General features: G+C 44.1%; 106 protein-coding genes and 2 pseudogenes (2 of these 108 only partly in view). 59 read left to right on the top strand and 49 right to left on the bottom strand.

Annotated features, from left to right (window positions below):
* Positions 1 to 191: the 3' end of a M14 metallopeptidase family protein gene (locus BM528_RS17830; protein WP_071980995.1), read on the top strand. It extends 2,464 nt beyond the left edge of the window; the window shows 191 of its 2,655 coding nt (coding positions 2,465–2,655); the start codon falls outside the window, past its left edge; its stop codon occupies positions 189 to 191.
* A gap of 85 nt (positions 192 to 276) precedes the next feature.
* On the opposite strand, the gene BM528_RS17825 is transcribed toward BM528_RS17830, so the two are convergent.
* Complete coding sequence (locus BM528_RS17825) at positions 277 to 903, bottom strand: ComF family protein (protein WP_232230524.1); 627 nt, start codon at positions 901 to 903, stop codon at positions 277 to 279.
* 135 nt (positions 904 to 1,038) lie between these two features.
* Here BM528_RS17825 and bioH point away from each other — a divergent pair, with 135 nt between their 5' ends.
* The 3 genes from bioH to BM528_RS17810 all read left to right on the top strand — a co-directional run bounded on the left by bioH (position 1,039) and on the right by BM528_RS17810 (position 3,371).
* The gene (bioH, locus tag BM528_RS17820) at positions 1,039 to 1,908 is read left to right on the top strand and encodes a pimeloyl-ACP methyl ester esterase BioH (protein ID WP_083595341.1); all 870 of its coding nucleotides are present in this window, start codon (positions 1,039 to 1,041) and stop codon (positions 1,906 to 1,908) included.
* A gap of 121 nt (positions 1,909 to 2,029) precedes the next feature.
* Positions 2,030 to 2,335: a hypothetical protein gene (locus BM528_RS17815; protein WP_071980993.1), complete on the top strand. Its 306-nt coding sequence runs from the start codon at positions 2,030 to 2,032 to the stop codon at positions 2,333 to 2,335.
* Positions 2,336 to 2,345: 10 nt separating this feature from the next.
* Positions 2,346 to 3,371: a putative metalloprotease CJM1_0395 family protein gene (locus tag BM528_RS17810; protein WP_071980992.1), complete on the top strand. Its 1,026-nt coding sequence runs from the start codon at positions 2,346 to 2,348 to the stop codon at positions 3,369 to 3,371.
* Positions 3,372 to 3,424: 53 nt separating this feature from the next.
* Here the strand turns inward: BM528_RS17810 and BM528_RS17805 are convergent, their stop codons facing one another.
* The gene (locus BM528_RS17805) at positions 3,425 to 5,788 is read right to left on the bottom strand and encodes a Tex family protein (RefSeq protein WP_071980991.1); all 2,364 of its coding nucleotides are present in this window, start codon (positions 5,786 to 5,788) and stop codon (positions 3,425 to 3,427) included.
* Positions 5,789 to 5,967: 179 nt separating this feature from the next.
* Positions 5,968 to 6,453, bottom strand: a complete 486-nt coding sequence (gene greB, locus BM528_RS17800) for a transcription elongation factor GreB (protein WP_071980990.1) — start codon at positions 6,451 to 6,453, stop codon at positions 5,968 to 5,970.
* Positions 6,454 to 6,731: 278 nt separating this feature from the next.
* Between greB and BM528_RS17795 the strand changes: the two genes are divergently transcribed.
* Positions 6,732 to 7,001 (top strand): hypothetical protein, encoded by a 270-nt coding sequence (locus BM528_RS17795; RefSeq protein ID WP_198033579.1) that lies wholly within the window; start codon positions 6,732 to 6,734, stop codon positions 6,999 to 7,001.
* Between the two features lie 324 nt (positions 7,002 to 7,325).
* Here the strand turns inward: BM528_RS17795 and fkpA are convergent, their stop codons facing one another.
* Complete coding sequence (gene fkpA / locus BM528_RS17785; RefSeq protein ID WP_071980988.1) at positions 7,326 to 8,111, bottom strand: FKBP-type peptidyl-prolyl cis-trans isomerase; 786 nt, start codon at positions 8,109 to 8,111, stop codon at positions 7,326 to 7,328.
* A gap of 198 nt (positions 8,112 to 8,309) precedes the next feature.
* On the opposite strand from fkpA, the gene BM528_RS17780 reads away from it, so the two are divergent.
* The 3 genes from BM528_RS17780 (at position 8,310) to BM528_RS18685 (ending at position 9,757) form a co-directional block, all read left to right on the top strand.
* Entirely contained in the window at positions 8,310 to 9,242 is a 933-nt protein-coding gene (locus tag BM528_RS17780; RefSeq protein ID WP_083595414.1) for a WD40 repeat domain-containing protein, read from the top strand.
* A gap of 107 nt (positions 9,243 to 9,349) precedes the next feature.
* Positions 9,350 to 9,541, top strand: coding sequence for a SlyX family protein (locus BM528_RS17775; RefSeq protein WP_071981400.1), 192 nt, complete (start codon positions 9,350 to 9,352; stop codon positions 9,539 to 9,541).
* Between the two features lie 42 nt (positions 9,542 to 9,583).
* The gene (locus BM528_RS18685; protein ID WP_198033578.1) at positions 9,584 to 9,757 is read left to right on the top strand and encodes a hypothetical protein; all 174 of its coding nucleotides are present in this window, start codon (positions 9,584 to 9,586) and stop codon (positions 9,755 to 9,757) included.
* Positions 9,758 to 9,853: 96 nt separating this feature from the next.
* On the opposite strand, the gene BM528_RS17770 is transcribed toward BM528_RS18685, so the two are convergent.
* Positions 9,854 to 10,060, bottom strand: coding sequence for a YheV family putative zinc ribbon protein (locus BM528_RS17770; protein WP_071980986.1), 207 nt, complete (start codon positions 10,058 to 10,060; stop codon positions 9,854 to 9,856).
* A 116-nt stretch (positions 10,061 to 10,176) separates the two neighbouring features.
* Here BM528_RS17770 and BM528_RS17765 point away from each other — a divergent pair, with 116 nt between their 5' ends.
* From BM528_RS17765 to BM528_RS17750, 4 genes are read left to right on the top strand one after another with little or no spacing between them, the layout of a single operon-like run.
* Entirely contained in the window at positions 10,177 to 12,123 is a 1,947-nt protein-coding gene (locus BM528_RS17765; protein ID WP_071980985.1) for an ATP-binding cassette domain-containing protein, read from the top strand.
* Positions 12,104 to 12,703 carry a DUF2390 domain-containing protein gene (locus BM528_RS17760; protein WP_071980984.1) on the top strand — a complete coding sequence of 200 codons (600 nt, stop codon included), beginning with the start codon at positions 12,104 to 12,106 and terminating at the stop codon, positions 12,701 to 12,703. The genes BM528_RS17765 and BM528_RS17760 overlap by 20 nt, the downstream gene beginning before the upstream one ends.
* A gap of 55 nt (positions 12,704 to 12,758) precedes the next feature.
* Entirely contained in the window at positions 12,759 to 13,799 is a 1,041-nt protein-coding gene (locus tag BM528_RS17755; protein WP_071980983.1) for a hydrolase, read from the top strand.
* A gap of 36 nt (positions 13,800 to 13,835) precedes the next feature.
* A complete protein-coding gene (locus tag BM528_RS17750; protein WP_071980982.1) occupies positions 13,836 to 14,072 on the top strand; it encodes a YheU family protein in 237 nt (78 codons plus the stop codon).
* Positions 14,073 to 14,161: 89 nt separating this feature from the next.
* Here BM528_RS17750 and BM528_RS17745 read toward each other — a convergent pair whose 3' ends face one another.
* Complete coding sequence (locus BM528_RS17745) at positions 14,162 to 14,743, bottom strand: porin family protein (RefSeq protein WP_071980981.1); 582 nt, start codon at positions 14,741 to 14,743, stop codon at positions 14,162 to 14,164.
* A gap of 614 nt (positions 14,744 to 15,357) precedes the next feature.
* On the opposite strand from BM528_RS17745, the gene BM528_RS17740 reads away from it, so the two are divergent.
* Together BM528_RS17740 and mdoH are read left to right on the top strand one after the other, a co-directional pair.
* Positions 15,358 to 17,004: a glucan biosynthesis protein gene (locus tag BM528_RS17740; RefSeq protein ID WP_071980980.1), complete on the top strand. Its 1,647-nt coding sequence runs from the start codon at positions 15,358 to 15,360 to the stop codon at positions 17,002 to 17,004.
* On the top strand, positions 16,985 to 19,003 hold the full coding sequence (gene mdoH / locus BM528_RS17735; RefSeq protein ID WP_071980979.1) for a glucans biosynthesis glucosyltransferase MdoH: 2,019 nt from the start codon (positions 16,985 to 16,987) through the stop codon (positions 19,001 to 19,003). The genes BM528_RS17740 and mdoH overlap by 20 nt, the downstream gene beginning before the upstream one ends.
* Before the next feature lie 159 nt (positions 19,004 to 19,162).
* On the opposite strand, the gene BM528_RS17730 is transcribed toward mdoH, so the two are convergent.
* The 3 genes from BM528_RS17730 to nudE form a co-directional block, all read right to left on the bottom strand.
* Positions 19,163 to 19,744 (bottom strand): YceI family protein, encoded by a 582-nt coding sequence (locus tag BM528_RS17730; RefSeq protein WP_083595339.1) that lies wholly within the window; start codon positions 19,742 to 19,744, stop codon positions 19,163 to 19,165.
* Between the two features lie 157 nt (positions 19,745 to 19,901).
* On the bottom strand, positions 19,902 to 20,747 hold the full coding sequence (cysQ, locus tag BM528_RS17725; RefSeq protein WP_071980978.1) for a 3'(2'),5'-bisphosphate nucleotidase CysQ: 846 nt from the start codon (positions 20,745 to 20,747) through the stop codon (positions 19,902 to 19,904).
* Between the two features lie 3 nt (positions 20,748 to 20,750).
* The gene (nudE, locus tag BM528_RS17720; protein WP_071980977.1) at positions 20,751 to 21,314 is read right to left on the bottom strand and encodes an ADP compounds hydrolase NudE; all 564 of its coding nucleotides are present in this window, start codon (positions 21,312 to 21,314) and stop codon (positions 20,751 to 20,753) included.
* A gap of 76 nt (positions 21,315 to 21,390) precedes the next feature.
* Between nudE and yrfG the strand changes: the two genes are divergently transcribed.
* The 3 genes from yrfG (at position 21,391) to BM528_RS17705 (ending at position 24,220) form a co-directional block, all read left to right on the top strand.
* Complete coding sequence (gene yrfG, locus BM528_RS17715) at positions 21,391 to 22,089, top strand: GMP/IMP nucleotidase (RefSeq protein ID WP_071980976.1); 699 nt, start codon at positions 21,391 to 21,393, stop codon at positions 22,087 to 22,089.
* Between the two features lie 2 nt (positions 22,090 to 22,091).
* Positions 22,092 to 22,637, top strand: a complete 546-nt coding sequence (gene yjjX / locus BM528_RS17710) for an inosine/xanthosine triphosphatase (protein ID WP_071980975.1) — start codon at positions 22,092 to 22,094, stop codon at positions 22,635 to 22,637.
* A gap of 197 nt (positions 22,638 to 22,834) precedes the next feature.
* A complete protein-coding gene (locus BM528_RS17705) occupies positions 22,835 to 24,220 on the top strand; it encodes an NAD-dependent succinate-semialdehyde dehydrogenase (protein WP_071980974.1) in 1,386 nt (461 codons plus the stop codon).
* A 140-nt stretch (positions 24,221 to 24,360) separates the two neighbouring features.
* On the opposite strand, the gene BM528_RS17700 is transcribed toward BM528_RS17705, so the two are convergent.
* From BM528_RS17700 to gspC, 14 genes are all read right to left on the bottom strand, one after another.
* Entirely contained in the window at positions 24,361 to 25,233 is an 873-nt protein-coding gene (locus tag BM528_RS17700; RefSeq protein WP_071980973.1) for an alpha/beta fold hydrolase, read from the bottom strand.
* Between the two features lie 116 nt (positions 25,234 to 25,349).
* Positions 25,350 to 26,777 (bottom strand): YdgA family protein, encoded by a 1,428-nt coding sequence (locus tag BM528_RS17695; RefSeq protein WP_071980972.1) that lies wholly within the window; start codon positions 26,775 to 26,777, stop codon positions 25,350 to 25,352.
* A gap of 38 nt (positions 26,778 to 26,815) precedes the next feature.
* Entirely contained in the window at positions 26,816 to 27,571 is a 756-nt protein-coding gene (locus tag BM528_RS17690; RefSeq protein ID WP_071980971.1) for a type II secretion system protein N, read from the bottom strand.
* The gene (gspM, locus tag BM528_RS17685) at positions 27,568 to 28,047 is read right to left on the bottom strand and encodes a type II secretion system protein GspM (RefSeq protein WP_071980970.1); all 480 of its coding nucleotides are present in this window, start codon (positions 28,045 to 28,047) and stop codon (positions 27,568 to 27,570) included. The genes BM528_RS17690 and gspM overlap by 4 nt, the downstream gene beginning before the upstream one ends.
* Positions 28,044 to 29,243, bottom strand: coding sequence for a type II secretion system protein GspL (gene gspL, locus BM528_RS17680; protein WP_071980969.1), 1,200 nt, complete (start codon positions 29,241 to 29,243; stop codon positions 28,044 to 28,046). The genes gspM and gspL overlap by 4 nt, the downstream gene beginning before the upstream one ends.
* Positions 29,243 to 30,253 carry a type II secretion system minor pseudopilin GspK gene (gene gspK / locus BM528_RS17675; protein WP_071980968.1) on the bottom strand — a complete coding sequence of 337 codons (1,011 nt, stop codon included), beginning with the start codon at positions 30,251 to 30,253 and terminating at the stop codon, positions 29,243 to 29,245. Before gspK ends, gspL begins: the two co-directional genes overlap by 1 nt.
* Complete coding sequence (gene gspJ / locus BM528_RS17670; RefSeq protein WP_071980967.1) at positions 30,253 to 30,879, bottom strand: type II secretion system minor pseudopilin GspJ; 627 nt, start codon at positions 30,877 to 30,879, stop codon at positions 30,253 to 30,255. The genes gspK and gspJ overlap by 1 nt, the downstream gene beginning before the upstream one ends.
* 4 nt (positions 30,880 to 30,883) lie before the next feature.
* Positions 30,884 to 31,282, bottom strand: coding sequence for a type II secretion system minor pseudopilin GspI (gspI, locus tag BM528_RS17665; RefSeq protein ID WP_083595338.1), 399 nt, complete (start codon positions 31,280 to 31,282; stop codon positions 30,884 to 30,886).
* Positions 31,279 to 31,905 carry a type II secretion system minor pseudopilin GspH gene (gspH, locus tag BM528_RS17660; protein ID WP_071980966.1) on the bottom strand — a complete coding sequence of 209 codons (627 nt, stop codon included), beginning with the start codon at positions 31,903 to 31,905 and terminating at the stop codon, positions 31,279 to 31,281. Before gspH ends, gspI begins: the two co-directional genes overlap by 4 nt.
* 7 nt (positions 31,906 to 31,912) lie before the next feature.
* Positions 31,913 to 32,350 carry a type II secretion system major pseudopilin GspG gene (gene gspG, locus BM528_RS17655; protein ID WP_071980965.1) on the bottom strand — a complete coding sequence of 146 codons (438 nt, stop codon included), beginning with the start codon at positions 32,348 to 32,350 and terminating at the stop codon, positions 31,913 to 31,915.
* Complete coding sequence (gene gspF, locus BM528_RS17650; RefSeq protein ID WP_071980964.1) at positions 32,350 to 33,576, bottom strand: type II secretion system inner membrane protein GspF; 1,227 nt, start codon at positions 33,574 to 33,576, stop codon at positions 32,350 to 32,352. The genes gspG and gspF overlap by 1 nt, the downstream gene beginning before the upstream one ends.
* A 1-nt stretch (position 33,577) precedes the next feature.
* Complete coding sequence (gene gspE, locus BM528_RS17645; protein WP_083595337.1) at positions 33,578 to 35,140, bottom strand: type II secretion system ATPase GspE; 1,563 nt, start codon at positions 35,138 to 35,140, stop codon at positions 33,578 to 33,580.
* 1 nt (position 35,141) lies between these two features.
* Positions 35,142 to 37,187, bottom strand: a complete 2,046-nt coding sequence (gene gspD / locus BM528_RS17640; protein WP_071980962.1) for a type II secretion system secretin GspD — start codon at positions 37,185 to 37,187, stop codon at positions 35,142 to 35,144.
* A gap of 90 nt (positions 37,188 to 37,277) precedes the next feature.
* A complete protein-coding gene (gene gspC / locus BM528_RS17635) occupies positions 37,278 to 38,204 on the bottom strand; it encodes a type II secretion system protein GspC (protein WP_071981397.1) in 927 nt (308 codons plus the stop codon).
* 128 nt (positions 38,205 to 38,332) lie between these two features.
* Between gspC and hslR the strand changes: the two genes are divergently transcribed.
* The 4 genes from hslR to BM528_RS17615 all read left to right on the top strand — a co-directional run bounded on the left by hslR (position 38,333) and on the right by BM528_RS17615 (position 44,254).
* A complete protein-coding gene (hslR, locus tag BM528_RS17630; protein WP_071980961.1) occupies positions 38,333 to 38,737 on the top strand; it encodes a ribosome-associated heat shock protein Hsp15 in 405 nt (134 codons plus the stop codon).
* A 21-nt stretch (positions 38,738 to 38,758) separates the two neighbouring features.
* Positions 38,759 to 39,658: an Hsp33 family molecular chaperone HslO gene (gene hslO, locus BM528_RS17625; RefSeq protein WP_071980960.1), complete on the top strand. Its 900-nt coding sequence runs from the start codon at positions 38,759 to 38,761 to the stop codon at positions 39,656 to 39,658.
* A gap of 368 nt (positions 39,659 to 40,026) precedes the next feature.
* Positions 40,027 to 41,589 carry a phosphoenolpyruvate carboxykinase gene (locus BM528_RS17620; protein WP_071980959.1) on the top strand — a complete coding sequence of 521 codons (1,563 nt, stop codon included), beginning with the start codon at positions 40,027 to 40,029 and terminating at the stop codon, positions 41,587 to 41,589.
* Positions 41,590 to 41,845: 256 nt separating this feature from the next.
* The gene (locus BM528_RS17615; RefSeq protein WP_071980958.1) at positions 41,846 to 44,254 is read left to right on the top strand and encodes a TIM-barrel domain-containing protein; all 2,409 of its coding nucleotides are present in this window, start codon (positions 41,846 to 41,848) and stop codon (positions 44,252 to 44,254) included.
* 26 nt (positions 44,255 to 44,280) lie between these two features.
* Here BM528_RS17615 and envZ read toward each other — a convergent pair whose 3' ends face one another.
* From envZ to BM528_RS17595, 4 genes are all read right to left on the bottom strand, one after another.
* Positions 44,281 to 45,606, bottom strand: coding sequence for a two-component system sensor histidine kinase EnvZ (gene envZ, locus BM528_RS17610; protein WP_071980957.1), 1,326 nt, complete (start codon positions 45,604 to 45,606; stop codon positions 44,281 to 44,283).
* 32 nt (positions 45,607 to 45,638) lie between these two features.
* Positions 45,639 to 46,361 carry an osmolarity response regulator transcription factor OmpR gene (ompR, locus tag BM528_RS17605; RefSeq protein ID WP_071980956.1) on the bottom strand — a complete coding sequence of 241 codons (723 nt, stop codon included), beginning with the start codon at positions 46,359 to 46,361 and terminating at the stop codon, positions 45,639 to 45,641.
* 227 nt (positions 46,362 to 46,588) lie between these two features.
* Positions 46,589 to 47,716 carry a DUF2855 family protein gene (locus BM528_RS17600; protein ID WP_071980955.1) on the bottom strand — a complete coding sequence of 376 codons (1,128 nt, stop codon included), beginning with the start codon at positions 47,714 to 47,716 and terminating at the stop codon, positions 46,589 to 46,591.
* A gap of 225 nt (positions 47,717 to 47,941) precedes the next feature.
* Positions 47,942 to 48,850 (bottom strand): phosphoribulokinase, encoded by a 909-nt coding sequence (locus BM528_RS17595; protein ID WP_071980954.1) that lies wholly within the window; start codon positions 48,848 to 48,850, stop codon positions 47,942 to 47,944.
* A 152-nt stretch (positions 48,851 to 49,002) separates the two neighbouring features.
* Between BM528_RS17595 and BM528_RS17590 the strand changes: the two genes are divergently transcribed.
* The 9 genes from BM528_RS17590 (at position 49,003) to BM528_RS17545 (ending at position 56,747) form a co-directional block, all read left to right on the top strand.
* Positions 49,003 to 51,702: a DUF2339 domain-containing protein gene (locus tag BM528_RS17590; protein WP_071980953.1), complete on the top strand. Its 2,700-nt coding sequence runs from the start codon at positions 49,003 to 49,005 to the stop codon at positions 51,700 to 51,702.
* Between the two features lie 158 nt (positions 51,703 to 51,860).
* Positions 51,861 to 52,310, top strand: coding sequence for a hypothetical protein (locus BM528_RS17585; RefSeq protein ID WP_071980952.1), 450 nt, complete (start codon positions 51,861 to 51,863; stop codon positions 52,308 to 52,310).
* 4 nt (positions 52,311 to 52,314) lie between these two features.
* Positions 52,315 to 52,704: an immunoglobulin domain-containing protein gene (locus BM528_RS17580; protein ID WP_071980951.1), complete on the top strand. Its 390-nt coding sequence runs from the start codon at positions 52,315 to 52,317 to the stop codon at positions 52,702 to 52,704.
* An 8-nt stretch (positions 52,705 to 52,712) separates the two neighbouring features.
* The gene (locus tag BM528_RS17575; RefSeq protein ID WP_071980950.1) at positions 52,713 to 53,021 is read left to right on the top strand and encodes a helix-turn-helix transcriptional regulator; all 309 of its coding nucleotides are present in this window, start codon (positions 52,713 to 52,715) and stop codon (positions 53,019 to 53,021) included.
* A gap of 767 nt (positions 53,022 to 53,788) precedes the next feature.
* Positions 53,789 to 53,938: a hypothetical protein gene (locus BM528_RS18595; RefSeq protein ID WP_156844089.1), complete on the top strand. Its 150-nt coding sequence runs from the start codon at positions 53,789 to 53,791 to the stop codon at positions 53,936 to 53,938.
* Between the two features lie 143 nt (positions 53,939 to 54,081).
* On the top strand, positions 54,082 to 54,360 hold the full coding sequence (locus BM528_RS17565) for a type II toxin-antitoxin system RelE/ParE family toxin (RefSeq protein WP_071981396.1): 279 nt from the start codon (positions 54,082 to 54,084) through the stop codon (positions 54,358 to 54,360).
* The gene (locus BM528_RS17560) at positions 54,360 to 54,653 is read left to right on the top strand and encodes a HigA family addiction module antitoxin (RefSeq protein ID WP_032095616.1); all 294 of its coding nucleotides are present in this window, start codon (positions 54,360 to 54,362) and stop codon (positions 54,651 to 54,653) included. The genes BM528_RS17565 and BM528_RS17560 overlap by 1 nt, the downstream gene beginning before the upstream one ends.
* A gap of 119 nt (positions 54,654 to 54,772) precedes the next feature.
* The gene (locus BM528_RS17555; protein ID WP_071980948.1) at positions 54,773 to 55,093 is read left to right on the top strand and encodes an energy transducer TonB; all 321 of its coding nucleotides are present in this window, start codon (positions 54,773 to 54,775) and stop codon (positions 55,091 to 55,093) included.
* 601 nt (positions 55,094 to 55,694) lie between these two features.
* Positions 55,695 to 56,747: a hypothetical protein gene (locus BM528_RS17545; protein WP_071980946.1), complete on the top strand. Its 1,053-nt coding sequence runs from the start codon at positions 55,695 to 55,697 to the stop codon at positions 56,745 to 56,747.
* Positions 56,748 to 57,200: 453 nt separating this feature from the next.
* Here the strand turns inward: BM528_RS17545 and BM528_RS17540 are convergent, their stop codons facing one another.
* From BM528_RS17540 to prmA, 7 genes are all read right to left on the bottom strand, one after another.
* Positions 57,201 to 58,160: an ion transporter gene (locus BM528_RS17540; RefSeq protein WP_071980945.1), complete on the bottom strand. Its 960-nt coding sequence runs from the start codon at positions 58,158 to 58,160 to the stop codon at positions 57,201 to 57,203.
* Between the two features lie 163 nt (positions 58,161 to 58,323).
* Positions 58,324 to 59,613 carry a phosphoribosylamine--glycine ligase gene (purD, locus tag BM528_RS17535; RefSeq protein ID WP_071980944.1) on the bottom strand — a complete coding sequence of 430 codons (1,290 nt, stop codon included), beginning with the start codon at positions 59,611 to 59,613 and terminating at the stop codon, positions 58,324 to 58,326.
* Positions 59,614 to 59,644: 31 nt separating this feature from the next.
* Positions 59,645 to 60,457: a class I SAM-dependent methyltransferase gene (locus BM528_RS17530; protein WP_071980943.1), complete on the bottom strand. Its 813-nt coding sequence runs from the start codon at positions 60,455 to 60,457 to the stop codon at positions 59,645 to 59,647.
* A gap of 453 nt (positions 60,458 to 60,910) precedes the next feature.
* Positions 60,911 to 62,509: a bifunctional phosphoribosylaminoimidazolecarboxamide formyltransferase/IMP cyclohydrolase gene (purH, locus tag BM528_RS17525; protein ID WP_071981395.1), complete on the bottom strand. Its 1,599-nt coding sequence runs from the start codon at positions 62,507 to 62,509 to the stop codon at positions 60,911 to 60,913.
* Between the two features lie 82 nt (positions 62,510 to 62,591).
* Positions 62,592 to 62,885 (bottom strand): DNA-binding transcriptional regulator Fis, encoded by a 294-nt coding sequence (gene fis, locus BM528_RS17520; protein ID WP_012520109.1) that lies wholly within the window; start codon positions 62,883 to 62,885, stop codon positions 62,592 to 62,594.
* Positions 62,886 to 62,915: 30 nt separating this feature from the next.
* Positions 62,916 to 63,914, bottom strand: a complete 999-nt coding sequence (gene dusB, locus BM528_RS17515) for a tRNA dihydrouridine synthase DusB (RefSeq protein ID WP_071981394.1) — start codon at positions 63,912 to 63,914, stop codon at positions 62,916 to 62,918.
* A 396-nt stretch (positions 63,915 to 64,310) separates the two neighbouring features.
* Complete coding sequence (gene prmA / locus BM528_RS17510) at positions 64,311 to 65,189, bottom strand: 50S ribosomal protein L11 methyltransferase (protein ID WP_071980942.1); 879 nt, start codon at positions 65,187 to 65,189, stop codon at positions 64,311 to 64,313.
* Positions 65,190 to 65,439: 250 nt separating this feature from the next.
* Between prmA and BM528_RS17505 the strand changes: the two genes are divergently transcribed.
* The gene (locus tag BM528_RS17505; RefSeq protein ID WP_071980941.1) at positions 65,440 to 66,228 is read left to right on the top strand and encodes a substrate-binding periplasmic protein; all 789 of its coding nucleotides are present in this window, start codon (positions 65,440 to 65,442) and stop codon (positions 66,226 to 66,228) included.
* Positions 66,229 to 66,517: 289 nt separating this feature from the next.
* A complete protein-coding gene (locus BM528_RS17500; RefSeq protein ID WP_071980940.1) occupies positions 66,518 to 68,134 on the top strand; it encodes an amidase in 1,617 nt (538 codons plus the stop codon).
* 268 nt (positions 68,135 to 68,402) lie between these two features.
* Here BM528_RS17500 and BM528_RS17495 read toward each other — a convergent pair whose 3' ends face one another.
* From BM528_RS17495 to BM528_RS17485, 3 genes are all read right to left on the bottom strand, one after another.
* Positions 68,403 to 68,696, bottom strand: a complete 294-nt coding sequence (locus tag BM528_RS17495) for a high-potential iron-sulfur protein (protein ID WP_071980939.1) — start codon at positions 68,694 to 68,696, stop codon at positions 68,403 to 68,405.
* A gap of 218 nt (positions 68,697 to 68,914) precedes the next feature.
* Positions 68,915 to 69,553 (bottom strand): flavin reductase family protein, encoded by a 639-nt coding sequence (locus BM528_RS17490; RefSeq protein WP_071980938.1) that lies wholly within the window; start codon positions 69,551 to 69,553, stop codon positions 68,915 to 68,917.
* Positions 69,546 to 69,737 (bottom strand): CPXCG motif-containing cysteine-rich protein, encoded by a 192-nt coding sequence (locus BM528_RS17485; protein WP_071980937.1) that lies wholly within the window; start codon positions 69,735 to 69,737, stop codon positions 69,546 to 69,548. Before BM528_RS17485 ends, BM528_RS17490 begins: the two co-directional genes overlap by 8 nt.
* Before the next feature lie 174 nt (positions 69,738 to 69,911).
* Here BM528_RS17485 and BM528_RS17480 point away from each other — a divergent pair, with 174 nt between their 5' ends.
* From BM528_RS17480 to BM528_RS17470, 3 genes are all read left to right on the top strand, one after another.
* Positions 69,912 to 70,202: a hypothetical protein gene (locus tag BM528_RS17480; protein WP_232230523.1), complete on the top strand. Its 291-nt coding sequence runs from the start codon at positions 69,912 to 69,914 to the stop codon at positions 70,200 to 70,202.
* 51 nt (positions 70,203 to 70,253) lie between these two features.
* The gene (locus BM528_RS17475; RefSeq protein ID WP_071980935.1) at positions 70,254 to 72,404 is read left to right on the top strand and encodes an exonuclease domain-containing protein; all 2,151 of its coding nucleotides are present in this window, start codon (positions 70,254 to 70,256) and stop codon (positions 72,402 to 72,404) included.
* Between the two features lie 66 nt (positions 72,405 to 72,470).
* Entirely contained in the window at positions 72,471 to 72,731 is a 261-nt protein-coding gene (locus BM528_RS17470) for a TIGR03643 family protein (RefSeq protein ID WP_071980934.1), read from the top strand.
* 13 nt (positions 72,732 to 72,744) lie between these two features.
* Here the strand turns inward: BM528_RS17470 and BM528_RS17465 are convergent, their stop codons facing one another.
* The 6 genes from BM528_RS17465 to BM528_RS17440 all read right to left on the bottom strand — a co-directional run bounded on the left by BM528_RS17465 (position 72,745) and on the right by BM528_RS17440 (position 79,351).
* Positions 72,745 to 73,176: a hypothetical protein gene (locus BM528_RS17465; RefSeq protein WP_071980933.1), complete on the bottom strand. Its 432-nt coding sequence runs from the start codon at positions 73,174 to 73,176 to the stop codon at positions 72,745 to 72,747.
* Between the two features lie 831 nt (positions 73,177 to 74,007).
* Positions 74,008 to 75,351, bottom strand: coding sequence for an acetyl-CoA carboxylase biotin carboxylase subunit (gene accC / locus BM528_RS17460; RefSeq protein ID WP_071980932.1), 1,344 nt, complete (start codon positions 75,349 to 75,351; stop codon positions 74,008 to 74,010).
* 14 nt (positions 75,352 to 75,365) lie between these two features.
* Positions 75,366 to 75,827 (bottom strand): acetyl-CoA carboxylase biotin carboxyl carrier protein, encoded by a 462-nt coding sequence (gene accB / locus BM528_RS17455; RefSeq protein WP_071980931.1) that lies wholly within the window; start codon positions 75,825 to 75,827, stop codon positions 75,366 to 75,368.
* 14 nt (positions 75,828 to 75,841) lie between these two features.
* The gene (gene aroQ, locus BM528_RS17450) at positions 75,842 to 76,282 is read right to left on the bottom strand and encodes a type II 3-dehydroquinate dehydratase (protein WP_071980930.1); all 441 of its coding nucleotides are present in this window, start codon (positions 76,280 to 76,282) and stop codon (positions 75,842 to 75,844) included.
* Positions 76,283 to 76,567: 285 nt separating this feature from the next.
* Positions 76,568 to 77,419: a M23 family metallopeptidase gene (locus BM528_RS17445; protein WP_232230522.1), complete on the bottom strand. Its 852-nt coding sequence runs from the start codon at positions 77,417 to 77,419 to the stop codon at positions 76,568 to 76,570.
* A 105-nt stretch (positions 77,420 to 77,524) separates the two neighbouring features.
* Positions 77,525 to 79,351, bottom strand: a complete 1,827-nt coding sequence (locus BM528_RS17440) for a protein-disulfide reductase DsbD (protein WP_071980929.1) — start codon at positions 79,349 to 79,351, stop codon at positions 77,525 to 77,527.
* Positions 79,352 to 79,894: 543 nt separating this feature from the next.
* Here BM528_RS17440 and BM528_RS17435 point away from each other — a divergent pair.
* The 3 genes from BM528_RS17435 to groL all read left to right on the top strand — a co-directional run bounded on the left by BM528_RS17435 (position 79,895) and on the right by groL (position 82,746).
* Positions 79,895 to 80,440, top strand: coding sequence for an FxsA family protein (locus BM528_RS17435; protein ID WP_071980928.1), 546 nt, complete (start codon positions 79,895 to 79,897; stop codon positions 80,438 to 80,440).
* Positions 80,441 to 80,774: 334 nt separating this feature from the next.
* The gene (locus BM528_RS17430; RefSeq protein ID WP_071980927.1) at positions 80,775 to 81,065 is read left to right on the top strand and encodes a co-chaperone GroES; all 291 of its coding nucleotides are present in this window, start codon (positions 80,775 to 80,777) and stop codon (positions 81,063 to 81,065) included.
* 40 nt (positions 81,066 to 81,105) lie between these two features.
* Complete coding sequence (groL, locus tag BM528_RS17425) at positions 81,106 to 82,746, top strand: chaperonin GroEL (RefSeq protein ID WP_071980926.1); 1,641 nt, start codon at positions 81,106 to 81,108, stop codon at positions 82,744 to 82,746.
* A 124-nt stretch (positions 82,747 to 82,870) separates the two neighbouring features.
* On the opposite strand, the pseudogene BM528_RS17420 reads toward groL, so the two are convergent.
* Positions 82,871 to 84,692: pseudogene (locus tag BM528_RS17420) on the bottom strand (DUF885 domain-containing protein).
* A gap of 172 nt (positions 84,693 to 84,864) precedes the next feature.
* Here BM528_RS17420 and ppiC point away from each other — a divergent pair.
* Positions 84,865 to 85,146, top strand: a complete 282-nt coding sequence (gene ppiC / locus BM528_RS17415; protein WP_032097769.1) for a peptidylprolyl isomerase PpiC — start codon at positions 84,865 to 84,867, stop codon at positions 85,144 to 85,146.
* A 20-nt stretch (positions 85,147 to 85,166) separates the two neighbouring features.
* Here the strand turns inward: ppiC and BM528_RS17410 are convergent, their stop codons facing one another.
* Positions 85,167 to 85,880 carry a hypothetical protein gene (locus BM528_RS17410; RefSeq protein ID WP_071980925.1) on the bottom strand — a complete coding sequence of 238 codons (714 nt, stop codon included), beginning with the start codon at positions 85,878 to 85,880 and terminating at the stop codon, positions 85,167 to 85,169.
* 113 nt (positions 85,881 to 85,993) lie between these two features.
* Positions 85,994 to 86,167: a DUF6435 family protein gene (locus tag BM528_RS18590; RefSeq protein ID WP_152561612.1), complete on the bottom strand. Its 174-nt coding sequence runs from the start codon at positions 86,165 to 86,167 to the stop codon at positions 85,994 to 85,996.
* Between the two features lie 596 nt (positions 86,168 to 86,763).
* Between BM528_RS18590 and BM528_RS17405 the strand changes: the two genes are divergently transcribed.
* The 5 genes from BM528_RS17405 (at position 86,764) to speA (ending at position 92,331) form a co-directional block, all read left to right on the top strand.
* Complete coding sequence (locus BM528_RS17405) at positions 86,764 to 87,921, top strand: NAD(P) transhydrogenase subunit alpha (RefSeq protein WP_071981392.1); 1,158 nt, start codon at positions 86,764 to 86,766, stop codon at positions 87,919 to 87,921.
* A gap of 2 nt (positions 87,922 to 87,923) precedes the next feature.
* Entirely contained in the window at positions 87,924 to 88,205 is a 282-nt protein-coding gene (locus BM528_RS17400) for an NAD(P) transhydrogenase subunit alpha (protein WP_071980924.1), read from the top strand.
* An 11-nt stretch (positions 88,206 to 88,216) separates the two neighbouring features.
* Complete coding sequence (locus BM528_RS17395) at positions 88,217 to 89,605, top strand: NAD(P)(+) transhydrogenase (Re/Si-specific) subunit beta (protein WP_071980923.1); 1,389 nt, start codon at positions 88,217 to 88,219, stop codon at positions 89,603 to 89,605.
* Positions 89,606 to 89,844: 239 nt separating this feature from the next.
* On the top strand, positions 89,845 to 90,279 hold the full coding sequence (locus BM528_RS17390) for a hypothetical protein (RefSeq protein WP_071980922.1): 435 nt from the start codon (positions 89,845 to 89,847) through the stop codon (positions 90,277 to 90,279).
* A gap of 141 nt (positions 90,280 to 90,420) precedes the next feature.
* Positions 90,421 to 92,331, top strand: coding sequence for a biosynthetic arginine decarboxylase (gene speA, locus BM528_RS17385; RefSeq protein ID WP_071980921.1), 1,911 nt, complete (start codon positions 90,421 to 90,423; stop codon positions 92,329 to 92,331).
* 23 nt (positions 92,332 to 92,354) lie between these two features.
* Here speA and BM528_RS17380 read toward each other — a convergent pair whose 3' ends face one another.
* Positions 92,355 to 93,473 (bottom strand): serine hydrolase domain-containing protein, encoded by a 1,119-nt coding sequence (locus BM528_RS17380; protein ID WP_442855916.1) that lies wholly within the window; start codon positions 93,471 to 93,473, stop codon positions 92,355 to 92,357.
* A 311-nt stretch (positions 93,474 to 93,784) separates the two neighbouring features.
* On the opposite strand from BM528_RS17380, the gene BM528_RS17375 reads away from it, so the two are divergent.
* From BM528_RS17375 to BM528_RS17365, 3 genes are read left to right on the top strand one after another with little or no spacing between them, the layout of a single operon-like run.
* Entirely contained in the window at positions 93,785 to 95,176 is a 1,392-nt protein-coding gene (locus tag BM528_RS17375; protein WP_083595336.1) for a DNA-3-methyladenine glycosylase 2 family protein, read from the top strand.
* Positions 95,177 to 95,231: 55 nt separating this feature from the next.
* Positions 95,232 to 95,804, top strand: coding sequence for a methylated-DNA--[protein]-cysteine S-methyltransferase (locus BM528_RS17370; protein ID WP_071980919.1), 573 nt, complete (start codon positions 95,232 to 95,234; stop codon positions 95,802 to 95,804).
* Positions 95,795 to 96,673, top strand: a complete 879-nt coding sequence (locus BM528_RS17365; protein WP_071980918.1) for a DMT family transporter — start codon at positions 95,795 to 95,797, stop codon at positions 96,671 to 96,673. The genes BM528_RS17370 and BM528_RS17365 overlap by 10 nt, the downstream gene beginning before the upstream one ends.
* Positions 96,674 to 96,685: 12 nt before the next feature.
* Here the strand turns inward: BM528_RS17365 and BM528_RS17360 are convergent, their stop codons facing one another.
* On the bottom strand, positions 96,686 to 98,107 hold the full coding sequence (locus BM528_RS17360; protein WP_071980917.1) for a sensor domain-containing diguanylate cyclase: 1,422 nt from the start codon (positions 98,105 to 98,107) through the stop codon (positions 96,686 to 96,688).
* A gap of 421 nt (positions 98,108 to 98,528) precedes the next feature.
* On the opposite strand from BM528_RS17360, the gene glmU reads away from it, so the two are divergent.
* The 11 genes from glmU (at position 98,529) to BM528_RS17305 (ending at position 113,184) form a co-directional block, all read left to right on the top strand.
* Positions 98,529 to 99,887, top strand: a complete 1,359-nt coding sequence (gene glmU / locus BM528_RS17355) for a bifunctional UDP-N-acetylglucosamine diphosphorylase/glucosamine-1-phosphate N-acetyltransferase GlmU (protein WP_071980916.1) — start codon at positions 98,529 to 98,531, stop codon at positions 99,885 to 99,887.
* 104 nt (positions 99,888 to 99,991) lie between these two features.
* The gene (locus tag BM528_RS17350; protein ID WP_071980915.1) at positions 99,992 to 101,017 is read left to right on the top strand and encodes a Gfo/Idh/MocA family oxidoreductase; all 1,026 of its coding nucleotides are present in this window, start codon (positions 99,992 to 99,994) and stop codon (positions 101,015 to 101,017) included.
* Between the two features lie 234 nt (positions 101,018 to 101,251).
* Complete coding sequence (locus BM528_RS17345) at positions 101,252 to 102,073, top strand: DeoR/GlpR family DNA-binding transcription regulator (protein ID WP_071980914.1); 822 nt, start codon at positions 101,252 to 101,254, stop codon at positions 102,071 to 102,073.
* A 2-nt stretch (positions 102,074 to 102,075) separates the two neighbouring features.
* Positions 102,076 to 103,908, top strand: a complete 1,833-nt coding sequence (gene glmS / locus BM528_RS17340) for a glutamine--fructose-6-phosphate transaminase (isomerizing) (RefSeq protein WP_071980913.1) — start codon at positions 102,076 to 102,078, stop codon at positions 103,906 to 103,908.
* Between the two features lie 91 nt (positions 103,909 to 103,999).
* Positions 104,000 to 104,653 (top strand): hypothetical protein, encoded by a 654-nt coding sequence (locus tag BM528_RS17335; protein WP_071980912.1) that lies wholly within the window; start codon positions 104,000 to 104,002, stop codon positions 104,651 to 104,653.
* A 315-nt stretch (positions 104,654 to 104,968) separates the two neighbouring features.
* Complete coding sequence (gene glgC / locus BM528_RS17330) at positions 104,969 to 106,306, top strand: glucose-1-phosphate adenylyltransferase (RefSeq protein WP_071980911.1); 1,338 nt, start codon at positions 104,969 to 104,971, stop codon at positions 106,304 to 106,306.
* Positions 106,307 to 106,424: 118 nt separating this feature from the next.
* Positions 106,425 to 107,441 (top strand): ABC transporter substrate-binding protein, encoded by a 1,017-nt coding sequence (locus tag BM528_RS17325; RefSeq protein ID WP_071980910.1) that lies wholly within the window; start codon positions 106,425 to 106,427, stop codon positions 107,439 to 107,441.
* Between the two features lie 19 nt (positions 107,442 to 107,460).
* A complete protein-coding gene (locus BM528_RS17320) occupies positions 107,461 to 109,362 on the top strand; it encodes an ATP-binding protein (protein WP_071980909.1) in 1,902 nt (633 codons plus the stop codon).
* A 70-nt stretch (positions 109,363 to 109,432) separates the two neighbouring features.
* Entirely contained in the window at positions 109,433 to 110,512 is a 1,080-nt protein-coding gene (locus BM528_RS17315) for a GGDEF domain-containing protein (RefSeq protein WP_232230521.1), read from the top strand.
* Between the two features lie 174 nt (positions 110,513 to 110,686).
* Positions 110,687 to 111,994, top strand: a complete 1,308-nt coding sequence (locus BM528_RS17310; RefSeq protein WP_071981389.1) for an OmpP1/FadL family transporter — start codon at positions 110,687 to 110,689, stop codon at positions 111,992 to 111,994.
* 176 nt (positions 111,995 to 112,170) lie between these two features.
* On the top strand, positions 112,171 to 113,184 hold the full coding sequence (locus tag BM528_RS17305; RefSeq protein WP_071980908.1) for a 5'-methylthioadenosine/S-adenosylhomocysteine nucleosidase family protein: 1,014 nt from the start codon (positions 112,171 to 112,173) through the stop codon (positions 113,182 to 113,184).
* Positions 113,185 to 113,318: 134 nt separating this feature from the next.
* Here the strand turns inward: BM528_RS17305 and BM528_RS17300 are convergent.
* Positions 113,319 to 113,762: pseudogene (locus tag BM528_RS17300) on the bottom strand (DUF2721 domain-containing protein).
* Positions 113,763 to 114,045: 283 nt separating this feature from the next.
* On the opposite strand from BM528_RS17300, the gene BM528_RS17295 reads away from it, so the two are divergent.
* Positions 114,046 to 115,343, top strand: the 5' portion of a protein-coding gene (locus BM528_RS17295) for a TonB-dependent receptor (RefSeq protein ID WP_071980907.1). 781 nt of this gene lie beyond the right edge of the window; the window shows 1,298 of its 2,079 coding nt (coding positions 1–1,298); the start codon lies at positions 114,046 to 114,048; the stop codon falls past the right edge of the window.

The raw sequence follows: 115,343 nt of genomic DNA, 5'->3' as shown, positions 1-115,343 counted from the left end.
GTCCGTTAATGGCCGGCTTTAGCGATACTGCGATGGTGGCGTTAGTGGCCGAAACTCCGGCGGTGATAGCTGAAAAGCAAGGCCGAGGCGTAGTAATTGGGTTTACCGATAATACTCAGTTTAGAGGCTATTGGTACGGAACAAACAAGATGTTAGCTAACGCGATATATCAGTCTCATTTCATTCGCTAATTGTCGCTTTAATAATTAACTATTCCGCTGAGTCTTTATTGCTAGTGGAGCGGCTAGAACTTGGATAAGGATGTCTCTAGCCCCGTTATATTTTCAATAAACTACTTTTGGGCGGTGGTGTAAAAGTCATCGCCCAAACCTGAATAGTGATGTTTGGGTATCGCTTCCTTAATAAATAACTCAGCATATTCACAGTAACCCCCGTTGTTATCACGTCATCTACAATAGCCACATTCAATTTCTCACCGCTATTACACGCAATTAGTTCAGCAGCATGATGAACTAGAGAAAAAGCCTGTTTTGCATTATCTTTTCGTTGTGCCTTTGTGAGCTGATGTTGAGTGCTTGCGCCTGTTCTTTTAGCCCATTGGTGAAGACAAGGAATTCCCAGCTGCTTACTTAAATACTCAGCAATGACTCCCGCCTGATTATAATGGCGTGTAGCGAGTCGCCATGCACTTATTGGTACAGGAAGGAGTAAATGAGGCACAGCAAGTGTGCAGTGTTGCTTTTTATCGACAAACCAACGGCATAAGATCTTGCCCGCAGAGAGTGAGTGTGAGAATTTAAAATGATGAATAAGCGAAGACATTGGCCACATATGAAGCCCAAGAATAGATAAGGAATGGTAATGCTTATGGGCGACATGACTGCCAACAGGACCAAATCGCAACAAGTTATTTCCGTGAACCTCATCGTTGAAAAAAAACATGTCAGATTCACACCATTGACACACTGGCGCAGGACTTGCCTGATAACATAATAGGCATGAGAGGTTCATTTCAAAACGGGCTCTGATTTTTAAAGCAGTCCGGTTTTAGACCGAAACACTTATTTGAGGTGCTAAATGGAAAGTTTGATTAAAAATGAGGCACTTGTCACCCGTACTTATGGTACTGAAATCAAAGATAAGAGCAAAAATGCAATAGACACAAACGCTGCTGATGTGAGCAACACAGGAATAGATATAGTTCTTCTCCATGGCTGGGGCATGAATAGCGGTGCTTTTTCTTCTTTTATTCCCTATCTTCAAGACAGCTTTCGCGTAACTACCATAGATTTGCCTGGTTTTGGGGAAAACGTAGCTGCGCTTCCATCTCCTTACACGGTGGATGCGTTAGCAAAACTGTGCGCGGCACAGCTTCCTAAAGATTGCGTATTAATAGGCTGGTCGTTAGGTGGGCTAGTGGCTCAGAAAATAGCGATTAATGCGCCAGAAAAACTGTCCGGTTTAATCACTATTGCGTCAACGCCTCGCTTCAGTGCCGGCCATTGCTGGCCTGGGATAGCAGAAGATCTATTAAACATGTTTGAGGCGCAGTTAGAAAAGGACTATAAAAAGACGTTAGAGCGCTTTCTTGCTATTCAAGCTATGGGCAGTGCAACTGCAAAAAACGATATAAAGACCATAAGGCAGCAAATAACTGACTACCCAGACCCAGCCGAGGAGGCCTTGAAGCGAGGCCTCAGTATTCTTGCAAACGAAGATTTGCGAGCGCAGATCGGCAGAATTATGACACCGACACTTAGATTATATGGCCGTTTAGACAGCCTTGTACCTACAGCGGGAATAGACAGGGTTTGTGAGCTTCATCCTCAAGCCGATACCGTAGTAATGCCTCACGCTTCTCATGCGCCGTTTATCTCTCACCCTCAGCAAACAGCAGATATCATTTACCGCTTTTCCACTAGCTTACAGCACCAAAGAGCATCTTAAGTGCCCTTTATTGAAATAAAATTCATTGTAGGTACAGCGACTTAGTTTGTACCTCTGCGAACGGGCTTTATATTTCCCTCTTGTTGGTTAATAATTGTGCATGAGAGGTTAGGGGATTTTTATGTCTGAAGTAAGTGCTGTTTCGTTAAATTCTGCGTTTGCGGCAGGACAGATGGGCTTGCAGCGTGCCAGCGATGGTGTGACACAGGCAGCAGCAAATATTGCAGATAGAAATAATAGAGATAAAAGCGCACAAGCAGATATACAATCTGCTTCTGCTGATGGGGCTGCTAAAAGCCAGCCTAACTCAAACCTTACCTCCGATCTAATATCGCTAAACGTCAATAGTTTAAACGCCCAAGCGTCGGCAAAAGTTATCGATGTTGCAAACGATACACTTGGGACCATCATAGATACGCTAGCGTAGGGAGCAAGATGTGAACTTTGTCGCACCTATCCTTACCGCTGTTGCTTATCCCACAGCAAACACAAACACCGAGTCTGCTCGTAGAGACAACGTGCAGCGCGAGACCATTCCTAAGCCTAGCGATGCCGAACAGGGCGCTTCGCAAAAGGGGTTAGGATCTGAAGCGGATAAAGCGAGAAGCCCGGGTCTACCTCCATCTCCCGTGACTTACGAACGACCTCAAATTCAGACTGAGTTACAAGCTGCATTTCAAAATGTCTTTGGCCAAGAAAAAGACAACGCACAAGATGAGAGCGCGGGTAAAGAAGGTGCCGAGCAAGAGCAACGAAATCAGCAGCAGTCATCAGTCTCAGAGGTTACCGATGAAGAGCGGCAAGAAATTGAAGAGCTTAAAGCTCGAGACCAAGAGGTTCGTACGCATGAGCAAGCTCATGCCGCTACTGGCGGTCAATATGCTGGTTCTCCGCAGTATGAGTACACTACTGGTCCTGACAACAAACGTTACGTCACCAACGGCCAAGTATCCATAGATATTTCAGAGGCGCAGTCGCCTGAACAAACCTTGCGCAAAATGCAGCAAGTTAGAGCGGCAGCGCTAGCACCAGCACAGCCGTCTTCGCAAGATTTAAAAGTAGCGGCTGAAGCAGCTCAAAAAGCGTTTGAAGCGCGTAACGATATTGCCAAAGAAAACAGAGAAACTGTACAACCGTCTAGCGGCGGGAGTAACCCCATTTCTGGAGTTCAAGGCACGCAAGGTGGCGGTGCTGATGAAGTTAGTGGAATAGAGATTCCCAGCGTTGATATTGCTGTTCCAAGTATTGATGATATTACCGGTAGCGCTGGCGTAGAAAGGCCTACACGTAGTTTAGATGAAGCTATGTCAATGACGAGTGCCGCAGCGACGTCACGAGAGTTAAATATTGAAAGTGAACGGGCAGTAGACAATGCGGGAATGAATGCGCGCATTGGCAGAATTCAGAGCCTCTACACGCAATCTTATACCCCAGCAAGAGAAGGCTTGTCGCTACAAGCCTAGCTTCAGCAGTTGCTGAGCGCGCTGCCTATTGCCTGTCCCCTCACCTTTTCGCCTTATTTTTTCGCTTTTGCAAGAGCATCGGCAAATGCATTTCCCATTGCGCTATTTTGCGGTTGCTTTGCACTGTGGTTTTGACTATTTCTTTGATTACGTCTACCTTCACCCTGGTGTGAACGCGGCGTTTTATTTTGCTTACCCCTACCGTCTCTGTCAGACCTAGGTGAAGATTGAGTGCCTGCGCTTGCAGATTGCGGTGTGTCATCTAGGCGCATGGTGAACGAAATACGTTTACGGGCAACATCTACGTCCATCACTTTAACTTTAACGATATCGCCCGCTTTTACCACTTCACGGGGGTCGGAAATAAACTTGTCTGTCAGTGCCGAGATATGCACCAAACCGTCTTGATGAACGCCCACATCGACAAAGGCACCAAAATTGGCGACGTTACTTACCACCCCTTCTAAAATCATTCCTAATTTTAGGTCATTGATAGTTTCTACGCCTTCCTTGAAAGATGCTGTTTTGAACTCTGGGCGAGGATCTCGGCCGGGCTTTTCCAGTTCCTTAAATATGTCCTTAACTGTTGGAATACCAAAGTCGTCGCTAGTAAAGGTGTCTGGAGATAGACTTTTTAATAGCTCGGTGTTCCCAATAATATCGTTAACGGCAACAGCAGTGGTGTTTACTATTTTATCTACCACAGGATAAGCTTCAGGGTGTACAGACGAAGCATCAAGTGGATTTGTACCATTTACAATTCTCAAAAAACCAGCCGCTTGCTCAAATGCTTTAGGGCCTAAACGCTCTACATCTAATAATGCCTTGCGGTTTGAAAATGCTCCCTTGCTATCGCGCAGTTTAACAATGTTGTGGGCTAAGGTTTTATTTAAGCCCGATACATAGCTAAGTAGTGCAGGAGATGCAGTGTTTACATCTACACCTACGGCGTTTACGCAGTCTTCAATAACTCTGTCTAACGATTTGCCAAGTTGGCTTTGGCTTACATCGTGTTGATATTGGCCTACGCCAATGGCTTTTGGCTCAATTTTAACAAGTTCAGCAAGAGGGTCTTGAAGACGACGGGCAATAGAAACTGCTCCGCGAATAGAAACATCTAGCGTGGGAAGTTCTTTAGAGGCAAGTTCAGACGCAGAGTACACTGATGCCCCAGCCTCACTTACCATTATCTTTTGTGCGTTAATATCACTGTTATTTTTCAGTACTTCACCAACAAGCTTATCGGTTTCTCGCGAGCCGGTTCCATTGCCAATGCTGATGAGATCAACTTTATATTGTTTACACAAAGTGGCTAGGGTACGACTAGATTTATCCCATTGGTTTTGTGGGGCATGAGGAAATATTGTATTTGTTGCCACAACTTTGCCAGTGCTGTCTACAATGGCTACTTTTACACCCGTACGTAAACCGGGATCCAGTCCCATGGTGGTTTTTGCGCCAGCAGGAGCAGCCATCAACAGGTCGTTGAGGTTTTTAGCAAATACTTCAATTGCCTCTTTTTCTGCTCTTTCTCGAAGTGCGCTGAACAATTCTGTTTCCATGTGAAGACCAATTTTAATCTTCCATGTCCACTGAACTACTTGTGCTAAGAAATCGTCTGCTGGGCGCCCTTGGTGCGCAATGGAGTAATGCGAAGCAATAATGTGCTCGCAGTGAGATGGTCCTTTCTCTTCCTGTTGCGGGTCGGCGTCAATTTGGATGTGCAGCAAACCTTCGTTACGGCCTCTAAACATGGCAAGCGCTCGGTGAGAAGGCGTGTTCTTGTATTTTTCACTGTGAGAAAAATAGTCTTTATATTTGCTCGCTTCTTGCTCTTTACCTGGAGCTACAACGCTTTTTATATGTGCGTTATTGATTAAGTAGTCGCGAATTTTACCTAACAGCGAAGCATCTTCTGCAAAGCGCTCCATCAGGATAAAGCGTGCCCCTTCTAAAGCTGCTTTGGTGTCAGCAATGCCTTTTTCTGCGTTTACAAATTCACCAGCGGCTTCTTCAACGGCTGTATTTGGTTGGTTGAATAAAGTATCAGCTAATGGTTCTAATCCCGCCTCTATAGCAATTTGACCTTTGGTTCGGCGTCTGGGTTTGAACGGAAGGTACAAGTCTTCTAACGTTGTTTTGCTATCTGCTTGATTGATACTGGACTTAAGTTCGCTAGTCAGTTTACCTTGCTCGTCTATCGAGCGGAGAATGACGTCTCGGCGTTCTTCTAACTCGCGAAGGTAGGTAAGGCGCTGCTCTAAATTTCTAAGCTGTGTGTCATCAAGCCCTTCAGTAGCCTCTTTTCTATAACGTGCGATGAAAGGCACCGTTGCGCCCTCGTCGAGAAGTTTTACTGCAGCATTTACCTGAGAAGCTTTTACTGAGAGTTCTTCAGCAATTTTGTTGATTATCATATGTGGCCTAAATTTCTAATGAAGCGCTTTTGGCAAAAGCGAAATAACCTATGTCGTTTTATACGTCAGGTCTTTAGTGAAAATAAGTATGACGAATATTCTGTTGGCGAGTATAGCACTGCACCTTGCTGAAAGTCGTCTCAACCCCCTCTTTGTGGAGATATTTTGCGTTTACCCTGTTAAATTTTATCGGTCGGGTCATACCAAATTTTATTTATCCACCATTCTTTAATATCGGTTTCAGTTTTCACTACAAATTCGTCGTCTTCTTCTTTGCCTAATAATGCTCTAGCCATTGGGGAATCAATAGAAATGTAATCTTTGCGACCGAATATTTCGTCGTAGCCTGTGAGTCGAAGCTCCATGACTTCGCCGGCCTCATTCTCTATTTCTACCCAAGCTCCGAAAAATACTTTTCCCTCTTGCTGAGGATCGTAGTCAACCACCTTGAGGTTTTCTAGGCACTTTCTTAAGTAACGTACTCGGCGGTCTATTTCCCTAAGCTTTTTCTTATTATATTGGTAGTCTGCATTTTCGCTGCGATCGCCGAGGCTTGCTGCCCATGTCACTTTTCGAGTTATTTCAGGCCTTTCCTCACGCCACAAAAAATCCAGTTCTTTTCTAAGTTTGGTATAGCCTTTTCGAGTGATAAGTGGTGTTTTCACAATATTCCGTTAGTAAGTAAAAAGATGAAGTTGTCACTATCGCGTTTTCAGCTTTACCGTAAAAGTGTACAGAAAAGGTTAACGCGCATTACGCTTGTAGTGTATGTGGGTAATTATAGAAAACCCAATCACAAATGTAGAGACTCCTGCGTATTACCGTTTTTTGAGAGCTTATTAGGGAAATAAACCTCGTCCTTTTACTGAACCTAATCTTTTTTATTGTTGTCGCAGTATAAATAGTGAACAATTCAAGCGCGGTTAAACCGCAAGGCTGTGTTATGCAAAATAAACTGTCCATGTTGTATCGTCAAAAAGCAGTACACGACCCTGTTAATGTAAGCGGCACAATCATTGGGTTTGTGGTGCTGTTAACCGGCGGCCTTTTACTCTTTTATGCACTTCTGGACATGGTGGTGCGCCTGCAAAGTCTACAAACCGTCTGTTATCTCATTGTAGGTGCAGCTTTTTATAAAATTGGCCAGTCGGTATTAAGGCACTTCGCTACATTTAACGTTGTTACTGAGCGTAGACGGGGACCTAAGCGTTAAAACAAAAAGGTCTAAACGGCTTTGTTTTAGGCGAAAACGTTACAAGCGGACACCTGGTAAACCATGACAAATCACCGTTTTGTACTATAGTTAAAGAGTGATTCGAGGCACCTAGCACATTGAAATATCCACTTTACTATTTGGATAACAACGTGGTTGAACACCACTTGCTCATTGGAAAAGGTAGGCACGGAGATAGCCAAATTCACAAAAACAAAAAGCCGGCGCGTGGTGCGCCGGCTTTCTCTTTGAAGCTTCAGAAATACCGCTTTACTAAGGGTAAGTTAGCCCATGTGTTACCGCAGCATTTTGCTTATCGAGTTACTACTCAGTAGGAGCTTCCGTTGCCGGGGTGGTGACTTCAAGCAACTCCACGTCAAAAATTAGCGTAGAATTTGGTGTAATTGCACCTGTTGCACGCTCACCATAAGCAAGGTCAGACGGAATGTGGAAGCGATACTTTGCGCCTTCCTTCATTAACTGAACGCCTTCAGTCCAGCCAGGAATAACACGGTTCAATGGAAACTCTGCAGGCTCGCCTCTATCGTATGAAGAGTCGAACACAGTGCCGTCTAGTAGCGTACCGCGATAGTGTACTTTAACCATGTCAGTAGCGGCTGGGCTTGCGCCTTCGCCTTCTTCAAGTACTTCATACTGAAGGCCTGACTCAGTTGTTGTGACGCCTTCACGCTCTGCGTTTTCTGCAAGATATGCTTCGCCCGCTTCAATGTTCTTCTCAGCTGCTTGCGCTGCCATTTCTTGTTGCTTTGCACGCAGCATTTCTTCGCCTTGTTGAGCAATTTGTTGAATCTGCTCTGGGGTGAATTTCAACGTGTCGTTCAAGCCGTCAGTAAAGCCTTGTTTAAGCGCTTCTTGATCTAATGCCAAGCCAAGTTGCTCTTGTTGTTGAGCTCGATTGGTAACAAATAAGCCCATACTTGCCCCCATCGCATAAGCTTGCTTTTGCGTATCGGTCATTTCTTCTGCCGCAACAGTCGATGTATCTGCGCTCTCTGCGCTGGTAGTAGTAGCCTTATCTGAAGTATTTGGCTGGCAAGCGAATAAACCAAGCGCAGCTATTGTTGATAGGGCAACGAGCGACTTCTGCATAAAAAACGTCTCCATTAATTTTTATCATCATGCTTCTGTATCTATACTGCTGCATCTAAGGCAGTTTGCACAATAGTTTAAGATGCGTAATCCGTGCTATGTTAAACGTAGCGTTTATAAAGCGAAACCCATTTGATTATGTTTAGGTTCAAAATGTTCCCGAGATTATTGTTACTCGTTCCACTTTTTTGCGGATCCATAGGGTGTTCAGTCCCTGATACTACGCCAATAAAGCAGTGGCGTCATGTTGAAGAAGGTGCTTATGCGGCAGACATTTCTTCAGATGGGACCATCGCCGTGGTGTCGGGAATTAATAATGGCATAAATGTCTGGCGTATTGGAGAGAATGAGCCTTTGTATCGGTGGGGCCATCAGGGAGAAGGTAATAATCTGGTGGTTTCTGTTCATATAAGTGCAGACAAACAATACGTGGTAACGGCCGACAGAGAAGCATTCGCCTTATGGAACATGCAAACGGGTGATCCGGAAGGCTTTTGGCGGATAGATGAATCAAATATTAGAGATGTTGCTGTGGCAAATAACGGTAGAGGGGTACTGGTTGCTCGCTCTAGCGGCACTATCATGTTTTTCGAGCCCGTTACCCAGCGGCGCCTTGAGTTTCTCGGTCACCAAGAAAAAGTAAATTCAATTGATATTTCCCCGAACGGTAAGTTTGCGCTGTCGGGGGGAAATGACTATATCGCTTATCTTTGGAGTACAGAGACGGGCCAAATTATTCACACCTTTACCCACCCCTCGCGAGTCACCAAAGTCGCACTAGACGATCAAGGAAGGTTTGCATTTACAGCGGATAGCCAAAGCAAATCCCAAATTTGGAATGTTCAGTCAGGTGAGCCTGTTAGCAGTTTAAAATTCATTTCGCGGCAGAGAATATTCACCGATGTTGAGTTTTCCAAAGACGGTAAGTATTTACTTACCGGATCGCCGTCTAGAAAGGTGTACCTTTGGGACATTGGCACAGGTGACCAATTGCAATCTATTCAAGTGGCCTCTCGCGAGACAATATCACCACCAACAGCAGTTGTTTATGGCGTTGGGTTCTTGCCCAATGGTAATATAGTGACTGAAAGCAGTAGTGGCCTGGCGGAAGTATGGGCTAGAGAAAATTAGCAGTGGGATTAATATAATAAATGTCTAAGAATCGCAGCGCCGAAGAGACTAAAAAAGATAGCCAAGTATTAGAGTTACAAGAGCAGCTTAAAGATGCTCTAGAGAGTATAGAAGAGCTGCAGACCAAAGTGGCGTTTCAGGAATACACTATTGATTCGCTAAATGATGCGTTGTCTTCTCAACAAAAACAGATGGACGATATATCATTTAAATTGCGTCATGTAGTTGATAGGGTGAAGTCTATAGAGCCATCTAACATGGCTAAAGAGTCTGAAGAAACGCCGCCGCCTCATTTTTAATGTAAGGCATTTTTTGAAATTACTATTTAAGAGAGCTAATTAATGAGCGATTTAGATACAGATTCATTTGATATAGATTCACTCGATAACATCGACTTTGATTCAGTTGAAAAGTCAGTGGCTGAAAACCAGGCCAAAAAAGACCAGCAAGAAAAGCAAGCGGTAGAGGGAATGCGTGATGGAGCGAATGATTGCGGCGACAGCTGTACCATATAACACCACCGGACAATAACATAATCAGACAGATCACCTGATGGGCCTGGTGTGCCCTACCGCCAACAATATCCATCCTTCAGAAAGCGTAAACGTAAATTAGTGAGGCTTGAAAATCCCGATAACGTTTTCGCTTTCGCGCGTCACTGCACTGACTTTATCATCAGTTTGCGCTTCGTTGTAGCCACAGGCTACACACTCTAATTTTTCCACATTGTTCTCATAGTACAATGAAATCGTGTCCAGCTCTTGGCACTTTGGGCACGTTGCGCCTGCGACAAAACGGCGTCTTGATGATTTTGACATATCTATACCTTTTAATGCATTGCCCTTATTATACCGCCAAACACCATGCGTTGATCAGCTTTTACTTTAAGTTTTTGCTATTATACGCGCCCGAAGTTTCCCAGCGAAGGTAAGTCATGATAAAGCTCTCGAATGTATCGCTATTGCGCGGCAGAAAATTGCTGTTAGAGGACGCATCTGCACAGGTTTTTCCTGGTCATAAAGTTGCGTTAATAGGAAGCAATGGCTGTGGTAAGTCGACCTTATTTGCCTTGTTGAGAAGTGAACTTACAGTGGATGCTGGCGATTGCAGCGTACCAAGCGATTGGCGAATTGTTAGCGTTGCTCAGGAAACACCTGCTACCGATCGCAGAGCTATCGATTATGTAATTGATGGCGACAAGCATCTGCGCATGCTGCAAGAAAAGTTACGTGTTGCCGAACAAGAAGAAGACGGCGTGCAAATTGGGCAAGTTCACGGTCAACTAGAACAGGCTGGAGCCTATGATGTTGAATCGAGAGCCGCCACTATTCTATCGGGCTTAGGCTTTACCAATTCTCAATTAACCGCGCCTGTCACCGACTTTTCTGGTGGCTGGCGTATGCGTTTAAACTTGGCGCAGGCACTGCTTTGCCCATCAGATCTATTGTTGCTCGATGAGCCAACTAACCACTTAGATTTAGACGCGGTTATTTGGCTTGAAAAGTGGCTTCAGCGTTTCTCAGGAACATTGCTTCTTATTTCACACGACAAAGCCTTTATCGATAATACAGTTGCGCAAATTATTAGCGTAGAGCAGCAGAAGCTAGTCACCTATACGGGTAATTATTCAGCCTTTGAAACCCAGCGGGCTGAACGTATTCGTCTTCAAAATCTTGAATATGATAAACAGCAACAGAAAGTGGCTCACCTGAACTCCTTTATCACGCGGTTTAAAGCAAAAGCCAGTAAAGCCAAGCAGGCCCAAAGTCGAATTAAGCAGCTTGAAAAGATGGAAACCTTGTTGCCTGCACATATGGCTAGCCCATTTAGCTTTTCGTTTGCTCCCCCGTCTGCTTTACCCAACCCGTTAGTGCAAATGGAGAAAGTGCAGCTAGGATACGGCGAGCATACGGTATTACAGCAGGTTAAACTCAACCTAGTTCCGGGTAGTCGTATTGGTTTACTAGGGCGCAATGGGCAGGGTAAATCGACGCTGATAAAACTGCTTGCAGGGGTTCACGCTCCTAAAAACGGCATTTTTAATACCGCTAAAGGGCTAAAAATTGGCTATTTCGCGCAGCATCAATTAGAGACCCTCGACGCCAATGCCACCCCCATTTTGCACTTGCAGCGAATAGATCAAAAGGCCACTGAGCAGCAGTTGCGGGACTACTTAGGTGGCTTTGGTTTTAACGGTGATGAAGCGCTCGCACCTGTTGCCCCTATGTCGGGCGGTGAAAAAGCGCGCCTTGTATTAGCGTTAATCGTGTATCAAAAGCCAAACTTGCTGCTGTTAGATGAACCGACTAACCACCTAGATTTAGAAATGCGCCATGCGCTAAACATTGCGCTACAAGGTTTTGAAGGTGCAATGGTATTGGTTTCTCACGACCGTTTCCTTTTATCTTCAGTATGTGAAGATTTTTATCTTGTCGATAGAGGCTATGTTGAGCCATTTACTGGCGACTTAGATGATTATCGTGACTGGATTTTAAAACAGCAAGCTGCTGAAAAAGCAAAATCTAATCAAGATGCCAAAGATGAAATTCAGGGAGAGCATGGCGATAAACCTGAACGCAAAATTGACCGCAAAGAAGAAAAGCGCAGAGAAGCTGAATTTAGAAAACAGATCGCTCCCTTAAAGCGTGCCGTAGAAAAACATGAAAAAAATATGGAGTCTCATTCAGCGTCACTTGCTGATGTTGAAGAGGCGCTTGCTGATACCACGCTTTATGGTGAGGACAGAAAATCTGATTTGATGCAGTTGCTCGACAAACAGACTCTGCTGAAACAGCGTTTAGAAGAAGAGGAAATGGCGTGGTTAGATGCGCAAGAGCAAATAGAACAGCAGCGAGAGGCATATGACATCGCAAATGGTTAATCTTGATAAAGAAAAGTTTTGGCAGTACAGCATTACTCGCTATGCAAAAGGAGATGTAGCGCCGCTATCATTATTGCTGCAAGACCAGCATGGGGTTAACGTTAATGTGCTATTACTAGTGTGCTGGTGTTTGGAAAATAACGCTGTTATAAACCTAATGCAGTTAAAGTCTGTAATTGATGCCGCGGCAAATAGCGATGTGCAACTTAAGTTACACAGAGAAAAGCGCAAAGCCGCTCGCCCGGTTTCTAAAGGCTCAAATTTGTCGCAAACCTCAACCGATACTTCTCAAAGCGGTGGCGAACACAATTCTGAAGATGGTGCTGGTAAAAGTACCGGTAAAAGTACCGCAAACTATGAGGCACTAAAAGAGCAAGAATTAGAGCTTGAGAAAAAGCAACAGGAGGCGATTGTTAAAGCTTTTTGTCAATTAGATGTTCACCGAATATCTGCACCACCGTCTGGCGATAAATCGAAGGTATTGAATGCCTCTGTTGCTGCCCTCATCAATGCCTATGGGTTGAGAGAAAATCAAGAAGCTCGCAGTCTGGTTAGTCAGTTAATCGCACAGCTACCGTAAATAATGAGTATTCTCAATATCCAATACTATACCTATTACATAAAAAGAAACCGCAATGAGTAAGTTAGCGAAAGCACACGGAAAAATCATTAAGAGCAGTTTTACAGTGCCTAAATGGGCGAAGAATCGCCATGTGCAAACTATATGGCCTCGGTTTATTCAAAAGCGAATGCCTCTTTCTTATCAAATGGAAAGGCTCACGTTACCCGATAACGATTTTGTCGATGTTGCATGGGGTCCAAAGCCTGAAGAGGTATCAGGTATTGTCGTTCTTTTTCATGGTTTAGAAGGCAGTATTAAGTCTCACTATGCTAACGATATGATGGCAAATCTGTCAGTAAATGGCTGGCAAGTTGTCATGATGCACTACCGCGGCTGTAGCGGTGTACCCAATCTCAACCCTCGTGCCTACCACAGCGGCGAAACAGGCGATCCTAGTTTTTTTCTTGAATGGTTAAGCGATAAGTTTCCACAGGTTCCCAAAGTGGGCATTGGCTTTTCTTTAGGCGGCAACATGCTATTGAAGCTGCTTGGGGAAAACCCCGCGCAAAAATGGCTGCAAGCGGCGGTTGCTATATCTTCGCCGCTTAAGCTTTCTGAGTGTGCAAAGTCGATTAATCACGGCTTTTCTCGGGTTTACCAAAAATATTTGTTAAACAGCATGAAAAGCACACTGCGTAAAAAAATGGAATATATTGATTATCGGAAGCTTATTCAGCTTACTAAAGACGATGTGGATAGCATGACTAGCTTCAACGAGTTCGATGAAAAGGTGACTGCTCCTTTACATGGTTTTGAGGATGCGCAGGATTACTATGAAAAATGTAGTGCCTATCATTTTTTAAGTGCTATTCACTGCCCTACGCTGGTTTTACACAGCATAGACGACCCTTTTATGAACCACTTAGTTGTGCCAAAAGAAGAAGATCTCGCTAGAAGCGTAACGGTTGAACTGAGTGAGCGCGGCGGCCATGTGGGATTCATGCAGGGGTCTATTTTTAACCCCCGCGTTTGGCTTCATGAGAGAGTGAAGCAATTTGTTAGCGACGTGCTTCCAATAAATAGCTACTGCCGTTATACAAATAGCGGATGTTAGTATTTTTATGATGAAAATAGCCACCTTGGAGCTGTTATGTTAATTCCTATTGAAGCGTTAGAGCCTGACACTGTTTACAGTTTGGCAGAGTCGTTTGTATTGCGTGAGGGTACAGATTACGGTGAGCAAGAAACTGACTTTAAAACAAAAGTTCAGCAAGTTCTTGATAGCTTAAAAACGGGCGAAGCCGTATTGGTGTACTCTGAATTACACGAAAGTGTAGACATAAAAAGAAAAGAAGACATTTTACCTGAAGACGACAGCCAGAGTTGATGCGCCAGAAGTAGGTACAGTGAAATTATTTGAACGGATAAAAAAAGCCGGGTTGAGCAACCCGGCCACCTTCCTGAGGAGAGGGAGGTTTAAAACGCGTAACGAGCTGTCACTTGCATAATATCTAACTCGTCGATGAGCTTATAGCTTGCTCCTACTGCCCACTGGGGCGTGATGTAGTAGTTAGCGCCTACTTTAAAAGTGGGTTCACCGTCGTCAACGTCGTAGTAACCCACTTCACCAGCTAGTTCCACTTGCTCTGTAATCATTGAGCGAAGGCCAGCATTTATACTGTAGCCAGTTTCGTCATCAAAATCTCCATCAACACGCTCTAGGTTTGCGCCAAAGTACGCGTCGGTCGTAGCATTGACTGGCAGTCTGTACCCACCACCTAAAGTGAGCATGTCGAAGTCGAAGTTACCTTCTTCAAAAAAGCTGTACTCGCCATTTAAATACCAGTTGGCGTTAAGTAAGTACTTTCCATTAATCGTCAGGCCGTCAGGCTCAAAAGATTCATTGTTATCGAAATCTAGCTTTGTATAGCCGCCTTCAACATAACGCCAATCTGGCTTATCGGCCAAAGCTGCAGTTGGTGCAACTGTAGCGACAACTGCTGCGAGTGATGCAAGTGGAAAAGTAAGTGCTGTTAATAGTGTGATTGCTTTGTTCATGTGTTAACTCCTTAATAAAAAATGATGATAACTAGCGAACCTGAATTCCTGCGTTCTGCCCTGTCATCCTCGTCCTATTGCTCGAACTACTACTGTTTTTGCAAAGCCTCTGCCAACTCGCTCATTTAATTGATATCAATCGCTGGGATTGTTTTAAATTATTGAAAAGATAGAGAAATATATTTTTAGTATGCTGGAAGAAAAGATGCAGACAGGGGAGTATTTCGAAAAAATAGAGAGGCGAAATGAATACAGAGATTAAAAGTGTCTCTAAAAAACAACAGTTTTTAAGGGGGTTGATAATGTATGTACAGTTTAACGCTAGATATTTGCGAGCATTTTAAAGAAAACCCTTTTTATTTTATTGGTAATTTATTGATAGTTAAAGAGATTATTTTATTTGGCTTCTTTTTTGAACGCGTTGGAACGTCTTTTGCTCACCTATCATCGAGTGCTATCGCAATGTTGTGAAGTCGCAGCGAAGTTTTCATATTTCAATTTTCTTTTTTTAGTTTTACTTGCTGCGAAATCTAGATGAAAGGAATAGAGCGCCTTTCTGCTGTTTAAGTAAGCAAAGCCTATGTGATAGCCCATTTACCTAAAGGAGAGGAAAAATGGCATTACCACGTTTTTCGAACACTATTTGTAATTTATCTAAAAGTCTTTTACCTAAAAGTTCTTCGCTGCCGCGCGCAATGATCAGCGCTGCAAGTGTAATGACGTATATTTTCTTAACAACAGCATGGGCCTTGCCTGTTAATGCAGCACCGGTAAGCAAAGCCAACGAGCCGCAGCAAGCATCACCGGTTTTACAATCTATCATCGATGCAGCTCGAGCTTCTGCTAATGAAAGTTATGAGCAAGATGATCATAACCTAGACAGCAAGTTGAAAGAGATAGATTATCAAACTTATCGTTCAATTCGTTTCGAGCCTAAGCAGAGTCTTTGGCATCAGGAAAATGACTACGAACTTCAGTTTTTCCACCCTGGGTTTCTTTATGAATACCCAGTCACTGTTTATACCATCGGCAGTAGTAACTCGCCAAAACGGCTTCCTTTTAACAGCAATATGTTTCGTTACGACGGAAAGTCCTCTGAGCTTGCTGGATTAACAGATGATGAATCTGGTTTTGCCGGTTTTAGAGTTCACTACCCCATTAAAAGTGAAGAGTATAAAGATGAATTTGCGGTTTTCTTGGGGGCTTCTTACTTTCGCTTAGTAGGCAAAAATCAAGTTTATGGCATTTCAGCCAGAGGCCTAGCGATAGACACTGCGCTTACAAAAGGTGAGGAGTTTCCCCACTTCACAGAGTTTTGGGTAGTTGAACCTAAGGACGGGGATCCGATCACTATTTATGCAAGGTTAGAGAGCCCTTCGGTGGCTGGTGCATATAAGTTTGTTATTGAGCCAGGTAAAGACACATCAGTAGATGTAGAAAGTTGGCTATTCGCTCGAGAAGATGTTGATAAGTTGGGTATCGCACCTTTTACCAGCATGTTTTTGTATGGCGAAAATACTCAGCAATCTTTTGATGATTATCGCCCTGAAGTTCACGATAGCGATGGCGTACTAATGGTAACGCATGCCGGAGAAGAAATTTGGAGACCGCTTACCAATCCTTCGCGTCTGCAAATCACTTCACTGAGCGATAATAAGCCTCAAGGGTTTGGCATGTTGCAGCGCGATGGCGAATGGAGCAACTATCTCGATGCCGAAGCTAACTATCACATACGCCCAGGTTTGTGGGTAACTCCTAAAGAAGGTTTCGACAAAGGCCATTTAGAAATAGTTGAAATTCCAACCACTTCTGAAATTCATGACAACATTGTTGCGTTTTGGACGCCAGAGCAGGCGCTAAACGAAGGCGAGTCGATGTATTTCTCCTACGAGCTTAAAACTGTTGAGCAGCATGCTTTTGACAGCGAGTTGGCTACTGTTGAGCGCACCAGACAAGGCCAAGCAGTGCTGCCTGGTGACGAATTCAAAGATGAGGTGTTAGCGACTACACGTCAATTCAACATAGATTTTTCAGTGCCAGAAGATCAAGTTTTCGATGCAGAGACAACCAAACTCGTTGTGCAAAGTGTCAACGGTACAGTATCGGAACAACGCCTTTACCCCGTTGCAGACGGCGCAGAATGGAGAGCTACTTTCTTCATGAAGCCAAACGAAAAGCAAACTGTTGATATGCGTGTGTATGCAGAGCAGAACGGCGAACGAGTAAGCGAGGTGTGGAATTATGTCTATCAACCTAAATAAGATTGATAACCACAAGCAAGATACACGCTCGTCCGTTCGCGATAAGAAACAATTGGATAGCGGTTTGCAATCAGCACAGTCACAACGAAATCAGATCGTCAAAGGAGCAAGTATGCGTTTATTTATAATGGCAATGCTCGTAATTCCAAGCACGGCCTTAGCAGGCTGGAGCTTGTATGAAATTTTCTTACCCAACGGATTAACCAATTTAGAGATCGCTCAGTTAGGACTTGGTTTAACCCTATTTGCGTGGCTGTGCATGGCGTTTTGGACAGGTATTATTGGGTTTGTTTTACAGCTGTTTAACATCGACCCTCTTAGTTTGAAGAAGAAGCCCAGTCAGCCCGACTTTAGCGTTTCTCTTAACCAGCGTCACGCTGTTGTAATGCCGGTGTACAATGAAGATACAAAGCGAATTATGGTTGGCTTTGAAGCATGTATCCGCGAGCTCATGGAACGTGAAAGTGGTAACAACTTTGACTTTTTCATGCTTAGCGATACCCGTGACGCAGAGAAGGCCGATGCCGAGCTGCGCGCATTTGCTCGCCTTCAAAGGCGCCTTGGTGATTATGCGCAGCACGTTTTTTATCGTCGCCGTGAAAACAACACGCACAGAAAGGTGGGTAATCTCAAAGAGTTTTGTGAACGTTGGGGCGGCAATTATGAAGCTATGATTGTGTTAGACGCTGACAGCGTAATGACCGGTGAGCGTATGGAGGATTTAGCGAGAAGAATTGAGCAAGCTCCAAATACAGCGCTTATTCAAACTATTCCTATGCCAGTTCGGCAAAATACATTTTTTGGTCGTTTTGTGCAGTTTGCTGCGCATTTATATAGTCCAATGCTGGCCACAGGGTTGTCGTTCTGGCAAACCGACAGTGCGAACTATTGGGGGCATAACGCTATTATACGTATAGCGCCGTTTATGCAGCACTGCGGCTTACCTACTCTTAAAGGACGCGCTCCGTTTGGCGGGGAAGTATTAAGCCATGATTTTGTTGAGGCGGCCCTTTTGGCTCGAGCTGGATGGGAAGCCTATTTACTAACAGATACTACGGGAAGCTATGAAGAAGTACCGAGTAACATTGTTGATTATGCTATTCGCGATCGCAGATGGGTACAGGGGAATATTCAGCACCTCGGGCTTTTGAATGTAAAAGGCCTAAAAATGGCTAACCGTTTGCACTTCCTATTCGGTGCGTTCGCTTATATATCATCACTTGTTCTGTTTTGTATGTTGGCACTGGGCACAGTCGATGCGTTAATTCGTGCTACTACCGTTCCTCAATTCTTCATGTCTGAATATCAGCTATTTCCAAGTTGGCAGGTTGCCAGACAGGATATGATGATGGTGACAATGTGGGGGACTGCAGCCCTGTTATTCCTGCCTAAATTATTGGGTATTACTCTGGCGTTAACTAAACGCAGAAGCGAATTCGGTGGCGCATGGTCGCTAGTCAAAGGCGCTACAGTGGAGCTTATAATGGCAGTGCTGATTGCGCCTCTTATGATGTTTTATCATAGTTACTTCGTTATAAGCGTGTTTTTTGGGTTCTCAGTGAAGTGGGAAGCTCAAGAGCGAGAAGGCCGAAAAGTGCCGTGGTCTGTTGCAATTAAGCATACTCAAATCATGAGTTCGTTGGCCGTGGCATGGGGAGTTACAACGTTCTACTTCACGCCATCGTTGTTTATGTGGTTGCTGCCTGTACTCGTAGGCATGGTGTTAGCAGCGCCAGTTATCCGACTAACCAGCAGTGATGCACTGGGTATCACTATGCGTAAGTGGGGTGTGTTTGTTATCGGTGAGGAGGTGAATGAATGTAGGGCACTGAAGCGACTGAAAGTGGCTATGAAGCATTTTGCCATATCTCACTTTGCAGCTTCTAAACACGAGGTTGATGCGCCTGCATTACCGGATAGCCTGTGGTTAACTATGCCAGAGCAAGCGCTGAACCAAAAACCTGAGGTGAGAAAGCCGGTGCTGGCCGAGCAGATGTAAGAACATAGAAAAGCCGCTGATTTAAGCGGCTTTTTCGTCTCTTGTGGCGGCTGTAAGCCCACTGTAGCTCAATCTTCTCGAGCTCTAAACTCATAATGCTCCAAGCTGTTCATGCTTGAATTTTGCACTCACTTAAGCAGCATTGAAGAGATATACTTTCTAGCGCTTCAGGGTAACAGAAAATGTGACTGGTACTGTGGTGGTAATGCTTTTGAGCCCCGCTATTTCTTGCAGTGCAGCTACACCTTTTGCCAGCCCAAATGATTCTGCTTTGATAAGCGTAGGGGCGCTTGTGGACACCGTTAAGGTATCTTCATCAACCTGACTAACAGTTACTGCGAACGTTGTTGGGACGGCTTGACCATGCAGCGTTAAAATCCCGTCTACCTTACCATTAACAACGTCGCCAGCGTTAAGCTTCATCATAGAGTCGGTGAGCGTTGCTTCAAAAATAGCGGTGGCATACTTACTAACGTTAAACAGCATTTCTTGCATGCGTTTGTTGCGAATATCAATTGCAGTATTCACTGACGACAAATCAACTTCAACATTGAGCTTTCCGCTGTCTGATAAATTGCCATTGAAGCTGTCGAACTTGTGAACTTCGGTGACTTGCGAATTTTTTGTAGACAGAAAATGTAATGCACTTGTGTCACCGTCAATCGTCCAATCTGCGGCGGCCGGGAATGCAAGGCCACAAGTAAGTAAAGCTGTCGATAATGTACGAATGTACTTGGTCATCGTTTTATTACTCCTTTTAATACGTTAACTTCATTTGGCACGGTACTTTCGTGTGTCAGGCCAAAGGAAATGTATTCGGTAACAATATGGTTGAATTACAGCGAAATAATGCGTAAGCCACACCGATAATTACGCAATGTCTAAAAACGCATACGTTTTATTTGGTGTATGGGTTTTCGTAGTCATCATACTGCACAATGTCTTGCCATGGAACGCGTTGATCGCCCATTACCACAAAATCTGGGTTCTCTAGCGAATGACGCTTGTTATAAGTGAGAGGTTCGAAGTTTGCTGTGGTAATGCTGCCACCTGCTTCTGAAACAATACACTGAGATGCGCCCGTATCCCACTCGCCTGTAATGCCAATACGCATGAATACATCTGCTTTACCTTCAGCGATAAAACAGGATTTGAGTGAGCAACTGCCAAGCGGCAACATGTTGTAAATGCGTTTAGCACACATCCGATTAAGCACTTTTTCGCGAGATTGGCGTCGACTAATGGCAATCATTACTACACTGCTGTTAGGATCGCTCAATTTGCGAACGGAAATGGGTCTGTCACCTTCAGGCGAAGACTTAAACGCTCCCTTTCCCTTTTGCGCATAATAAATAGATTGACCAGGTGGCCAAAAAATAACACCAATAGTAGGTTCGTTGTTTTCAATCAGGGCAATGTTAACGGCAAAGTCGCCGCTTCGAGCAATAAATTCCTGCGTACCGTCGATAGGATCGATAAGCCAATAGCGACTCCAATGCTTGCGTTCCTCTAAACTGGCGTGCTTATTTTCTTCTGATAAAATTGGAATGTCGGGCGTAGCTTCCGATAACCGCTTATTGATGATGTCATTAGCGAGATAGTCGGCGCTTGTAACCGGAGAGTCATCGTCTTTTTGATAGGCGTCAAAATCACGATTTTCATAAACTTCTAAGACTGCTTTGCCGGCTTCTATTGCAACTTCTTTTGCCAATTCTAGTAGGTCGGGGTGGGCATCGTCGGGCATTGTTTATTGTTCCTTTAACCACTTTTGCGCTAAAAACAGTGCAGCAATACAGCGCGCTTCAACAAAATCCTCTCTTGCAAGTAAAGCATCTGCTTCGTTAATAGGCCAATTTATGACTTCCAAGGGTTCAGGTTCGTCGCCTTCTAAGGTCTTAGGATAGAGATCTCGAGCTAAAACGATGGTCATACTGGCATTGAAAAAAGTAGGGGCCATACTGACTTTGTGTAATTCAATGAGTTCTTTGGCGGCAAAACCGGCTTCTTCCTGTAACTCTCTATTGGCCGCCTCAATAGCAGTTTCACCTGGATCGATTAACCCCTTAGGAAAGCCTAATTGATAGGAATGCGTACCCGCGGCATACTCTCGAATAAGCACCATGGTTTGTTCATCTAACATCGGAACAATCATTACGGCACCGCGATTGCCGCCGGCCATTCGTTCAAATTGACGTGTTGCACCGTTAGAAAATTCTAAATCTAAACTTTCTACCCTGAAAAGATTGCTCTGTGCCACAATCTTACGAGAATGAATTTGTGGTAACGCTTTGTTGGGGTCAATTTTTGGCATGTCTCTCGCTACATCTTTGTTATCATGTTCACTGAATTACTCATATTCTAGCTTACTTCATTATAAGGAAAATCGCTTGCCCTTTCTGCCCTGGAATGAAATAGACACTGTGCTGCTCGACATGGACGGCACCTTATTAGACTTACATTACGATAATCAGTTCTGGTTGTATCACCTTCCAAGGCGATTAGCTGAAATTCGCGGTATCTCGGAGGAACAGAGTCAAGCAGAAATGAAGAAGCGCTACGAAAGCGTGTTTGGTCAAATTCAATGGTATTGCCTAGATTACTGGGCCGAATCCTTGTCATTAGATTTAGATACAGAATTTATGCCGCTAAAGCGCGAGTTATCTCACTTGCTATCACTGCGAGACGATACCATTCCGTTCTTAGATGCCTTGCATAAATCGGGTAGACAAGTTGTGCTGGTAACCAATGCTCACCCAAACAGTCTGGCATTAAAGCTCGAGCACACGCAGTTAGACGCCCATATAGATAACCTTATTTCTACTCATGAGTTTGGTGTAACGAAAGAGTCGCAGCTACTGTGGCAGCGTTTGCAGGAGCGCATTAACTTTGCAAACGATCGCACACTATTTGTTGACGACTCTCTACCCATTTTAAATGCGGCTAAAACCTTCGGAATTAAACATTTATTAGCGGTAGACAATCCCGACAGAACACTTCCAAATAGAAATATTACCGAGTTCCCGGCAGTAAGAGATTACCGTTTAATGCTCGACGATATTATCAACAACCCTAGCGAGGGGCAGTGATCATGGTTCTCGACACCATTTATATTGGATCGCAAAATCCAGTTAAGGTAAATGCTGCACTTAATACCTTGTCAGATACCTTAGAGCATGACTTCGATGCCGAAGGTATGTCAGTAGAGAGTGGCGTTTCCGACCAACCTATGTCCGAAGCCGAAACTCGAGAGGGGGCAATTAACCGCATAAAAGCGATGCTCGCTGCACATGAAGGCGGCTTTCCAGACTCTTGGTATGTGGCGATAGAAGGCGGAGTTGACGTTTTTGAAGATGGCCCTGCCACTTTTGCTTATGTTGCCATTTATCACGAAGGGCATTGGTCTGTTACGCGAAGTGCAAGTTTGCCGCTTCCCGTTGCCGTCTTTCAGGCCTTACAAAGAGGTGAAGAGCTTGGCTCTGTGATGGACGCATTATTCGACACCGTTAATGTAAAACAAAAAGGGGGGGCCATTGGTCTATTAACCCTAAACCATGCAACCCGCCAAAGTGTTTACGAAGTTGCTCTTACGCTTGCGATGGCAAAGTTTCATTTTCCTGATTTGTTTACCGATTAGGAAGGGCATGGCTTAATTATTCTCTGAAATCTTTACTGTTTCCCGTAATCTTTTCCCAAAAATCACTGCTGTTCAAAAGCTCCTTTTTAACGGGGATTTGTTGTTAAAGCTATGATTTTATTGGGCTATTTGGGCTTATTGCGGGTTGGCGCTGTAGTTGCACTACTTGTTTCATTATTGGAACAAGGAGTTTAACAATGAGCGATACAATTAATACGTACAACCCGGCAACCGGTGAGCAGCTTGATCATTATCAACTAATGTCAGCAGAGGATGCAGAGCGCGCGGTTACCCGTTCTCACGAGGCCTATTTAAATTGGAAAAAGACCTCTTTTGGCACACGTGCCGATATTTTCAATAATCTTGCCGATTTAATGGAACAGCGCATAGATGACCTAGCTAATCTGATGACCTTGGAAATGGGTAAAGTGACCGCGCAAGGCAAACAGGAAGTGCAGCTATGTGCTGAAATTTGTCGATATACCGCGAAGCACGGTGAATCGTTTTTAGAAGATGAAGCCCGTGTATACGAAGGTGGCAAAGCTATTATAACTTATCAGCCCACAGGCGTTATTCTTGGCATTCAGCCATGGAACTTTCCGCTTTACCAAGTTATTCGTTATAGCGCATCAAATATTATGGCCGGCAACACCACCGTGCTTAAGCACGCTCAAAACGTATTTGGTATGGCGCAGGCAATTCAGCAACTTTACGAAGATGCAGGGTTCCCTAAAAATGTATATCAATCACTGATGATCGACGGCAGTACGGCCAGTGAGCTTATTAAGCATGAACATGTGAGAGGCGTAACGTTTACAGGTAGTGACGGCGTGGGTAAACAAGTGGCCAAGGAAGCTGCCAGCATGTCTAAAAAGACAGTGATGGAGCTGGGAAGTAACGATGCCTTTGTAGTGCTTGCAGATGCAGATATCGATAACGCAGTAGAAATGTGTATTAAGGGCCGGGTTATTAACAATGGTGAAACCTGTGTCGCAGCGAAGCGTTTTGTTGTTGTCGACAGCATATACGACGAGTTTAGAGACAGATTTGTTGCTCAATGCAAAAAGCTTAAAGTGGGCGACCCCTCAAAAGAGGATACTGATTTAGGTCCTATGGCTCGCGAAGACTTGCGCGATGAACTGCACGAGCAAGTAGAGAAATCGGTAAATTCGGGAGCAACCATATCATTAGGTGGCGAAGTACCTAATGAAGCTGGCTACTTCTATCCAGTGACTGTGCTTGAAAATGTTACACCGGGCATGCCAGCCTACGATGATGAACTATTTGGCCCCGTAGCATCACTTATTCGAGCTCGTGACGACAAACAAGCGATGGAAATTGCTAACGATTCTCGTTATGGACTTGGCGGCGGTATTTTCAGTACCGATACTGATAAAGCCATTGAGCTTGCTAAAAACGAATTTGATACAGGTATGGTGAATATTAACGGCTATTCATTAGCCCAGCCTAACCTGCCCTTTGGTGGTGTGAAAGACAGTGGCTATGGTAGAGAGCACGGTGGCTATGGTATTCGCGAATTTGTGAATATTAAAACGATTATGGTAGCAAGTAACGAGGCGTAAAAATTGACCTTGGTAAATAACTTAAGCGAGCTTTAGAGGGTTGAACTGAAATTCAAATCTCACTGATGCATGCTAAGTAAAAGGGGCAGAGTGATTACTCTGCCCCTTTTTCTATGCCTGTGAATGCTTTTATGGTTTATTTAGCCTTTGTCCTCTGCGCTTCTCTCAATATGCTCATGCACTGATGCTAACACTTCTTTCGGGCTTTCTATTTGTGGGTAATGACCAATGTTATTCAGTTCTACCACGTGTGGGTTGGGAATGAGCTCCTTGTATCGACTGGCCATATGAGCTCCTGAAATAGGATCTGACATACCGACCGTTAACCGAATTGGAATTTTGGCATTTTGAAGTGCTGTCACCCATCGTTCTCTGTGCTTTTTGCGCTGATTCATGTAATCCAGCAGTAGATGCATATATTTATGACCGCTGTTGGTACTGATCAACGTCCAAAAATCATCAATGTCTTGTTCAGTTGGCGGTGTAGTTTCGCCAAAAATACCCCGCATACTTTTTCTAATAGCGTTTTTATTGAGAAAGCGAATAAGTATTCCTCCAACGGGAGAAAGTAAAAGCTTTTGAATAGGTAAGGCTAAATGGGTTTCTGGAAAGAGGCCGCCATTTAAAAGATTAAGCGTACTGATATGAAATGGCAGTGTACCATCGGCCTGCTGGGCCATAAGTTCCTGGGCAACTGTGTCACCATAGTCGTGAGAAACTACGTGTGTTTCAGGCACGTTTAGATGCTTCATAAGTGCACAGATAATACCGGCCTGTTGAGTAATTTGATATTTTACTGGCGCTTTGAAGCTAAATCCGAATCCCAGCATATCAAGCGTAATGCAGCGAAAGTACTTTGTTAATGTGGGCCATAGTTTTACCCAGTCGTAACTGGCTGTGGGATAGCCGTGGATAAGCAGTAAGGCAGGCCCTTCACCGTCAGTGCGGAAAAATATCTTTTGCCCGTTAACGGTAAAAAAGTCACCGCCGCTATGCCATCTTTCAAGCTGCATGTTTAAACACTCTGAGTGTTGGTTGTTCGCTGTTATTCAAACTACCTTACTTTTAAAGATTTCGTCTGTCGTTTTAGCGACAGACCAGCACTAAAAATGAGCGCATAAACCGGCCACTATTGGGCAAATGGGAGAGGTACCTCGGTGCCGTTTATGGTTGCTGTTCCGTCTTTCAATGCAAATGATGTTTCAAAGCCCTGTTCGGTTTCTTTTAAAAGGCCCTGTTGAACGAATGAATCAAGCACCATAGGCACCTGCTGTTCCGCTGCACTCTTAAGCTCATCGGCAGTCATACCTTGGGTTTGCGGGTTTGCAGCAAGCTCAGCTACCATATACCCTGAAGCCATGCTTTCAACGAACGCTTTGTCGGCGCTAATTTGTGCATCCATTAATAGGTGGGATACCCAATAAGCAACATCTTCCATGGTGTCAGGCAGTGAGGTTATGCCGGTCAACTTCGAGTTTGCTGTACCCTTAATACTCCCTTCTGGAAGCGTCATAGCTAGCTTTTTAATATTAATCTCGGGCTCTGTTTGCAGCTGCTGCAATAAATTATCTTTGATAAACACCTGAAGCTTTTCAGGCAAATCTTCGCTTGGAACCATCAACGATGCATTGCTAAATTCTTGATAAGCTTCAATGAAATCTATATCGAGATTGTTTACTGCAATACCAATTGCAATGTCAGATGCCTCTTGGGCCGCGCCTTTTATGTCATCAACGGCATATTCAAGATAAATATCTGCAGTATTAGCTTGTTCATCTATGTCGGTAGAAGTGATCATACGCAAAGTATCAATAATGACATTCGTATCTGTACTGTCTGAGAATTCTATTTGCTCTGCGGTCAGAGCGGCATCTGATTCGAAAAGCTTTCCACTTATCGCTGCCATAAAGTCACCGTGATAGGTCATATCAACAGTAGTATTTAACATGCCTAATGAGAAACCCGCTCCACTAATCTCAACAGATTTGCTACTGCCAATGTAGCGAGTTGCGCCACCTTCGTCGCTTGCTTCTCCGTTAAAACCAGAAAATACGAATTCTATGTCGCCGTCATTTTCAAGCGCTTTTAACGCGGGAATAGTATCGGTATAACTCAGGCCGTTAAACAGGCCTACTTTCCCTTCATTATAATAAAACGGCTGATTTTCTTGCCAAGTAACATATTCGCGAAGCATGTTTCCATCAACACTCGCATTGTATTTTACTTTTGCAATGCCCACGCCGTCGCCAAAATAAACGGGGCCGTGAAATGCGTTTACTTTAGCAATAACAACAGGCTTATCTGGAGTGTCTTGTTCCGCAGGGTCTATCTGCTGTGCGGCTAGCAAAGTGTCGATTTCTAGAGAGAGTTCAATGGTAGCAGTGCTAGAAAACCAGCCCTTGTCATAGGAAAGTACACTCGCTGAATAGAGCGGATGGTCGTCTATTTTCTCTATCGCGGCTCGAGTTTGCGATTCTACGCTATTGCCCACAAATGTGGGTGCTATTAATAACCCCGCGAGAGTTACACCGGCTCCAACAATAAACGCTTTATTCATATTACAGTCCCTTGTCCTTATTATTTACAGTCAAAAAATTACAGCTTTATACGGGTATAGCCATCTGCGTCGGGCTGTCCAAAAAGACGGGCAGCTTGGTGAACTTCGTTTGGTAAGCTGTCGTCGGGCTTAAATTTGCCTGATACCTGAAATTGCTTCATGTTTGCCGCAACGGTAGCGTCGATAGACAATCCCAGCATGTTTGGTTCACTCACGGTAATGCCGATATCTTCGCCTTCACAGCGCAGCTTAGCTGAGTATGTACCAAAGTCGATAGGGCCTTTGGTTCCCGCTACTGTGGCGTTAAGCCAATCTCCTGTACCAAACAAAGAGCGACAGCTTGGCCCGTAATGGAGTTCGTCAAGCTCAACTTTAAAGCGTCCTCCAGCATTTACAGGTAAAGGAAGTTGAACTTGCGCCAGCACCCTGTCAACGGGCAAATAAAGCGTAAACGCCTCGGTGCTCACGGTTTTTTGGCTAAACAAGCCAGTGGTGATGGGCCCTGTAAACGCTATCTCGTTTTTATCGCGAACGTTGCCAGCTTTCACATCCAGGTTAACTTGCCCAATTAGCATATAGAGCGGGTTTAGGTCCCATCTAAAGCTGTTTATGGGTAGACCGTTAACCACCACTGTTTGTGCTTTACCTGAAAATAAGGTTCCACTAACCCCTTCAATAGAAACACTTTGCGGTAATGTAACGCGTCCAATAACGTGAACTGCGGGCATATAAGCAATAGCGAACAATAAAAATGCAACTATTCCACCTAATACCCAGCTTATTTTTGACTTCATGCTTTACCTAATCGTAATCGGCGAATTTTGATAAACCCTTCGGCATCGGCCGTTGTGATATCAGCTTGTAAAATCACTACCCCCATGTTTTCCATAGACTTTAGCCATTCCAGCACATCATTAAAGGGGGCTTGATCAACCCAAATTTGAAGCTCGTCATTTTGCGGCTGCATTCGGGAAATGGCAATGTCGTGCTTGGCAGTAGTGCGATTTACTGCTTGCGGCAATGAGCCTGAAAAGTTCTTTTCTGAACCAGAAACTCTGCGAAGCTGTTGGGCACGCGCTGCACTGTCTTTTACCCACACAAGCAGCGATTGTTGGTTGTCGAGCAACTTTTGCTGCTGGGCCAGCGCATTATTAAGCGGAGACCAGATAGCAAAATAAAACAAAGCGATAACAATGAAAACACCAGACAAGATAACCAGTTTTTGCTCGCGTTCTGTGAGCGCTTTGTATCTTTCTAATAACGCGTTCATGATGTACTCCTAATAGAAACTGTGCCTATTACACCGCTATCGCGATTATTAATTGCACCTTGCTCAACCAAAAAGCCTGCTTGTTCTACAGATTTTTTGAATTTTTCGAGTGCTTCAAAACTTTTACCCTCTGCCTGAATACGAATTTCTGTGCGGCTAGCGTCAAACCTAAGAGTTTGAGGTTTAACGCCCGTTGCTGAAAAAGCTGGAGAGAGTTGGTCGAGCATCACTAACATAGAGGCATTGCCGCCGCTTTGTTCTAGCTTAGCCATTTCGCTTTGCAGTTTGCGGCGAACGTCGCGATAAGCGCCAATATTAGGGAAGCCGCGTTTTACAGTGTCGCTAATTTGAGTTCGCAAGGCCTCGTTTTGAGATTTTAACTGATACAGCGAAACTGTTTTATCAATTAGGCTGGTACACAGCACAAGCACAGCAAGCACTGCAGCAACTCGCCATTGAGATAAAGCGCTGCTGCGCTTGCGTTTAATTCTGTATTCACCCTGACACAAATTAAAGCTTGTCGTCATAGCCTCCTTAGCAAGTACCTGCATAGGAAGCTCTAGCGGCGTTTCTGTTTCTTCAATATTGGGCAGGTTTGAAAGATCGATACCCGCAAAATTAGTCACCTTTACCGGAGTTTCATGCTGCGAGGTAAAGTGGGCAAGGGTAGGCAACAGCCACTCTTGTTCTCCTTGAATACCTTTAAAGTTATCTTGTCTTACTAGCAGTTGTTCGCCTAAAGTAAGTACTGACCAACCATCTTCGGTATAGGGAACGGCAAGCACATCTGGAATAATGGTGTCACAAAACAGCTCAGCTTCTCCAAGCCACTGCTGCCACTGCTGGAGTTTTTCGTGACTTACAACCGCCACTGCCTGTTCATTGCCTATTTTAGGGCCCAAGGCAAAGAACTGCTGACTGATATCCGTGGCTAGCTCTTCTTCTAACATAAAAGGAAGTGCTGCAATCACCTTTCTTCCAGCGCGCGGAGGCAAGGTTACCCACTTCAGCAAGATCTCGCTGCTAGGGGCTAGCGCAATTACTGTTCGCTGTCCCGTACGCTCATTAAGCGTCGACAGTGCATCAGCATTCTCTAACTCTCCAGATGCAATGATGTCGTCATCTGTGGTTGAGTAAACCAGCCAGCTTACCGGGTCGCTTTTGTTTGCGCCCAACCGTACCAGTAGTTGTTCCATTATTGTGTTCCTCCGAACTCGCGCTTCAATATAGTAACGCCACTATCTGTGCTTGCTTGAAACACGGTGGAAAGCTTAAATGTTGCTTTATTGTATTGAGTTTTTGTATGCAAAATAAAGTATTCTGATTTAACCGTAAACCAGTCCCTTCGGGTATTTGATAGGCTTAGTGCCTGAATAGATGGTTCGTTTAAGAAGTCTTCCACTTCGTCCCAGCCGTCTTGCGGTCTGCTAGACAACAAGCTGGTAGCTTGTTGTAAATCTAGCCCGGTTAATCCCGCTAGCAAAGGAGCTTTGTCATCATCAAGGGTATTAACGTTCACTTTTAGCTCTACGTTATCCGGTATGACACACACCAGCGAAAGAACGTTGTTTAGCCACTGAGGCGATGCGCCGTTAATAATGCGCAATTCGCTGATAGACGCAATAGGTCCGTTTGCCGCTAAATAAGGATACTCCCGAGATTCGTATTCACTGTCTTCAGCGCCATAGGGCCGCTGGTTATCGTCCTCGTCTACCCAGTCGGCAAGACTGTCTCTAAGCGTCTCTGCGGTATAGGAATCTAAACCGTCTATACCCAAGGCCAGTAGCATATTGCCAAAGGCATCCATCGCTTCTGTTGTGTTGCCTGAATTATTTGAGCCAGCACTAGTTGCGCCAGAAGCAATAGCATTAAGATTAAAGCACGCCCGTAAGTCTTTTAAGTTAGCGGTTAGTCCACCACCATCTAAAGGGTAAGCGAATTCTTGTGCCCAAGGCTGATCTAGAGATATTTTTTCTGGCGTTTCTTCAATCAGCGTTTTAATTGATTTTCTCGCAAACGCCTCAGCCCCCATGGCATACCAGTAAGCCTGATTGTTATCTTTTAGATTCATGGTTCGCTGCACCTGAAGTTGCAGCCTAGTGCCCATCTCAGTGGCAAGTACCGCAACAAGGGCTACTATCATCAGTACAATCATCAGGGCAACGCCCTTCTGATTGGCGGGTGATTGAGGCACAGAACGTCTCATTACGAATTACCTGATATCAAGGTAAACTCGCGGCGTAACAAGCCAAAGTCTTTACTCACAAACTCAATGGCCACAGCACGAGGCAGTACCTTACCCTGATAACTTTCGCTCCATTTTATGTCGTCATCTTCTTCAACCGTGGATGAACTATTGTTGCCAGCTAAGAACTCAACCTTAAAGCTTTCTATTTCATCTAGCAGCACACGCACTTTGGGCTCGTAACCAATAACGTTATCAACATAGTTACTGTACAGACGCTCAAGCTGGTTGTCGCGAAGTCTGTAAGCTACATATTGGAGTGTGCTTCTTGGTAACATAAGTTGAGGGTTATGCCAGCCTCCGCGCACAAAGCCTATGCCATCATCGTCACTTCCCTCGACTTCTCCCCCCGCCATAACAATTTCACGCTTCTCTCCGTCTACCCGAACCGAACGAGATACCGCTTGCTGAATGTCTCGCTCGATGGTCACCATAGCGCGCTGCAGTAGCTGAAGCTTTTCAAAACGTTCTTGTGACAGCGTATTGCTATCTATAACGGTGGTCAGTAAGCCGGTAGAGGCCAAGCCAATAAGCGTAAAAATCGCCATAGCGACAAGTATTTCAATGAGTGTGAAACCGCGCTGCATCGTATTAACTCTTCGTTGGTTTGGCGACGAAGGTAGTGACAGAGGTCACACTACTTGCGTAATTTTGGTCTTCGCCCACAGATATTGTTACCGAGCGAAGGTCGGCATCGTTAGTCTTGGTTACCTTTTGTTGCCAAAACCAAGTTCTGTCGGCCATTTCCATAGAGCCTTTTAAATTGTTTTTAGGCGGCCATGTAGTTTCAAGTTGTAGCTGATTTAAACGATTGCTAGCAACCCAGTTCGCAAAGGTAACCGATTCAATTTGACCTACGCTAGATAAGTGATCGCCAGCGGCTTTTAATATAGCAGTGCCGGTGAGTGCAAAAATTAGCAGGGCAACCATAACCTCAAGAAGCGTAAGGCCTTGTTGTTTGCGGCGTATAGAATGTAGCGACAAAGTCATAGCGGTCGCTCCAATGGTCCCTCAAGAAAAAGCGGCGGTAAGTCTTTATTTTGAAGACTAAAATAAACCGGTTCATCACCTTCCTTACCGTCGTAATTGAACGACAGCGTAAAGGGCGTTATTTCGCCGCTCGACATAATTAATATTTGCGGTGGAGGTAGCTTTTTATCTTCTTCGCTACCAATTTCTACGCCGTCTTCAGACACGCTTAAGGTTTCGTCGAACAATTCTCTGTCGAATAGTCTGTCTTCAACCACCCAAGGTAAATCATCTAAATTGAGAGTGAGCGTGAAAGGCTCGGGTAGGGTGTGCTCACCATATACCTTCTCATCTTCAATACGCTGCCATTCATCGTTATCGTCTAGATAAACGAAGTAATATTCGCTGTCGTCCTGCTCAACACGCACACCAAGTTGCTGCTGATTAAGCACGGCAAAGTCGCTTGCCATATCTACGATAACTTGTAGCCGTTGTGCTTGGCTCTTTAGTAAGTCTGACTTGCTGGCACCGAAAGCGTTAAACATAACGTAACCAGCAGCAAGACCCATAAGTAGCAATACCAACATGACTTCTAATAGAGTGAAGCCCTTCGTTCTTAAATGAGTATTGCCACTATGATACATAACGTACTTAGTTAAGATATTCGTTGATATTCCAGTTGCCGATGTCGTCGTCGGTACCTGGTTCACCATCTGGGCCGTTAGAGAATATGTCCACCACACCAAGTTCTCCTGGGCTTATTAGCGCATAGGGGTTGCCCCAAGGATCTTCAGGTAAGCGTTTTATAAACCCGCCTTCTGGATAATTGCGAGGAATGGGATCCACCGTCGGTGCTGTTACTAAGGCATCAAGACCTTGTTCAGTTGTAGGAAAACGGTTATTGCGAAGCTTATACATTTCCAGCGCACTTTCCATTTGCTGAATATCTACGGCCGCTTTCTTAAGCTGTGCTTCTTCTTGGTTGCCTAATATTTGAGGGGCAACCATTGATGCCATAATGCCGATAATCAACAGCACGACCATTACTTCAATTAAACTGAATCCAGAACTACGTTTTAAAGATTTCATTACATATTCACCATGTTGTTCAATGCTAAAATTGGCTGCAGAATTGCCATTACGATAAACAAAACTATTCCTGCCATTGTGACTATCAGTAAGGGCTCAAATACCTTCAGTGAGACACCAATAAGCGACTCGAATTCCCTATCTTGGTTATCTGCGGCTCGGGCAAGCATTTGTTGCAATTCACCCGACTTCTCACCCGACGCAATCATATGCATCATCATGGGTGGAAATATTTTTGTGTTATCTAGTGCAGCACGCAAGCTGCTGCCTTCTTTAACGTTAATGGCAGCATCGGCTACTTGATTTTTTATGTACTGGTTTTCAAGTACATCGCCTGAAATTCGCATGGCTTCTAAAAGCGGCACTGCACTGGCGCTAAGAATACTTAGCGTACGTGCAAACCTAGCTGTATTAAGGCCTCTGGTAACCTTTCCAATGAGCGGTACTTTTAAAAGCGCTTTGTGATAGCGCAGTTTCATTAACTTTTGTTGTAAAACCCGCTGCAAGATAACAATGAGCACCGTAATGGCGATAAGCATAAACAGGCCGTAGTTTTGCAGCCAAGTACTGAGTGATATAAGAAATTGCGTTATGCCGGGAAGATCCTGACCCATGTGGTCGAATTGCCCCACAATTTTGGGTACTACTACGGTAAGCAATAGCAGAACAATGCCCATTGCAAAGAACAGCATTAGCGACGGATACACCAGTGCCTGAGTAATTTGACTACGCGTTTGCTGGCGCCGTTCAGTGTAATCAGCCAAGCGATTTAATACGGTGTCTAAGTGTCCCGATTTTTCGCCTGCCGCTACCATAGAGCGATACAGGTCGTCGAATACGCTCGGAAATTCCGCAAGAGCGTCGGCTAAGCCATGACCTTCAACTACTTTACTGCGAACCGCCATCATCATATTTTTCTGACGAGGCTTCTCACATTGCTCAGCAACAGCCAGCAGTGCTTCTTCTACAGGAAGTGCAGATTCTACAAGAGTGGCCATTTGGCGAGTGAGAAGCGCGAGGTCAGAGGCTGATATACGCGGTTTAAACAACGTAAAGTTAAACCCAGCGCTATTATTTTGGGCGCGTTCGGCAACCTGCTCTACGTCAAGAGGGATTAAACCTTTTTCGCGCAGCTGCTGGCGAACCTGGCGAGCATTGTCACCTTCAAGCACACCATTTTCATTTTTACCGCGGGCATTGACCGCTTTATAAGCGAACGCTGCCATATTAGTCTTCCCTCGTTACTCGTAATACTTCTTCAAGGGAGGTTACCCCAGACAGCACTTTTCTACAGCCGTCTTCTCGTATGCTAGGTGTGGTGGCTCTTATGTGACGTTCGATAGCTTGTTCACCCACCCCTTCGTGCATCATTTCCCGTACTCGTTCGTCAACAAGCAGTAGTTCATGAATACCCGTTCGACCGCGATAGCCGGTTTGATTACAAGCAGCACATCCGCGGGGCGTATAAATAACCGTGTCGGCATTAGCAGCAGAGCCTAATACTTCTAGCTGTGATGCATCTGGCGTGTGAGGCTGTTTGCACTCTTCGCACAAGGTTCTAACCAAGCGTTGCGATAGTACAGCAAGCAAACTCGACGAGAGTAAGAAAGGCTCAATGCCCATATCTTCTAATCGCGTAATGGCGCCAGCAGCGGTATTGGTATGCAGCGTGGATAGTACCAAGTGACCGGTTAAACTGGCTTGCACAGCAATTTGGGCGGTTTCAATGTCTCGAATTTCACCCACCATTACCACGTCTGGATCTTGACGTAATATGGCACGTAAACCTCTTGCAAAGGTCATATCTACACGAGGGTTAACCTGAGTTTGCCCAATGCCGGGTAAATCGAATTCGATAGGATCTTCAACGGTAAGGATATTTCTATCTCGAGAGTTAATCTCGCTAAGACCAGCATAAAGCGTGGTACTTTTACCTGAACCGGTAGGGCCTGTAACCAAAATAATGCCGTGGGGCTTTCTAATTAACGTAGAAAAGTGATTGCGGTTTTCTAACGTCATGCCTAAATCTTCAAGGTTTAGGCGCGCATTATTTTTATCTAGAAGACGCAGTACTACTCGCTCACCGTGGCTAGAAGGCATGGTAGATACACGAACGTCTACTGCTCGTCCCGCAATTCTCAGCGTAATACGCCCATCTTGAGGTACTCGCTTTTCGGCAATATCTAACTTCGCCATAACTTTAATTCGCGACACCAGCATGGAAGATAGCTTGCGATTAGGGCGCAGTATTTCACGTAATACACCGTCTACACGAAAGCGTACGACCAATTGATTTTCGAAAGTTTCAATATGAATATCGGACGCACCTTCTTTTATTGCCTCACCAAGCATAGCGTTAATCAGCTTGATAATTGGCGCGTCGTCTTCACTATCAAGTAAGTCTTCTGTATCAGGCAAATCTTCGGCAAGGGCAAACAGGTCGCTTTCATTGCCTAAATCTTCCATTAGCTGTTTAGCAGCCGAACTATCCCGCTGGAAAGCGGTGGTAAGAAAGCTTTCAAACTCATCGGCGGGTATCGATTTAGGCACAAAAGGCTCGCCATAAAAGCGGCGCACTTCAGCAAATACGTCAAACGGTGTGTTCTCGGTAAAATACAAAACAGCAGGAGTTTCGTTTACTTCCAGCAGCACTTGGTTTCGCTTTGCAAAACTAAAAGAAAGCTGTTTGGGCCCATCTTCTTGTTCTGGAAGATCATCTTCGCCCATTGCCTCTAGTACTTCTTCTTGTGCTTCGAGTGCCTGAGTAAGTTGTTCGTCTTGCCCTGACATACTACTCATTACCTTCTTTATTTTCTTTCTCAGTTAGATACTCTTCAAAAGAAGGGGGAAGCGACAGTTCATCATCCCAATTAGGCATTGTCGGTGTATCTGAGTTTGGCATTAACGACACACCGTCCTGCTGGCGTTTCAGCTGAAGCGCACGAATGTAATTGTACTTTCTATGGCTGATAGAGTTCATTGTGGCGCCGTCGCGAACAATCGTAGGCTTTAAAAATACCATTAGGTTGCGCTTACGCTTGCTGGTAGAGGTGGTTTTGAACAGGTTACCAAGAATTGGAATGTCACCTAGAAGCGGTACTTTTGACACACTTTCTTGAATATCTTCATCTATCAACCCACCAAGTACAATAGTGCCGCCATCATCAACAATAACCGTAGTTTTGATTTCACGCTTGTTGATAGAGATATCTACCGATGTTGCGCCGCTTACGCTTGAAACTTCTTGTTCAATTAGCAGTTGAACTGCATCACCTTCGTTTATTTGTGGAGTGACTTTAAGCTTTATACCCACTTCTTGACGATCTACGGTTTGGAATGGATTTGAATTATTGTCACCTGTTGTTGTACCCGTAATAATTGGAACTTCCTGACCGACAATAAAGAAGGCTTCTTCGTTATCCATTGTGGTAAGGTGAGGAGTAGCAAGAATATTAGAGTTAGTATCTGTACTCACCGCTTGAACAACCGCACCCCAGCCATCTTCAATAATGCCGGCAATCATGCCGTTTGCGCCGCCAAGGAGGCTGGCTAGTGCAGTGAAATCACCTTCTATCGTTTCGCTTGAGGTAACTACTTCGCCGTTTGCCGTGACGTTAGTACGATTTACTTCTCTATCTTCAGCTTGGCGTAGTGCAACACCAAGAGAGCCAACGGGTATAACGCCGTTATTAAATTGTGTGCCGCCGCCTTCTTCTGACACCCACTGCACGCCAAGGGTTGTGCCGTCACCTTCAAATACTTCAACAATAATGGCTTCAACTTGCACCTGAGCGCGGCGAATGTCGAGTTGACGAACCACTTCTTCAAGTGAGCGCATCATATCGGGTTCTGCGGTAATTACGATGGCGTTTGAGTCTTCATGGGCGTCTATACTGACATCGCGATTTGACGAAGAGCGGCGCGAAGAAGTGTTTGTGCTGCCCTGCACTTCGGCTTGGATACTTGCTGATACACCCTGAAGTACTTTTACCATGTCTTCTGCTTTTGCGTAGTTTAGGAAAAGCACTCGGGTATTGCCGTTAGACTCAAGCTCTTGGTCCATGCGTTGAATAAGGGTGATGAGTCGCTGGCGCGCTTTAACGTCGCCGCTCACAATGACGGAGTTCGTTCTGTCGTCTGCTACTACACGTGGGTCAGATTTAGCACCGGTATTTGCTTTACCCTGCGATTTATTAATGCTTTCGATGATACGCACCATCTCAGACGCTGATGCATAGCGTAACTTTACGATTTCAACTTCTTCGTCACCGGCACGGTCTACACGTTCAATTATTTCAACCAAACGGTTAACAACAGCAGCTCTACCGGTCAGCATCATTACGTTTGATGGGTCGTGGCTCACTACATTTCCGCCGCCGGCTTGGTCATTAAGTTGGCGAAGGATGGGGGCTAGTTCTCTAACCGGAACGTTGTAAACAGGCACAACGCGAGTGATGAATTCGTCACCGTCTTGCTGCGCCCCTTCAACCACCGGGATATTTGATGTTTTTGCATCTTTAGAACGCACCACCTTTAAAATGCCGCTTGGCATTTCAACAACAGCAAAATCATAAACTTGCAACACGTTAAGGAAAAACTGGTAATACTGATCTTCGCTGAGCATATCGTAACTACGCACGCTAATTTTGCCGCGTACATTAGGGTCGACAATAATCGTTCGCTCTAAGTTCTTGCCCACGATATTGATGAACTCATTAATATCGGTATCTTTAAAATTAGGCATGTATTCGGCGGCGGTCACCGAGACACACAGAAGCGCTGAACACACCGAAGTGATTAAGCGAGATAATAGTTTTTGGCTTGTGCGCCTTTTCATTCTAACTTCCTTTATTTCTTAATCTGCCTATAGCCGTTGTAGCCACGCTTCTTGCCTAACTGCAAATAATGTCAGTTTGTTATAAGAGTTTTATGACTCAGGCAAGTCGAGATACAGCGTGGTATAACTTCCATCGCGAATAATGGTTAATTCTATTGATTGCGAATTGCGAAGCTCAGATAGCGCCGCCTGCGATTGTTGTAAATCAGTAAGATCTAAACCGTTAATTTGTGAAATAACATCTCCTGATTGAAGACCCGCCGACGCAAACAGCGCAGGTTCTTTGCCGGGACTTACTTGATAACCTATTAATTGGCCGTCTTCCATTTTAGGAGATATCGAAATATAGTCGGTGAAATTAGCGGGGCTGTCTCGCAACGCAGCGGTAGCTTCTAGCGCTTCGCCACTAAGTCTTTGTTCTTCATCATCACTGTTGTTGCGCGCCGGTGAAGGCTGTTGGCGAGCTAGTTGTTCTCGCCTGCGGTTAGCTTCTTCATAATCTATACCGTCTAGCATCAAAGTTTCGTTTCTTACTCCGTTTCTTATAATAACGCGGTCGTTATATACAGTCTGAAGCGTTGCATTAGTACCTTCAATTTTTTCACCTAAACCATAAACGGCTTGGCTGCCTCTGTTTTCAATAATCGCGGTGCCCGAGTTTTTTTCCGTACTTGCAACTACCCCAGTAAGCGTTAAATTCAAGCGAGTTTCTGGAGCGTCTGTTACTTTTTCGATGGTTTCTACTTTGGGGGCGGCTGCGGCATCTCCAAATAGATTAAGCTGTTGTATTTTACTTAGGTTGACCCCACTTCTGCCGTTCGACGTACTCACAGGGGCGATACGCGCTGTGGTAGGTGTCGCAGATAATTGTGGTTCAGGTATAATCTGCCACATAAGTTTGGCTGCGAATGCAATTAAATACAGACTTAGCAGAACCACTACAAGGGTGTGTAGTTGTTTTTGATGCTGGTTCACAAAAACAACCAGGGTTTGTGGATTGGGTTTATTGAATGTCATGCTGCCACTGATGGTACTGCTTTTTAAAATTAAGTTAAATTTTTGGTTAACCGCGCTTTGGCGACCCATAATAGCCTAGTAAAGGTTAGGGTCACAACTCTAGAGCAACACCGTTACGAAATTATTATATGAACCAATCGAATAGCAACAATACAACACAAAGTGTCAGGCTGGACAAGTGGCTGTGGGCTGCAAGGTTCTTTAAAACTCGCGCGATAGCACGAGACATGGTGCAGTCGGGTAAAGTTCACTACAACGGACAGCGGGCTAAACCAAGCAGAAACGTAGAGGTTGGTGCACGGCTTTTAGTTCCCTCGGGCTTTGATAATCGCGACATTGAAGTGCTGGGTGTAAGCGATAAACGGTTGAGTGCACCGCTGGCACAGCAACTTTACGAAGAGACACCTGAAAGTGTAACAAAGCGTGAAGAAAACCAGGCGGCGCGAAAACTCAATGCCTTTCATAGCCCGAAACCCGATCACAGGCCTGATAAAAAGCAGCGACGACAGATTATTAAATTTAAACAGCAGTAACACGCTGTAAACAGGATTATTATGAGCGACTTCGACCAATTACACCGCTTTCTTTTTACTCAAGCTAACGTGCGTGGCGAGCTAGTTCGTCTTAACGACAGCTTAAAAAATATTGTACATAGCTACGAGTACCCCGTTCAGATTCAACAATTGCTTTGTGAAATGGCGGCGGCAACCTCATTACTCACCGCAACATTAAAGTTTGAAGGTGAAATTGCGCTACAGGTACAAAGCAAAGGGCCAGTAAGTTACGCGGTAGTGAATGCGACACATAATCAAACCCTTCGTGGTGTTGCGCGCTGGGATGAGACTTTAGCTACGTTGCCAACTAGCTTTTCTGAATTACTCACTCAAGCGGTATTAGTGATTACCATTACACCAGATGAAGGTGAGCGATACCAAGGCGTGGTAGCACTGGATAAACCCAGTTTGGCAGAATGTATAGAAGGCTACTTTCAGCAATCTGAACAGCTTGCTACAAAAGTTCAGCTGATGACAGACCTTCAAGATGCACAAAATGCAAAAGCAGCCGGTGTTTTGCTGCAAGTATTGCCAGCCGAGGCCGGTGCAACAGATGTGTCAGCTGCCAACGACTTTGAGCACATCAGTAAATTAACGGAAACGTTAAAAGAAGAGGAAATGTTCACGCTGTCAGTTGAAGAAATACTCTACCGCCTGTATCACCAGGAAGAGGTAGAAGTGTATCAGCCGAAACCAGTATCATTTGCGTGCACCTGTTCAAAAGAACGCAGCGCAGAAGCACTTCGACATGTAGAAAAAGCAGAGCTTATTTCTATTATCGAAGAAGAAGGGGCGGTAAAAATGAACTGTCAGTATTGCCATGTTGAGTACCGATTCGACAGGATTGATGTGGAAGCTATCCACAATGGTAATTTTGATAGCCCCTCTACGAATCAGTAAATGTTTTAGAAGTCTCTTAAATTGTACTGCAATTGACCAGTGGTTAAAAAGTGATCACTGGTCAATGTGTTGGTAGTCACTTGCTTCCTCGCTTTTTTCTCTGCATGTAAATCTCAACTTTTTTCAAAATTTTTCCAACGGTTAAGTGGCGAAAAGTGAATATAAATAACGAAGGTAATACCAATTTAATTGTTATATTTGCGGGGAAAACGTTTTTTTGTAATTAAATAACAATATTTGTGAAAGTTAACTCATTTTAATTCGGTTTCGTTCTGGTTTTTGTCTCAATAGGCCTTGTTTACTTTGGGTTTGTCATGGTGGTACTTTTTTGTAAGGCGTTTTGAAATATTACATAAAAGGTAACCACTATGACTGCTGCTGCATCAATTCAAACGGATCTGAAAGTTACACCTCTCACTAACCTGACCTCTGCCGAGCTTATTCAGCGAGCCCTTGAACGTGGCGAAGGCGTTCTCGATAAGAATGGCGCGCTTGTTGTTGAAACGGGTAAGCGAACAGGGCGTTCTCCTAACGACAGATTTATTGTTAAAGAGCCTTCAAGCGAGAATGAAATCGATTGGGGTAAAGTGAACAAGCCCTTCGACGCAGATAAGTTCGATGCATTATGGGATCGCGTTGACGCATTTCTATCATCACAAGAGCACTTTTTATCGCATTTGCAGGTGGGTTCAGATCCAGAGCACGCGATACCTTTAGAGGTTCGTACGCAGACTGCATGGCAGCATGTATTTGCCCGCAACTTATTCATTATTCCAGAGCAGTGGAATACAAGAGACGAGCAGCCTTGGCAAATACTCAATGTACCTGGGTTTGAGTGCGTGCCAGAGCGTGATGGTACGAACAGCGATGGCACCGTAATTATCAACTTTGCGAAAAAACGCGTGTTGATCGCGGGCATGCGTTATGCCGGCGAAATGAAAAAAGCGATGTTCTCGGTACAAAACTTCCTGCTACCTGCAAAAGATGTTCTGCCTATGCACTGTTCGGCAAACGTGGGTGAAGAAGGCGATGTTACTTTATTCTTCGGTTTGTCAGGCACGGGAAAAACCACATTGTCTGCCGATCCAAAGCGCTTCCTTATTGGCGATGACGAGCACGGCTGGGCTCCGGGCAGCGTATTTAACATTGAGGGTGGATGCTATGCAAAATGCATCGATCTGTCGCAAAAAAATGAGCCGGTAATTTGGGGTGCAATCAAATTTGGTACCATTTTAGAAAACGTTGTGCTTGATGAAACACGCACACCGGTTTATACAGATACATCGCTTACCCAAAACTCGCGTGCCGCTTACCCGCTAGAGCACATTGAAAAGCGCGTTGAACAAAATAGAGGTGGTGAGCCACGCTCTGTAGTTTTTCTAACCTGTGATGTTAGCGGCGTATTACCTCCAGTATCTGTGTTGAGTGAAGAGGCTGCTGCCTATCATTTCCTCAGTGGTTACACTGCGAAAGTGGGCTCTACGGAAATCGGTTCTACAAGCGATATCGAATCTACATTTTCTACGTGTTTTGGCGCGCCCTTCTTCCCCCGTCCTGCAAGCGTTTATGCAGAACTGCTAATAAAGCGCGTGAAATCGTTTGGTGCAAAAGTGTTCTTGGTGAATACGGGCTGGACTGGCGGGCCATACGGAACAGGAAGCCGTTTCGATATACCCACTACTCGCGCCATTATCGACGCCATTGTTTCGGGTGAACTTGAAAATGTTGAAACTCAGCACATTGATGGACTCAATCTGGATGTTCCTGTTGCAGTTCCTGGTGTTGATACAAACCTACTTGTTCCTAAGAATACGTGGGAAGATAAAGCACGCTACGAAGAATTTGCGGCTAATTTAGTAAATGACTTCCAGCAAAACTTTGAAAAATACGATGTGAGTGATGCAATCGTTAAAGCCGGTCCAGGAAACTGATACGGTTAAGATTTCTCATATGAAAAAAGTTAGTTAACAGAACTAGCTTAGAGCAGTAGCAAACAAAAACGCCAAGCCCACGCATAGCCGTGGGCTTTTTTTTAACAATTTTTACATTATGAATACGTATGTTTATTTTGTTTGGTATTCGGCCTCGGTATCATCAATATTCCACTGACTTTTTAGTGCGTAGGCAAACGGTCTTTTACCCTGCACCGAGCTTGTACCATGCACTTACACATTTTAAGGTTTGAAAATGTTGAGATCCACCAAGCCGTTTTTGCTTTTAGCTTTGTTATCAGCCTTTTTTAGCTCGTTATTACACGCTGAGATAGTTGGCTATGTGTTAAAGGGAAATACGCTGCATGTGAATACCGACACAAGCGACTTTACCGTGTCTGTTGCGGCAACAAACAGCTTTGTGGTTACCCTTAAAACCGACGATAGTGGCAAAGCATATGCTAATTTGCCAAGTATGGCGTTAGCTCACTCTACTGTAGGCGAAGATATCAACCCTACTGTAGAGGACACCCCTACAACTATTTCGTTGAACTGGCAAAATGCTACCGTCAATATTGATAAAGCCTCCCATCGCATGACGTATCTCATGAACGGGAAGCAAGTGGTGAAAGAGCAAAAAGGCCTATCAGTGCAAGGCGAAAGAATTTCAGCGTCGTTTTCCTTAGATGATTCAGAAAAAATTTATGGCGGGGGGCAGCGCGTTTTAGGTATGGATCGTCGTGGCCAGCAGATGCCGCTCTATAACAAAGCACATTACGGCTACACCACATCGTCAAGTCAGATGTATTTTGGTTTGTCTGCTGTGATGTCTTCTAAGCACTATGCCGTTCTTTTTGATAATACCGCGTCGGGAACCCTAGACATTGGTGCAAGCAATACCAATGAGTTGTTGTTTCAAGCTGACGGCGGTAGGGCTAGTTATGTAATAGTGCTTGGTGAAAGTGTGGCCGATACGGTGCAAAAAACGGTTTCGCTAACGGGTAAGCAGCCGTTGCCGCCAAGATGGCTGTTGGGAAATTTTGCCTCTCGCTTTGGCTATAAAAGTCAGCAAGAGGTAATAGATGTAGTTGGCGCGTTTAATCAGCAAGATATTCCTGTCGACGCTGTGGTGCTGGACCTTTACTGGTTTGGTAAAGACGTTAAAGGCCATATGGGAAATTTACAGTGGGATAATGCTGCGTTTCCAGAACCTGAGCAAATGATAGCGCAGCTAAAACAGCAAGATGTAAAAACTGTGCTTATAACAGAGCCTTTTATCCTCACTTCTTCAGCACAATGGGAAAGTGCGGTATTAAACGACGCCTTGGTAAAAAAAGCGGATGGAGCGCCTTACACGTTCGATTTCTATTTTGGCAATACTGGGCTTGTAGATGTATTTAGCGAGGCAGGCCAAGACTGGTTTTGGCAGTTCTACGAAAAGCTTGCTGCTCAAGGCGTAGCAGGCTGGTGGGGAGATTTAGGCGAACCAGAAGTACACCCAGATGACAGCATTCACCTATGGGATTCTAAACCGGTACGAGCGAAAGCATTACATAACGGTTATGGGCACCAATGGGCAAAGTTGGTTTATAGCAATTTGCGAAAGCTACAGCCAGAAACCCGTCCGTTTGTGCTCATGCGCTCTGGGTTTATTGGAAGTCAGCGATACGGAATGGTGCCATGGACTGGTGATGTAAGCAGAAGTTGGGGAGGACTCGCGCCTCAGGTAGAGTTGGCACTACAAATGAGTATTTTTGGTCTGGCCTACACACATTCCGACCTAGGTGGCTTTGCAGGAGGCGATGCCTTCGACCCAGAACTTTACACGCGTTGGTTACAGTTTGGTGCCTTCACCCCTGTTTTCAGGCCGCATGCTCAAGACAGTATTGCGCCTGAGCCTATTTTCCACCCCGACCCGGTAAAGTCTATTGTAAGGGAGTTTATAAAGTTACGTTACGCCATGTTGCCGTACAATTATGGGTTAGCGTTTGAAAATGCATTAAGCGGTTCGCCGTTAATGCGTCCACTCTCGTACGTTTACTCTGATGATAAATGGTTCGATCATGCCGACAGCTATATGTGGGGCGATGCACTGTTGGTATCGCCGGTCACGCAGCCCAAGCAGTCTCAGTGGGATGCATTATTACCAGAGGGCGTATGGTTCGACTTTTTCTCAGGCGAGCGCTTCGTTGGCGATCAAGAGGTGGCGTATCCTCTGCGGGACGATAACTTTCCCGTTTGGGTAAAAGCGGGCAGCTTTATCCCTATGTCAGAAGGATTGAGCCGCACCGAAGATTACGACCCTTCACGCTTAACCATGCATTACTGGTTTGACAATTCAGTTGCGTCTTCAGGCTATACGTTTTATGAGGATAACGGTAAAAGCCCCCATTCAGTCGACAAAAACACCTTTGCTACTATCGAGTTTAAAGCCTTGCGCAAAGGAAATAGTAGCGTAATGGTGTCGATAAACAGTGATGGTAGCTACATTGGTATGCCACAACAGCGCGAATTTTTGTGGGTAGTTCACGGTTTTGAAGACGCGCCTAAAACCTTGCGTGTCAATGGTAGAAACTCCAATTTCAACTGGAACGAGAACAAGCAAACGCTCACGTTCACAGTGCCATATACCTACCAGCAAGCTGTTGATATTACGATAAACTAAGTCCAAGCCAGTATTGATGTACTGGGTTAACCTTTTATTGGTGAAAAGGGAATGAAAAATTCGGCGACTAGGCCTTGCTGTGGATGATTGCGCAGGGAAACCTCGCCGTGGTGGGCTTCAATGATTCGCCTAATAATAGCCAGCCCAAGGCCGGAGCCTGATGAGTTCCGCGCCTTATCACCTTGAGCAAAGGGTAAAAATACATTGTCTAAATCGGCATGTGGAATACCCTGCCCAAAGTCTCGTACTTTGCAATACACGCGCTTCTCATGGCGGTTGTAAAAGCTGCTAATGGCGATGTCGTCAGAACCGTATTTGAATGCATTTTCAATCAGGTTATCGATAACCCTTTTCATCGCGACTCTTCTTAAAGGCAGCATGGGGAGCGAGTTTAGCTGAAGCTCTATATGATGCTTCTCGTCAAGTTGTCTTGCCTGAACAAGGTCGGCAATAATAGAGTTTAAATCGGTTTCTTGGGTAACTTCTTCAGTGTCATAACGGGCATAATCGATAAATTGATCGATAATGGCATTCATATCTTCAATGTCGTTCACAATGCCGTCTTTAATCCAGTCCTGATCTTCTGGCAGCATCTCCGAGGCAAGCCTGATACGGGTTAGCGGCGTTCTTAGGTCGTGTGAAATTCCGGCTGTCATCACATTTCTATCAGTTTCGAGTTGCTTGATACCCTGATTCATACGATTAAACGCCCGGGTAACCTGAATCATTTCAGTGCTGCCTTGTTCAGGCAAAGGAGAAGGATGTTCGCCTTTACCTACTGCAATAGCCGCTTTTTGTAATGCTGATAGCGGCCGTGTCATTCGTCCTACAAATAACCATCCACCGGCAACGCTCAAAATACCTATCACCATTAAATACATCGTAAGAGGAGAAATGTTGGCTTCATTTAACCCTGAAATGGGAATGGATATCCAAGTGTCAGGGTAGCGATTAAGAGAAATCCACACGGTATAGGGAGCGCTTTCATCACTGGCTTGCGACTCGGTGCTTATGCGAACGTCGGCAAGTTGATTAATGCTTTCACTAATTTGAGAAGACATGAAGCCATAGTAAACAGCTGTGTCTAACCCATTTTTTCGCGCTACGCTTTCATCGAATACATTAACTTGCGTGTCTTTGTAATAGGCTGTGCGAGTGTCTTGATTGCTTACCAATAAGTCGTTAGCTAATACCGACTTTACTTGTGTCGCTAATAAACTATTAATTTGTTGATAGCTAGGCTGTATAAAATAGTAAGTAACGGAAATGTACGACACTATTTGATTAATTAGCAGCAAAACACCAATCAATAAGACAGTTTGTCCAAAAGCACTTTTTGGTGTTATACGCATGCTTGTCTCACATTAACGACTCAATTTAACGACTACACTTGCTCGCCATCGGGCACAAAGACGTAACCTAACCCCCACACGGTTTGAATATAGCGAGGGTTGGCTGGATCTTCTTCTAGCATTCTGCGCAAGCGAGATACCTGTACATCAATACTACGCTCAAGCGCGCTATAGTCTCTACCCCTAGCGAGGTTCATAAGTTTATCTCGAGAAAGCGGCTCTCGCGGGTGAGTAACTAACGATTTAAGCACCGCAAATTCGCCGCTAGTTAGCGTTAAAGGCGTACTGCCAGATGTCATTTCTCGAGTCGCTAAATTTAATGTGTAATTACCAAACTCAATAATCTGCACATCTTTTGACGGTGCACCCGGTGCTTCACTGCTGCGCCTTCGTAAAACTGCCTTGGCTCGTGCAAGTAACTCTCTAGGGTTGAACGGCTTCGGAAGGTAATCGTCGGCACCCATTTCTAAACCAATAATACGGTCTACTTCATCACCTTTGGCGGTAAGCATAATAATAGGTATGTCATTACCCGTTTGACGTAAACGACGGCAAATAGAAAGGCCGTCTTCGCCAGGTAACATAAGATCTAGCACCATCAGATGAAAGTTTTCGCGTTCTAATAATCTGTCCATTTGCTCGGCATTTGCGGCACTTCGGACTTGATAGTCTTGCTCTAGTAAATAGCGCTCTAATAGGCTTCTAAGGCGCATATCGTCATCGACAACGAGAATCTTTGAGGTTTCCTGACCCATGAACATACCCTTGGTAATACATTTGTTTCACTATAACCACAAGGCGATAAATACAAAAGCAAGAAAATGTAAAATGAGGAGGGGGTTTGTTACAAATAGTGTCTAACCGATAAAAAGGGCGAAAAGGGACAAGCACTTAAGGAGCTAAGATCCTAAAGGTCCGCGCTCCTAAAGGTCCGTGCTCCTAAAGATCTAGGCACCTAAAGAACTGCTCTTAGTAGTTAGCGTTATTTAAACGACACCACGTTTAATGCTTTTGTGTCGGCGTTGCCGTTTAGTGTTTCTTTGTATAGCGCGATAATGTTGTCAGTCCCTACATGGGTTTGCTCGAAAAAAGTGTTGTCGACCTTTTGCGCAAACCTCTGCCACGCCATGGCGTATTTCTTGAGAAACACATCGTGTCCCCATTCTTTTTGGCGCAGCTTTACTCTGGAAGGTGCAAAGAAAATTTCTGCATCAAGTAATTTAGGGTTGGGTTTTTCTTGGGCTTCCCAGTCGGTTGCGCCAATGAGTGAAACCTTACTCAACTTATCGCCAATAGCGTGAGTAATGTTGTTAATCAAGGTGCCGTTAGCTGCAAAGTCTAGAAGCCAAAAGGTATCGGTTTTATCCAGTTTTTCCAGTTCGTTGTAGCTAACAACATCATCATAGCAGCCGGTGGCTTTCACCATTTCTACATTAGATGGCGAGGTAAGCCCGATCACTTTATAGGTTGCGCTTCGTTGTTCTTTTTGATCTTTTAGCAGTTGTGCAGTGCCCAGCGCTGTTTTGCTTGATGCACTTGAAAGTAGTAACGACTCGCCTTTAGAGAGCTCTGCCACGTAATCGTCTAGCACGAAAGACGTCATATACAGGGGGCGAAAGTTAAGCTGCCACGCTTCACGGTTTGCATCGTAACCAGGGTCGGCGCTGCAGCGAAGGTATTGGTCGTATACTGGGCTAATACTTTTGCGGTTCTCATGAATATCAGAGAAACCATGAGGCGCTACTTTACCTGCTTTTATCACCCAGTGACTGGCCATAGGCAGGTAGCCAAATACCTTTTCGCCTTCTTGAATATCAGGGTGGCGAGACACTTTCACCGTTGCAAAACCCCACACCGGAACGATGCCATAACCTTCTTCAGCGCGAAAAAATCCCCAGTAGCCCATTTTAAAACCCAGCGCAGCATAGGTAATGTTGTTTGCTGAAAACCCAAAATTGTCTGTTTCCAGAATTAGCTCATCATCGCCAAGTTCTTCGGCATTAAGCGGTACCTCAACCACTTTGGTTTCGTTGAGGTGCTTTTGGTTTAGCCATATTTGAGTAGAAGATATGACAGAAGAAACGATAGGGTTTGAATGTGCTGATGTCATGAAAATTATCCTAAAGACCCGATTTAGGAATACCATGACGCAGTTGAAATTGTATTGCTACTTGTCATTGTTAATATATTGTTATAGAAAATGTATATGCACGCTTTGGTGTGCATCAATCTTTAAAATAACAGTAGGAATTATTCAAAATGAATGAAGGGAAAATGGCCGTCGCTATTAATACCTGTGAATAACTGCTGTAGCGTTATAGCCGGACGAAGAGATCTATTCCTCGTCTGAATTCAACCAATCCATTTGATGCCCTGCGCGGCGCTTTTTGTTTAAAATATCTTCAAGCAATGGAGACAGAATAAGCTCCATAGCAAGGCCCATTTTACCACCTGGAACAACAAGGGTATTAATACGGGACATAAAGGCACCGTCTATCATTTTAAGCAGATAAGGATAGTCTACGTTCTTCATTTCACGTCTAAACCGCACTACTACAAAACTTTCGTCTTGAGTGGGTATTTCTCGGGCGCTAAATGGGTTTGATGTATCTACCGTAGGCACCCGTTGAAAATTCACATGAGTGCGAGAAAACTGAGGGGTAATGTAATGAAAGTAATCGTCTAGCCCGCGTACTATGCTGCTCATTACGGCTTCTCGTGAGTGTCCTCGGTCTGTGGTGTCGCGAACAATTTTCTGAATCCACTCTAAATTTACAATAGGTACCATGCCCACCAGTAAATCGACATGTTTCGCCACATCATTTTCGTCAGTTTTCACGCCACCGTGAAGGCCTTCGTAAAACAGCAAGTCAGTATTTGCTGGTAAATCTTGCCATGGAGTAAACGTCCCAGGCATTTGATTAAATGGTACGGCTTCATCGAAGGTGTGCAGGTATTGTCTGAATTGTCCGGTGCCCGAACTTCCGTATTCTCTGAACACAGACTCCAACAGTTCAAAGTCATTCGCTTTGGGCCCAAAATAGCTGATATGTCGACCTTGTTCCTGTGCCTTACGAATTTCTACTTCCATTTCAGGTCGTGTGAAGCGGTGAAAGCTATCGCCGCCTACCACCGCAGCGTTCACATTTAAATTTCTAAAAATGTGGCGTATGGCGTTGGTCGTGGTGGTTGTTCCCGCACCAGATGAACCTGTTATAGCAATAATAGGGTGTTTGACAGACATAGGATTTCTTGTTGGAAATGACAGTGACTAGTTATAAGCCGATGTGCGATAAGAATCAAGGGTACTGCAAGGCAGCTATTTGACTTTTTCGTGAGTATACCGCACCTTAATGCGCTGTCATTTGACGACACATTTCTACAGGGACCTTGGTTATGTTGCTACTATTAGGTGTGCTTTTCGCTTTATTGATATGCATTGGCGCGCTTTTGTCGTATTCACAGCAAAGTCAGATTACAGCCCTTTCAAATGACATCAAGGCACTTAAGAAGCAACTGGCAACTCAGGATTTTAGTGGGTTAAAGCGCTCTGACTCGCAGGCTCACATCGATAATGCTGGCGATAAGCACAGTAGCGAAAATAAGCATCCCTCCTTTGAACAGCCAAATGGCTCTGAACAGCAAGTAGCGTTAGATACAGAAGACGTTGAGAGCGAAAAAAGTAGCAGAGTGCCGCTTCTGCAGCGTTTCCTTTCAGATGAATCAAGTCTGATGACGTCTATAAAGCGCCACGGTTTATTGTGGCTTGGCGGTGTAGTTCTTGCTGTGGGAGGCGTATTCCTTGCCGTTTATTCGGTTGAGGCCGGATTGTTATCGGCTGAAATACGTGTGCTAATAGGTGCGGCGTTTGGCATTGCCTTGGTAGCTGGCGCCGAATATCTCGCCAGGAACCGAGAAAAATTCAGTATTTACTCTCCCACTATTTGTGCAGCTTTGGCCAGTGGAGGTGTAGTAACTTGCTACGCAATAATTCTTGTCGCCTATGATTTCTATCAGTTTATAGCACCTGTAGTCGCTTTTTTGTTGATGGCGGTAGTTGCTTTCGGCGCTATCTCACTAGCACTAAGATACGGTCCTCTGTTGGCGTCGATTGGCATTGTGGGAGCATATGCAACTCCTGCTTTAATTAAAACAGACGCTAACAGCATTGTCACCTTACTAGTGTTTATTTCTCTAGTGTCGCTCTCGGGCATATGGATTTCTCAGAAAGTGTCGCAGATGTGGCTATGGCGTCTCAGCGTTTTGGGCCATTTTGCTTGGGCGTTTATGGCGCTGACCTATTCCGATAAGGCCGATATTGTGGTTTGGCTTGGGTTTACCGTTTTTTCTGTTTATTTATTCTGTTTCACGCACACACTAGGCTGGTCGCTGCGGGATAAATTTAATGAGACCTTATCTCTTAAAGAGCTAATAAAACCTTCACGGGAAATGGTGGGGGTGTTGTTATCTTTTATTTTATTGCATACCTATTTGGTGTTTTATGCAGAAGATATGCACATTTGGTTGAGCGCTGCCGTTTTAGGAGCATTATTGCTGCTGCCATCTTATCGACACAGCATATTTGATAGCTGGCCGTTTCTTTTGCTTGTTGCTACGGTGGGTCATGTGGTGATGCTAGAAGATATGTTTATCATCGAGGCTATTACAGGGCGCGCCTCTGGAAACGCGGGACGCATTACTGATATCAACACAGTATTTTCAGGTGTTTATCTGTATGTGCAAATTGCAGCACTTGCTATAACATCTTATGTCGCGCTTATGGCGCACAAAACGCAGCGTCCAGCGTTTTGGATTTACATTGTCGCCTTTCCTATCACATTATTCGGTGTGAGCTATGCACTTACTGCCACATTCGCCCAGCAACTTGTGTACAGTGTTTGGGCCTTTGAGCTGGCGCTTTTAGCCATTTTGAGTACATGGGTGATATTCAAGTCGCAAAAACTAGCGCAGCTTACTTACGCAGTGCTCGCCAATGCCTGTCTTACGTTGTGTTTAACTATGTTGTTAGATGCCGCAGTGCTGTCGTTCGCCCTAGCATTGCAAGTGGCTAGCATCAGCGTATTGAGTCTTCGCTATAAAGTCAGCTTGCCAGATTGGCTTTATAAAGTGCTGCTAGCCATTGTTATGGTGCGTATTACAGTGGCTCCTTGGCTTGCAGACTACGCATACGAGTCTATATTAGGCGTGCACTGGACTGCCGTTATCTATCCTTTCATTTTCTTATCATTACTTATTGCTAGGAAGTACAACCCTTCAGATAGCCTAAAGATATGGTTGGAAGGGGCATTACTTCATTTAGCTGCGCTGTTTATCACTACAGAGCCAGGCTATTACCTAACAGGCAATTACCCCAGTGTTTTTTCAGCTACCTATCAAGAGAGTGTACTGTTGGCACTTGGTTGGGTCGCGCTTTCTGGTGCATATTATTACCGAGCATATATTGCCAGTACCATGACAGTGTTATACCGCAATGCCGCCCTCGTTCTGCTTATCGGTGCAGGTATTATCCACACAGATATAAGTATTAAGCACAACCCTTTTATATACGCGCAGCCTACGGGAGATGGTGCCGTTTTTAACTGGTTGCTGCTTCAGTGGTTACTGCCTGCTGCAATAATAGGTTGCATACTTTCTAGCGTGCTGCAGCGTAGAGTTTTAGGTTCGTTAAATGCACTATCTTCATTAATCAGTCAACAGCTTCGTATTGGCTTAGGTGCCATTGCCGGTGGTTTTGCATTTCTCTATGTAAACAGTGTAATTCGCGGCGCTTTTCATCAGGCCAGCATTATTTTAGATACTGGATTCACTCAACCTGAGCTTTACACCTACTCTATCTGTTGGCTTGTTATCGCAACCACCACCATATTTATAGGGCAAATAAAGCAGCGTGTTTTAGCAGTAAAGCTTGGCTTCGGTTTATTAGCTGTGGTGATCTTAAAAGCGTTTGTTATTGATATGGCAAATCTCGAAGGATTATATCGTGCGCTTTCCTTTATCGGACTAGGTCTAAGCTTGGTTGGCATTGGTTGGCTGTTCCAAAAGCTGCGTGGCGACGCTGAATTGTCTGGCGCATGAGTTTTTATTTTCTTATTATATTTTAGTGGTTTAGCAATGCGACACAGGGGTGTCGTATGACAAAAACAGATGATTTACTGTCCTGTCGCATTAGTGCCGTTTCACTTACTCGCTATTTCCGATGAAATGCGCTGGCATTGAAGCAAAGGAGAACAATCATGCAAACAAATGAAGTTATAAAACAATCGCTAGTATCAAGAAGAGAACATATGAGTCAAGTATCGCTAAATAATGGGTATTGGTTTTATTTCGACCACGAGGGTAATGATATCTCTATGTGGGGCTCGGTGTTTAGCGGTAAGGAAAAAGTGTCTTTCAATAACGAAGTGGTATCGTCGTTTAGAAATTTAAGCAGCACGAAAAGTGAGCATGCGTTTACTAAAAATGGTCATGAGTATCTCGTAAAAACACACATGACTCATGTTTTACGTGGTGAATTAAAGGTCACTCTTTTTTGTGACGGGAAAGAAGTGGCCAGCGAAACGCTATCGCAATTGGAAAAAGGAAATTTACTGAAATCCTTTTTCAGTATGGATAAGCTTTTATTCGTAGGGTTAATTGTGGGCTTTCTTTGCGGTTATTTAGGCTTTATGAGTTTCTCCGGATAGTATTATGACGCAAATAACAATGAGGCAGGGGCTCTGGTGTCACTTGCAACACGAAGGCCACGATATAGCGGTACACTGCAGTTTATGGTCGGGGAAAGAGGTTGTGTATGTGGACGATCACCCTGTATCAGAACATCGCAACTTGTTTCGATTTACAGGTCGACACGCGCTTAGGCTAAATGACCAAGATTATACTCTCGAGGTGGAAGTGGAGAACCCTTTCACTTACCGTACAGAGGTGCGCCTAAAAAAAGGTGCACGTACTGTGCAGCGAGAGTCTACCTCTATGCTTTCTCGCGATAATTCGCTTGTTAAAAACATCGCGGTCATTGCCGGTATAGCCGCTTTGGGGGCGGTGTTTGGTTATTTTGCAGTTATGCTATTTGCAGGGTGAAATAACAAATGGAAGTTAGAGGCGATATTGTAAAAGAGATGCGCATAGAGCGAGCGTGGACCCAAGCGCAGCTTGCAGAGTTATGTGACGTAAATTTACGCACCATTCAGCGAGTGGAAAACAAAGGGAATGCATCGCTGGAGACCATAATGGCCTTATGTGTAGCCTTTGATGTAAAGCGTCAGACATTATTTAAAGTGCCGGAAATAACAGAAGTAGAGCCAGCACGACAAAATCCAGTAAAAGCGTACTTATTTATTTTTATCTGTGGTCTTGTGGTCTTGTGGTTGGTGGTGGAGCCAGTACAACAATTTTAGCGCTGCTCTAAAGTCGATTGGTGTTAACGACATTATTTGGATTGGTCATCACTTGAACACTCTTTATAAAGAACAAGATCAAATCTGACAGTCTCTAGTGTACGTAAACCGGAAGTTGATTATTTATTACTTAATGGACCCAAAGAGCTAGTTTCTGCTCAAAATATTGACATATTGAGAGTTAAATGCCTGTCTACGTATACGGTCGTAGCTGCCTTCCCCTATATTCAGGAAAACGACCCAATCGCGCGTTTTTGTCCTCTACGTATTTAGCCCTTATTAAGCGTGACCTCTGTACTCTTTGACTTTCAGTAAACTCTGAATGATGGCACTATGGATAAAAACGAGCACATGCTCGGAAGAAAAACGCGCAATTTGCGCACTACTAAATTGTTATATGCCATAAGAATGCAATGGACATAAATTTCCCCAAACACAAAAGAGTCGCGCATTCAATGGCCCTTTTCGTATTGCCTGCTTTTTGTGTACTAGTTGGCTTAGTTTTTATGGGCGTAAATCTGTGGTTATCAGTTTTTCTATCTTTCTTGGCTGTTGGAGTTACGTTCTTTTTGAGAATATATCGCTATAGGCGACATCACTCAAAATTCTTAGACTGTTTCGGAAAAAGCATCAAAAATTCATATTTTTATCAGTCGGAATATGCAATTGGAGCAGTTCCTTTTGAAAATAAGTTTCTATCATGCTCTGCTAGGATAGATGGAGATAATTTGTTGTTCGGGCGGTCTAGACATTTTAGGTCAGTCGAATTGGGGAAAATAATTGATATAGAAATACTCCAATGCTTGGGGCACGAAGTAGCAAAGCTAGAGATTGAAGACAGCAAAGACAGTCGTCCACTATTCATTCCTTGGTCTCCTTTATTGGCAGAAAAGGTAAAATTCAGCAATGGCATATAACAAGCAAATAATGGCACTCGCTGTCGCTCGCTGGGACGCAAACACGTGCGCGGCTTCGCCATTATTGCACACGTGTTTACGCCCCATATTTGGAAGTTAGGCGTCAAGTTGCACCGCGTTGCGCAATGCGCTACACTCGTGCCGTGATTAAGTCATTTAAACATAAAGGCCTGAAGCTCTTTTTCGAAAAAGGGAAAACCTCAGGCATACAAACTAAGCATGCGAAAAAACTTCGTATGCAGTTAGCAGCAATTCATACCGCACAAAATATTGATGACATTAATCTACCTGGCTTTTCTCTCCATCAACTCAAGGGAGAAAGATCTAACATTTGGTCAATATCAGTTAACGGTAATTGGAGAGTAACTTTTGAGTTCACGGATGGTAATGCTTACATCTTAAATTACGAGGATTATCACTAATGAATATGCATAACCCACCACATCCAGGTGAATTTATTGAGTCTATTTACATGGAGCCACATGGTATAAGCTGCAGAACACTCGCTACCCATCTTGGTGTTGCAGCTTCAACATTAAATCGTGTCGTAAAGGGTAAAAGTGCAGTAACGCCAGAAATGGCCTTAAGGCTATCAAAAGTATTGGGACGCAGCCCAGAAAGTTGGCTTAGCATGCAAGACAACTATGAACTTTGGCAAGCGAAACAAAACATTAACTTGGATAATGTGCAGCCAATAGATCTGCATGCCGCCTAACAAAAAATAAAATCACTCGCTGTCGCTCGTTGAGACGCTAACACGCAGGGCCGCTTCGCTATTATGCCCTACGTGCCATCGCCCCTTATTTAAAAGTTAACTTTCAAGGAGGATTATTCATGTTTAAGGTTGTCATTTTCTTTGCTTTATTAATGTCTGCAGGGATATGTACCGCAGATAGTTTAGATGAATCAAAAAAAGCAGATTTATTGAAAGCGCCGACATCTGAAAGATGGGTGGATCTATCTTTTGACATCACTGAGCTTGGTGATGTCGCTAATATTAAGGTAATAAAATCTACTCATCAGGGAATGTTGGATAAAGCAGCTATAAAAGCTCTAGGAAAATGGAAGTATAAACCTAAGGTTGTAGACGGAGTTGCAGTGGTTCAAAAAGATATGAAGGTTAGGTTGGAATTTGATATTGAAAATGAAAGTTAACAAGGAAATTTAAGCAAACATTCCCAAGAGCGGGCAACGCCGCTTAATTTGGTGTTATGTTATTGAAAGGAATCGTTAAAATGAATAGAAAATTAGCCTTATTTTGCTGCATGCTCGCGGTTACTCAGTATCTTACCGGTACGTTGATTTACAACTTTTCGGGATTAGCGATAAACTCCTTCAGATTTACGGCTGTATCTTATTCGGCGCTTACAGTCATCTACCTTCCGTTTCTCATATACCAAGCATTTAAATTAAGTTTTGCTAGCTTTTCAGCTCTAGCGCTCACATCTACAGTTTCTATTTTTCTCGGGCACGTTGCGTCATTTATCATTACCGGAAGCTTGATGACATTAACCAATTACATGTTTGACTATGCTTTAGTCATAGTATTGAGTATCTTCGTTTTGTGGCTATATCGTGCTTTGCGTAAAATATGAAAAAAAATTATGACACTCGCTAGTGAAAAGTTAACAGGTAAATTCATAGCCGCGATTTAAAAACCTTAGGAGAGTATTAGAATGGATGATCTTATGAGTAAAACAGAAAAGAGTAGTAGTCAGCACCAGTATACTAACGTGAGTGTGCTAACGGAGTATTTATGCGCATAACCCAAGCTCTTCTTCTTTCTTCTTTAATGTTTTTAAATGCTTGTGGTTCAAATAGCGACCCAGAGACCCTCGTAGATGACGGCACGGAAAGCAATAATAATGGTAGTCAAACTTCCCCTGAAATAGTCGAAGTTAATGTGGATTTTGTGGACTCCTATTGGTTGCCAGGGGGAAGAACCTATGTTTCTTACCAAGACTCTCTAGCAATAAGCCACAATGCAGGAATTAGTCTTTTGGATATCGGCAGCTCCGGATTGGTAGAGACAGAAGTGCAAATTACTGCTTCTCTTGCAAATAATTTAGCGGCGCTGACAAATGACCGACTTGGAATATTAGGTCTAAATTCTGTGAGTATTCAAAGTTTAGAGGGGAGCCTATTAGATACTGTGTATTCTACTCAACCATCACCCAATTTAAGTGCAACGATATTTGCGTCTTATGGAAATTGCGTTTATTGGGTAGACAGAGGAACTTCTGGCGAGTCTCCTGATACGCTTAAGGAATTGTGTATTAGTGAGGAAAGCGGGAGTACCGAAGTAGAAAGATATCAAACGAGCAACTACATAGATAACATCTTTCCACTTCAAAGCGGTGAGTTTGTTGTATTCGAAGGATTATCAGGAAACAGATATATCAAATTGTTTAACTCTGAATTTGAACTGAAAGACGAGTATTCTACGACTGAAGAGATTTATGGCAGTGATATCGAGTACAGAGATGGTTTCATCTTTTTTACCGGATTTTCATCTGTGTGGAAAATGAGTGTCGACTCGAATGGTTTAGGAGAACCAGTAATTTTCCAAGAACCAGCTAGTCCATCGGTAGTAAATGCAATCAACAGGATCTCTGTCCACAATGAAGGTGTTTTTATCGCTAACAGCAACTTCATATACTTTTATCGACTTTCAAATGACGAAATCCAGAATACATATAAGATTGATGTAGTAGACACAGTTGAAGGGGTATTTGTCTATCAAGATTTTTTGATCGTATCTCATGAAAATAATGTTGGTATAAAAATTTATAAGATTAGTGATTTTTAAACTTAAATAGACACACATTGCAACTAACAGCTAAAGCTTAGAACAAAGGCGTTCAAGCATAATTTTGCGCAGTAAGATGTGCTACTTTAATGCGTAATTTCTGACATTTTTTGTATAGCGGTGAGCCAGTGAGATATTGAGAATACACAGATGTGTTTGGTTCTCTCCACCTTTCGTTTGCAGATGAATGACGTGAGGATACTAGTGTTATAGTGGAGGGGGAACCTGTGCTTAATAGCCGCCGGGCGCTGACTCTGCCCCTGATGCGTTGCAGACCTAATCACAGGAAAGCGAAGGTCCGCTGTTTGTCTCAATCGGCCTTTCAGGTGGTAACTAAATCAATAAATGAAGGTGTAAAATCAGATATGAGCCATTGCGTCTTAAGCTGCGTCTAAAGCCATCTTTAGCTGTCTAATCAATGAATGAGTCAATCAATTAAAAGCCCAGCGCCTTTCATTCATCTTTCGACTTACCGTTGTGATGGTGTCGCAGCAAGCGAATGATAAGGCGTGCTTCTTCTTCGTCTAAATCAAGTAAACCTCGTACTCGTTCAATGTGATGTATGTCATGTTCACTGAGCACACCATCATCTAGTGCACTTCGAACAGTGTCTTTGAACCGGTCTCGTTTAAGCTGCATCTTTCCTGTATAGCTTGAAGATAAAATGCCCGCAGGTAAGGCGTAAAAGCAAATACCCATTACGGTAATAAAACCACCAAATATCTTACCTAGCGAAGTGATGGGAACTGCATCACCATAGCCCACCGTGGTTAAAGTCACCAAAGCCCACCAAAGCGAGGCGGGAATGCTGCTAAATACCTCGGGCTGGGCGTTGTGTTCAATGTAGTAAATGCAGGTGGCAGCAATTACGGTAAATAGCATTAGTACACTTAGCGCAGCGACAAGCGAATGGGCTTCGCTACGCACTACGTCTACCAGAGTTTGGATGGAGCGAGAGTAGCGTCCTATCTTCAATATTCTTAACACTCTGAAAACCCGTAAAATGCGTAGGTCGAGCATAAAGAACATACTGAGGAAAAACGGCAGAATAGCCATCAGATCGATAATCGCCATTGGGCTTTTTATGTAGTGCCAGCGCTTTTGCCAAGGCGCCCAGCTTTTTGCAGAGCCAATGTGGTGAGTGGTTTTGTCACTCAAATTAGGGTTTTCGGCACTGCTATAAACACGCAGCACGTACTCTGCGCTGAACAAAATAACCGAAACAATTTCAATAGTGTGCAGTTTTGTTAGCCAAGCCTGAGATATGTTGGGAAGTGTTTCGATCATCATCGCAGCAATATTGACAGTAATAATGACAACTAAAAAGAAATCGAAAAGACGACTAGCCTTTTTAAAATGAGCGGCTTCAGAGGCTGGCGCGAGTATGTGATAGCAGGCTTGTTGCAATGTCATTATTAGTTAACTTAGTGAATGCTATATCATCATTCATTGTAGCGAGAAACCAGATGATTTGAATAGATAAAGAAAAAGCGAATTAGCTTTTACTAATTCGCTTTATTGACTTACTTTCAAGGCACAACCTTATTTGGTGGCCTCATTTAATTCAAAGGTTGGGTTAAGCTTTCGCTTCTCTTGCTATCGCTCGATGAGCTATATCAGTACGATAGTAAACGTCTTTGAATTGAATAGTATTTAGCAACTCGTAGGCTTTTTGCTGTGCTTCGGTCACACTGTTGCCAAGTGCTGTTGCACAAAGCACACGACCACCAGCGGTTACTACTTTGCCGTCGCTAAGTGCCGTACCGGCATGAAACACTTTGCCGTCTAGCTTGTCTGCTTCGTCAAAGCCAGTAATCTCGTCACCTTTCTCATAGCTACCTGGGTAACCGCCTGCAGCAAGCACAACACCTACTGACGCACGAGGGTCAAACTCGATAGTTTGCGTGTCTAACTCTCCTTTACAGGCTGCTAGGCAAAGAGGGACAAGATCTGACTGCAAACGCAGCATAATGGGCTGTGTTTCTGGGTCGCCAAATCGACAGTTATATTCAATCACTTTTGGCGTGCCGTCAGCCATAATCATCAGGCCAGCATATAGAAAGCCCACGTAGTCATTTCCTTCAGCCGCCATGCCATTGACTGTTGGCATAATAACTTCGTTCATAACACGGTCGTGAATAGCTTGAGTGACAACTGGAGCAGGAGAATATGCGCCCATACCGCCCGTGTTTGGACCTTTGTCGCCGTCAGCAGCACGTTTGTGATCTTGACTGGTCGCAAATGGCAGCACATTTTTTCCATCTACCATAACGATAAACGACGCTTCTTCACCATCTAAGAACTCTTCAATTACCACGCGGCTACCTGCTTCGCCAAAAGCGTTACCTGCTAACATATCACGAATGGCAGCTTCGGCGTCTTCAAGAGTCATGGCAACAATAACGCCTTTCCCTGCTGCTAAACCGTCGGCTTTTACTACGATAGGCGCGCCTTTTTCGCGTACGTAGGCAATGGCTGGGTCAATTTCAGTGAAATTCTGATATTCCGCAGTGGGTATATTGTGACGAGCAAGAAAATCTTTGGTAAACGCTTTTGACCCTTCAAGCTGTGCTGCAGCTTGTGTAGGGCCGAAAATAGTTAAGCCTTCATTAGTAAACGTATCAACGACACCTGCCACTAGCGGAGCTTCCGGACCAACAATGGTAAGTTCAACGTCGTTACCTCTCGCAAAAGAAACGAGACCTGCGATGTCGCTTACATCAATAGGTACATTCTCCAGCTTAGGCTCTGTTGCCGTGCCTGCATTTCCAGGCGCGACAAAAACTGTTGAAACTTCAGAAGACTGCGCTGCTTTAAATGCTAGCGCGTGTTCGCGACCACCGCCGCCAATGACAAGTACGTTCATTCACTATTCCGTTTATGCTTTAAGTTGTAAATTAATTAGGCTTTTTAAATTTAAGCGTCATGCGATTACTCTCGCCAATGGCAAGGTATTTATCGCGGTCTTGATCTTCTAATGCCAATCTTGGAGGAAGTGTCCACACGCCTTTAGGGTGGTCGGCATTATCCATAGCGTTGGCATTAATATCGCTGCTTGCTTCTAGCATGAAGCCCGCTTTTTCAGCAGCCGCAACAACATACGAGCGCTTCATGTAGCCGCTAGATGTCATTACCGCATCGTCGGCACTTTCTGGTAATTCGTGTTCAACCACACCTAAAACACCACCAGGCTTGAGTGCTTTAAAGAAGGCACCAAAAGCATTATCGATACCTGTATCACCCTCTCGCATATACCAGTTATGTACATTGCGGAAAGTCAGCACCATGTCAGCACTTCCAGCGTCAATAATATCAAGGGCTTTGGTTGGGTGGAATGCGGTTACTGCTGCACCTTCATATTTTCCACCTGCTTGGGTTTTTTCTTTGAAAGCGGCTAGGGCTTTTTTGTAGTAATCGTTGGTCGATTCATCAACGTAGAAGTGTGCGGCAACATATTTTCCGCTGTCTTTTACAACGGGGTATAAAATATCCGTATACCAACCACCACCTGGCGAAATTTCAACTACCGTCATCTCAGGCTTCAGGCCAAAGAAACGGAGGGTTTGCTGTGGTTTACGGTATTCATCTCTGGCTTTGGCGTCTGAGGTACGCAGTTCGCTTTTTACGGCGTCTGAAATGGCATCGGCAGACGCATAGCACGCAGACATGCCAAGCGTTGCAGCTAACATTAGTTGGGCTAACTTTTTCATTATTATTTCCTTTTCTGTCTAGGGTATTTATTCGGTGCAGCTTTGCCTAAAGCATCGCATCACCCAAAGTATGGTGTATTTCAGCCTATGCTTTTTACTACACAACTGAATAGCTAAACAACTGATAGCTAAATACGACAACCACTGGGTTAATAGTATTACTACAAACTACCATAAGTAAGATCAAGCCTATCAGTTAACCGTAACACGCTTTTGATACCTAGCAGAATAATTCGGCCCTTTATCGTTTTCACTTTGAGCTTGGCTACGGCCTTATACCTCCGGTAAATGAACCTGAGATATACAAACTAGCGCTGCCTTATAGATGCAAAGGCCAGAAGGCAAAAGCTAAAAAGGGTAAATAATAAACTTAAAGCCTCTGCGACAAAACCGCCGCAGAGGCGCCCCCTTGGATGGGATACTTTCTTTTTTGGTCTGTTGACCAATAGCCGCTTAATGGCGGAAGTGGCGCATGCCTGTAAACACCATCGCAATTCCGTGTTCGTCAGCTGCGTCAATCACCTCTTGGTCACGCATTGAGCCACCAGGCTGGATAACAGCCTTAATGCCCGCTTCTGCAGCTGCATCAATACCATCACGGAATGGGAAGAATGCGTCAGAGGCCATTACTGAGCCGGCTACTTCTAGGTTTTCGTCGGCAGCTTTAATTCCCGCAATTTTCGCAGAGTACACTCGGCTCATTTGCCCTGCGCCAACGCCAATAGTCATGCCGTCTTTGCAATACACAATGGCATTGGACTTAACGTATTTGGCTACTTTCCAGCAGAACATAAGGTCGCGAAGCTGCTCTTCAGAAGGCTTAACCTTGGTGACTACTGTTAAATCTTCTCTCTCAACCATACCGAAGTCGCGCTCTTGAACTAGCAGGCCGCCATTAACGCGTTTAAAGTCGTAACCTTCGGTCAACTGACCAGTCCAGTCGCCACATGCTAGAAGGCGTACGTTCTTCTTCGCACTGACTACTTCTTTCGCTTCGTCGCTAACGGTTGGAGCAATAATCACTTCAACGAACTGACGATCTACAATAGCCTGCGCTGTTTTAGCATCGAGTTCGCGGTTAAAAGCAATAATACCGCCGAACGCTGAGGTGGGGTCGGTTTTGAACGCGCGTTCGTAGGCACTCAAAATGTCGTCGCCAATGGCAACACCGCAAGGATTAGCGTGTTTTACAATAACGCACGCCGGTTCGTCGAATTCTTTTACGCACTCTAGTGCTGAGTCGGTATCGGCAATATTATTAAACGATAGCTCTTTACCCTGCAGCTGTTCAGCAGTGGCAACAGAAGCTTCTTGAATTGTATTTTCAACGTAAAATGCGGCATTTTGGTGGCTGTTTTCACCATAGCGCAAGTCTTGCTTTTTGCTCATTTGAACGTTGAAAGTGCGTGGGAATTCACTGTGCTGGTGGTCGCAGTCTTCTTCGCACTCTGTACTATCTAAGCGAGCACCAAAGTAGTTAGCAATCATGCCGTCATATTCAGCAGTATGCTCGAAAGCCTTTATAGCAAGGTCAAAACGAGTCTGATACTTTAATGAACCATCATTGGCGTTCATTTCTGCTAAAACATTGTCGTAATCTGCTGCATTAACCACAATAGTCACGTCTTTGTGGTTTTTTGCTGCCGCACGCACCATTGTAGGCCCGCCAATATCGATGTTCTCGATGGCATCTTCTAAAGTGCAATCTTCATTGGCCACAGTAGCTGCGAACGGGTAGAGGTTAACTACCACTAAGTCGATAGGCGCAATGTTGTTTTCTTCCATTACTGCTTCATCAACGCCGCGGCGAGCAAGTATGCCGCCGTGTACTTTCGGGTGAAGGGTTTTTACTCGGCCAGCCATAATTTCAGGGTGACCTGTGTGATCAGACACTTCCTTCACAGGAAGGCCTGCTTCAGCGAGAAGTTTAGCGGTACCGCCAGTCGACAAAAGCTCAACGCCAGCGTTATGCAGCGCTTTTGCGAAATCGACAATACCTGTTTTATCAGAGACACTTAAAAGAGCACGTTTGATTGGTTTTGGTGTTTGCATAAATGTAGTAGCTTCAAAGTTGTAGTGTTGAAACAAAAAGAGCACCGTATGGTGCTCTTTACTGGGCAAAGCCCTTAAAATCTTAGTTCATGCCGTATTGCTTTAGCTTTTTGCGAAGTGTGCCACGGTTGATGCCCATCATGATAGCCGCGCGAGTTTGGTTGCCGCGGGTATAAGTCATGACTTCCTCTAGCAGTGGAGCTTCCACTTCAGCGAGTACCATTTCGTACAAGTTATCGATGTTTGCGTTGTCTAGTTGCTTAAGGTACTTATTTACCGCTTGCTTAACAGAATCGCGCAAAGGCTTTTGAGCCTGCGTTTGTGAAGGCGTAGTTACGGTAGTAGTAAAAGGTGAAGTCACGTTTTGATCGAACATAATACTGTGTTGCTCTTTAGTTAGTCATCACTATGCTGCCGGAGAAATCTGTCGGTTTTCTCGAGTCTGCAGCGCTTGAAAATATGCATTTAGTGCATCGAGTTGCTCATTCGCATCTTCGATAGCGTTAAACGATTTACGAAACTGACGATCCGTATCATGTTCCGAGAGATACCAGCCCACGTGCTTCCGGGCTATTCTCACGCCTGCTGCCTCTCCATAAAAATCTTGTACGTTAGCGACGTGCTCGTGCAAAATTTCATATTGTTGAGACAGCGGTGGTGGTGCTATGGTTTCGCCCGTTTCAAGATAATGTTGAATTTGATTAAAAATCCAAGGTTTACCCTGCGCGCCGCGACCAATCATAACGCCATCTGCACCTGTGTAATTCAGTACCTCTTGTGCCTTTTGTGCAGAAGCAATGTCACCATTTGCAATAACCGGTATTGAAATTGCCGCCTTAATCTGGCGTATGGTGTCGTACTCTGCCTCTCCTTTATACATACATGCTCTTGTTCTACCGTGAACGGCGAGCGATTGTATGCCGTTTTGCTCTGCAATGCGGGCAATCTCTACCCCATTGCGATTTTCTGGATTCCAGCCGGTGCGTATTTTAAGTGTTACAGGAACATCAACAGCGTTTACTACCGCTTTAATGATACTTTCCACTGTGTCTGGGTACTGAAGCAATGCTGAACCTGCAAGCTTCTTGTTCACCTTCTTTGCAGGGCAACCCATATTGATGTCGATGATTTGCGCACCATTATCAACATTGAACTGCGCTGCCTGTGCCATAAGCTCAGGATCGGCACCCGCTATCTGTACAGAGCGAACTCCTTCTTCACCCTCATGGTTCATTCGCGCTTGTGATTTTGCGGTATTCCAAACTTTCGGATTACTCGACAACATCTCTGACACAACAAGACCTGCGCCTAAACGCTTGCACAATTGCCGAAACGGTCGGTCAGTTACGCCAGCCATGGGAGCTAACATCAAATTGTTATCTAACTTGTATGGTCCAATTTGCAAAGTATGTCGCATAGGTTTTTGCATAAGTTAACGCGAAGCTCACCATCTATAATTGCACAGAAATTATACACCCGGCCAAAACGGGGCGCTAAGTGTACGTGTTTTCGCAATGCTTGAAAAGGCTAAAAATCACACAAAATTTCACTAAACGGTATTGACAGCAAAAAAAATCTGTATTGTTAGTAATCTAACGTGAAAATGTTGGTGAAATTTTGTGCTTAAGACTTGAAAGCCACGATTTAAAAGGGATGTAATGTGAAAAAATTTAACAATTACACCCTTTTTTTATTGTTTGAACGGTTGTGCAACACTGGAAAAGACAACTTATAGCTGAAAAAGTATGCGGGTTCAGTGAACAATAAAGATCACGGATGGTGTCTTATTGAGTGCGCGGCACTAATGCTTACGCCCTGATACTCTTGCCCATTCACCGTCTATTGCACTGGGGTCTAGTGAAATATCCTTGGCATAGGCACTTTCAATAGTTTCCACTTGTTCAGTTAAAATACCCGACAGCACAAGCAGGCCGTCAGGTTTGCAATACCCTGTAATGACTTCTCTTAATTCGAGAAGGGGGCCGGAGAGTATATTGGCAACGACTACTTCAGCTTCTAGTGTTGGTTGATTTTCTGGCAAAAAAACGTCCAAACGATCTTCAACATCGTTTCGACGGGCATTTTCTTGCGTGGCTTGTAAGGCCTGTGGATCGATATCAATGCCGATAACACGCTTAGCACCTAGTTTTAATGCAGCTAGAGCTAGAATGCCGGAGCCGCAGCCAAAATCTACCACGGTTTTGCCTGCCATATCGATGCCATCTAGCCAGCGAAGGCACAATGCGGTAGTGGGGTGAGTACCTGTTCCAAAGGCAAGGCCAGGGTCTAGCATCACATTAACGGCATTCGGATCAGGGACGTCACGCCAGCTTGGGCAAATCCATAGTCGCTCGCCGAATTGCATAGGATGAAAGTTGTCCATCCACTCCCGTTCCCAGTCTTTGTCTTCTAATGGTTCGAGCTTGTATTTGAAGTCTGGGCCTAATATTTTTGCTTTGGCTAGTCGAGCTAAAATACGTTTCATATCGGCGTCGGCTTCAAACAAACCCACCACTTGGGTGTCTGGCCAAAGCAGCACTTCGCCGGGCTTGGGTTCGTACATAGGCGTATCTTTCGCATCTACATAGGTAACCGCTTGTGAGCCATTTGCACTTAGCATATCGCCAATTGCATCTGCATACTCTGAGGTAGTATTAATTCGTAGTTGTAACCAAGCCATAGTGATTGTTCATTAACGTGTTTACCACTATTGTACCTCTCACCTCAATTAAACGAAATCGACTGGGAAATAAAAATACCTGTCGTGCATAGTTAATTGGGTAAAAAGCCTCTTCGCGAAGCAAACCCTATAGTTTTGTTAATTTCGCTAAAATGTCATGCTTAAAAATTAACCTTTTGTCGACTACCAACAATTCATAAAGGTTGTATCATTCCAACTAGTCCACCTTGTAAATGAGAATCACTAACATATGCGAACATTCCTTTTAGCTTTTAACCTCTTATTGATGTGTTTTAATGCGCATTCTCGCGAATTAGAGGTGGCAATTGGGTGGGATAAGCCTCCGTATGTCGTGGCTGCGAATGATAGTGGATTCGAAGTAGAGTTAATTCGTGCGATTGTGAATGACATGGGTTATGAGTTTAAGCCGTTGTATTTGCCTTTTGGTAGAACTGCAAAAGTGCTCAATCAAGGCGCAGTGGATATTGGCCTAACAATGACTGACTCTCATGATGTCTCCCAAGACATACTCTCTAGCCCTTACATTGTGTATCAAAACGTTGCAATTACCCGTGCAGATAGAAAACTTGATCTCGACAGTGTTGACGCATTAAAAACGAGGAGCGTTGTGGCTTTTCAAACGGCAACATCGGTATTAGGTGAAGAGTTCCACCACATTTTTGCAGCCCACCCCACATATCTTGAAATGGCGAAACAAGAACGCCAAGTAGACATGCTAATGCTAGGAAGCGTTGATGTTGCTGTAATGGACAGAAATATCTTTTCTTATTTTAAGAATCAAGACGATAGATATAAAAACGACGATGTTGTTTTTCACGAACTGTTTCCAGTTTCCACTTATCGAGCGGGAATTCCAGACAAGGCACTGCGTGAATCGTTTAATCACAGCTTGTCTTTGTTTATCAAAAGCGGTCGCTACCAAGCATTGTTAGAAAAATACGGGCTCGAATGGAGCGGCTTAAACGGTTTGTTCGCCTATGCCTCAAACGAAACTGCGGATATTTCTTACTTGAAGTAGCGTCCACTAAAGACTGTGAACCGCTCAATTAGCCACGAAGCGGCCGATAAGTAAGACTAGTTTCTGTTGCTTTAGATGCTTTTATTACAAAATCAAAGCGGCAAGTCTATTTTCCAACTCATCCTCAGTTAACAGCCCGCCTGCTCTTGTTATTTTCATTACATATGAACTATTTTTGCTGCATAGTATAAAAAGTACCTGATGCTTTAAAAAAATACACCGCTGATTGCTCGTAGGGCCTGTCGCCTTAGTGAGCCTCTGCGGCCATGTGCCATAAAAGGGAAAAATAATGATAAAGAAGTGGTATCTACTCATTTTTGTCGCGCTATGCGGCGCTTGTACAACAACAAGTAAACAGCAAAACATGGCGTTGGAGTGGCTGGATAAACCGGCTCACGTCCAAGCCGCTGCTATTCAATCTGGCGAACTATCGTCATACGACTTGGTATCAGGCTACTTAGCTCGCATTGAGCGCCTAGATACTGATGCAAACAGTATTCTTGCTATAAATAGCCAAGCCCTTGAGCAGGCTAAGCGCATAGATGCAAAGATTGAAACTGGCGAAAACGTTGGCGCGCTGGCTGGTATTCCAGTGTTATTAAAAGACAATATTGAAACGAGCGAGATGGTAACTACCGCGGGCTCAATGGCACTACTAAATAATATGACGGAGCGCGACGCGCCTATTGTTGCCAAGCTAAAAGCATCAGATGCCATCATTCTAGGTAAAACCAATTTGTCAGAGTGGGCGAACTTTCGATCGGAGTCATCCATTAGTGGGTGGAGTGCTGTAGGTGGGTTAACTCGTAATCCACATTTATTATCAAGAAGCGCCTGTGGTTCTTCATCAGGTTCGGGTGCCGCTATGGCTCTTCGCCTATCTTCTTTAGCGGTGGGAACAGAAACCAATGGTTCAATTATCTGCCCGTCATCTATGAACGGCGTGGTTGGTTTCAAGCCAACGGTGGGAATGCTCTCGCGTACTCACATTGTTCCTATCTCGTTTAGCCAAGATACTGCAGGGCCGATGACCAATAGTGTGCAAGATGCATGGTTAATGGCTTCTATCATGGCCGGCTCGGATGCCAAAGACAGCGCAACAAAAGCCGCCGATGATCATGTGATTAAAACGCCGAAGGCATCGCTAATTGCCACAGATTTGAAGGGGATTCGTGTGGGGGTAGTTCGTTACCGCCAGGGTGACAATCCACACGTGTTAGAGGCTTACGAAAATGCACTGAACAGTTTGAAGAATGCCGGTGCTACCTTGGTAGACATCGAAGATTTTGAGCAGCCAGATAGCTTTTGGGCCGATTCTTACAATGTGTTACTGGCAGAATTTCATGCGTCGATAAATGAGTACCTCGCTGATTCGCCGGCAGATATCCCTGCACGAGACTTGGCCTCTCTTATTGAGTTTAATAAGGGCGATGACCGTGAGTTGGTTTTGTTCAATCAAGATATTTTTGAAAAATCATTAGAAGCAGCCTCTATAGAAAGTGAAGAGTACAAGTCGGCGCTAGCCCTTATTCAACAAACTGCGGGAGCGAATGGTATCGACACGCTCATGAAACAGCACAACGTAGATGTGTTGGTGTCTCCCTCTAACAGCCCTTCCTTTCTAATTGATGGTGTTTACGGCGATCATTCACCAGGAGGGTTTATCGGTATTGGATATCTCGCTGCTGTAGCTGGATACCCTCATTTAACCGTGCCGGCTGGAGAGGTGAAGCATCTCCCTGTGGGATTAAGTTTTATTGCGGGTAAATGGATGGATGAGAAAGTGCTAAGGATTGGCAGCGTGTTTGAAGCTAAACACGGGTTTACTATTACGCCGGGCCTCTTACCATCAAGACTAGATGCGCCAGAGTTAAAACCTCTTACTGATGGCGTTGTGTCTAAATAAGGTGTGTATCTAAGTAAGATGCTTAAACGAAGCATTTGAATGACGCTTTTCAGTGAGCGTTAGAACTTAATAACAACGCTATTTAGGACGGGTCAAAGGTAATAAAAAAGGGCTCAAACAAATCATTGTTTGGGCCCTTTTATTTTGACCTATAGCTTGTGTTTTTAGCTTTTATCGTAGCCTTATATATTAACGCTAGCGCGCTTTAACATTGCTGTTGTTTGTATAAGCAATCAACTAGGCTAACGTTAGACCAAAGCGTTGACAATTAGCCAGGTTTTTTAACCCATGCACTACACCAGCCGTCAGCATTAACCAGTTTTCCTGGGAAAATGTTACAAGGGCGATACTGCTCACCATCTGCGCCTTGAACATACATACAATTGCTGCACTTCGAGCCTTCAACTGTTGAAGACGGCGTGTAATTTAGCGCTTTAGCGGTAGCGTCGTCTGCGCTTAGCTGCTCTTGCGCTTGAGCGCGCAGCGCCACGCCACCTAACGTTAACCCTATCAGTGTAGAGCCCGTAAGCTTCATAAAGTCACGGCGATTAACAGATTTCATAACATTCTCCTAATGAGATAGAAACGATAATGATTCTTTTTTATTCAGTGCCTTAAACGCAAAAAACCTGCCCAAAGAGAGCAGGTTTTTTGACTTCATACTTAATACTAACTCTTTTTGAGTAAAGATCGACAAAATTTATGTGAATTGCATTATTTACCGATTAATAAATATTCATAAAGTGTGGGGCTGCTATTAAATATAAGACCGCAAACTTGTTAAGAAGTTTTCTTCCTATCAAGTTTTACATGCGGTTTCGCATAAGCGAACTGCGCCAGTCTTTGGCTTTTATGATAACTATCTAACCCAGAAATTGAAGCAGTGCTTAGTGCTTCTATATCTAAATAACCGTCTTCATGCAGCGCATGTTTATCAAACATAACTTCTTGTATTTCACCAATAACCATTTCGGTTTTGTTTAGTAGCGTAAAATGCTGCGCTACCTTCAGACCAATTTTTACCTCACTTTCCTTAACGTAAGGCGCGGGAAGTCCATCACTGAAAAACGGTGTAAGCCCTACTGCGTCAAATTCACTTTCGTTTTGTTCGTAACGCGCTGACGTTTGATGGGCCTTATCAATCCAATCGGTATGAACATGGTTAAGCGTGTAATAACCCTGCTGTTTTATATTGTCTAATGAATCGCGTTGTACAGTATGTGGGCGCATTATCATGCCTAGCAGAGGCGGATTAGCACCGACGTGTACTACCGAACTAATGATGGCCAAATTGTTGGTTTTACCATCTGAGCTGCCAAGCAGAACAGCAGACTTAAAGCCAGATAAGCTATTGATAAGGTTGGCTCTATAACGCTGCTCTAATTCATCTAAATCGTCGCGGGTCATGCGATCAGTCATTTTCTCTTTCTGCCTCTATAGAAAGTTCGTCACCATGCTGAAAAACTCTAAGCTCAATAGGCTGGCAGCAAACTTGACAATCAAGAACCTGAATTTGCCCCACATCGTTCATTTCGTCAATTTCAACATCGTTCGGTGCCATGCAGTATGGGCAGGAAAATCCCATCGCGCGTGTCAAACTCATAATTATCTTCACTATTTAAAATTTGTAACCATAGTTACGGGTATTTTCTTTTGCTGGATTGATTTTACTTCTCAATATGCACGCTTGTGATCACAACGTTATTTTATCGGTATAAGTTAAAACTAATTGTCTGAACAATACATATACTGCTTGTCTAATTATATGGTGCTTTTTGTGGCAAATACCGTTGGCATCTGTCCGTGTTGTAAGCGAAAAACGCGGCTCACCTTTCATCATCTTATCCCGAAGAAAATGCATCGACGTCCGTTTTTCAAAAAAAACTATAACAAGGCGCAGCTGCAAGAGGGCGTGTATATCTGTCGGCAGTGCCACAGTGGTATTCATCGCTTCTATGATGAAATGATGCTGGCGAAACGGCTTTCAACATTGCAGTTGCTGCTAGCTGACGAGCAGCTCACCACATTTTTCAATTGGGTTGCGAAACAGCGAGTAAAGGTTGATTAATGGTGCTGTATAAATATACACTATCGCGAGGATGACTGAACAACTGGCCGTATGCGAAAAGATCTTCCCCCACGCTATTATCTTACTCACTTTCACGAGTTCCTTCGCTTTTTCGAGGGGGCGAGTGCAACATTGCTCTCAGATAGTGCTGCAAAATTTATTCATCGCTTTAAAGCGCTAAACGAAGATGAGCAGTGCATTATAGTGCGTGCCGCAAATCGCAAGTATGCCATTATTGATAGAACGCAATTTAATTATGCTGAAATTAATTCGCCTCAAGCGTATATCGATGCGCTTACAGAAGACGGCTGGTTTGGTGACATAACTCATGCATCGCTGAACGATATCTCAGGAGTTCTTACTAAAGATGCCATTATAACGTTATTGGCAGAGTATGGCAGTACACAAGGGTTGGCGTCGTTGACCAAGCCCAAACTGGTTACGCTTCTTGATAATGAGATACGCGCTAATGGATGGCCAAGCCGCTTTTCAATTGATAGCAACTCAATTGAAAACTATTTAGTCTGCCTTTTTGATGACTCCTTACGCTTTTTATTGTTTCTTTATTTCGGCAATACAAAAAGCCGGTTAAACCAATTTTCCATGCGAGATTTAGGCGTCATGCGCACGCGTTCAGACTCAGTAACCGACGTCGCGCGGTTTGAAACTAAAGCAGACACCGAAGCAGCATGGTTTTACGCAAATCATTATACGCAGTTAGGTTATTACGACCGCGAGACACTGTTTGCCTTAGCAAACGAGGATTTCCCAACAACAGAAGGTTTGTCTGCGGGCTTTTACCGCGACCAGTTACTTTATGCGTTAGGGCTTAAGTTACTTGATGAAGACAAGCAGAAAGGACTGCATATACTTGGCTTAGCTGAGAGCGACAAAGCAAAAGAAAAGTGGATAAGAGAGAGTTATAAAGTTGGAAACACTGATGATGTGAAAGTGATACTGGAAGGCATTATCGACAATCCGCAATCAGATACATTGCTGGCTTTCGCGGAAGATTTCTATGCGAGAAAATTCAATAAAAAACGCACGAGTTCAGTCACCGATATGTTGCGCAGTGCCAGTAGAGAGCTGGCAATAGATGTGAGTCAAAATCAGCAGGTTGAAAGAGGCGTACTAGCGCATTACGCACGGCATGGAATACAAGGTTGGCGCACAGAAAACCGATTGTGGCGCAGCATTTTCGGCCTAACGTTTTGGTCTCAACTGTACGAAGAAGATACGTTGGTAACTGAATTTGACCGAAGACCACTGTCGTTAAAGCAAAACAACTTTTATGCAAAGTTTAAAACTAGCATTGAAGGGCTACTTTCTTCATTAGATTCAAAGGAAAAGCTGCTTTTTCATATCCAAAAAATGGCCACAACTCATTATGGGAAAGTGAACAGTTTGTTTATGTGGTCTAGTCGATTACTAGAGCCCATTGAAGCACTGCTGCAGTACGGTGAATTACAAAGTATTCAGAACGTGCTTAGAATGATGAGTCGAGATTTTCAAAACCTGAGAGATGGTTTTCCCGATATTATGGTTTACGACAACGGCTTGCGGTTTGAGGAAATAAAAGCCCCTGGAGATCAATTGCGACGAAACCAGCTGGTGTCTATTCAGCGTTTGCAACAGGCCGGGTTTGATGTGGCTGTAACAACAGTAAACTGGGTACGCGACCCTGAGCAGCCCTATGTCGTTGTGGATATAGAAACCACAGGGGGAAACAACAGCTACAATCGCATTACCGAAATTGGAATGGTGAAGCTTATTGCCGGCGAGGAAGTAGACCGTTATCAAACCTTGATAAACCCACAGCGCCGTATTCCTGCAAACATTACGCGGCTGACCGGTATTTCAGATGATATGGTGGAAGATGCGCCAATTTTTGCAGACATTGCCAGTGAAATAGCTGCGTTTACCGAAGACGCTGTATTTGTAGCTCACAATGTGAATTTTGACTATGGCTTTATAAAGCAAGAGTTTGCGCGTTTAGAACAGCCCTTTCGCCGCCCTAAAATGTGTACGGTAAGAGAAATGCGGCGTACTTATCCAGGGTTGCCTTCTTACTCACTTGCCAATCTAACCAAGCATTTTTATATCTCTATGGAGCGTCATCACCGTGCCCTTTCTGATGCAAAAGCTGCAGCCGAATTACTTAAATTAGCTTTTGAAAAAGATGATAGAGAAAACGCCCTATAAAATTTGAACGAAGACGGTAAAATTTCGTATCAACAGCGGTAAACAGTCTGCAACGAGAGAATAGCTATGTTAGATGAAGAACAGCAGTCGAGAGTTATAGAGATGGCGTGGGAAGATAGAACGCCGTTTGAGGCTATCGAACGTTTGTACGGTCTACCTGAAAAAGAAGTCATTAAGCTTATGCGTAAAAACTTAAAACAAAAAACGTTTAAGAACTGGCGCGCAAGGGTGTCTGGCCGCAAAACTAAACATGCTAGTTTGCGCCCAGAAGGTGTGGATCGAGGATACTGCCCGTCTCAGTACAAAGTAAAAAGCGCCAACAAATAATGCGCTATTGGCGCTACTTGTCTACCGTGCTAACGGGGAGTAAAAAGGCCATAAGTTGCTGGCGAAAAGGGCTAGGAAAAACAAGGGTATTGCCAGATTCATTAATTTGTTTGGCTTGAGTAACTTTTTCTAAAAAGGCTGCGTAAGACGCACTGTTTTGTTCTACGTCCTCCACGCGTTGCATGACGCTTTCAATATATTCAGAAGCAGATAAATCGCAATTACTTTTAAGCTCTGCTGCTAGCGATTTAAGCACGTAAGTTTCCCACTCTTTGCGGTAGCTATCATGAAGCCTCTCAGGATAAACAGTGAGGTCGTCGATGTCTTGCTTAAGGTCTACGATGTCGAGGGGGTCATCATATAAAACGCGAAGCGCGAGAAGGACATCGTCAGATAATCTTGAAATAGGAAGCTTTTCTTTGAGCTGTGTATAACGACTTTGCATAGACTGCCTTAGAGGTTATTGACTGTTTTTTAAATTTGTTCCTTTATGAAATTTCTTTTCCTTGCAATAACTCGAGTCTAAAGAACTCAATTCACTTATTAAAGGTTGTGAGGTTAAAAATAAGTAATTTAATATATATGAACTTCACTAAAATACGGGGCGTATTGACTGATGCACTGTTATAGTGTGTACGCGTTTTTGCTGTTTGGCCCACCGTTTGGTGGGCCTTTTTTTTGGGTGGCGTTTGTGGAGCGGAATTACATAGCCCAGAGGTTGCTGACAACATGCGGACATAAAAATGTATGGTCCGCCTCGTTATTGCAATGATTAATTTCGATAACGGGGTTGGTTATGCGCTAATGTATTCGGAGTCTGTTTAGGCGCTTTTCGATTCCAAGAACTTTAATAGTAGACATGATGGTTCGCCTCTTTGATTGCCTAACTCTAAGATTAGCTTAGAGGTGAGGCGGACCATCTAATTAAGCCGATGCATAGCATCGGCGTAAGCGGAGATTAACTCCATAAGGTAATTCACACATGAAAAAAACAATGACGTGGGAGACGTCTTTCAATGCAGAAAAGTATACTCATGGTAATCAAACATAAAAATCAGTAAAAATTGATTGTTGTAATCGCAAAATGCGAATCAATGCAGTGATACTGTCTTTCTTTATCCTACATTGTGCAGAAGTGTAGTTTCAGAGACTTTAAGAAAGCCGGTTTAAGCGGGTCACTTTAGATTTAGATTACAGTTTTAAGCAATTATAGAAAAGAGGGGGAAAAACGTAAAATTGGGCTGCACCAACATTGCGATACAGCCCAAAGGGGGGATTAGTTTAAGCCCAGTTTCTTTTCGAGGTAGTGAATATTAGTACCACCCGCGAAGAAGTTTTCATCGGCCATAATCCGTCTTTGTAGTGGAATATTAGTTTTAATACCGTCAACCACAATCTCTTCCAAAGCATGGCGCATGCGCGCGATGGCCTCGTCACGGCTTTCGCCGTAGGCAATTAGCTTACCAATCATCGAGTCATAAAAAGGAGGAACTGTATAGCCAGCATAAATATGCGACTCCCAGCGGATCCCTAAACCACCTGGCGCATGAAACATATTAATGAGTCCAGGGCTTGGGATGAAGGTTTCTGGATCTTCAGCATTGATACGACACTCGATTGCATGCCCGCGAATTTGTATTTGAGACTGGTCGATAGACAGCGGCTGACCTGCTGCTATGCGAAGCTGCTCTTTTATCAAATCAACGCCAGTAATCATTTCTGACACAGGGTGCTCTACCTGAATACGGGTGTTCATTTCAATAAAATAGAATTCGCCGTTTTCATATAGGAATTCGAATGTACCAGCGCCTCGATAATTGATTTCAATACAGGCTCTGCGACAACGGTCGCCTATTTTTGCACGCATTTGCTCTGAAATACCTGGTGCAGGTGCTTCTTCTACCACTTTCTGATGGCGGCGCTGCATTGAACAGTCGCGCTCACCTAAGTGAATAGCATTGCCCTGTCCGTCAGCAAGCACTTGAATTTCAACGTGACGAGGGTTTTCTAGGAACTTTTCCATGTAAACCGTCGGGTTACCAAACGCTGAACCAGCCTCTGCCTGTGTGGTTTGAATTGCTTTTACCAGTTCGCTTTCGCTGCGCACAACACGCATACCACGACCGCCGCCGCCACCAGCAGCTTTAATAATAATTGGATATCCAATGCGCTTTGCTATGGCTTTGTTGCGCTCTTCGTCGTCAGTTAACGGGCCATCTGAACCTGGTACGCAAGGAACGCCGGCTTTCTTCATAGCGTTAATAGCAGATACTTTATCACCCATTAGGTTAATGGTTTCCGCTGTAGGTCCAATAAAGATAAAACCGCTTTTTTCTACCGCTTCGGCGAAGTCTGCATTTTCTGCTAAAAAACCATAGCCAGGGTGGATTGCTATGGAGTTTGTAACTTCTGCTGCTGCAATAATACGCGGAATATTAAGATAGCTCTCGGTCGCAGAGGCTTTACCGATACAAATAGACTCGTCGGCAAGCAACACGTGCTTTAAATTTTTGTCCGCAGTGGAATGCACAGCTACGGTTTTAATGCCCAATTCTTTACAGGCTCTTAAAATTCGCAGGGCAATTTCACCACGGTTGGCAATAAGTACTTTATCTAGCATTGTGAATTGCTCACTTATTCGATGATGAACATTGGCTGGTCAAATTCAACCGGATCTTGGTTCTCTACTAAAATTGCTTTTACAACACCGGCTTTGTCAGACTCAATTTGGTTCATCATTTTCATAGCTTCAACAATACATAAAGTATCGCCTACTTTAACCTGCTGTCCTACTTCAGCAAATGCTTTAGAAGTAGGTGATGAAGCACGATAGAAAGTACCAACCATAGGCGATTTAACTACATGGCCTTCAGGTGCAGCTGGTTCAGAAGGTGCAGCGACTTCAGGTGCCGCAGGCGCTTGGGCTGGAGCTTGCTGTGGTGCAGCGGGAGCTGCAAAGCTATAGTTTACCGGCGCTTGAACACCAGTTGGACCACGGTGAATTCGTACCGACTCTTCACCTTCAGTAATTTCTAGCTCAGCTACACCAGATTCTTCAACTAGCTCGATGAGTTTCTTTATCTTTCTAATATCCATGTTCTTTCTCTGCGTTATTTTTGCGATTTCGGTAAATTGACTGCTGCAGTTAGCGCAAGCGAATAACCCATAGGGCCAAGACCAACAATGACGCCAGCTGCAACATCAGAAAAATAGGAGTGGTGACGAAAAGGTTCACGGGCGTGAACATTCGACAAATGAACTTCAATAAACGGAATACTTACACTGAGCAACGCGTCGCGAATGGCAATGCTTGTGTGTGTAAAAGCAGCGGGATTAATAATGATGGCATCTGTGTTGCCCATAGCGCTGTGAATACGCTCAATGAGCGCATGTTCAGCGTTAGACTGAAAATGCGTTAGCGTAACGTCGCTAGACGCAGCCTGAGCCTGCAAATCATCTACGATGTTCTGCAGCGTCTGCGTACCATACTTGTCGGGCTCTCGTTGACCTAACATATTTAAGTTAGGGCCATTCAATAACAAAATATTCATCTAATTTGCTGCTATCTTCGGGTAATTGACACGGTATTTGTCATTTCAACAAATTTCCGTTTCAGTTGCACGAAAAAAAGCCAATAGTTCGATCCGTTTCGTGATTTATAGTGTGATTATAGAGATAGAGAAAGATTTAGCAGCAAAATACTGGTCTAATCAGGTGTTTTAGGCGCAAAGTTTTTGCTACAGGCTGTCATTCGCAGCATTGCTTTTTGTTAATGAAATGTTGTGTGGAAACGAGCGGATGGTGTGCCATGCCTGGCATAGAGCGTTATATTGCTTTTATTCTATGTCTACGTTCACCGGTTTCATTTTAAAAGGAACGCTTTCATAGCGACCGTGATATTTCGCAACGTAAACACCGAAATGTAAGTGGGGTACAGATGAAAACCCAGTATTTCCTGTGTATCCGATGAGTTGTCCTACCTGGATGCGCTGGCCTCGTGCTACCGCAACACCGTTATGCATCAGGTGATAGTATTCACCGGTAGTGCCATCGCTGTGCAAGATAGCAATATAGTTGGCATACTTTGCAAACTCTGGTGTAGGTCCGCCTTTTCTGCCACTGCTCTTTGTATCAATAACAATTCCCCCACGAGCTGCGAGAATGGGGGTGCCTTTTTTTGCCCCGAAGTCGAGAGCATATTTTGATGCACCAAAGTGACTAAAGCTGCCGTTCACGCCCTGTACAACAGGATAATTTTCTAGCGGCTGCAGGGGCGGTGCGTATGAATAATTATTGTTATGAGATGCATTAATGTCTCCCACGGTCCATTTAACCCGCATGTTTGACCAAAAACGTGAGGGTGATGAAGTTTCACCTAGTTCAATAGTACTGTCATCGAACAAAAATGCGTTTGCATGGGCCATGCGCCCTAGTTCAGGAGAATAAAGCGTAACGGCAACTGGTAGGTTTAGATGTCTTTTTATACCTATGCGATAGGTGCGGTTCTGCTGACCGGTTCCTTTATTGCTTTCACTAAGCACAATGCAAAAGCGTCGTTCGTCAAAACAGCCCTCAAGCTGCAAAGGCTTCATTTGCTGAGCTGCAAGCTTTAGCGGCAATGCTGCTATTGCGCACGCAAAGGCTAAGATCAGCGAAATGATCGTGGTTCTGCTCAGTGTGTTAATCAAAACCTTAAATCCAACAACTGACATTTAATATATAAGCGAGCAATCAACTACCTTTAATCTACTTGTTAAACGCCTAGAGTTTAGAGAATTTTTTGGTAATCTCATTCACTTGTTAAGTGCATTATTGACATGTTCAGCAAACTCTTCGGCATCCATAGAGCCAGTAACCCGTGATTGACGAATTTCCTTTCCACTCGTATCGAAAAATAAGATAGTTGGCAAACCAAGCACTTCAAATTCATCAAAAATTTCCTGGCGTTCAGGCGTGTTATCAGTGAGATCCATTTGCATCCACACTGTATTGTTTAGTGCAGTTACCACACCCTGGTCGGGGAAAGTGTATTTTTCAAACTCTTTACACGCCACGCACCAATCGGCATAAAGGTCTACCATCACGGTTTTGTCTTGAGCGTTGGCCGCCGCAATTTTTTGTTGAAGGTCGTTAAGGTTTCTGGCTTTTACAAACTCAGGATGTTCCTTTTTCTCTCCCCAAAGACCCACATTCTCGCCTGTTTGATAAGCAATGCCTGCACTGCCCATAATGCCTATTGCCACTAATATAGCGCGCCCAAGCTTCATCATTGAGTTTGCTGTAGCGCGATTTAGCCACCAGTAATAGCCAAATAAGCCAAAGCCCAAAGCTGCCCATAAAAAATCGGAGAAGGCGCTGTTCCAAAGGCGCTCTATAAATACAATGGCGACAGCGAGCATCATGAACCCGAATGTTACCTTGACAACATTCATCCAGTTGCCTGCTTTTGGCAGCAGTTTTCCGCCCGTTACGCCAAAGAGAATAAGCGGTATTCCCATCCCTATGCTGAGCAAGTAGAGCGAGATAAAGCCTAAGGTCATATCGCCTGTTTGAGCAATGAACAGTAAAATTCCGGTAAGCGGAGCGGTGGTACACGGCGAGGCAATAAGGCCAGACAGTACGCCCATAATGAAAACACCCACAAAGCTTCCCGGGGTTTGGTTATTGCTCGCCGATGTCAGCTTTTCCTGCCATTTAGCGGGAAGTTGTATTTCAAAACCGCCGAACAAAGCAACGGCCAAGGAGATAAATAAAGCAATGAAAACACCAAGTACTACAGGGTGTTGCAGCGCCGCTTGAAATTGAGCGCCGGCCACCGCTACCACAAGACCAAGCAAAGAGTAAGTGATTGCCATGCCCTGTACATAAACAAATGTAAGCCAGAAAGAGTGCGACAGTGTTTTTGTTTTTCCTTGCCCAATAACAATACCAGACACAATAGGGTACATAGGGAAAACGCAGGGCGTAAATGCAAGCCCAATGCCTAAGGCAAAAAATAATAAAAGAGTAAGAGGCAAGTTTTCTTTGTTGATAAGTTGATTTGCTAGCGAAAATTGTTCACTTTCCACTATGGACCCGTTGCTCTCGTTTGCGCCTTGCCCTTCGGCCATCACCTCATTAAGGTAAACCACTTTTATCGTTGGCGGGTAGCAAAGCCCTGCGTCGGCACACCCTTGATAGCGAACCTTAACGATACCGTCAGATGAGGCGTTCTCGATAGGCAGTGTAATCACAACACTGTTATAAAATACCTCAGACTCGCCGAAAAACTCATCCTCAATCATAACTCCTTTGGGATAGGAGGCTGTCCCTATTTCGGCATCTTTCGCTACGTATTTAAACTGCTTTTTATACAGGTAATAGCCGTCTGCAATGGAAAAGGTTAAGGAGAGCGTTTTGTTTTTTTGGTTGAAGTCGAAAACAAAAGCTTGTTCTACATCTAAAAATTCAGGTTCTTGAGAAAATGACGCATCTAAACTGTCGGGGAATTTAGTTTGTGCCACCGTATTTGTAGCCAACATAATCGAGCACAATGCCAAGGTAAAAACCATAAACATACGGCGTATTGAATCAAATGCAGACTGATAAGAAGGCTTACAAAAGGGTAAAACATTATTCATGATGACAACTTCTTTTATTCATTTGTATTGCTGAATTTTATTGGTTTAATTCTGTTGCTTTAACATACTAGATGTATCGCGAATTTGGCGCGCGAGCGCATTGTAACGAACTCTTACTTTGACTTACTCACTGCTATCCGCTCTTGCTCGCTTTAGTTATAACGTTACTTGATACTGTTTATTCGTATAAAAAGAGTGCAAGGCGTGAAAATAATCTGCGCTTAATGTTCTTGCATTAATGTGCTCTGTCACAAACACACTTTACCCGCAAAAAATGGGCAAAATTTGCTTTGTGCGTACTAAGACCGATATAGTAACAGTATTGTTTCACGGTGAAAGTATAAACCGTGGTTGTCGGTCGCGCTATGTAGCCGTTTAACCGAAAGAAACCGAACCTTTTCTTGTGATCGGTTTCTAAAGCCATACAACTATCACTTACTTCGCGGTACTGAGAAAACGTTACCTATTAAATTCACCCTTTAATAGCGGCCAATTAAATAGTACCCGAGTTCCATTGTTTATAGTGACAAAAGAGGACGCATTTTGCGGGTTTTATTTATATTATTTGCCCTTCTCCCTATTCTAGAAATCGCCATTCTAGTGAATGTAGGCAGTATTATCGGTGGCTGGAATACCATAGGTATTGTTATTTTAACGGCCTTTATTGGTGCTTATTTTGTTAAACGCGAAGGAATTGCGACACTTCAAACTGCACAGGCAAAAATGCAGCGTAACGAGGTGCCAGGCAAAGAGCTGGTTGAAGGCTTAATGTTGGTGATCGCTGGCGTTTTGTTAGTAACACCAGGGTTTGTAACAGATATATTAGGTTTTTTATTCGTAATGCCAGGGTCACGACATCTGTTGGCCTCTCAAGTTAGTAAGCATATGAAAATGCGCGTGGTTATGCCGGGCGGAGCTAGCGCAGGTGGGTTTCACTCCCATCAGCAGCAAAACCCTTTCTCCGGTAGCCCGTTTGGCGATGACCAGGGCAACTCGCCTTTTCACTCAGATAAGAAAGATTCAGACGGCGTTATCGAGGGTGAATATACCGACAACACACAAAACGACGAAGATAAGCGCCTTAAGTAGCCTTAAATAAATACAGACAAGAGCTTTGAAGGCTATTTATCGGCTTCTGTTCAATCATAATTTGCCATGTTTTTGCTGCTTCAACTTACCGGTTCACTCACTTTGTGGATAAGTGATGAACCGTCCCACCTTTGAAAACACCGCTATTTATTAAAAAAATCAATTTTTTTACATTTTTTTGCTGAAAAACACTTGAACTTGAATAGGTACTACCCCATCTATCGGTGCAGACAACAGTTTAACTGCTCAGCAATGGGCATCCAGGCACTCAACATTCAAAAGGTTGAATGTTGATAATTAACTTTGAATAGTGGAATTTTCAGGAGACTTGAAAATGGCAATTCGTCCTTTACACGACCGCGTAATCATTAAACGCGCAGAGCAAGAAAGCAAATCTGCAGGCGGTATCGTTCTGACTGGTTCTGCAGCAGAAAAATCAACTCGCGGTGAAGTAATCGCTGTGGGTAACGGTCGCATACTAGAAAATGGCGAAATTAAAGCGCTAGACGTTAAAGTTGGCGACACTGTTATTTTTAGTGACGGTTACGGCGTTAAAACAGAAAAGCTAGACGGTGAAGAAGTGCTTATCCTTAGCGAAAGCGACATCCTAGCAATTGTTGAGTAATAACGACTTACGACTAACCGAATTAGAGAGGAATTGAATCATGGCAGCTAAAGAAGTACGTTTTGGTGACGACGCTCGCACAAAAATGCTCAAAGGCGTAAACACGCTAGCAAATGCAGTAAAAGTAACACTAGGTCCTAAAGGCCGTAACGTTGTTTTAGACAAGTCTTTCGGTGCACCTACTATCACTAAAGATGGTGTATCTGTAGCCAAAGAGATCGAGCTTGAAGACAAGTTTGAGAACATGGGCGCTCAGATGGTGAAAGAAGTAGCCTCTAAAGCGAACGACGAAGCGGGTGACGGTACAACTACCGCTACTGTTCTAGCGCAATCAATCGTAACTGAAGGTCTTAAGTCTGTTGCAGCGGGTATGAACCCAATGGATCTTAAGCGCGGTATCGATAAAGCAGTAATTGCAGCTGTTGCTGAGCTAAAAGCACTTTCTACAGATTGTGCAGACAGCAAGTCTATTGCCCAAGTAGGTACTATTTCTGCTAACTCAGACGCAGAAGTAGGTGACATCATTGCTCAAGCAATGGAAAAAGTAGGTAAAGAAGGCGTTATCACTGTAGAAGAAGGTCAAGCACTTCAAAACGAACTAGACGTTGTTGAAGGTATGCAGTTCGACCGTGGTTACCTTTCTCCATACTTCATCAACAATCAAGAAAACGGTACTGTTGAACTAGACAGCCCGTACATTCTATTGGTTGATAAGAAAATCTCTAACATCCGTGAACTACTTCCTACTCTAGAAGCAGTAGCGAAGGGCGGCAAGCCGCTACTTATCATGGCTGAAGATGTTGAAGGCGAAGCGCTAGCAACATTGGTTGTAAACAACATGCGCGGCATTGTGAAAGTAGCTGCAGTTAAAGCACCTGGTTTCGGCGACCGTCGCAAAGCAATGCTTCAAGACATCGCGGTATTAACTGGCGGTACAGTTATCTCTGAAGAGATTGGTCTAGACCTTGAAAAAGTTCAGCTTGAAGACCTAGGTACTGCTAAGCGTGTAGTTATCAACAAAGACAATACTACTGTTGTTGACGGTAACGGCGACGAAGAAGCGATTGAAGGCCGTTGTGCTCAAATCAAAGGTCAAATTGAAGAGTCGTCTTCAGACTACGACAAAGAAAAGCTTCAAGAGCGTTTAGCTAAGCTTTCTGGCGGTGTTGCAGTAATTAAAGTTGGTGCAGCTACTGAAGTAGAAATGAAAGAGAAGAAAGACCGCGTTGAAGATGCGCTACACGCAACTCGCGCTGCGGTTGAAGAAGGCGTTGTACCTGGTGGTGGTGTTGCACTAGTTCGCGCGGCTTCTAAGCTTGACGAGCTAACAGGCGACAACGAAGACCAAACTGTAGGTATCAAACTTGCGCTACGTGCTATGGAAGCTCCTCTACGTCAAATCGCGTCTAACGCAGGTGCAGAAGCGTCTGTTGTTATCAACGCAGTAAAAGGCGGCGAAGGAAACTACGGCTACAATGCTGCAAACGACACGTACGGCGACATGCTAGAGATGGGTATTCTTGACCCAACTAAAGTAACGCGCTCTGCACTTCAGTTTGCATCGTCAATTGCTTCACTAATGATAACTACCGAAGCAATGGTGGCTGAACTACCTAAAGACGAAGCAGCTCCTGCAATGCCTGATATGGGCGGCATGGGCGGTATGGGCGGCATGATGTAATCATCCCCTAAGCTTAACGCTTAAAGAAAGGGCGCTACTTCTTTGTGAAGTTAGCGCCTTTTTTATGTGTGTATATTTTAAGCCTGCAATGCAGGCTTATCTTTAAATGCTTACTAAACCGTAGTTATGTGCTTTTAGTGTCTTCAATGTAGGCGTCGATTAATTCCTCTAAAATAGAAAGAGGAACAGCCCCATTTTTCAGTACCACATCGTGAAAATCGCGTAAGTCGAACTTATCGCCTAAGGCATTTTTCGCCTTCTCTCTTAGCTCCAAAATCTTAAGCATGCCTACTTTGTATGAAGTAGCCTGGCCAGGCATAACAATATAACGCTCAATTTCTGAGGTAACGTCACTCAGCGCCATACCCGTATTATTTACCATGTAGTCGATAGCCTCTTCTCGTGTCCAGCGTTTATCGTGAATACCCGTGTCTACCACTAGGCGCACCGCTCTGAACAGTTCCGCTTGAAGTCGACCAAGATTATCCAATGGATTTTCTTGAAAGCCCATTTCCCACGCTAAATATTCTGAGTACAACGCCCATCCTTCTGTGTAAGCAGTGAATGGCGACATTTTACGAATAAAGGGCATGCCCTCAATTTCCATTGCTAGCGCTATTTGGAAGTGATGGCCTGGAATGCCTTCGTGATAGGCCAGCGTTCGCATGCTGTATTTGGGTGTTGCCTTTATGTCGTAAAGGTTTGCGAAAAAGCGACCCGGCCTAGAGCCATCTATGGCTGGCTGCTGATAATACGCGCCAGGTGCGATTTTTTCTTTAAACTCAGGAATACGAACTACTTCCATGCCTGCCTTAGGACGAATGCGAAAAACCTCGCTCATACCCTCTTCAATTTCATCAAGAATGATTTGATAGTCTTTCAGTATTTGCTCACGGCCCGCATCACTGTCTTCATAATAGTGAGAAGGATCAGAGGCTAATGCGTCCATGGCAGTAGTGAAGCCTTGAGAGGTGTCGTATCCTTCGTCTGCAAGAATTTTCAGCATTTCACCTTGAATTCTAGCTACCTCTTTTAAGCCAATATTATGAATTTCGTCTGCGGTCATATCGGTGGTAGTGAAAAAGCGAAGGGCGTTGGCGTATACCTTATCGCCATCGGGCAAATGCCAGTATCCGTCATCTGTGCCCGCTTTGGTTTTAAGTGTTGTGAAATAGTCGATGAATAGCTGATAAGCACGATTTACATCATCATTAATTCGCGCTTCCGCTTTGGCTAAAAAGTCGTCTTGCTGCTCTTGGGACAGTGACTCTATATCTGCCATTTTTTCTTTTAGCGAGCTGTAAAGAATGTTCTCGTTAAGCGGTGATGAAATAAACCCGTTCATTTCATCAAGCACGCGTTCGATAACAAAGCGAGGCGGAATAATGCCTTTATCTTCACGTAGTTTAAGGCCTTCCAATACCTGCGCAAACTTTTCGTCAACTGCTTCTAAGCGGCTGAGATAGTTCTCAACGTCGGTCTCATCTTTAATTTGATGCTGCCCCTGCATAAAGCTGGGGTACCCATTTTGCACCCCAAAAAGTTGGTTTACAGGGTAGGTGTGATATTTAAAGGGCTCATTAGTGAGAAGGTAATCAAGAAGGTAAAGGGTAATCTTCTTGGAAAGTAACTCATCTTTGCTTAAGTCATCATCATCGTAATTCTCGATGATGCTTCTAATATTACGAGCCTTGTTATAAAGCTCCTCACTTTTTTCGGGGCTAGCATCATCTAGCTTAGCGTTGTGCCCTTTAATGCCTACCGACTCTAAAAACCCCAAAGAGGTAAGTGTTTCCGGGCTATCAAACGCTACTTTTACCATTTCTCGGTTAAGAGTTGTTAAAGTAAAAAGGTTTATCTGCATACCATTCGTGAGCAGCAAAGCTGCCGCCTAAAGCGATTATGGCTACTAAGCCAACGCCAATCCATTTAAAAAATCGTTTCATTATTTTTATTGTCCAAATTTTGTTCTCGACCTACGTTAGCGGAATTTGCGCTAAAAAGTAAACCTATTCAGCAAAATTGAAATACTGCCTAGCGGTTATTCGTATGCTTACGCTAAGCGTTGCTCTGGGTTATACTCTGAGGCGTAAATATTCAACGCTAATGGGCATTGTCATGGCAACAGCAGCAGCGGTACATATTCTGGTAAAAACCGAAAAAGAGGCCCTTTCTATTTTAGAGCAGCTGAAAAAAGGCAAAAATTTCGGCGCACTGGCTAAAAAGCATTCAACATGCCCATCGGGAAAACGCGGTGGCGATTTGGGGGAGTTCCGTCGCGGGCAAATGGTAAAAGCGTTCGATGATGTTGTGTTTAAAAAAGAAGTGTTAAAAGTGCACGGGCCAGTAAAAACCCGTTTTGGTTTCCATATTATCAAAACCCTGTATCGCAATAATTAATACTTCTTACGTTAACGCCCTTAAATTCCCGACTCCCACTTTTCTCCGCATACCTGCTCTTTTGTAAAGGCATGATAGGGGCTATTAAATTCGTGTATGTTCTCTCGCATGGCTGCGTAGTGGTCGACACTAATAAATGGCGTGTTCTCTGCTTTTCCAGCGTTATCTAAAAGATAATAGCTGGTGGAATAGTCAGTAAGCAGCATGCGATTAGCGGCTTCGCTTTCTGTTAATCGCAACCGCGTGACGGCTTTAAAACGCGCGTTTTCGTTGGGCAGAGCCAGAATTGTGCGAAAGTAATACCCTTTTTCAGTCTGCTGTTGTGAAAAACCATTGAGGGTGGCAATAAGGGTTTTTAAGTCTATCGCTTCGCGCTGTAGCATAAAGTCGTGATGAATGACTTTTTTTCCTTCGCTGCTCTCTTCTCCCGCCGTGTAAACTTGCTCTTCTTCTAAATCCGATAAATAGCGTTGCCCTATTTCGGTGTAGTGAATAAGGGCATCTGTATTCATACGAACAAAATAGTCACTAATACCCGATGGGACTACTTCAAACAGCATGAGATCGGGAGTCACTGCGCCTCTTTCTTCTGGGGATTGTGGGCCTCGGGGGGCACACTTTTCTGAAATGAAATAATAATATTGACCGGCTTCGATGGCCTGCGCGCTTTTATGGAAAAAGGATGATGTAAAAACGATGCCGTATAACATCGTTATGAAAAAACGAAATACCATGATACTCAGCGCCCTTGTTTAGGTTATCGCAACGAAGGCGCTAGTATACGGTTATCTAAACTACAATGCGAAATGAAGGTTCCAATTCACATAGCAAAAGCAGAAGAAAAGAATTACTGCTGCTTTTCCGCTGCTTCTATTTTCTTCCACAGCTCTTCAGATTCTGCAGTGAGCATAGAATACGTTTTTATATCGCCCTTCCTTTGCGCAAGCATGGCTCGCTCTAGAAGCTGGTCGTATTCTTTTCGCATTTTCTTTGACGGATTCGATTTAAAAAGCCCAAACACTATTTTTTCTCCTCACGGCGCGCAGTGCATTTTTTTAAAAGCAAATAACGGCTGTGTACTCTGGTTATGGTGTATTTTTTGTTTTATTTTCGGTTTAATAAACGCTAAGTAATACACGGTTTGTAGCGCATGATCTCTAGCAATTACTGAGTTAACGTTTTAATCCGACTAACTGATCACATCACAGCAAAAAAGAATTACTCACCTTTTTATCAATTTCACGTTTTGTATATAGCGCTGCTCTGCCACAGCCGGTTCATTTTTTATACCTTTACGGCTGTGCAAAAAATAACCTTCATGCCTCATTCCTCCCCTTTGATAACCAAAAATAAGACCGGTGAAATAAACATAATAGAATTTCATATAAATTATAGTTATGTAATTAAAGATTAAAATTTTGGTAATAAATATCTTTGAAGCGTATGTTTAACAAGGTTTAGAGTAAAAATTAAACAACCTTGTCGAGCTCGGTTAGTTAATAAAAATTCAAACGACCGTTTAATTAAGTCAAAAAATGATCAGCATAAGTGAATAAAATAGCTTGGCCAGTAACAAAAGGTGTCATGCTCGAAGAGCCTACTAATAAGGAGAAGCGTGTGAAAATCATCGTGTTAAATGAATCAAAAACGCCTGATCCGCTGAACAAGGTGGAAAAGCGTTGCGCTGTAACGCCATCAAGTGCGCAGCGGTTAGTGAAGAAAGGGCTGTCTATAACACTCGAGGCAGGTGCTGGCTTACTATCTGGTTATTCTGATAAAGAATACGAAGGTGTAGGTGTATCTGTCATTAGCGATGTGAATGAGTCAATATCATCAGCAGATATGTTAGTGGCGGTGAATAAGCCCAGTGAATCTCAATTGGCGTTGATGAAAAAAGGGGCCATTGTGGTAGGCCATCTTGACCCTTTCTTTCAACAACCGCTTATTGAATCTATTGCGCAAAAGCAGCTAACCGCTATTTCCGTTGAAATGATCCCTCGTTCATCTCGAGCGCAAAAAATGGACGCACTAAGTTCGCAGGCAAGCCTAGCGGGATACGTCATGGTTATGCAGGCCGCTAGTCTGCTCCCCTCAATTTTACCCATGATGATGACGCCTTCAGGCACCATTAAACCGGCAAAAGTGTTTATTATTGGCGCAGGCGTAGCCGGGCTTCAGGCAATTGCCACAGCCAAGCGTCTTGGCGCAAATGTACTTGCCTATGATACCCGAGAGGTAGTGGCAGAACAGGTTGAGTCGTTAGGCGGCAAGTTCCTTAAGATTGATATTGGTGAAACTGGTCAAACAAAAGATGGCTATGCCAAAGAACTCACCGAAGAGCAAAAAGCCAAACAGCAGGAGGCTCAGCGAGATGCCATTGCTGATTCCGATATTGTTATTACCACGGCGCAATTATTTGGGCGCAAACCCCCGGTGCTTATCTCAAAAGATACGTTGGCATTAATGAAGCCAGGCAGTGTTGTGGTAGACATGGCTGCAACCTCGGGCGGTAATGTTGAAGGTTCAGAACCCGGAAAAACGACCTTAGTTAACGGTGTAAATGTGATTGGTGATGGTTACTGGAGCCAGTTTGTAGCAAGGGCGGCTACCGACATGTATGCCAACAATATTTATAACTTAGTAGACGAGTTCTTCGATACTGAAACCAACACCTTCAACCTAAATTTGGAGGACGACATTCTCGCCGGCTGTGTTATTACCCATCAGGGAAGCGTAACCAATGACATGCTGCTAACTACTTACAAAGGGGCGTAATCATGGAAATCATATACTTACTTTTTATTGTGGTACTAGCAGGTTTTCTCGGTTTTGAGCTTATTCGAAAAGTACCCGCTACATTACATACGCCACTTATGTCTGGTTCTAACGCAATATCGGGCATCACGCTTGTGGGCGCTTTAGTGGCGTCGGGTAGTGACAATAGTGTGTTAACTACGGTACTTGGAACCGTGGCAGTAGCGCTGGCAAGCATCAACGTAGTGGGCGGATACTTAGTGACCGATCGCATGTTAAGCATGTTCAAGAAAAAGAATAAATAGGGAGTACGCAAGTGAACAATATTGTAACCACTATAAACCTAGCGTACGTAGTTGCTGCGGCACTATTTATACTCGGTCTTAAATTATTAAGTCATCCAGATACCGCTAAAAAAGGTAACTTTATTTCGGCAGTGGGTATGCTCATTGCGGTTATTGTAACCTTGCTCGACCAGCAAATTATAAGCTATCACTTCATTCTGCTTGGTTTTGTCATCGGCGGTGCCTATGGCGCGTGGAAAGCAAAAACCGTAGAGATGACGTCAATGCCAGAAATGGTGTCTTTGTTTAATGGTTTTGGCGGTGCAGCCTCGCTGTTGTTGGGTTGGGCCACATTATCAAGCATGAGTACGATGGCATTAAATACAGCCAGCGTGTTTACGTTCTTAACTCTCTTTTTCACTATTTTGGTAGGGGGAGTCACGTTTTCAGGCTCGGTTATCGCTTGGGGTAAGCTGTCTGGGAAGTTGAGTTCAAAGGCTGTTATTTTCACTGGCTTACGTGAACTAAGTATCTTTCATCTAATTGCTATGGTGGGTATTGGCTATTTGTTTGCTACAGACCCTGCTAATACGCTGTGGTTGTATTGCGCCATTGCTTTAGCACTAAGCTTTGGTTTACTGGCTACCATATCTATCGGTGGCGCAGATATGCCGGTGGTAATCGCTCTGCTGAACAGCTATTCAGGTATTGCTGCATCTGCTGCCGGTTTGGCTACAGGTAATACTATTCTCATCGTTACCGGTCTATTAGTAGGTGCGTCTGGGCTAATTCTTACCAATATTATGTGTAAAGCCATGAACCGTTCGCTTATGAATGTGTTGCTTTCAGGATTTTCGACACCTGTTGAGGCGGGCGAGAAAATTGAAGGTGAGATAAAAGTGTTGGCGGCGCAGGATGCGTTTTACGTGCTAGAAGCTGCCCAGGCCGTGCTGGTTGTTCCTGGGTACGGTATGGCGGTAGCGCAAGCGCAGCACGCTGTTCGTGAACTCCAGTCATTGCTTGAGGAAAACGGATGTACCGTCGATTATGCTATTCATGCCGTTGCCGGACGTATGCCGGGACATATGAACGTACTGCTAGCGGAAGCAGACGTGCCTTACGATCAGCTATACGAAATGGACGACGTTAACCCACGCATGGAGAATTATGACGTGGTTATTGTTATAGGTGCTAACGACGTTGTTAACCCTGCGGCAAAAGAGATGAAAGGTAGCCCCATATACGGTATGCCGGTTATTGAAGCATACCGCGCCAAAACAGTCTTTGTACTTAAGCGTTCTGCTAATGCAGGCTTTGCAGGTGTAGATAACCCGTTATTCTTTAAAGAAAACACGCGAATGGTGCTGGGTGATGCGAAGGAAACCATAAACAGTATTATTCGTGAGTTTGGTGACGACTAAGTTGTTCACGGATTAAACTTAACGTTTGCGTGCTTTATTGGTAATCGCAACATTTAAAAAGAAAGAGCGCTAAGGTGTGCTTTCAATAGCATTGTTATGTTTTTGAAGGCACACATTACTTTCATCTATGACCAATTTCTGGCTAAAAGAAGATATATTTTTTCGAGGTTGTTAAACGTCTGATTCCGTTCTAACATCACGCTTCTATATTGCCACCGATACCAAGCTGAAACCCTGTAATGAGTGAATTCCCGTCTAAACGTACTTTTGACATCGAAACCTATCAAAATTGTATTTTGGTAACACTTCGAGGCCACTGGGATACAGCCACAAATATAAGTTACTTGGGAGAGCTGACGACTACACTGCAGAAACGAAACGGTAAACCGTTTCATCTACTAGTGGATATTAGAGCCTGGTCGACTCCAGACTCAGAAATTGACAGTCGTATTAGACAGCCTATTCAGCTAGATCGCAGAAATCAGTTAAGCGAGTTGTGGCTGGAAGATGAAAATACCAACGCGGATCATATTGCAAAAAAGTATTTCGTAAATGAAGCTTTTGTCCTTGAACGCACGCAAGATGCAGGGGTGTTTTTAGGGTTAGCAAGCGAGAGAGTTGAACCAAGTACGATGGCATACGTAAAATCGTGGGTACATACCGCAACTCCGTAAACGGAGTAATGCGATAAATATAATTATTCGACACAATCGATATTTTACATCGCAACATTTGCGATGTTGTCTATAATACGCGGCTTATTTTTGCACTCATTTGCTAGGTGTTTCCTAGCGCACTGTTAAAAGGTGACTACATTGTCAAATTGGAGTATCGAGGAAGCAGAGCGCGTTTATGGCGTTTCTCAATGGGGCGGCGGCTATTTTCAGATAGGTGAAAATGGCAACGTTCATATTACCCCCGTGCCTGAAGATCCCAGTATTCGCATCGACTTCAATTCGGTTATCGAAGATATCCGCAAAGAAGGTGTGCAATTTCCTGTGGTTGTTCGTTTTCACGATATCTTGCGCTCGCAAGTGGCTGGATTAAATAAAGCCTTTCGAAAATCGATCACAGAAGCTGAATATCAAGGCGAGTATCAAGGTGTTTACCCGGTTAAGGTAAACCAGATGCGCGAAGTGGTTGAGGAAATTGTTGATGCAGGCAAACCTTACAACTATGGGCTAGAAGCTGGGTCAAAAGCAGAGCTTCTCACCGTACTGGCAATGAACACTAATGAAGAGTCGCTCACCATCTTAAATGGTTACAAAGATGATGAAGTAATGCGTTTGGCGCTACTAGGTCGCAAGCTTGGGCGTAAGGTCGTTGTGGTAGTTGAGAAATTTACCGAACTACTATTACTTGTAAAAGTGGCAAAAGAGCTGGATATCGATCCTATTATTGGCGTTCGCTCAAAAATGACGGTAAAAGGTCGCGGTAAGTGGGAAAGTTCTGGCGGCGAGCGAGCAAAGTTCGGCCTCACCATTACCGAGATAATTAACGCGGCGCGCTATTTAGAAGAGCAGGGCATGGCCCATTGCCTCAAGCTATTACATTTTCACATTGGCAGTCAGCTAACCGATATCCGCGCCGTCAAAGAAGCCGTTACTGAGGGCGCGCGTATTTATGCCGATCTGCATAAAATGGGCTTCGCTTTAGACTATGTCGATGTAGGTGGTGGCTTAGGTATTGATTACGATGGAAGTAACTCAACCAACGAGTCTTCGCGTAACTACAGTATGCAAGAATATGTAGCTGATGTTGTATACGGCATGAAAGAAATGTGCGATCTGGAAGGTGTTCCTCATCCTCATTTAGTGAGTGAAAGTGGCCGTGCTATTACCGCACATCACAGCTGTGTTATTACCGAAATTGTGGGTGAAATTAAGTCTAGTGCCGCCGATATGGACACATCTGCAAAAGAAGGCGAGCACTTTTTCTTGAAGAATATACGAGAGCTTGCGGAAACCTTCGACGAACAAGAAAACATGCACGAAGTGTATAACGACGCTTCGCAATACAAAGAGCAGGCCCTCGACGCCTTTAAATTGCGCGTTATTCCATTAGAGGAATTGGCCAAGATAGAAACACTGTATTGGCAAATAATGGGCAGATTGCAAACTTGGTATCGTAAAGAGGAATACGTTCCCGAAGAGTTACAAGAGCTTGATTACAGCTTGTCATCACAATACCTGTGTAACTTCTCTGTGTTTCAGTCGGCGGCAGACACTTGGGCTATTGATCAACTTCTGCCTGTAGTTCCACTGACGAGAATGAATGAAGAGCCTACAGTAAACTGCTCACTGGTTGATATAACCTGTGATAGCGACGGAAAGATTGACCAGTTTACTATTGGCAGAGAAATTACTGATGTGCTGCCCATGCACCCCTTAAAACAAGACGAGCCTTACTACGTTGGGCTGTTTTTAACAGGGGCTTATCAAGATGTAATGGGCGACATGCACAATCTTTTTGGCCGTTTGAACGAAGTGCATATTTACAGCTACGACGATGACCCAGAAGACTTTTACATTGAAGAAGTGGTGAAAGGCTCATCGGTTGAGGACGTACTGAATGTTATGCAGTATAACCCTCGGGCTATGGCATCTGATGTAAAACGCCTGATTGACAGACATGTGTGGGATGGAAAGCTCAATCCTAGAGAAGGTGTTCGCTGGACAGATTTTTATGAAAAATGTTTAAGCGGTTACACTTATCTCAAGCAGTAGATAGCTTGCTATTGCCGGTGGCGTTAGTCACCGGCTTGCTTTAAAAAGCGCTTCCACAGCTCGGCAGTTGTGTTATTAATCATATTTGATTCTGCATTCATCAGCATGACATACCCGGCTTTTTTCTCTGGCATAAACGCAACATCTGCGCGATACCCCTTAACCCAGCCGCCGTGATAATTCAGTTTTTTTCCATCGAGATCATATATGCGCCAGCCTAGGCCGTAGTGTGCGTCGTCTATCATACCTCGCCAGCCGCGGCGATAGGTTTCACGTTTAGTGCGAACCCGCTCGGTTGTTACGTATTCAACCATTTCTTTTGAAATAACAGTGGGAAATTCACCTAACAGCGCCTGCAGATAAATGGTCATATCGTAAATGCTGGCGTTAACCCCAGCTGCCGGTGAAAAGCGATAGTAATTACTTTCTACTTTGCCCTCATGCCACTTGTTACGTGCTATGGCTATGTGCGGCCTGGCCCAAGAGTCTGAGGCTAATAAGCCACCTTTTCCTACGCTAGAAGATGTCATCCCAAGTGGTGAAAATAGATACGACTGAATTTGACTCGAATAAGAGGTGTCTTGCTTGCTAAAGTAATATTCTAACGCGCCGAATAGAGCATTTTGGTAGGTATAGCAGTCGCCGGGTTTACACAGCGGCTCGAGCTCGCCTAGCGATTTAAGAACGCGCTCTAAAGAGTAATCGGCTTCAATTAAGTTATCGTACGCATTGGGCATAAAGCCGCTAGATTGGCCAACGATGTGCTGTAACTCTAGAGTGTCTGTCCCTTTTCCGTTAAAAGGAATATCTGGGAGCAGCGTGTTAATAGACGTATTCCACGCGAGCTGATTGCGTTCTACTAATTTAGCGCTAAGTAACGCGGTAAATGTTTTTGAAACCGAGGCAAGACGAAACACGGTGTCTTTGGTTACTTTAGTGCCGCCTTTTTTGCGTGTTTTACCATAGACATAAACTCTTGGCGTTTTACCCTGCTCGTAAAACACAAAGGCATAGCCGGGTACGTTGTATTTGTTCGCCTCTTTTTTAACATAGTTTGCATAGTTGTCGAGCCAGTCAGCAGATGCAATATGTGGGTAAAGCAGCCACATGGGCATTACGCACATTAAAAAAAAGCGCGACATCAAAATGCGCAAAGTAGATAGCATACAGTCAGCTCGTTGGGCGGAGCTTTCAGTAAATGAAAGCTCAGCAGTCATAATAAGAATGGCAATATTATGCGTATAGGTTGTTCAATTATCAAATGTGAGTGAAAAGTGGCTCTAAGCCCAAGTCACACACTCCCCTTTAATGATTATTGCGCACCGACTGGCAAGCAATGACTCTTACTCGATGGTAAGTTCCGATTTTGTCGCCTAAATACTGCTATATAAGGTTAAACTCAGTACTCATTTATAAAAATAGTCATCCGAGCAAGCCAGCGTAAGGAGTTAACGTGTTCATTTCTGACCAGGTTCAGCGCCAAGTTTATGCCGCAGCAAGGTGTAGCAGAGATGCGCGATTCGACGGTCGCTTTTTTGTTGCGGTAAAAACCACGGGTATTTTCTGTCGTCCAGTTTGCCCAGCCAAATTGCCTAATGAAGCAAACGTCACGTATTACTCCCTTGCGGCCCAAGCTATGGCAGACGGTTATCGACCTTGTTTTCGATGTCGCCCCGACAGCGCGCCGCACTCTGCCGCGTGGTATGGAGCCGAAACTACAATAAACCGAGCTACGTCACTTCTTTCACAAATACCTACTCAGCCAATTAGCACTATTGCATCTCGGTTAGGTATAAGCGAACGCTATCTCAACAAACTGATAACAGCTGCCATCGGTCTGTCACCAAAGCAGTTTCAAGCGATGCAGCAGGCATTATTTGCAAAGCAATTGGTACAACAAACTCGCTTACCTTTAATTGATATTGCACTAAGCTGCGGGATGTCGTCGCAGCGCCAACTGCAAAGAGTGGTTCAGCAGTATTGCAAAACAACACCAACGGCACTAAGGAAGACGACGAATGAGGGGGGTAACAAGGTTGCTTTGTCTTTGTCTTATCGCCCACCTTACAATTGGCCACATGTAAGAGACTTTTTAGCTCTTCGCGCCGTAAATGAAATGGAATCCGTTACTGATAATACTTACCAGCGCTGGTTTGAATTTGAAGGCGTGAAAGGCCACTTTTGCGCCCGTCACAACGCACAAAAGCGAGGTTTTGAAGTCACGGTCAGTTTGAATAGCTTTACGCCGCTTTACCGCGTTATTGAAAATATAAAAGCTATGCTAGATCTAAACGCTGATCCAATGTTGATAGAGCGAGGGTTACTTCAAGCAGGATTAATAAAGCAGCAACTTGTTGATGGACTGCGTTTGCCTAGCGCATGGAGCCTGTTTGAAAGTGGCTGTCGGGCTATTTTAGGTCAACAGGTGAGTGTGAAGGCAGCAATTGGTCAGCTAACAGTACTGGTTAATCACCTGGGAGAAAAGTGCAGCATTGACGGTGCTGACAAATATTGTTTTCCAAGCGCAAAGTCGGTGGCTAACAGCCATTTAGATTTTCTTGGCATGCCGCAGACGAGAAAAAACGCATTAAGGAATTTTGCTCAGCTTTTTTTAGCCAACCAACAGCCAAGCTATGCTCAAATTTTAGCGATAAAAGGTATTGGGCCTTGGACAGTCGATTATATTAAGATGCGAGGCGAGCGTGACCCTGATATTTACCTAGAGGGTGACCTTATAGTTAAGAAAATGGCAAAGCAGTTTCCAGTTAGCCCGAGCAAGGCTGCGCCGTGGCGGAGTTACTTAACTCTTCAATTATGGCAGCTCAGCGGCTCGGAACAAAAATGATGCTATTCGACTTAAGCCAGTCAGAAACGGCAAGTTAACATTAGTAGGTCGAAATATGAATGAAAACGGTAGGAAGGACGGCTCTGAACAGTCGTTTTTATTTTCACAGTCAATAGACACACAGCAGGGTTTACTGACGGTCCAGGCTAGCAACAAGGGAGTGACCGCTATTACTTTTGGGGAGTTTTTAGGAGCCTCACAGCCTGCCCATACGAAATCTACCGCAACAGCGATTGCTCCTAATCAAGTAACAAGCAGCGAAATAACAAAAAACGCAATAACAGAAGAAGCATGCACACAGCTAAAGGCGTACTTTGCCAAAAAGCTCGATACGTTTGACTTACCTTTAGATGTTAATGGAACCGAGTTTCAAATGTCGGTATGGAAAGCTCTCAAAGAGATTCCGTATGGACAGACGGTGAGCTATCTCGACATCGCTAAAACAATTGGTAATCCCAAAGCGGTTAGGGCGGTTGGATTAGCAAATGGAAAAAACCCGATCGCAATTGTTGTACCCTGCCACCGAGTAATTGGCAGCAACAACACACTTACAGGCTACGCCGGAGGCCTAGCGCGTAAGCAATTTTTGCTAAATTTAGAAGGAGCCCAAGGCAGGCTATGGGAATAAAAGATATTGTTGCGCTGGTGGTATTGGCAGGTATTTGGGGGGGCTCTTTTATTTTTATGCGTGTTGCCGCCCCTGAATTTGGCATTTATGTACTGGTAGCCATTAGAACGCTATTGGCTACTGCGGTGCTTCTGCCTTTGCTTATAATTACCGGCGGCCTCTCGCAAATAAGGCATCATTGGTTTGCTATAGCGCTAGTAGGCTTAGTAAATACTACCGTGCCCTTTGTATTGTTTAATTACAGTAGCCTGCATTTGGAAGCTGGCGTTAATGCTATTTTAAATGCCACAGCTCCCATGTTTGGCGCTATTGTTGCCTGGCTATGGCTTGGCGATAAGCTTACAAAAAGCGCCATAGTTGGCTTATTCGTTGGCTTTATCGGCGTTGCGGTTATTAGCCAGCAAAAACTTGGTGAAGGCGAGGTGAGCTTTCTTCCCATATTAACCGCGCTTTTTGCAACAACCTGTTATGGCATAGCTGCCAGCATGATGAAGAAGTGGTTGCAGGGAGTAAAACCATTGGCTGTGGCCACAGGTAGTCAGGCCTTTGCGAGCATTATGTTAACGCCGCTCGCATTGGCTACCTTGCCTGCAACTATGCCTAGCAGTCACGCTTGGCTAAACGCAGTGGCCCTTGCTATAGGCGGAACGGGCATCGCTTATATTCTTTACTTTAAGCTTATTGCTGATGTTGGGCCAGCCAAAGCAATTACTGTAGCCTACCTAGTTCCTTTGTTTGGCATAGTGTGGGGCGTGTTACTGCTACAAGAACACCTATCAATTCAAACCATAGTAGGCGGTGCGCTTATACTCTTCGGCGTTGCGTTAACTACTGGCGTGCTAACAAAAAAGCGCAAGCGGCGCACATAACGTTAGTCGCGTTTAGTCAATTAGCTGCATGCGCACTAAGTTACTGCCATCACGCTTCGCTTGGTATAGAGCGTCTTCAGCATGGGCTGTTACCTCTTGCATGGGGCGAGAAGAAGCCGTATACGAAATGCCAAAAGTCGCTGTAATTTGAATGTCGGGCAGTTCAATAAGCGGTGGCAGTGTTGCAATGCCATGGCGCAGGTTTTGGGCTATTTCAAGAGCAACGTGAGGGCCCGTATGCGGCAGCAGAATAATAAATTCATCGCTACTCCAACGGCCTAATACGTCTTCTTTACGTAATTTACCTGATAAATACGCAGCAACTTTGTCTAAAATATCATCGCCAGCATTACGCCCATGGGCATCAATAATTGTGGTTAGGTCGTCTAAGTTTACTATCACCACGCTAAGAGACTTATGCTCTTCTAGCAACGCTTTATAGATAACTTGCAAGGCTTTTTTGTCTGGCAGACGGTTGGTTTGGCGTACCACCAAATCAGGCTGCATGTCTTTTCTGAAATAATACAGCAAGTTATAAATCAATAAGAAAAGAGAAAAGACAACCACCAGTAGCGTTACCACACTAAATATAAACGCTTGTGAAATCTCCGCTTGTCTATCTTCAAGAGGGCTTAATAGAAAAACCGTCCAGCCAAATTGATTTAGTTTTACTTCTGCTATCAAAAAATCTTTTTGATTAATGGTAACAAGCTTGTTGTTTAATGCCTGTTCGTTTTGAATAGACAACGGTAAATTGGCATACCAAGGCAATTCAGATAAGTTAGTAAAGCTAGAATATGAAGCTACAAGTGCTGGGTCGGAGGACAACATAATATCGCCCTTGCTATCTACAAATAGAAAATCGTAGCCATATTCCTGTTTGTACGAATCGAAAATTTCAATAAAGCTTCGCAGGCTTTTACCTACGCCAAAAAAGCCTAGAAAACGGCCGTCTGAGTCGTGAATTTTTATGTCGATGTATAAATGTGTATCTTCCCATTTACCAATATCGGCAACGGCGTCGTCGGGGTGATCGCGATATTTAAAATACCAGCTCACCTCTCCTTCAATTAAATTGATAATGCTGCCATCGGCATTGTATTGCTTTCTTTCGGCTTCGCTGGCGATAAAAAATGATAAGCCAAATTCGTCTTCAAGACGGTTTAACGTGCTAAAAACGGCGTCGCTGTCTACAGAGTCTTTGTTCAATAATCCGACGAGCTCTGTTGAATGGCCTAAAGCGTCAGAGATATGCAGAGGCTTGAGAAGTTGCTCTACAATAAGCGATATGGCGGGTGATAGAGATTGCTGCTGGGCGCGGCTTTGTTCCGCTACAATTTTGGAAATACTGAAATGGACTAGGGTTACAATCGCGATTACAACGACAGCAAATAGCACCAATATACTTCTGTGTAGGGTTCTAAATGTGTTCACAGACTGCGCATGCTCCCTTGCCTGACTGAACTTATTAAATACGCAAAAGAGTATACCCGTTGCAAATATGAACTACTAGGGTCTGTTGATCTTTGCTGTACATATTTCACTCAGCAGTACATGGGTAGCCACATCATTGAAAATGCCAGTGATACCATGCTGGCATAATTCCTTGGCATGGTAGTGAGTTGTTCTTTTACTTTTGGCGAAGCAAATTATAACTCTTTACCATGCTGTTCAAAAACTAATCACGAAAGATCAACACGCCTTAGCGTGTTCGCCGCAGATTAGACTAAATGTCGATTCTTAAACGATTTTTGAAATTAAAGTGGGGGCTGACCATATACATTCGCTGACATTATCTTGTAGCTTGGTTACACTACGCTAAGAATATTTTATGTTTGCATAATAAAGGAATTGTATGGCGTTCTCAGTGGTTATTCTGGCGGCGGGCAAAGGCACCCGTATGAAATCTTTCCTTCCAAAGGTGCTGCACAAGGTAGGCGGTGTGCCTATGGTGCAGCGCATAATAAATTCGGTTAAATCACTGGGTTCAGATAGCATTCACCTTGTTTACGGCCACGGTGGCGATTTACTTCAACAAACAATTGTTGAAGATAACCTTAATTGGTGTCTTCAGTCTGAACAGCTAGGCACGGGCCATGCGGTGCAACAGGCAGTTCCCCATATTAAAGACGACGAAGACGTATTAATTCTGGTTGGCGATGCCCCGCTTATCACTGAGCAAACGCTAGAAGCCTTAAAAACTGTGAAAGCTAGCTGCGACCTAGCATTGTTAACCGTTGAGCTAGATGACCCAACGGGCATGGGAAGAATTGTTAGAGAAAATGACAATATTACCCAAATAGTGGAACACAAAGACGCAAGCGACGAGCAAAGAGCGATAAAAGAAATCAACACCGGCATGATGATGATGTCGGGCGCCGATCTTAAGCGCTGGTTAGGTAATTTAAGTAACAATAATGCGCAAGGCGAATACTATCTTACCGATGTTATCGCCATGGCGGCTGCCGAAGGCAAGCGCATACAGTCTGCTCAGCCTTCATCGCCTGTGGAAGTGGAAGGCGTTAACAATCGCATTCAGCTTTCTCATTTAGAGCGTGCACTTCAAGCACGTCAGGCGCAGCAACTGATGACTGATGGTGTAACGCTTTTAGATCCGGCACGGTTTGACTTACGCGGTAAATTGCAAAACGGTAACGACGTTGTTATAGACGTTAACGTTATTGTTGAAGGCAACGTAACCCTTGGAAACAATGTTGTTATTGGTGCAAATTGTATTCTGCGCAACTGCCATATAGCAGATAACGCTGTTATTGAGGCCAACTCAATTATTGAAGAAGCGACGGTTGGCGAAGCCTGCGTAGTTGGGCCTTATGCGCGCCTGCGCCCCGGTGCCGTAATGCACAAAAACGCCAAAGTTGGCAACTTTGTAGAAATGAAAAAGACAGTATTAGGTGAAGGCGCAAAAGCGAATCACCTGACATATTTAGGCGATACCGAGGTAGGTGCTAATGCCAACATAGGCGCAGGCACCATTACCTGCAATTACGACGGTTTGAATAAGTCGAAAACCGTCATTGGTGAGAACGCATTTATTGGTTCTAACTCATCCCTTGTAGCGCCTGTAAGTGTTGGCGATAACGCAACAGTAGGCGCCGGCTCAGTAATTACTTCAACGGTAGACGATAGTGCCCTCGCTGTTGCCCGCGGTAAACAGCGCAACATAGCCAACTGGCCACGCCCCACCAAAAAATAAAATAAAGGGGGTCAGATCCAAATTAAATTCTAGTTATTGATTTAATTGACTTTATTTGGATCTGACCCCCTTTATTAACCCACTTTTGTTGTTAAGGTATTGTCATGATCGCTACGTTATTAGTTGGTTTCGGCTTTTCAGCTAAAACCTTTCATTTGCCTTTTCTGGAATACCTCTCAGATTTCACTGTTACCGCTGTAGTGTCTTCCAAGCCTGATGATGTTAATCGCGCATTACCTAATGCAATAATGTATGCCTCACTAGAAGAAGCGTTTGATAGTCAAAAATTTGATTTAGTGGTTATCACTACGCCAAATCACCTTCATAGTTCGCAAGCTTTCTTGGCGCTTACACACGGCTGTCATGTATTGGTTGAAAAGCCGTTTACGCTTAGCACGAAAGATGCAGAACAATTGGTCTCTTTAGCCAATAAGAAAAATAAGCGATTGTGCGTGTTTCACAACCGGCGCTTCGATGGTGATTTTCTTACCTTAAAGCAACTGATGGAAGAAGGTAGGCTTGGCAAGATTAAGCGTTTTGAAAGTCGTTTCGATCGTTTTCGACCTGTGCCCCGAAATCGTTGGCGAGAGAATGCCGGGCCGGGAAGCGGTATCTTTTGGGATTTAGGTCCTCACTTAATCGACCAAGCGCTTCAGCTTTTTGGCAAGCCTAAAGCGGTATCTGCCAATGTATTAATTCTTCGTGATGGCGGGCAATCTGACGATACGTTTGATATCACTCTTCATTATTCTGACAAAGTGGTAACCCTAGGCAGTTCAGCATTTCAAGCTGGCGCAACGCTGCGTTTCGATTTACAGGGAACGAAAGCAAGCTACCGCAAGTTTTACCTCGACCCTCAAGAAGACCAGCTCAGGCAGAATATGCGTTTAGATAGCGAAAGCTGGGCTGTTACTTCTGCTGCCGAGCATGGAATATTGGCGAATGAAGGTCAAGCCGAGGTAATTCAAACTTGCCGGGGACAGTACATTTTGTTCTTCGAGCAACTTGCTTATGCCATTAACAAGCAAGGCCCTTTGCCAGCTGATGCCGAAAGTGTTGTTGAGGTTATTCATATAATCGAAACGGCTATACAGGCGAGCGTAGAAGAGAGAAAGCTGCCGATTAATTAAACGAAACACTTGAATGAAGTTTCAAAATACCTTACGCTTCTTTCAAATTGAAGTGTTCTCCTTTCGTTTTGAAAGTTTTGGCGCGTTTTGTAGCTTTATATTTTAATCTCATTTTCAAATAGAGTTTCGCTGAGCTGAAAACAAAATTCATGGCTTTAAACGGTTCAATTGAAAGCAGCTCAATTTAATCCGGCTCTTATTAAAACCGGCTCTTACTAAAAGAAGTGTAGTAAATTGAAAAATAGTAATTCGGTTAAGTTAAGGCGACAGCGCATAGTGGAATGGGTGAACGAGCACGGTCATACGCGCGTTGAGACACTTGCCATGCAGTTTAAAGCTTCTGAAGTTACGATTCGAAAAGACCTTTCTGAACTTGCCGCAGAAGGTTCACTCATTAGACAGTTTGGCGGTGCAGTACCCTCTACATCTAATACCGCGCAAAGTGATTCAAACTCTACAAAAGTTGCTTTTTCAGCGAATGCCTTCCCATCTACCCTTGTTACCAGCGAACTCGTTAACACTATCGGAAAATATGCTGCAAATTTAGTGAAGTCTGGCAGCAAATTAGTTATCGATTGCGGTACAACAACATCTTCAATACTTCCTCATCTGTCAGCCATTAATGATTTAGTAGTAATGACAAACACGCTATCAACAGCCAACTTTTTAACCCAGGGTGATAAAGAACCTACCGTGCTAATGGTGGGTGGGACCTGGGATCCATTGTCGCAGTCTTTTCAGGGCTCGATGGCTGAACAGCTAGTTAGTGCCTATAGTTTCGATATTGCGTTTATTGGCGCTGCTGGTATTGATGTTGAAAGAGGTACAACAACGTTTAACGAGCTAACTGGGGTGACCCGAGCCATGGCGAACGCTGCAGACAAGGTAGTGGTGATGGCCAGCGCAAAAAAATTATCCCATAAAATGCCCAACCTGGAATTGGGCTGGAACCAAATTTCTGTTCTGATCACAGATGAAAATATTAGTGCTCAGGATAAAACGAACATTGAAAATCAAGGCGTGACGGTAATAGTCGCCACGCAAGACGGAGAATAAACATGTGTGGAATTGTTGGCGCTGTTGCCGAACGTAATGTAGTAGAAATTCTGCTAGAAGGATTAAAGCGCCTTGAATATCGCGGGTATGATTCAGCCGGTGTGGCGTTACTGCAAACCGATGGCAACTTAACTCGTATTCGTCGTACCGGTAAAGTTCAAGAATTAGCCGACGCCGTTGCCAATGGCGAAGCCCTAGGCAGTACTGGTATTGCACACACGCGCTGGGCCACCCATGGTGGTGTAACAGAGGCCAATGCTCACCCTCACTTTTCTAGCGAACGGGTTGCAGTAGTACACAACGGTATTATTGAAAACTACGTGAGCTTGCGCAATCAGCTTTCTGAAAAAGGGTATCGCTTTACTAGCGATACCGACACAGAAACCATTGCCCATACGGTACATGAAGAGCTTAAAACCGGAAAAACCTTGTTAAACGCAGTGCAAAGCGCGGTAAACACCTTCCATGGTGCTTACGGCACAGTGATTATGGACAAAGAAGATCCTAGCCGCGTGGTAGTAGCACGCTCGGGAAGCCCTCTTGTTATTGGGCTTGGCCTAGGTGAAAACTTTATCGCTTCCGACCAAATGGCGCTTCTGCCGGTTACCCGTCGCTTTATCTTTTTAGAAGAGGGTGACGTAGCCGAGATTACCCGTCGCGATGTAAAGATTTTCGATAAAGACGGTAACGCTGTAGAGCGCGAGATTGTTGAATCTAACGTAGAACACGATGCGGGTGACAAAGCAGGTTACCGCCATTACATGCTTAAAGAAATTCACGAGCAACCTACGGTTGTGCGCAATGCACTACAGAATCGTATCGATGAAAATGGGCTAGTTGCCGATGTATTTGGCAAAGACGCTGACGATATTTTGAGCAAAGTAAAACATGTTCAAATTATTGCCTGCGGTACCAGCTATCACGCTGGTATGACCGCTCGCTATTGGCTAGAGCAATACGCCAATGTGTCTTGTAACGTAGAAATTGCCTCTGAATTTCGCTATCGCAGGTCGGTAGTGCATCCAAATAGCCTGCTAATTACTATCTCTCAGTCGGGCGAGACTGCCGATACACTGGCAGCACTGCGTTTAGCAAAAGAGCTTGGCTATATGTCTAGCCTCACTATTTGTAATGTACCTGGCTCATCCTTAGTTCGAGAGTCTGACTTAGCCTTTATGACCCGCGCTGGCGCCGAAATAGGCGTGGCGTCCACAAAGGCATTTACTACACAATTAACGGCCTTCCTAATGCTTACCCTTGCGCTTGGCAAAGAAAACGGAATGCTTGATACAGACCAAAAAGCAATTGTTTCAGCGCTTCACAGCCTACCGGCTAAACTTGAAGAGACTCTTGCTATTACCAGCGGTATAGAAGATTTAGCCGAAGAATTTGCCGATAAAAACCACAGCCTGTTTTTAGGTCGTGGCGATCAATATCCTATTGCCATGGAAGGTGCGTTAAAGCTAAAGGAAATTTCGTACATTCATGCAGAGGCTTATGCATCAGGGGAGTTAAAGCACGGTCCGCTAGCGCTTATCGATGACGAAATGCCGGTAATTGTGGTTGCACCAAACAATGAGTTGCTAGAAAAGCTTAAATCGAACGTAGAAGAAGTGCGTGCTCGCGGCGGTATAATGTATGTATTTGCCGATAAAGACGCTGCCTTTGAAGGTGATGAGTCTATGCGGGTTATAAACGTACCTCACTGCGAAGGACCAATAGCCCCGATTATCTACACATTGCCTTTACAGCTGCTTTCATATTATGTTGCGTTAATAAAGGGAACAGATGTGGATCAGCCTCGTAATTTAGCGAAATCGGTTACGGTTGAATAACACTGTTATTAAAATGGAATTGACGTGATAAAAGTCGATAACATTGCGAATTAAATTCTTAAGCCGTTTGTAAGCGACTGAGGACCACCTATTGTTGTACCACATTTTAGGTACCATAAGCGCCGTCGCTTTTTTGCTGACGTGGTACGGGTTAGCAAAGCAAATAATCAGCATAGAAAAGCTGCGTAGCAGCAATTTACCACCTACAAAAAGCTTGTCGACAAATCAGTTCGCTTCAAGCTTTTTGGCATTTTATTCCAACTTTATTTTCGGTATTGCAATCGAGCCCCTTAGCCATTATTTGGTATGGACGCGATTCGGCGCAATTCTCCTAGTGTTGGTTATACTTTTTCAGATATGGCGAGACAGGCGCTCGTTATCTACAGGCTTTATATTTAGTTTTTGTGCTGTTGCCGTAGTGGTAGGTGTCTGTTCTATCGGTTTTCGGCCTTATCCTGGCCTAGCAAAGCTCGGTGCTACCACCCTGATGCTTATCGTCACAGCGTTGCTGGTTCAGGGAACCCTACATCAGCTCTTTGTGATTAGGCGTAGCCAAGTGATAGGCGCACTTTCGCCGGCCTTGTTTCAAAGCATTTTGATTAAAGACGTAACCACTTTGGCATTTGCGTTCACTATGCCTTTTGCCATAGCCTGGCCACTTATATTGTTAAATGGTGCGAGCGTGATCACACGTGGTTGTTTGCTAATTCAAATGGTAGTAATAACAAACAAGTCACAACTTTAGCTTTAACTTATTGCTCGCTTCCCACTTGCTTTTAGTTATTTAAAAGCTGAGCTATATACCAATATTTCCCATTCCCGCAGTTCCTCGAGCAATACGTTTCTTGCTGTTTTAGCAGGGCATCTTCAAATCTGAGAGTGTTGGTTAAAAAGTATTCCCTGTCTAATTGATGAAGATCAACGTAATTGGCGTGGTTCATAGGTTTAATATGATTGAACTTAGTCTATCTTGTATAGATGTAAAACAGCCGTATGACGATGCGCAACCATACAGGTGTATATAGCTGTCGCGCCCTCACGCAACAAAGCGGAGATGCAAATGAGCAAGCACACTGTAGCGGTTGATATACAGCAATTATGTGACCAAACCGTAGTATTGATTTTAGCGGGTGGCCAAGGAACGCGTTTATTTGAGTTAACTGAGTCTATTGCAAAACCAGGCCTAGACTTTGGTGGTCACTATCGAATTATCGATTTTCCACTGTCGAACTGTGTGAACTCTGGCCTGAAGAAAATAGGAGTGATGACGCAATATAAGTCTAGAAACTTGGTTCATCATCTTATCCAAGGGTGGGCTAGATTTAATCAAGAGTTCGGACATTCGTTTGAGGTATTGCCTGCGTCTCAGCAATTCCCATCCGATTGGTATTTAGGTACTGCGGATGCGTTGTATCAGAACAAAGACTTCATTCGCGATTCTGGTGCTAAATATGTGATGGTGTTGGCGGGTGATCATATCTACAAAATGGATTATCGCTTAATGCTTCGTCAGCACGTATCGCAGGGTAGCGACCTCAGCGTTGCATGTATTGAAGTGCCTATTGCGGAAGCGGCTGGTCAATTTGGCGTTATGAATGTTGATAAGAGCGACAGGGTCACCTCTTTTGAAGAAAAGCCATTGTCACCCGAAGTGCTAGAAGACAGACCAGGTTATACCCTTGCGTCTATGGGAAACTATATTTTTGATACCGAATTTCTACTCGAACAGCTAACAACCGATGCACAAAGCAGCACCTCAGAGCATGACTTTGGTAAAAACATTATCCCTTCAGTACTAAACAACTTTTTCGTTCAAGCATACCGATTCAAAGATATTCAGGGCGCTCAAGATCCTTACTGGCGTGATGTAGGCACTATCGACTCTTATTGGTTAGCTAATATGGCGCTGCTTGATAGCGAAAATAAAATTGATTTGTATGATAAGCATTGGCCCATTTGGTGTGAGCAAGCGTCTCTGCCCCCTGCTAAGTTTACAGGCAGTAATTGTGCTGCAAGAACGGTTAGTGACTCATTAATTTCCAACGGTTGTATAGTAGGAATAAGTAAAATCACAAAGTCGCTTTTATTCACTGGCGCTAGCGTATCGCATGAGGTTAATGTAGAAAAATGTATCGTGTTACCCCATGCGCATATTGCTGAGCATTGCAAACTGTATCGCGTGATCGTAGCGCATAATTGCCGCATTCCTGCACATTTTGAAGCGGGATTCGACCATAACTACGACCGAGAACGCGGATTAAGAGTGAGTCCTCATGGCGTTGTACTCATTACGCAGTCTATGCTAGATAAAGTGGCTCGCTCGGAGAAATCTAAGAAAAGGTTGTTATCAACTTCTGCAGTTTCATCAGGTAAAGCCGCGTATTTTAATGGTAATTAATACAAACCACAGAAGCCAAGTTTGATTTGTCGTCTAAACTTACTCTATGCAACTGGTTGTAATAAACTTATGATAAGAATTAAATTTTTAAGCATTTTGTGCAAATAGGTTTTCCAACATGGCAATAGCATTACGCATTCTTTTTGTTGCGATATTTGTCAGCCTATCTTTCATGGCACCGGCGAAAGAAAAAATCGACATCGCAATAGTAGAAACCTTACCCGTTCCTATCGTTACCGAGTCGAGAAAGGCATTTGAGACTGAGTTGCAGCGCATTCTGCCAAATAAAGATATTCAATTTCGCGTTTTCAATGCTGAAGGCTCGGTAGAGCAAGCGAAGACGTTCCTTTCTGATGAGTTGTCTTCCTCACCCGCCGACCTTATTGTCACGGTTGCTACTTTAGCCACTCGCGCGGTTGTTAATTCAAATGAAGTACTTACCACTCCAAAATTGTTTATGGCGGTCAGCGAGCCTGTCACAGAGGGCATTGTTCCTGCGTTTGGCGCAGTGAGCAAGCGCAATATTACCGGTGAGTCTCATGTGGTTGATGCCGATATAAAGCTTGAGATGCTCGAAGGTGTACTCAAAGCGTCCAACCCAAATAAGATATTTAGAATAGGGTTAATACATTCAACATATCCCTCTTCTTACAATGCGGTAAACAGCTTACTAGCCCTTCAAAAGCGCTATAAAAATATTGTTTTTGTTCCAATTCAAACGCCCTATGTGCCGGGTGAGGCTGGGTTAGAGCTTATGAAGGAAGATGTGATTACCACGTTAAAAAGTGAGTATGAATCTCTCGATGGTTATTGGCTATCTGCAGGTCCTCTTATTGAAACACATCACCTCATTGGAGCGATCAAAAAGCACACGGGTTTATTGCCACTGTTTGCTGAAAGCGTTGACGCTGTGAAGCAAGGCGCACTCATTGGTATAGTGTCACAACCTCAAGATATTGGTAAGTCTGCCGCTAATACTGCAAAGCAACTTTTAGCACAGGGCTCTTCTGCTACCTTTCCAGTAGAAAAAATAGAAAACTTTACCGTAGCAGTGAATGTATCTACTGCTATAAAACTGCAGCTTCCTATACCTTCCTACTACCTGAAACTATCTGAACAGCACGTTTATCAGTAGGGTATAGCAAAGAGTTGATATGAGAATAAAATCAAAATTATTAGCCATATATATACCAATTCTACTTATTGGAATGGCACTGACTGGATACTGGGCTTACCTTACCGCCTATGATTCAGTGCGAGAGCGCGAGTATCAATTGCTCACTCAAACACTGGCTCTTAATGTCATGGAAATTGTGGAAGATAGGCGAGAGTTACTCATGAATTCTGGCCTGGAAAACGTGCCTGTTTTTCGTAACGCGTATCAAAATGAAGTTTTCGAAGAGCTAAATTCACTGCATCAAAGAACGGGTAGACACTTTGTTATCAGTGATGAAAGCACGCGGGATATTCTTTTTTCTACCTTTGAAAAGAAAATGATTCCAGACACCGGCAACGGTGGTATCGCTAATATGGGCGACATTAAATTAGCCTTTGGAGAGTCTCAATTTAATGGGCAGGATATTCTATTTGCTTGTACCACTTTTTCAGCGTGGAACTGGAAGCTCACCGCTGTTCAACCTGCTGACGAGCTTCAGGCGTCGCTCTCTAAAATAGCTTGGTTAACTTGTTTGGTCACTTTGCTCGCGGTAGCCCTTGTAGGTCTATTGATGGGAAGAGTGACGCAATATTTTGTTATTGCCCCTATTCAAAAAATAAGTGGGGCGGCCAGTAGAATTGCTATCGACCACAATCAGGTTCACATAAATGTAGAGCAAAACGACGAACTTGGAAGTTTGGCTAGAGATGTAGAGGCTATGTCTGCGGAAATTGCCGAATATGTAGAGCAAGCACAACAGGCTAATCGTGCTAAAACCGACTTTCTTGCAGTTATGAGCCACGAAATAAGAACGCCTCTTAATGGGATACAAGGTCTTGCTACCCTCCTTCTCGACACATCGTTAGACGATAAACAGCGTAAATATGCTTCAGATTTAAAGTCCTCAGCCGCTATTCTGACCAATGTAATTAATGACGTTTTAGATCTTTCAAAAATAGAGTCTGGTATGTCAGACCTAGATGTGGCCGAGTTTAACCTTGATGACATGCTCAATGATTTGATTACGTTGCTTGGCACCAATGCCAGTGCAAATGGAACTCGACTCGTTTATTCGAGTAAAAACTTAGACAATGTTTTGGTTACCAGCGACATCACGAAATTGCGTCAAATTGTCATAAATTTAGTGAGTAATGCCATTAAGTTCACTCGTGAGGGTACGGTAAAAATTACGGCTAAGCTAAATGCTCCATCGGGTGAGAAGCCTGAGGAAAACAAGCTGGTTATCTCTGTAAAAGATACGGGCATAGGAATAGAGAAAGAGCGGCTTTCTCACATTTTTGAGAAATTCACTCAGTCCGACTCGTCAATTACTCGCCTCTATGGCGGCACGGGCTTGGGTTTGGCCATTGCCAAACAACTGGCCGAGCTTTTAGGTGGCGATATTAAGGTAATGAGTAAGCTAGGCGAGGGGGCTAGCTTCACTGTAACCGCCATAGTAAAAAGTCGCTCCCAGGTAGATACCAATGGCAATGCATTAGTTGACGAAGAAACAGGGAACAAATCACTGCGTCAGGGATTAAACGTACTGTTAGCTGAAGACAATGCGATAAATGCCGTAGTAGCAAAAGCGTTATTGGAGCAACTGCATTGTAATGTTATTCATGTTGAGAACGGCATGCTGGCAGTGTCGCGGGTTGAGGAAGGTGGAATAGATATGGTGTTCATGGATGTGCACATGCCGGTAATGGATGGTATTGAAGCGACCCGACGAATAAGAAAGTTAGGGAAGCCATTTAACATTACGCCTATCGTTGGCTTAACCGCTGAGGCTTTTCAAGAACGCCATGTTGCATTTAGAGAAGCCGGTATGAACGATATTGTAACTAAGCCCATAACGCTGGATGGGCTGCGCAATAGTTTGCAAACGCTGAACCTTTAGCAAACTATGTCTAATACTCCTTTCTGGGCTAATATTAAGGCGTGTAATACCACAGCGGAGGCGAGTTTTTTTGCCAATATCTTCTTTGCCAATCACTAAAGCAAAAGACCTCATTCGTCTGCGTGTCGCTCTTGTTATCGGCGCACTTATTGTTGCTAGCTTTATGGTGGCAGATTTTCTGTTACTACCTAGTACCATGCACAGCCTTTATACGTACGACCGGCTGTTTATTCAAATCCCCATTATATTTGCCGTTGTTTTGCTGTCTTTCTGGCGACGATTTGAGTATTACCGAGCTTTTATATTCACTGCTTTACTGGTTCTGCTTACTTACTCAAACTATTGGTTGATTCTGTTATGTTGGCAGGAATTTCAGTTCGCTTTTCCTTATGAAGGTACAATTTTATATGCGTTCTACTGCGTTTTTGCACTAGGCATTCCCTTTCGTTTTGCGATCACAAGTGCAGTAATAAATATTGCTGGTTTTATCGTTTTAATGTGGCTGGCACCCGCTTATGGTGACCGTATGCCAATATCTATTGGGTTTGTTGCTGCTTCACTGTTTACGTGTTCCTACGCAAAATACCGTCTCGATAGCAGCCTTTCACTGCTGAAAAAAACCAATGATCGCTTAACCAAACTGAGCAAATTCGACCCCTTAACAGAATTACTGAATAGGCGTGCTTTACGTAATCAAAGCGAAAGTTTGCTAGCGTACGCCAGGCGTCACAATGTGTCTTTAGCTGTGTTGATGTTAGATTTAGACGATTTCAAAAAATACAACGATAAGTTTGGTCATCAACAGGGTGATGAAGTCATACGGCAACAAGCCTCAATATTGAAAAATATTTTCAAGCGTGAGACTGATATTGTCGGCCGTTATGGCGGGGAAGAATTCGTCGTGGTATTGAGTGATGTTGACGATAAACAGCTAGTCCAGATTTGTGAAAATTTACTCAAAGATTGGAAGGAGGAAAATGTCCCTCATGCACCAAGTGCGGTAAATGCTTGTATGAGTTGCTCTATTGGTGCGGTTATGACGAAAAAGCCTAATGACATCACCATAGATGGGCTAATTGATATTGCAGATAAAGCGCTCTATACCGCAAAAGACAAGGGAAAGGCCCGCTTCGAAATCGCTCAAATGTAAAGGCACTGCATTTCTTCTAATTCACCATGCGGTTTTGTTTATAAAATCGGCGAAAATGCGGTTAACTTTATGTAAAAAACGGTAAAAATGCGTAAATCGCGTTAACCTACATTGAACAATGATACTCCTGTACGCAGAATGCGCGCTGCAATTTTTTCTTCACATGAGTATTTTATGAAGCAACAGCTTTCTCTTCGTGCATCAGTATGTCTTGCACTTACTACCTTGGCTTCTTCTTCTGCCCTATCAGCCGGCTTTCAAGTTAACGAACACAGTGCAAACGGGCTAGGCCGCGCTATGGCAGGCCAAGCAGCAACACCAGAAAACGCCTCTATTCTTGCCACTAACCCGGCAGCCATTGGTGTGTTTAAACAGTCTCAATTTAGCACCTCGGTTAGCGTTATTGCTCCTAGCGTAGATGTGAGTGGCAATGTGAGCTATGCCGCAGGTGGGCAGCCTGTCGGGGCAACTGAATCCTCTGACAGCGACATTGCCGATACCGCAATAGTACCTAGCGTATTTTATACCTCTCCTATAAACGACAAATGGTCTGCAGGTGTTGGCCTATTCACAACCTACGGCTTGCGATCAGATTATAGCGATGATTTTGAGGCTCTTCATTTTGCTGATACGGCAGAAGTAAGGTCTATCACTCTTAATCCAGCGGTGTCCTATAAACTGAACGATAACCTGATGTTGGGATTAGGGCTTAATGCTACTTTCGCCGATGCTGAAATTAGCTCAGCTATTTCTAATAGCCTGTCGCCAATATTGAGCGGTGCACTACAAACACAAGTTCCGGCTAACACCTCCATTTTTAAACTAGAGGGAGAAGACTGGGGATTTGGTTGGAATGTTGGTGCGCTTTGGCAGCCAACAGATGCCACTAACATTGCTTTATCGTATCGTGCAGAAACAGAGTTAACGTTGAGCGGTGACGTGAGTTCACAAATCACTGCTGAATTAAATCAGCCAGGGAGCCTAGATCTAAACTTAGCGGCAATTACTGAGCTAGCGGTAAATCAAAGACTAGACAGCCAATGGTCGGTGCAAGCGAGTTTAACATTCACCGATTGGAGCACGTTTGAAAAGTTAGAAGCTAACTTAAATGACGGCTCAGACTTCCTCATAAAGCAAGAAAACTTCGACGATTCGCTGCGCGCTTCAGTGGGCGTAACCTATATACTAAGCGATGAGCTTACGCTTCGTGCGGGCTATGCTTATGATGATGGAGTGGTAACCGTTGAAAACCGTTCACTGAGTATTCCAGATACTGACCGTCACTGGGTATCGGGTGGTTTCACCTACTCATTTAACGACGATATGTCGATAGATGGCGCCTATGTGTATATCAACGGAAGAGAAGCGGACATTGATAAAACTCGTGCTTTGAACGAGCAAGGTACGCTTACTTCTACGTTTGCTGGCAGCCAGTCTGCAACCGCACATATATTCAGTGTTCAATTCAACTCTCGCTTCTAAAATACTGTCACTTTAGCTAACAGCGTATTATCCAAACTGCCGCATTTGCGGCAGTTTGTTTATGGGCTGTTTACAGAGTGTATTAAGAGTGTGAATTGTGTTGATAAAGGGTTTTTTTAGCCAATTAAAGTGTTAGCGTAGAGGACTTGAATAATCATAACTGACGTTTTTAGCTAATGAAAAACTACACCATTATTGTTCTTTTAGCATTTAGCGCTTTGTTGCTCACAGGCTGCACATCTCATAGTCACTCTGTGCAATCAGCTGTCTATGGGCCTAGAGTATTTGATGAACCCTCGTTTACCGCTATTACTGTTGCATACGCGCCTGAAATGAAGGGAATACTCAATCGTATAGAACAAGATCCCAACGCCAGTATACACACTACTCTCAAAATCAAAGGTATTACTTATCGTTTGGGTACTTACCACAACGAACCCATTTTAGTGTTTGCTACTGGGATGAGTATTGCGAATGCTGCACTATCGATGCAAATGGCATTAGATTACTTCCCAGTAAAGCAAGTAGTTTATATGGGCATTGCCGGGGCGATAAACCCTAAATGGCAGCCTGGGGATGTTATTGTACCTGCTCGCTGGTATTATCATGATGAGAGTGTTTACACTAACCAAGATCCGAATAACGAGGGTGAGTATATTCTTCCAGAATATTACGAAGCTTTCGTAGAAGAACAAACAGTTCGACGCGCAAAAGATCCTCATTTACCTAATTATAAGCCCTTCCATTTTATTCATCCCGATGAAGTGCTAATTGTGAAAGAAGGTATGGATAAACCACAAGATACGGCTTATTTTACTGCTTCGCCGCGGCTTCTTGATGCAGCAAAACAAGCCATGTCTACCCTGCCCACACAGCGTGTATTGGGTGAGCGCGATGCAGATCTGCATGTGGGTGGCAACGGTGTAACAGGCTCAGTATTTTTAGATAATCGGGAATATCGCAAATGGACTCGCGAAGTGTTTAATGCAGAAGTGACTGAAATGGAGTCTGCTGCCATCGGTCAGGTCTGCACTATAAATGATGTAGATTGGGTTATCGTTCGCGCTATAAGTGACTTAGCCGGTGGTCAAGAGGGAGTTAATGTAGAGAGCAAATACGACACCGAAGTTTCTCGTATAGGCGCTAATGTGCTGTTCTCCATATTAGATACACTGTCAGAGCAAGAATAAGTACCTGCCTGCAGGCAAGGTAAGCTTTTTAAACGACTTACCTTGCTGGGCTCACAGGCCGCTGCAAAAGTGTACAGCAAAGATCAACACGCCCTAGTATTGCGCCTATCGCTACATGACCCTGGGCTAGAAGGTTAGCGTATCGTTCTCACCATATTAATAGTGGTTGTAGCCAGTTTCACTTCAACCAAAAATACAATAAGTGCGCTTATCAAGAACATCATGGCAAGGATAAACAGCACCACTATCGGTGTTTTTAAATCTACAATCTAAAGTGAACCTGCGAACAGCGCCATAATAACAGAGCACACCAGCAAACCGGAGGCTACACATAGCCCAATGGCCCAGTTAATAACCTTAACTCGCCGCCACAATACTTTTATTTCGCGCTTAGACCTATCAACGATATGTGGGTCTGAAAGCGTATGAATTTGTCGTTCTGCAACACGGACCCTATCTGAAATTCGCCCTAGTCGCGACGACATCACGTTTAAAAAACCTGCTATACCCGTAAGTAAGAAAACAGGGGCTACAGCAAACTCTATAAGCTGTGACAGGCTGGGTATGAGTGTGTCCAATGAATTCCTCCAAATTGGCCGAGCAATTTTCTAAGTTGTGGATATTTGATGATTAATAGTCAGAAGATACCACGAGTTACTCCCAAGCGTTGGTCCTACCTTACTTTTATGTGCTTTTAGCGCAATGCTTTTTTGTCTTTGTAAAAATACCGTATGGTATTCAACGAACCTCAATTTGTCGGTTCAAAAACTCAATAAAAACTACTCCGAAAAAACTGATGTAATCGCCACATGGTTAATGTGCGTATTCATTCATATAAAAATATTACACAAAGGAATCTTAATGACGTCCACGCCGTTATTGTCATTTTCATTAATTGCGCTTTCTCTTGCCGCTAGTTTTTCAAACGTATCCCAAGCCGCTGATAGCAAAGATATTGAGCGTATTGAAACCACCACATCGCGCATTGCGGGAAATGATAATAACGTAGGATACGTTGTATCTTCCGTTACCGAAGAAACACTTAATCTACTGTCGTTTCAGCATATTCAGGAGTCTTTAAATTATATTGCTGGTGCTGGTGTACAGCGAGGCAATGGCCAAGAATATCTACCCGCATTGCGCTCGCCTGTGCTCACAGGAGCAGGGGCATGCGGCGGAATTTTAGCTGCTGAGAACGGTATTCCCCTTCGTGCCGCTGGCTTTTGTAATATTAACGAGCTGTTTGAAGCTCATGGTGAAATGGCGTCGCGCATAGATGTTATTAAAGGGCCAGCTTCAGCGCTTTATGGCTCGAATGCTATCCATGGTGTGCTTAATGTAGTAACGCCAGATACAACGCGAGGCGGCGGGTTTGTTGGTTTAGATTATGGGTCGTATGGCTTTCATCGCGTAAAACTTCGACAAGGAAAAAACTTTGGAGACAGTGGCATAGGAATAAATGCCAGCGTAACGCGCGATACTGGCTATCGAAACGACGAAGGCGTAGACCAAGAGAAAGTGAACGTACGTCATCGAGTCGATTTTGACAGCCTGTCAGTAACAAGCGGACTTACCTATACAAATTTAGATCAAGAGACAGCGGGCTATATAACTGGTTTTGAGAGCTATAAAGATGAAGACATAGCGCGCAGTAACCCTAATCCAGAAGCGTTCAGAAAGGCAAAAAGTTTACGGTTATGGAGCAAAGCAGATTGGTTATTTGATAATGGAAACGCGCTGTCTATTACTCCATATGTACGCAATCAATCTATGGACTTTAGAATGCATTTTTTGCCGGGTAAGCCCCTTGAACAAAATGCCCAGGAAGGCGTTGGCGTTCTTTCACAATACAACTATATCGTTAACGACTCGTGGAATATCGATCTTGGTTTGGATGCAGAACACACTCAAGGAGAACTGATTCAGTCGCAAGACAGCGAGACCATAGGCTCAGCGTTTTTGGTTGAGACTGTGCCGGTTGGAAAACATTACGACTACGAGGTTGATGCCACCTTAATAGCGCCATTTTTTGCTTTTAACATGCAGCAGGGAAAGTGGGATGTTTCTGTAGGCGGGCGTTTCGAAAGTATGCGCTACGACTATACTAACAATATGAATGTGGGACGGTTAAGAGAAGACGGTACGCAGTGCGGTTTTGG

Origin of the sequence: Alteromonas sp. RW2A1 (assembly GCF_001886475.1) — a bacterium.
Lineage (GTDB): Bacteria > Pseudomonadota > Gammaproteobacteria > Enterobacterales > Alteromonadaceae > Alteromonas > Alteromonas hispanica.
The sequence above is the reverse complement of the archived record's forward strand: the minus strand, read 5'-3'. Positions and strand labels throughout refer to the sequence as shown.

Bases quoted from the DNA above. Each gene is read 5' to 3' on its own strand.
- BM528_RS17825 (WP_232230524.1), bottom strand. From the start codon at position 903: ATGTTTTTTTTCAACGATGAGGTTCACGGAAATAACTTGTTGCGATTT.
- bioH (WP_083595341.1), top strand. From the start codon at position 1,039: ATGGAAAGTTTGATTAAAAATGAGGCACTTGTCACCCGTACTTATGGT.
- BM528_RS17815 (WP_071980993.1), top strand. From the start codon at position 2,030: ATGTCTGAAGTAAGTGCTGTTTCGTTAAATTCTGCGTTTGCGGCAGGA.
- BM528_RS17805 (WP_071980991.1), bottom strand. From the start codon at position 5,788: ATGATAATCAACAAAATTGCTGAAGAACTCTCAGTAAAAGCTTCTCAG.
- BM528_RS17795 (WP_198033579.1), top strand. From the start codon at position 6,732: ATGCAAAATAAACTGTCCATGTTGTATCGTCAAAAAGCAGTACACGAC.
- fkpA (WP_071980988.1), bottom strand. From the start codon at position 8,111: ATGCAGAAGTCGCTCGTTGCCCTATCAACAATAGCTGCGCTTGGTTTA.
- BM528_RS18685 (WP_198033578.1), top strand. From the start codon at position 9,584: ATGAGCGATTTAGATACAGATTCATTTGATATAGATTCACTCGATAAC.
- BM528_RS17770 (WP_071980986.1), bottom strand. From the start codon at position 10,060: ATGTCAAAATCATCAAGACGCCGTTTTGTCGCAGGCGCAACGTGCCCA.
- BM528_RS17765 (WP_071980985.1), top strand. From the start codon at position 10,177: ATGATAAAGCTCTCGAATGTATCGCTATTGCGCGGCAGAAAATTGCTG.
- BM528_RS17760 (WP_071980984.1), top strand. From the start codon at position 12,104: ATGACATCGCAAATGGTTAATCTTGATAAAGAAAAGTTTTGGCAGTAC.
- BM528_RS17755 (WP_071980983.1), top strand. From the start codon at position 12,759: ATGAGTAAGTTAGCGAAAGCACACGGAAAAATCATTAAGAGCAGTTTT.
- BM528_RS17750 (WP_071980982.1), top strand. From the start codon at position 13,836: ATGTTAATTCCTATTGAAGCGTTAGAGCCTGACACTGTTTACAGTTTG.
- BM528_RS17745 (WP_071980981.1), bottom strand. From the start codon at position 14,743: ATGAACAAAGCAATCACACTATTAACAGCACTTACTTTTCCACTTGCA.
- BM528_RS17740 (WP_071980980.1), top strand. From the start codon at position 15,358: ATGGCATTACCACGTTTTTCGAACACTATTTGTAATTTATCTAAAAGT.
- mdoH (WP_071980979.1), top strand. From the start codon at position 16,985: ATGTCTATCAACCTAAATAAGATTGATAACCACAAGCAAGATACACGC.
- BM528_RS17730 (WP_083595339.1), bottom strand. From the start codon at position 19,744: ATGACCAAGTACATTCGTACATTATCGACAGCTTTACTTACTTGTGGC.
- cysQ (WP_071980978.1), bottom strand. From the start codon at position 20,747: ATGCCCGACGATGCCCACCCCGACCTACTAGAATTGGCAAAAGAAGTT.
- nudE (WP_071980977.1), bottom strand. From the start codon at position 21,314: ATGCCAAAAATTGACCCCAACAAAGCGTTACCACAAATTCATTCTCGT.
- yjjX (WP_071980975.1), top strand. From the start codon at position 22,092: ATGGTTCTCGACACCATTTATATTGGATCGCAAAATCCAGTTAAGGTA.
- BM528_RS17705 (WP_071980974.1), top strand. From the start codon at position 22,835: ATGAGCGATACAATTAATACGTACAACCCGGCAACCGGTGAGCAGCTT.
- BM528_RS17700 (WP_071980973.1), bottom strand. From the start codon at position 25,233: ATGCAGCTTGAAAGATGGCATAGCGGCGGTGACTTTTTTACCGTTAAC.
- BM528_RS17695 (WP_071980972.1), bottom strand. From the start codon at position 26,777: ATGAATAAAGCGTTTATTGTTGGAGCCGGTGTAACTCTCGCGGGGTTA.
- BM528_RS17690 (WP_071980971.1), bottom strand. From the start codon at position 27,571: ATGAAGTCAAAAATAAGCTGGGTATTAGGTGGAATAGTTGCATTTTTA.
- gspM (WP_071980970.1), bottom strand. From the start codon at position 28,047: ATGAACGCGTTATTAGAAAGATACAAAGCGCTCACAGAACGCGAGCAA.
- gspL (WP_071980969.1), bottom strand. From the start codon at position 29,243: ATGGAACAACTACTGGTACGGTTGGGCGCAAACAAAAGCGACCCGGTA.
- gspK (WP_071980968.1), bottom strand. From the start codon at position 30,253: ATGAGACGTTCTGTGCCTCAATCACCCGCCAATCAGAAGGGCGTTGCC.
- gspJ (WP_071980967.1), bottom strand. From the start codon at position 30,879: ATGCAGCGCGGTTTCACACTCATTGAAATACTTGTCGCTATGGCGATT.
- gspI (WP_083595338.1), bottom strand. From the start codon at position 31,282: ATGACTTTGTCGCTACATTCTATACGCCGCAAACAACAAGGCCTTACG.
- gspH (WP_071980966.1), bottom strand. From the start codon at position 31,905: ATGTATCATAGTGGCAATACTCATTTAAGAACGAAGGGCTTCACTCTA.
- gspG (WP_071980965.1), bottom strand. From the start codon at position 32,350: ATGAAATCTTTAAAACGTAGTTCTGGATTCAGTTTAATTGAAGTAATG.
- gspF (WP_071980964.1), bottom strand. From the start codon at position 33,576: ATGGCAGCGTTCGCTTATAAAGCGGTCAATGCCCGCGGTAAAAATGAA.
- gspE (WP_083595337.1), bottom strand. From the start codon at position 35,140: ATGTCAGGGCAAGACGAACAACTTACTCAGGCACTCGAAGCACAAGAA.
- gspD (WP_071980962.1), bottom strand. From the start codon at position 37,187: ATGAAAAGGCGCACAAGCCAAAAACTATTATCTCGCTTAATCACTTCG.
- gspC (WP_071981397.1), bottom strand. From the start codon at position 38,204: ATGACATTCAATAAACCCAATCCACAAACCCTGGTTGTTTTTGTGAAC.
- hslR (WP_071980961.1), top strand. From the start codon at position 38,333: ATGAACCAATCGAATAGCAACAATACAACACAAAGTGTCAGGCTGGAC.
- hslO (WP_071980960.1), top strand. From the start codon at position 38,759: ATGAGCGACTTCGACCAATTACACCGCTTTCTTTTTACTCAAGCTAAC.
- BM528_RS17620 (WP_071980959.1), top strand. From the start codon at position 40,027: ATGACTGCTGCTGCATCAATTCAAACGGATCTGAAAGTTACACCTCTC.
- BM528_RS17615 (WP_071980958.1), top strand. From the start codon at position 41,846: ATGTTGAGATCCACCAAGCCGTTTTTGCTTTTAGCTTTGTTATCAGCC.
- envZ (WP_071980957.1), bottom strand. From the start codon at position 45,606: ATGCGTATAACACCAAAAAGTGCTTTTGGACAAACTGTCTTATTGATT.
- ompR (WP_071980956.1), bottom strand. From the start codon at position 46,361: ATGGGTCAGGAAACCTCAAAGATTCTCGTTGTCGATGACGATATGCGC.
- BM528_RS17600 (WP_071980955.1), bottom strand. From the start codon at position 47,716: ATGACATCAGCACATTCAAACCCTATCGTTTCTTCTGTCATATCTTCT.
- BM528_RS17595 (WP_071980954.1), bottom strand. From the start codon at position 48,850: ATGTCTGTCAAACACCCTATTATTGCTATAACAGGTTCATCTGGTGCG.
- BM528_RS17590 (WP_071980953.1), top strand. From the start codon at position 49,003: ATGTTGCTACTATTAGGTGTGCTTTTCGCTTTATTGATATGCATTGGC.
- BM528_RS17585 (WP_071980952.1), top strand. From the start codon at position 51,861: ATGCAAACAAATGAAGTTATAAAACAATCGCTAGTATCAAGAAGAGAA.
- BM528_RS17580 (WP_071980951.1), top strand. From the start codon at position 52,315: ATGACGCAAATAACAATGAGGCAGGGGCTCTGGTGTCACTTGCAACAC.
- BM528_RS17575 (WP_071980950.1), top strand. From the start codon at position 52,713: ATGGAAGTTAGAGGCGATATTGTAAAAGAGATGCGCATAGAGCGAGCG.
- BM528_RS17560 (WP_032095616.1), top strand. From the start codon at position 54,360: ATGAATATGCATAACCCACCACATCCAGGTGAATTTATTGAGTCTATT.
- BM528_RS17555 (WP_071980948.1), top strand. From the start codon at position 54,773: ATGTTTAAGGTTGTCATTTTCTTTGCTTTATTAATGTCTGCAGGGATA.
- BM528_RS17545 (WP_071980946.1), top strand. From the start codon at position 55,695: ATGCGCATAACCCAAGCTCTTCTTCTTTCTTCTTTAATGTTTTTAAAT.
- BM528_RS17540 (WP_071980945.1), bottom strand. From the start codon at position 58,160: ATGACATTGCAACAAGCCTGCTATCACATACTCGCGCCAGCCTCTGAA.
- purD (WP_071980944.1), bottom strand. From the start codon at position 59,613: ATGAACGTACTTGTCATTGGCGGCGGTGGTCGCGAACACGCGCTAGCA.
- BM528_RS17530 (WP_071980943.1), bottom strand. From the start codon at position 60,457: ATGAAAAAGTTAGCCCAACTAATGTTAGCTGCAACGCTTGGCATGTCT.
- purH (WP_071981395.1), bottom strand. From the start codon at position 62,509: ATGCAAACACCAAAACCAATCAAACGTGCTCTTTTAAGTGTCTCTGAT.
- fis (WP_012520109.1), bottom strand. From the start codon at position 62,885: ATGTTCGATCAAAACGTGACTTCACCTTTTACTACTACCGTAACTACG.
- prmA (WP_071980942.1), bottom strand. From the start codon at position 65,189: ATGGCTTGGTTACAACTACGAATTAATACTACCTCAGAGTATGCAGAT.
- BM528_RS17505 (WP_071980941.1), top strand. From the start codon at position 65,440: ATGCGAACATTCCTTTTAGCTTTTAACCTCTTATTGATGTGTTTTAAT.
- BM528_RS17500 (WP_071980940.1), top strand. From the start codon at position 66,518: ATGATAAAGAAGTGGTATCTACTCATTTTTGTCGCGCTATGCGGCGCT.
- BM528_RS17495 (WP_071980939.1), bottom strand. From the start codon at position 68,696: ATGAAATCTGTTAATCGCCGTGACTTTATGAAGCTTACGGGCTCTACA.
- BM528_RS17490 (WP_071980938.1), bottom strand. From the start codon at position 69,553: ATGACTGATCGCATGACCCGCGACGATTTAGATGAATTAGAGCAGCGT.
- BM528_RS17485 (WP_071980937.1), bottom strand. From the start codon at position 69,737: ATGAGTTTGACACGCGCGATGGGATTTTCCTGCCCATACTGCATGGCA.
- BM528_RS17475 (WP_071980935.1), top strand. From the start codon at position 70,254: ATGCGAAAAGATCTTCCCCCACGCTATTATCTTACTCACTTTCACGAG.
- BM528_RS17470 (WP_071980934.1), top strand. From the start codon at position 72,471: ATGTTAGATGAAGAACAGCAGTCGAGAGTTATAGAGATGGCGTGGGAA.
- BM528_RS17465 (WP_071980933.1), bottom strand. From the start codon at position 73,176: ATGCAAAGTCGTTATACACAGCTCAAAGAAAAGCTTCCTATTTCAAGA.
- accC (WP_071980932.1), bottom strand. From the start codon at position 75,351: ATGCTAGATAAAGTACTTATTGCCAACCGTGGTGAAATTGCCCTGCGA.
- accB (WP_071980931.1), bottom strand. From the start codon at position 75,827: ATGGATATTAGAAAGATAAAGAAACTCATCGAGCTAGTTGAAGAATCT.
- aroQ (WP_071980930.1), bottom strand. From the start codon at position 76,282: ATGAATATTTTGTTATTGAATGGCCCTAACTTAAATATGTTAGGTCAA.
- BM528_RS17440 (WP_071980929.1), bottom strand. From the start codon at position 79,351: ATGAATAATGTTTTACCCTTTTGTAAGCCTTCTTATCAGTCTGCATTT.
- BM528_RS17430 (WP_071980927.1), top strand. From the start codon at position 80,775: ATGGCAATTCGTCCTTTACACGACCGCGTAATCATTAAACGCGCAGAG.
- groL (WP_071980926.1), top strand. From the start codon at position 81,106: ATGGCAGCTAAAGAAGTACGTTTTGGTGACGACGCTCGCACAAAAATG.
- ppiC (WP_032097769.1), top strand. From the start codon at position 84,865: ATGGCAACAGCAGCAGCGGTACATATTCTGGTAAAAACCGAAAAAGAG.
- BM528_RS17410 (WP_071980925.1), bottom strand. From the start codon at position 85,880: ATGGTATTTCGTTTTTTCATAACGATGTTATACGGCATCGTTTTTACA.
- BM528_RS17400 (WP_071980924.1), top strand. From the start codon at position 87,924: ATGGAAATCATATACTTACTTTTTATTGTGGTACTAGCAGGTTTTCTC.
- BM528_RS17390 (WP_071980922.1), top strand. From the start codon at position 89,845: ATGAGTGAATTCCCGTCTAAACGTACTTTTGACATCGAAACCTATCAA.
- BM528_RS17380 (WP_442855916.1), bottom strand. From the start codon at position 93,473: ATGTCGCGCTTTTTTTTAATGTGCGTAATGCCCATGTGGCTGCTTTAC.
- BM528_RS17370 (WP_071980919.1), top strand. From the start codon at position 95,232: ATGAATGAAAACGGTAGGAAGGACGGCTCTGAACAGTCGTTTTTATTT.
- BM528_RS17365 (WP_071980918.1), top strand. From the start codon at position 95,795: ATGGGAATAAAAGATATTGTTGCGCTGGTGGTATTGGCAGGTATTTGG.
- glmU (WP_071980916.1), top strand. From the start codon at position 98,529: ATGGCGTTCTCAGTGGTTATTCTGGCGGCGGGCAAAGGCACCCGTATG.
- BM528_RS17350 (WP_071980915.1), top strand. From the start codon at position 99,992: ATGATCGCTACGTTATTAGTTGGTTTCGGCTTTTCAGCTAAAACCTTT.
- glmS (WP_071980913.1), top strand. From the start codon at position 102,076: ATGTGTGGAATTGTTGGCGCTGTTGCCGAACGTAATGTAGTAGAAATT.
- glgC (WP_071980911.1), top strand. From the start codon at position 104,969: ATGAGCAAGCACACTGTAGCGGTTGATATACAGCAATTATGTGACCAA.
- BM528_RS17325 (WP_071980910.1), top strand. From the start codon at position 106,425: ATGGCAATAGCATTACGCATTCTTTTTGTTGCGATATTTGTCAGCCTA.
- BM528_RS17320 (WP_071980909.1), top strand. From the start codon at position 107,461: ATGAGAATAAAATCAAAATTATTAGCCATATATATACCAATTCTACTT.
- BM528_RS17310 (WP_071981389.1), top strand. From the start codon at position 110,687: ATGAAGCAACAGCTTTCTCTTCGTGCATCAGTATGTCTTGCACTTACT.
- BM528_RS17305 (WP_071980908.1), top strand. From the start codon at position 112,171: ATGAAAAACTACACCATTATTGTTCTTTTAGCATTTAGCGCTTTGTTG.